Raw genomic sequence first — 115,343 nt, forward strand, 5'->3', positions numbered from 1 at the left:
GGCGTTAGAAATAATTAGCTACTACGAACATCGATGGTTAGTCGAGGAATATCATAAAGTGTGGAAAAGTGATGGCACTGACATAGAAAGCTTACGTCTACAAAGCCAAGAAAACATGGAAAGATTAGTCACTATTCATGGTTTTATCGCTACACGTATATTGCAACTAAAATTCGCACGTAATCTGCCTAACAATCCAAGTTGTGAGCAGGTATTATCGGGTAAAGCTAGGAAGCTTTTATGGCTAAAGAGAGTAAAAGCGACGTTACCAGACACCGCTCCCAATATGAAATGGGCTTATGAGGAACTTGCTAGGCTTGGTGGTTGGAAAGATACGAAACGCACAGGACACGCTTCAGTTAAAGTGCTAATGCAAGGGTGGCTTAAACTGCAAGCCATCCTTGAAGGCTACGATTTAGCTAAGTCTCTTGAGTCTGACTTGTGATCAAGAGACAGCTTAAAAGCGCCTTTTTTATTTCACAAAGCTAACTAAAAAAGTTAAGCAATGCCAATGTACTTATGTACTTGAACCGATAAACGCCAGTTCTTTGCCTTGCACACTTCAATTGCTAAGCGAGTGGCTTTGGCTTTTTGGCTGATTGGTTGTAGGTAAACTAATGCCGGTGTATGGCCCGCTGCTTCAAACAATTCTTCTAATTCTTCAACATGGCGCATCATCGCAACGGGATGTTTAATTTCATTAGCTCGATGAATAGCGCTTTTTAATACCTCATAACCACCACGCATATTAATTTTTGGTGATACAGTAACCCATGTTTCTGTAGGTGCTAGAATTTCAAATGTGCCACTGGTTTCAATTTGCGTGGTAAATCCGTTTTCGTGAAGTAAATTACAGAGCGGGTTTAAATCATACATACATGGCTCACCGCCGGTGATCACAATATGTTTTGCTTGATATTGTTTATCAACTATAAGTGCAAGGATCTGCTCAGCGTTACAGTTAGCAAAATAATCTGAGTCTGCTTTTTTCTCTACTGTCTCAGCAAGATCAACTAAATAAGTATCGTCCGTGTGCCACGTTTGCTTGGTATCACACCAAGCACATCCTACAGGACAGCCCTGTAAGCGAATAAAAATAGATGGACAGCCTGTAAAGCTTGCCTCACCTTGAATGGTTTCGAATACTTCGTTAATTTTGTACAACGTACGCCTCAAATTACTGCTAGATTTGTCTTCAGGGTCACGAAGGTGTAGACTATCGCGCCCGCAAAAACCGCTATTATAGCTAAAGTGAGAGAAATATGTCGCAAAAAGTTGTTGTAATTTACTCTGGTGGAATGGATTCGTATACCGTTTTAAATAAAGCCATTCGCCAAGGTTATGAAGTGTATGCACTTTCGTTTGATTACGGCCAGCGTCATGTTAAAGAATTAAAAGTTGCTGCGGACGTATGTGCTGAACTAGGTGTATCTCATAAAGTTGTTGATATCTCGGCAATCAACCAATTAATTGGTGGCTCATCACTGACCGATGATATTGATGTACCAGAAGGTCATTACGAAGAAGAAAGCATGAAATCAACGGTTGTTCCCAACCGCAATATGATTTTATTGTCGCTTGCTGTGGGTTATGCAGTATCACTTAAGGCAAATAAAGTGTTTTACGGAGCGCACTCTGGCGATCATGCTATTTACCCAGACTGTCGTCCAGAGTTTGTTAAGAAAATGGACGATGTTTGCCGTATCGCTAACTACGAAGAAGTAGAAATTGTTAGCCCGTATTTAAATAACACTAAAATAGAAATCTTAACCGATGGCTTAAGCATGGGTTTAGACTACAGCAAAACATGGACCTGCTATAACGGTCGTGAAAAAGCCTGTGGCAAATGCGGTGCATGCCAAGAGCGTTTAGAAGCCTTTGAGCTTAATAACGCAAGTGATCCACTCCCTTATGAAGGTTAATTAATCCTTTATAGAAAAGCACTCTAACAGGTGCTTTTTTTATATATGCCATTCTAATTTGTTTACAAAACTCCCTTTTTAAGATGTTTAATTACGCATAAACTAGTGCCCTTTCCCACAACTGGACTTATTTATGCCTAAGACATTGAAAGTACCTCATACGCTGGTTTTACTATTAGCGATGATGTTTGTCGCTTACCTTGCTACTTGGATTGTACCCCAAGGTTTTTTTGATACTGTAGAAACCGCAAATGGCCGCCAAGCCGTTGTACCTGGCACTTATCAAGTTGCTCAAGAAAGTAATTACCTTACCCCTTGGGATTTTCTTACTGCTATACCGCGTGCATTTGCCGCTGCACAAGACGTTATCTTTTTTGTTTTAATTGTTGGCGGTGTGCTTGCAATAGCACGTGCTACAGGCACAGTAGATGCGTTAATCGGCCGTTTATTAGAAAAACATGGCGATAAGCCACAAAAACTCATTTTTGCAGTGGTATTTTGTTTTGCCCTTGCATCAAGCGCAATTGGTACAGCAGGCGAATACATTCCTTTTGTGCTTATATTGGTAGCACTGTGTAAAGCCATGCGCCTAGACGCCATGACAGCTGTGGGAATGATTGTTGCCGGATATGGTATTGGCTACGGTGTATCAGCATTTAACCCATTTACCGTTTTAATTGCACAGCAAATTGCCGAAGTGCCGGTTTATTCAGGCCTATGGTTACGCTTAGCGATTTTTGTCCCATTTGTATTAATTGGTTTTCATCACGTGTGGTCTTATACCAAACAAGTACAGGCTGATCCGTCTCGCTCGTTAATGGCGGGGATTCCTTGTCCATTAGAAGGAAAAGAGACTCACGACTACCCGAAATTAAATCGTCGTCACCAACTGGTATTATTAAGCTTTATTGCCACCTTAGTGATTGCCGTTTGGGGCATCGCAACTAAAGGTTGGTATTTATATGAGCTCGGCGGTTTGTTTGTTGCTTGGGGCCTTGTGATTAGCGTGTTAGGTAAACTTGATGCTAACACTGCTGCAAACAAGTTTATTGAAGGCACCTCAGATTTAGTAACAACTGCAATATTAATCGGTGTTGCACGTGGTATCGCACTTATTCTTGATGACGGTAAAATTCTTCACTCGCTTGTTTATGGCATGAGCTTACCACTTTCATATGTGAGCGCTGAGATTTCCGCTGTTGGCATGCTTGTTATTCAAACTCTACTAAATACCTTTATTCCTTCAGGTTCAGGCCAAGCATATGTGACTATGCCGCTAATGGCACCTCTTGGTGATTTAGTGGGTGTACCACGCCAAGTTGCGGTACTTGCATATCAATTTGGTGATGGTTTTTCCAATATGATAATCCCAACCAATGCAGTATTGATGGGCATTATCGGTATGGCAGGTGTGCCATATGGCCAGTGGTTTAAGTTTTGCTTACCGTTATTAATTAAATTGATGATTGCCGCTTCAGTGGTACTAATTGCAGCCACTTTCTTTGGCTATGGCTTAGATGTACAACCACAAATAGCTGAAGTAACAAACCAAATAACAACGAATAGCTAAACCTATTCCAATCAAAAAGCCACCGAATGCGGTGGCTTTTTTGTATCAAACCTATTTACAGAGTTTAGTTAATAATTGCTCTTTCACAGTTAGCCATTCCCTATTAATAATCGAATAGACAACGGTGTCTCTAATACTGCCATCATTAAGGATCTGGTGGTTACGTAAAATACCATCCTGCTTCGCACCTAATCGTTCAATTGCGGCTCTAGATGCATCATTTTTAATATGTGTACGAAACTCAACAGCAATTGCCTCACATTGCTCAAACAACTGCTCTAACAGAAGGTATTTACATTCTGTATTAACTGCTGTTCGTCTAACCGAGTTTGCATACCAAGTATATCCAATTAACGCGCGTTTATTCTTACAATCGACATCATAATAGCGTGTCGTGCCAACTATTTGATTTGTCTTTTTATGACGCACTGCGTAAGCGATATTGCCTTTTTCCATCTGACTAATCGCCGCAGCAACATATTGTTCCATGCTGTCTGGCGTTGGTACATTAGCAAACCATAACTTCCAATGCTCACCGTCTTTTACCGCATTAATAAGTTTACCTAGATGGGCTTGGGAGAGTGGCTCCAAAACCACGTGTTGACCTTCAATAATCTGTTTTTTAATCCACATATTTTGTGTTTCTTATTATAAATAAATGGGGTATTCGATAATCTGAAAATAGATTTTCTTAACTCAAAAAATGAGTTTATCTTGTTCTGGCATATAAAGTAGTTAAAACATATCAAATACTAGTTATAAAATTTAGACATAAAAAAACCCAAGCGATTGCTTGGGTTTTAAATACATGGTGCGGATGGAGGGACTTGAACCCTCACGTGATTGCTCACACAGCGACCTCAACGCTGCCTGTCTACCAATTCCAGCACATCCGCAAAGATGTTATTTATTAGTTTGGAACGTCGTTGCTTTTATTTTCAGAAGCAGGAACGTCTTTATCTTTTGGTTCAGCAACTACTGTTGTTGCAGCAGGTGCGTCTGATGATAAATCTGACCATTCGTCAGTCTTTTTAATCTGACCTGCTGTTAAGTTACCTAACACAATGCTTAACACAAAAAATACAGTTGCTAAGATTGTGGTTGTTTTAGTCATAAAGTTACCAGCACCGCTTGAACCGAATACGGTTGCAGATGCACCAGCACCAAATGATGAACCCATATCAGCACCTTTACCTTGCTGGATTAAAACAAATCCAATTAAAGCAAGTGCTACGATAAGATAAACTACTAATAAAATTTCGTACATTGTTAGCCATTTCCTTTTGCGCTATTACAGATGGTTGCAAAGCTATCAGCTTTAAGGCTTGCTCCGCCTATTAGACCGCCATCAATATCAGGTTGCGCAAATAATTGTTCGCTATTGTTCTCGTTAACACTACCGCCATAAAGCAGTTGTATTTTTGCAGCTAACTCGCTGTTAAGTTCAGCCAGCTTGCTACGAATAAATTTGTGCACAGCTTGTGCTTGTTCAGGCGATGCAGTTTTACCTGTGCCTATTGCCCAAACGGGCTCGTATGCTATCACACTATTAGCAAGTGCATCTACACCTAATTTGCTAATAATCGCATCAATTTGCTGCCAAACAACCTGTTCGGTTAATTCTTGTTCACGTTCTTGTTCACTTTCACCAACACATAGGATGGGTGTTAAGTTGTTTTCTTGCGCTTTTGCAAATTTTGCAGCAACTGTTTCGTTACTTTCACCGTAAATTGCTCGTCTTTCTGAGTGACCAACTAAGGTGTAATTTGCGCCTAGAGCGTGAATCAATTGGGCGTCAACTTCACCAGTAAATGCACCTGCATTGTTTTCTGAGACAGTTTGAGCGCCGGCTTTCAAACCTGCATCTAAAGCAGATTTAATTAAAGGAAATGGCGGGAAAACTAAAATATCAACGTCTGACGTATCAATTTTAGTGATTACTTCGGCAAGTTCAGATACCAGCTCAAGTGAACCGTTCATTTTCCAGTTACCAGCAACCATAGGTTTGCGTAATGCCATTGCTTACTCCAATTTAGAAAGCGAGCAGGATGTTATCCTGACTCGCAAAAAGTTACAAGGGGTTATTGTGCGTTTTCGAGTTGTTTGCTTATAGATTCAACAACATCAGCAATTTTCTTTGAAAAATCGAAGACTTGTTTTTCTTTTTCAGCTTCAACCATAACGCGGATAACAGGCTCTGTACCTGATTTACGAATAAGTACGCGACCCTTTTCACCAAGCTGTTGTTCCACTTCAGCAATCGCCGCTTTAACATCATCACTTGCAAGTGGTTCAGTGCCCTTTGCATAGCGCACATTGATCATGTTCATCGGGTATTTTGTAAAGCCTTGGCCTAAGTCTTCAAGGGTTTGATTCGTTTCAACCATAGCTGCAAGCACTTGTAAGCTTGAAATAATGCCATCACCGGTTGAAATGCGATCTAAATTGAGAATATGCCCTGAGCTCTCGCCGCCAATTTTCCAACCTTTTTGCTTTAATAGTTCTAATACGTAACGGTCACCCACTTTAGAGCGGACAAACTCAACACCTAGTGATTTAAGCGCATTTTCAAGGCCCATATTTGACATTACGGTACCAACAACACCGCCACCAAGTTCGCCTTTCTCGAACGCGTATTTCGCAATGATATAAACAATATCATCACCATCGAAGACTCGGCCTTTATGGTCAACCATCATTACACGGTCACCATCACCATCGTATGCAATACCAACATCGGCTTTTACTTCAAGCACTTTTTGCACCATGGTATCAACATGAGTTGCACCACATTTTGCATTGATATTGATACCATTTGGCTCACACGCCACTTTGATCACTTCAGCGCCTAATTCGCGCATTACATCAGGAGCTATGTGGTACGTTGCACCATTGGCACAATCAACCACAATACGTAAGCCCTCTAGCGATAAAGCGCTTGGAAATTGGCTTTTACAATATTCGATATATCGCCCTGCTGCAGTATCAAGACGCTTTGCTTTACCAAGGGATTTTGAAGAAACGCACGTCATCTCTTCATCCATCATAGCTTCAATTTCAAGCTCAAGTGCATCATCAAGCTTAGTGCCCTGCGATGAGAAAAACTTAATACCATTATCTTGATACGGATTATGAGATGCACTGATAACAATACCCGCTTCGCCGCGGAATGTTTGTGTTAAATACGCAATTGCAGGTGTTGGCATTGGACCAAGCAAAATTACATCAATGCCAGCAGCGACCAAACCTGCTTCGAGTGACGTTTCTAATAGGTAACCCGAAATACGCGTATCTTTACCAATAATGACTTTTTTAGTGCCAGCTTTAGATAGCACTTTACCCGCTGCCCAACCTAGCTTTAATGCAAATTCAGGGGTAATTGGGAACTGCCCCACCTCACCACGGACACCATCGGTGCCAAAATATTTTCTATTGCTCATTTGTAATTCCTTGTTCACAGGCTCGCCATACATCAAGTGCATCGGCAGTTTCTGTAACATCATGTACACGAATAATCTTAGCGCCCTTTTGCGCGGCAATAAGTGCTCCCGCAACTGAGCCAGCTAAACGCTGATCTACATCGCGTCCTAATAAATTACCAATCATCGACTTGCGAGATAACCCCGCAAGGACTTCGCATCCCATTATTTTAAACTCGTCTATGTATTTTAAAATTTGGTAGTTATGCGCAAGTGTTTTACCAAAACCAAACCCTGGGTCGAGAATAATTCTATCGCGAGTTATTCCAGCTTTCTCACACTCAGCAATTCGCTCGACAAAGAACTGTTTAATATCATTTATTAAATCTATGTACTGAGGGTTTGCCTGCATAGTGCGCGGTTGCCCTTGCATATGCATTAAACACACTGGCACACCGAGCTCAGCTGCTGTTGCCAACGCATTAGGTTCTTGTAATGCGCGTACATCATTAATGATATCAGCTCCTGCATGCACTGCTTGGCGCATCACTTCTGCTTTACTGGTATCGATAGAAATAATGCAATCTGATTTTTCTCGAATTGCTTTAATCACAGGTATAACACGTGAGAGTTCTTCTTCTAGGGCAACATCTGGGGCACCTGGACGGGTTGATTCGCCACCTATATCAATAATAGTTGCGCCATTTTTAAGCATCGCCAACGCAGAAATGACAGCGCTGTCGAGATGTTGATAACTGCCGCCATCAGAAAAAGAGTCTGGAGTAAGATTCAATATACCCATGATATGGGTTTGGCTTAGGTCTAATACCTTGCCATTTGGTAAATTGATTGTAGACATAGGAATGTAGATTTAAAAAAACCCCGAGTAGCTCGGGGTTTTTAGGGTTGTTAGTTTACCGATGGTTGGTCGGTATCATCAAGTTTATTTTCAGGTTTTTTCTCTGTTTCAACCTGTTTTTCTGCTTGAGGTACATCATCAGCTGTTGCGCCTGCACTTGGCTTATCGTTATCTTTACGATCATGCGCATCGCGCGGTGGACGCACTTCACGACGTGCCATTAAGTCATCAATTTGAGCTGCATCAATGGTTTCGTACTTCATTAACGCATCTTTCATTGCATGAAGAATATCCATGTTTTCTTTTAGAATATCTTCAGCACGTTTGTAGTTACGATCTGAGAAGTCACGTACTTCTGCATCAATCAGCTTAGCTGTTTCACCAGACATACTCTTGTTCTGAGTTTGACTGCGACCCATAAATACCTCGCCCTGCTCTTCAGAATAAAGAAGCGGACCCAATTTTTCACTTAATCCCCATTGCGTAACCATTTTGTGTGCAATGCTGGTTGCACGTTCAATATCGTTGCTTGCACCGGTAGTCACTTTATCTGCGCCGTAGATTAACTCTTCAGCAATACGGCCACCATATAGGCTCGAAATCATCGACTCTAAGTGTTGCTTTGAATGACTTACGCGGTCTTGCTCTGGTAAATACATAGTCACACCAAGGGCACGGCCACGCGGAATGATTGATACCTTGTAAACTGGATCATGCTCTGGCACTAATCGGCCAACAATTGCGTGACCAGCTTCGTGGTAAGCCGTCATTTCTTTTTCTTGCTCGCTCATCACCATTGACTTGCGCTCTGCGCCCATCATGATTTTATCTTTAGCGGCATCAAATTCAGCCATGCTCACAACACGTTTGTTACCACGTGCAGCAAATAGAGCAGCTTCATTTACAAGGTTTGCAAGATCTGCACCCGAGAATCCTGGTGTACCACGTGCAATTACTGCTGGCTCAACATTATCTGCCAGAGGAACTTTTCGCATGTGTACTTTAAGAATTTGTTCACGACCACGAATATCAGGTAGACCAACAACAACTTGACGGTCAAAACGACCTGGACGTAATAGCGCTGGGTCTAGTACATCTGGACGGTTAGTAGCAGCGATTACAATAATACCTTCATTGCCTTCAAAACCATCCATTTCAACAAGCATTTGGTTCAGTGTTTGCTCACGCTCATCATGACCGCCACCAAGACCTGCACCACGTTGGCGACCTACCGCATCAATTTCATCGATAAAGATGATACAAGGCGCAGCCTTCTTAGCTTGTTCAAACATGTCACGTACACGTGAAGCACCAACACCAACAAACATTTCAACGAAGTCAGAACCTGAAATTGTAAAGAATGGTACTTTTGCTTCACCAGCAACCGCTTTAGCAAGTAGCGTTTTACCAGTACCCGGAGGACCTACCATTAGTACGCCTTTCGGAATGCTACCGCCCAATTTTTGGAACTTTGATGGGTCACGTAAGAAGTCTACTAACTCGGTAACGTCTTCTTTTGCTTCATCACAACCAGCAACATCAGCAAATGTTGTTTTAACTTGGTCTTCGCTCATTAAGCGCGCTTTGCTCTTACCAAATGACATAGCACCTTTACCGCCACCGCCTTGCATTTGGCGCATAAAGAAAATCCAAACACCAATAAGCAGTAACATCGGGAACCATGAAATGAAAATGGTCGCAAGAAGTGATTGTTCTTCAGGCTCAACACCCTCAACAATAGCACCACCCTTAATAAGTTCATCAACAATGTACTGGTCGTGCATTGGGATCACAGTTTTAAACTGCTCACCATTTAATTTAGTGCCGTAGACAATGCCTGCTGTGCGATCAAATTTCGCTTCGCGCACTTGTTGTGCACGGGCATCCTTTACAAACTGCGAATATGCGAGTTGGCGATTAGAACCTTCACCCGGATTGAAACTCTGGAATACCGACATCAATACAACGGCGATAACCAACCAGAGAATTAAATTTTTAGCCATATCACTCAAGGCATTAACCTCTTGTCTTATCTAACAATGAAAAAATGTTTTACTTTAAATACTGTACTACAGTTTGTAACCTGTCGCTACTATATAAACTTCGCGAGAGCGCGCTCGAGAAGAGTCTGGTTTGCGTATCTTTACAGTTTTAAAACTATTACGTAAATCTTTTACAAATTGATCAAATCCTTCTCCTTGGAAAACTTTGACAGCAAAATTACCGTTTTGTTTAAGCACTTGGTGACACATATCAAAGGCAAGTTCCACTAAATACATGCTACCAGCTTGATCTGTCACGTTATTTCCGCTCATATTAGGTGCCATATCTGACATAACTAAATCAACGTTTTTACCATCAATTCGTGTTAACAGTGCATCCAATACTGCCTCTTCACGAAAATCACCTTGTAAGAATTCTACGCCTGGCAGGGGGTCCATTGGTAAAATGTCACAAGATATTACAGTGCCGTTGTCGCCTACTTTATCAGCTGCATATTGCGACCAACCACCAGGAGCGGCACCTAAATCCACCACAGTTAAGCCTGGGCGAATTAATTTATCTTTTTTGTCGAGCTCTTCTATTTTAAAGTAAGCGCGCGAACGATACCCGAGTTTACGGGCTTCATTGGCATATACATCATCAAAATGCTCTTTTAACCAGCGTTTTGAACTAGCCGAATGCTTTTTATTAGACATTAAATTCTACTCTAGAATTAGTATTATTGTTTATATGGCGGTAGAATACCCTTAATTCAAGATTATTTCTGCGAAATTTACTAAATATGAAGTTATCAAACAAACAAAAGCAGTTTTTAAAAGGCGAAGCACACGCGTTAAACCCTGTTGTTCTTTTAGGTGCAAATGGCTTAACTGAGGGTGTTCTTCTCGAAATTGAAAACGCACTTGAAATTCACGAATTAATCAAGGTGAAAGTGCCTACAAGTGATCGCGAAACAAAAGCGCTAATTTTTGAAGCAATTGTTCGCGAAACTGGTGCTATCAAGTTACAAACAATTGGTCACATTATCGTGCTTTATAAACAAAGCGAAGATAAAAAGATCCAATTGCCAAAAGGTTAATTCAAATCGAATATCAACCTAAAAAAACGCGCTTTATGCGCGTTTTTTATTGTATTGCTTTAATGTCATATCGAGAAAATCGGTTGTTAACTCATTTAAAATGCCCGCTTCTGCATTAATCATTAAGCTAAAACCCAATTCTAATCTCGGGATCACTAACAGATCTGCGCGATAACCTTGCACCCAGCCACTGTGGTAATAAATGGTCTCACCTTTGTAATCATAAATCCGCCAACCCAAACCATATTGCGCTTTTTTGAGTTTTGAACGCCAAACCCTGCGTTTTAGCTCTTTTTTAGTATTTATTTGAGGTGTTGTTTGCAGCGCTAAAGATTCTTTTGATAGTACACTTGGGTATTCACCTAACTGCGCTTTTAACCATTGCACCATATCACTGGCACTCGCATTAACGCCAGCAGCTGGCGCTACCTTATAATAATTTGGTTTTAATTTTGTAGTGTACCAACGCTTCCGCGCTCTTACATGAGGATGAGCGTAGTTATCATCTTTGGTCATCTCATTTAAGCCTAAGCTGGCATTTTTCATATTTAACGGCTTAAACAAGAATTCATTCACCCAAGTGTCGTAATCCATCTGGGTGGATTGTTCAATCACATCGCCGATTAAACTAAACATGACATTTTGATAACCATAACACCTGCCCGGCGAACAAATCGGTTCCACTTCTGCCAGTTTCACTTTAATTTTGTCATACGGCATACGTGATTCAATTAAATTATCGTAGGCATTAGGCACAAGACCACTGCTATGACTCAGCAAATGTGATACACGCAGTTTTTTATCGCGACTATGAAAATGAAAATCAGGCAAGTATTTTGTGACTGTATCATCAAGCTTTAAATGACCTTCGCTTGCAAGCTTTGCAGCCAAAGAGCCCGCAAATGTTTTTGAAACAGACGCCAAACGAAAGCGTGTATTACTGTCGACTGGATTACCACCCACACGCTTTGTTTTGCCATAACCATAAGCAAACTCGCCGCCATCTACTTTAACAACAGAAAGTGCCGCACCAGGAATACCTTTTTTTCGCAGCTTAGCCACCATGGATGTTTTATAGCTCTGAACAAAACGATCAAACTCAACATTCTGCCCCGCATTATCAAGACTATCGGCAGAGACAAAGAAATTAAAACTCAATAAAAATGAGAAAAACAAAAACCGCATATATATCGCTATTCTCGGAATAATTACGCACATAGTTTAACAAGCATCAGGCAATGATGCAGGGGAAATTGTTAATTTATTTTTAATCAAAACTTCACCACTACATTTTTTTACAGGTGAACTACACATTTATACATATAATGCGTATTTTAGTAATCAGCACACAGCATCTGTTAAAACAACAATAATTTAAAAATGAATAAACTTACAACGACATTATTTTTTATCTGTTTACTTGTTTCAGCCCCAAGCATCGCTAGTAATCGCCTTTATGCCGACAATACACTTGAAGCAAGCGATGGCTTTACTTGGGATTGGAGTTTTGGTGCTGGTTACTATGTCGATAAAAATTACCTTCAAGGTATTGATTACCAAGATGGCCTCGAACTCAATATTAATGTCGCAATTAACTACGATAAGTTTTATTTCGATGTTGATAATTCACAACTCTCAGGTGGTTTAACTATTGGTTATAACTTGGTTGACAAATATGACTGGAGTTTAGATTTATTTGCGATTAATGCGCACGAAGGTTTTGACGAAACTGGTACCTTCTACGATGAAGATTTAGTTTACGAGTTACGCGGCATTAAAGAGCGTGAAGACGATTTTAACGCAGGACTTCGTTTAACCCGTAAAGAAAAAACTCACCAAGTTTCTTTTGAATTACTGCAAGACATTTCAGGTGCACATAAAAGTTTATGGGCAAGTGGCTTTATAAGTACCATTCAAGATTACCGTAATTGGGAGTTTAGAGTGGGCTCAGGCCTTAATATCTACTCATCAGAATTCACAGGTTACTACTTTGGTGTCGATGCCAGTGAAGCGATTGAAAATGTTCGCCCTATTTACGACCCAAGTATTGCCTACAGTGTGACATTTGAATTTCACGCGGAATACCCAATTAACGAGAACTGGGTATTTTTAGGCGGCTGGTTATCCTCTTGGTATTCTAAAGAAATAAGTAACAGCCCGCTTATTAGCAACAGTTTAGTGCACAGAGCTAAGGTTGGCATTCGCTATGTATTTTAACCTTAGATTCGTTTTAATTAAGCTAAAGCTGATTGCACTTTTAGTGTTTACTAGCACCAGCTTTGCCAATACAGAAAAACCGGTAAACAACCCTTTTACTGATCCCGAACTCGCCATTTTTCCAGAAAAATGTGTTGCGCTCAGACAAGGTAAGCACTGTTATACCAAGTTAAAGTTTCAGTGGCATGCGCCTGTTCGCGGTGATTATTGCATTCGCACAGTTAGCGACCAGAAGTTAATTCGCTGTTGGTACAATAGTACGTTTGGTGAACTAGACAGTGAATTTAATTCTCCCGAAGCCAAACTCTATGAGCTAGTTGAAATTGGTTCAGGCCAAGTAAGCAAACAAGTAGAAATGAAGGTAAATTGGGTATATACCAATAAACGCAAAAAACGTCGATGGAGACTGTTTTAATGGATATTGCAAAAAAAATACTATTAGTTGAAGACGACACGTCACTTGCTCAATGGGTAAGCGAATATCTTGTTGAACAAGGATTTGATGTCGCTTTGTGCCAGCGTGGTGATGAAGCGGTTCAAGCGGTTAAAAAGCATAACCCCGATTTGGTTTTGCTTGATTTAATGCTTCCTGGCAAAGATGGCATGAGTGTCTGTCGTGACTTACGTGTTTTTTATCACCAGCCAATCATTATGATGACTGCCAAAGGCGACGAAATTGATGAAGTCCTCGGCCTAGAAGTAGGCGCGAGCGACTACGTTATTAAACCTGTACGCCCGCGCGTATTGCTTGCTCGAATTAATGCAGTACTTCGTGAAAAGCAAGGCTCAAACGATAGCAGTAGCGATGAAATAAACATAGGTAGCTTGCAAATTGATACGCTTTCGCGCGATGTATTTATGGATCAGCAAAAGCTCGCGCTTTCCAACGCAGAGTATTCATTATTGTATTTCTTAGCATCAAATGCCGATCAAATTCTCGACCGAGACAGTGTATTTTTGGCAACAAAAGGCCGTGAATACGATGGCTTAGACCGCAGTGTCGATGTGCTTATTTCTGCTCTTCGCAAAAAAATTGGTGATGACCCACAAAGTCCAAGCAAGATTAAAACAATCTGGGGCAAAGGCTACTTATTTGTCAGCCAAGCTTGGTAAATAATGAAAAAACTGTATATCAGCCTGATCACAGGTGCGTTAATTTCATCCTTTATCCTTGGCTGGCTGATAGATTCTTTGAGTGCACCAACGAGTAATCAAGATAACTTTAAAGTTGAAAAGCAGATTCTCGCAGGGGTTGTGTCAGAAATAAGCCAACATCCGGCTAGTGAACATCAAGCTTGGTTAACGCACTTTGCAGCAGCAAGTCAATTTAGTTTAAGTTATCACAATAACGCCGAACTGGCCTTACCTATTGAGCTTCACTCACAGCTGCTTATCCCAGGCGGCATCACCTTAGAAGATGAGTTAGGTTTTTATTTAATTCAAACCAGTGAAGCATTAGCTGATCACCACATTCAACTGCGCGTTGAAAAGCCTCCGATGCCAACAAACCGCACCGATTTATTCTTAACTGTAGGTTTTTACCTCGGCATTTGTATTTTTATGTGGTGGTGGCTAGCGCCACTGACTAAAAGGCTGAGTTTATTGAACAAGGCAACCGCGCAATTTGCCAATGGTAATTTAGACGCCAGAATTAATTTAACAGGCCTCAGTTATATACGCGAGCTAGAAACCAGCTATAACCGTATGGCCGACCAAATTCAGCAATTAATTGAAGAAAATCAATTGTTAGCGTCAAGCATGTCGCACGATATTCGCACGCCACTTGCCTGTTTGCGCTTTGGCTTAGATGCTGCCATTGATAGCCAAGATCCGAACAAAATTAAACATTATTTAGCTCGTATGGAGAGCGATTTAGATCAAATGGAATGCATGCTAAATAGTTATTTAGAATATGCCACCCTTGAGCAAAAGTCTTATCAAATATCGCCAACCTCAATTTCGAGTTCAGAGCTATTCGAAAACTGCTTTTACCAAGTGGAGCATAAGCTTAATGCACAAGGTATTCAGTTAGAAATAAAAACTGAAAACCAAGCACTTTACGTTGACCCCCATTGGCTCGCACGTGCAATCGTTAACTTATTAAGTAATGCAACCGATTTTGCAAAAACGAAGATTATCATCAGCACAACACAAACCCATGCAGATACCTTTATCGAAATTGAAGATGATGGTCCAGGAATTGATGATGCCAACCTCGATAATGTTTTGAAGCCTTTTTTTCAGCAAGAAAGCCATCGAAATCGCGCCGCTAAAAACTATGGCCTTGGCCTTGCTATCGTCGCGAAAGTAATTGCCTGGCATTTTGGTGATATTAAAGTGGCTCGTTCGAAAGAACTTGGAGGTGCAAAGTTTACTTTACGCCTACCCCATCGCTGTCATTTGAAAAATAAAACAGGCACTTGGTAAGCATTTACATAACAAACTAAGAGCTTACTGCTTTTTAACTAATTAAAAATGCTAACTCTATGTTTACAATTTTTTAAATCAATTGATCTAAATCAAGCAAACTCACTCTATTAATTTATTTCAATTTACAGTAGATTGGGCGGCAAATTAATAACGAGAAAAATATATGGGTGCTTCACGTGGAGAGTTTACCTCTCGACTAGGTTTTATTATGGCTGCAGCCGGAAGTGCTGTTGGTCTTGGCAACATTTGGGGATTCCCGACACAAACAGCAACAAATGGCGGTGCTGCTTTTGTTTTAGTCTATTTAATTTTAGCGTTTTGTTTAGCCTACCCTGCTTTTATGGCAGAAATTTTAATTGGTCGTTATGGTCAAGCAAACGCCGTTACTTCATTAGAAAAAATCTCACGTAACCAAATACAAAAACGCTTTGCCTTTATTGTAGGTTTTGGCGGTATTGTGTGCGCGGCATTAATTTTAAGTTTTTATGGCATTTTAGCTGGCTGGATGACCTCTTATGCTGTTGAATCAGGTGCATCTATCATTGGTGCTACAAGCGTTGCGAAGTGGGCTGTGAGCGATAGCGTTGCTCGCAATATTTTCTTCTGTGCCGTGTTTATGTTTTTAACTGTAATTATTATCCGCAACGGTGTTGAAGATGGCATTGAAAAATGGTCCAAGCGTTTAATGCCAGCAATGATCGCACTTCTGGTATTACTTATTATCTATGTACTTACCCTTGATGGCGCTGAAAAAGGCTTAGAAGCATACCTTAACCCTGATATATCGCGTGTACTTGATCCTGATTTATTAATAAGCGCACTAGGGCAAGCATTCTTCTCATTGTCACTTGGTACGAGTGTTATGGTGATTTATGGCTCATATATTTCTAAAAAAGAAAATATGGTGACCATTGGCGCACAAGTAACGTTTATTGATGTCTCAATTGCCTTTTTGGCGGGTCTTTTAGTTATTCCTGCGATGTACGTTGCACTTGAGCAAGGGGTACAAATTTTCGCGGAAGATGGCAGTTTATTAGCAGGTCCAACACTTGTTTTCCAAGTATTACCTAGCCTATTTGATTCAATGGGTCAGCTTGGTGTATTTGTCAGCTTAGCTTTCTTTATTTTAATGTCGATTGCCGCGCTTACTTCGTCAATTTCTATGCTAGAAGGCCCTGTTTCGTACTTAGTTGAACGCCACAATATTGAGCGTAAAACAGCCACAACCTGGACTGGTATTGGTATTCTAGCTATTAGCTTTGTGATTATTTTTAACATAAACACCATGCTTGATTTTGTAGCTACGCTAGCAACAGAATATGGTCAGCCAATTATTGCAATGCTTTGCTGTGTTTTTGCAGGTTGGATTTGGCAGCGTAACTCACTTGTTGAAGAAATAAAGCAAGGTAACGAACAAATTGAATCAACACTGTTTTGGAAAATCTGGCCTTGGTATACGAAATTTGTATGTCCACTTGCTATTGCCGCTGTGTTTATTCACTCGTTTACATAATCAAAATGAAAAAAGCCGATGCATAACATCGGCTTTTTTGTCTCTTCTATACAACTAATTAGCAATCATATGAATATGCGGTATGCCATCTTCAAGGTACTGCTCACCTTCTACCTTAAAGCCTTGCGCTAAATAAAAATCCACTAGATAACACTGGGCTGAAATTTCAATACCAAACTCTGAAAAATGACTGGCACAAATATCTTTCGCAAGTGATACAACGGCTTGTGCTAAACCTTTTCCGCGATGAGATTGCTTAACCAATACACGACCAATAGCAGCACTGTTCTGATAACTTGTTTTGGGCGCTAAGCAACGTGCATAAGCCACTAACTCATTATTGTCATAGCCTAAAATATGACGTGTTTCATCGTGCATGTCTAAGCCATCGAGTTCCTCATATGGGCAGTTCTGCTCGACCACAAATACATCCACTCTTAGCTTTAATAACGTGTATAACTCAAGTGTGGTCAATTCATTGAATGTTTTACTGTAAAATTTAGTCATACCATTTTCCAAATAAAAAAGGGGCACTTGCCCCTTTTTACAATGCTTAAACTCTTAACCAAAAATATGTTCGAGCTGATCACAAATTTGGCTTAAATTTACCTGATCGTGTTCAATTGTTAAGTCTACATAACCATCCGAGCCGAACATACGGTCAATTTCAATAAGTACATGCGTTTTAAGTGCTTCAGGTACAAAAGAAAGCTCAACTTCTTTCGGGCCAAACACTTTTAAACCCGCTGGTTTGTATTCTAATTCCTGATAACAGCCTGAGGTTGAATTGAAATTTGCAGTACGTAAATAGCCTTTTTCAACATCACTTTTAACCAATTTGTAGCCCAATTTTTCCATTGCGAGCATAAAGGTTTTTACTGCTTCATTAGGGTAAACATAAACTGGGTCGCGATCTGTCGCATCAAGTGCAAAATCAATGTTTAAACCCGTAGCAATCCATACAACACTTTGATTAATACCTTGTGAGATTTCGGTAATAGGTGTTTCTGAATGAAGACGTGCTTCAAATGGAATGCGCAACTCTTCACCTGGCGTTAATGTACGCTGATCAACAATCGACCACTTTTCTAACACATGATCTGCAAAGTAATCGCCTTCATCTGATTCAACTTTTACTTTGGTCATTAGAGCTAACTCTAGCCCTGAAATATCCTGCTCAACATCACCTGCATTGATGATAACTTCTGCTGAAAACTTTTGCCCTGGCTGTAAATGCTCAGTATGTAGCACAGTATCCACTTTTGCCGCACCAATACCGATAGATGCGAGAACTTTTTTGAACATATAACTCACCTTGTTCTTTATACTTATATTGCATATTAACCATAATTTTTCATGCTTGTCAGTTAAAATTTACGTTGTTAAGAGCGGATTAAGTTAGCATTGCTATGATGCGCTTTTTTTTCATTCATAGATTGATTATGCATTTACACAAACTGCTCACATTAAGTACTCTTTTTTTGCTTTTAGTTGGTTGCAAATTAACCACAAAAGACATTGAAAATGGCTATTTACCAAGTTATCAAAATCTCACAACCCACAAAGACACCAACACAGGTTATCATCAACGTTGGGTATCAAGAGAAATGACGCGAAAAGTATCGCCATTCAAACCACAGGCGGTATACCTAGCGCCAGTTATCTATTTCCCACAGTTAGAGCAGCACCAACAAATTGATTATCAGGCAGCAACGAAAATACAACAGTATTTAGATATGCGAATGAAAACCATTGTTTCGCAGTATTTCCCTATTTCAACCACCAAGGGGAAAGATGTATTGGTGATTGAGCCCGCGATTACTGCGGTTAAAATATCGCTCGAGGATTTATCGCCCCTTGAAGTGATCCCCTTTCGTGCGGTTATTTCTGCGGTTAATTTATCGCTTGGTGGGCGCGACCGTGATGTAGAGATCCGCCTTGAAGCCAAAGTCAAAAATGGTTTAAACGATAAATTACTCGCCACTTCTGTTCATGGTGGGCAAGGTTTGCAGATTGAAAATAGTCACGAAAAACTTTCATTAGATCATCTAACTCAGTTAATCGAAAGCTGGTGCTTTGCGTGGGATCAACAACTAAAGGCTTATAAACGTAGACTGGACGAGAATGCATAGCGCACTACACTGTTTTTAGTTACACTCTAATTAACTGAGAATTAAAAAAATACCCCATGGAATTATTGTTTTACGCCACAGCCTTTATTTGTGGCTTTGTTATTTTACAGTTTAAATTACCGCCGCTAATTGGCTTTTTATGTGCGGGTTTCATTTTAAATATCGCTGGCTATCAAAGCAGCGAGCTGCTTGAGCAAATGGCCAATCTTGGAGTTACACTACTCCTTTTTAGCATTGGCTTAAAACTAAAAATTGGCAATCTAACCAAAGCACAAGTGTGGGGCCCTGCGACCATACATATCGTGTTATGTAGTTTATTATTTTGGGGTGCCTTACTTGGCTTTAGTTGGCTAAAACTACCTTTGTTCTCAGAACTGACAACACAATCAGCAGCAATTTTAGCGTTCGCGTTGAGTTTTTCATCGACCGTTTTTGCCGTTAAAGTACTCGAAGAACGCGGTGAAATGTCCAGCTTACATGGTAAAGTTGCGATTGGTATCTTAGTTATGCAAGATATCTTTGCGGTTGTTTTCCTTGCCGTAAGCACAGGCAAAGTACCCAACTATTGGGCCATTGCATTAGTGTTAGCATTGCCTCTGGTTCGCCCAGTGTTTTATTGGATGCTTGGTCGTTCAAAACACGGTGAAGTACTGCCTCTTTTCGGCTTTTTCTTTGCACTTGTGGTTGGTTACAATGCTTTTGAATTTGCCGGTTTAAAAGGTGATTTAGGTGCACTGATCATTGGTATGATTTTAGCGCCGCATAAAAAAGCGGGTGAACTATCTAAAGCCTTATTAAGTTTTAAGGATCTTTTCTTAGTAGGCTTCTTTTTAACAATTGGCCTAAATGCAGAACTAACCTTACATGCCCTAATGGTTGCCACCATTTTGATTATTGTGCTGCCATTTAAAATTTTACTTTATTACATTTTAACCAATGCATTTCATTTACGTGCCCGCACATCATTGCTTGGCGCATTTTCGCTTTCGAATTACAGTGAGTTTGGTTTGATTGTATGTGCGCTTGCAGTATCAAATGGCTGGCTCACAGGTGAATGGCTAGCAGTGGTTGCCATTGCGGTATCGATTACTTTTATTATTGCATCACCGCTTAATAAAAAATCGAATGAGCTTTATGTTAAGTTCGAAAATTACTTGCTGAAATTTGAGTCCAATAAGCGCCTTGCTGAAGAGATGCCGGTTAATTTGAATAAAACCAAAATTCTTATATTTGGTATGGGGCGTGTCGGAACCGGTGCCTATGAAACTATCGCGCAAACCTACCCTAACTCTGTCGCGGGTGTTGATATAAACCCTGAAACAGTTGAAAAGCACATTAAACGTGAACGTTTTGCTATTTTAGCAGATGCAACCGACCCTGATTTTTGGAATCGTATCAATCACTCAGAAGTTGAAATGGTAATGCTAGCAATGCCCAAGCACGCGCAAAATCTATTTGCGTTAGAGCGATTAAAAGCATCTGGATTTTCTGGCCAAGTAACGGCTATTGCCAATTACCCTGATCAACAAAAAGAACTTGAAGATATGGGTGTGCATACCACCTTCAACTTCTATTTAGAGGCAGGTAGTGGCTTTGCTGAGCACGTAAAAGAAAAAGTATTTTCTGCGACTGAAAAAGCGTAACTCACACTCGCCACGATTACGTTCGTTTACATTTTTGAAACACATTGCCATGTTGTTCGGGGTAATATTTAAGCAACAGTTTCCCCTGAATAACGTGGCTATGCATCAAAAAACTAAAAACAACGCGCTATCCTCTGAATTGCTTGAGTACATTAGTGATGAACTCGAATATCTCGATGCCGATTTTGCTAAGCTCACTTTTTATAATTTATTGCTCGACAAGCACGCAGTGCCAAAAGATCACGCGCTTCGTCATAATCCGCAACATCATTTACCGGTTGAAAAGCTCAATCTTTTATTGCAAGAAAAAGGGTTTAGACCGCTAAAACAGATTAAAACTCAGATTCACTAAGGTATACTAGTGGTGACTTTCACAACACCACTTTATGTATGCTTGCAGATAAACAAGCGTTGTTAGACGCTATCAATCAGCCCATGCCATTCGGTAAATATGCTGGCTGTCCACTCTTAAAACTACCAGAGCCTTACCTCGTTTGGTTTAAGCAAAAAGGCTTTCCCGAAGGCAAATTAGGGCAACAACTCGCATTAATATATGAAGTGAAACGCAATGGCCTTGAAAAAGTGTTAATGCCATTGCTTAAGTAATTATAAGGAACAGACTGTAATGCAACTCTCTCAATTATCACCGCAACCGCTGTGGCAAATTTTCGAAAAAATATGCAGCATTCCACATCCGAGCAAACACGAACAAAAGATTTCTGCATGGATCCAGCAATTTGCCACTGATCTTGGCCTTGAGGTTAAAGAAGACAAGGTAGGTAACTTAATCATCAAAAAACCTGCGACCGCAGGTATGGAAAATCGCAAGGGCGTTATTTTACAAGCACATATGGACATGGTGCCGCAAAAAAACAACGATAAACAACATGATTTTGTAAACGACCCTATTGAAGCCTACGTTGACGGCGAATGGGTAACTGCGAACGGCACAACCCTAGGTGCTGACAATGGCATTGGCCTTGCTGCAAGTTTAGCTGTGCTGCAAAGCACAGACATTAAACATGGTCCGCTTGAAGTACTTGTCACTATTGACGAAGAAGCTGGTATGACGGGTGCATTTGGTTTAGAAGCAGGTTGGCTTGATGGTGATATTTTACTTAATACCGACTCAGAAGACGAAGGCGAAGTTTACATGGGCTGCGCAGGTGGTATTGATGTAAATGTTGAATTACCAGTTGAGTGGGAAGCGACAGATTCAACTAAATCAGCTGTTAATGTATCGCTAAATGGCTTAAAAGGCGGCCACTCTGGAGTTGATATTCATCTTGGTCGTGGCAATGCCAATAAGCTACTTGTTCGTATGTTAAGCTTGCTTGAAATTGATTATTCAATAGCGAACATTCAAGGTGGCTCTCTTCGTAATGCAATCCCTCGCGAAGCAGAGGTGACATTAATAATTAATGAACAAGACAAAGCCCTATTAACAGCAGCCTTAAACAACATTAATAGCATATTTTTGTCGGAAATGAGCAAAGTAGAGCCAAATATCAAGCTCTCTGTTAGCGATGCGCCGCTGCCTGAAAAGCAACTAGCAAAAGTATCTCAAGCAGCAGTAATTAACAGCATCAATGGTTGTGTTAATGGTGTAATTCGCATGAGTGATACCATTGACGGCATCGTTGAAACCTCAACAAATTTAGGTGTTGTCGTCACCAAAGACAACCACATAAGTATTAAATGTTTAGTTCGTTCACTGATTGATAGTGCCCGTACAAATACACAGAATATGATTGCATCGACCTTTACGCTTGCTGGTGCAAGTGTCACCTTTACTGGTGCTTATCCAGGTTGGGAGCCAAAAGACGACTCTCAAATTAAAGATATTTTACGTGAAACGTACCAAGGTATGTTTGGCTCATTGCCTAAAATTATGGTGATCCACGCAGGCCTTGAGTGTGGTTTATTTAAAGATGCCTATCCGCATTGGGATATGGTGTCATTTGGCCCAACGATCCGGTTCCCTCACTCGCCAGATGAAAAAGTGAAAATCGATACGGTTGAGCCTTTCTTTAACCTGCTGGTTGAAGTATTAGGTAATATTCCAAGCAAAGCGTAAAAAAAAAACGAGCGTTAGCCGCTCGTTTTTTTAGTTTGTTTATTAAGGCGTAATTTAGTTACGCCTTTTTTAGCACTGCGCTTTAATGATTTGGCAGATTCAACAAACGGTTTCGTATAAATTGCGAAAAGTGAATCATGACCGCAATCATATTGCCCTACACCAATTGAAATTTTACCAACCTCTGACGCTTTAATCAGCGTGCCGGTAAATCTATCCCAAATCGCTAGTGCCGAGCCTAAGTTAGTATCAAAATGGATTGGGTTATCGCTATGGTGAATTTGATGCTGTGCTGGGCTAATAAAGATCCCTTCTAATTTATCACCCCAAGACAACCAAATATGCGAATGGCGTAAATTAGAGCCAAATAAATTAAACAAAAATACAAATACATTGGCGCCTAACACATCAAACATACTAATGGCGTCGGCAAAAAGATAATATCCTAGCCCCACAGCTGTGCCCTGCACAATCGCCATACGGCAGGCATATAAGTAGCTTTCTACGGGATGAGAGCGATAAATGGTAAACGGCGTAAGTACTTTGGCACTGTGATGAACTTTATGAAATTCCCACAAAAATGGAATTTTGTGCAGCGCATAATGAAGTAAAAAGCGCGTAAAATCATCAATAATGAAAAGTAAAAATGTAAAGAAGGTAATTATTTTCCACTTTGCTAATGTTATTGGTTCGATATGGCCAAATAACAACTCCAGAACATCACTTAATGCAATGGCAATGGGTGCCATGGTCAATACAATTGGGCCAAACAATAACGCTTTTAACAGCTTATTCACCACCCATAAGGCATAATCTTGCTTAGCGCTTTTTGCAAGCCATACCGACTTAGGAAAGAGAAACTTGATAAAACCAATTGGCGAGCGCTGACTTACCGCTGCAAAATAAACGGGTAATGCCAAAACCACCGCACTTAATAAATATATATAAAAAATGCGCTTGTTAGCATCGGTGAAGTAACTCGGTAGTTCACTTAAACTTTTAGAAAATATCTCTAACACATCAGTTCCTACAAAAAAGGGGCAAAATGCCCCTTAATCACAATACCAAAGAATTAGAATTGGTATTTATAACCAATAACAAACTGTCTTGGTTTGCTTGGTCTTGCACCATACGGCCGACGACTGACAATATATGCTTCATCAGTCAGGTTATCAATCTTACCATAAATGCGACCATATTGACCAAGATCGTAACTCGCTGAAAGGTCAACAATCAAACTTGCATCCGTTTTTACACCCTCAAGCGTATTGGCTCCTGCTGGCGCACCAATCACTTCACCAGCAACTTCCTTCATCTCACTTACGTATTTGAAATTAAGGTTGGTTTCCCAGTTGTTAGCGGCAAGACCAATTTCAAAATTCAATTGATGATCAGGTAAATAAGGTAATGAATCACCGGCTTCAACTTTGCCCCATTGCACAAAGTCAGAATCAATATCGTTTTGGAACTCAGATTTTGTGTAGGTGTAAGTAAAGCTATATGGCATATCAAATTGTGTGCTGATTGGATAGCTTTGTGCTAATTGTGCTTCCACACCATACACATTCACTTCACCACCGTTAAACTCTTGGTCTAACTCCTCATCAACACCACAACTTGATTGTGAACAGCTTTCTTTTAGATTGCTGTAGTCATTAAAGAAACTAACAATTTCAAAGTTAGTTGCACCATCATTAAAGCGGCCACCAAATTCGTAATTAACGCTCTTTTCAACTTCAATCTCTGAGTCTTGTTTTGGGCTACTCGGTACAAAGCCTTGATGCACACCAAAAAGAACACCTGCATTTTCAGTCAATTGATAGAAACCACTGACACCTGGTAACCAAATGGTCGTTGATTTACGTTGCCAGTCATCTTTATCAACAGTGTCGGTATAAAACATATCCATGTCTTCGCCACGCACACCTGCAGATACGGTTAAGTCACCAAACTTAACGGTGTCTTCAATGTAAATAGAAAGCGCTTCGGTATTCTCGATATTTTGCGTTGTAAACTTTTTCGCTTCTTCGGTTCTTAGCGCAAAACCATCGGTCATTGAATATTTTTCTTCGAAATGCTTACGCTCGATTTCATCTTCGTGGTAACGCACACCAAATGATAATTGATGGTCGATATTAAAGAGTGAGAAGTTGTAATCAGCATCAACTTGTAACCCTTGAGAATAATACTCGCGATCGTTAGTGCCCATTACCAAGAACATAGTATTAAAGCCAGCTTCAACAGAATTTTGTTGACCTGAAATCACATTGTATTCACGTTCGTAATAGAGTGGATCGGTCATAATATCTGACAGACTCGCATTTGAGCCTGTTAATTTGCCGAGTTTACGCCAAGCTCGCTCATAATCGTTACGATACAAACGTGTAGTCATCGAAAACACATCGCTTGATAAATTATGGGTAAACATAAATTGCGTGTGCTCAGTGTCCATATTCGCAGGCTGTGATGCGGCATAGCGGCGATATGGATTTTCTTTAAAGTCCGCTTCAGTTAAACCTAAATAGGTTTCATCTGAGTTTTCATCCGCGTAAGAAAGCTTAAGTTCAAAGCTTTGATCAAACTGTTCACCATCAAGCAAATATTTAGTTTTAAATAAGAAGTCATTTTTCTTAAAACCTGAATCGCCACCGTTATCGATTTCTTTAAAACCATCCGCTTGAAGGCGTACCGCTTCAACTAACACACCCACGTTTTTGGCGACTTCAGTACCAAAAAAGCCATGAGCTTTATGATATCCATCACTACCTGTCGCTAAATCTAGACCTGCGGTTAGTTCAAATGGCACTTGACGCGTTACCATATTTAACGCACCAGCCACTGTTTGAGGACCGTGTTTAATCGCAGCAGGGCCTTTAAACACTTCAACGGCGGTCATACGAGTTGTTACCGGAAAGTAATAAGCGGCAGCTGCTGAATAAGGCGCAGGACCAATCAGTACACCATCTTCAAGAATCGTTACTTTTTTACTACGTTCAGGTGTTACACCACGAAATCCAATGTTAGGGCGCAGACCATAACCATCTTCTTCACGAATATTCACACCTGGTACTTTGGCTAGTATGCGGTGGATATCATCGTATTCGTATTTTTCAAGTTCCACTTCTGAAAGCAGTGTTGCAGACCCTGATTCTGTTCGTAATTTATTGCCATGACTAATAATCGTTATATGCTCAATGTTATCATCATTGGCTTTCTTATCGTCGGCAAAAACTGGGGTTACATAACTTGCAATTGCTAATGCTAATAGTGTTTTTTTCATATTCATAAAGCTCTAATCATTATCACCAGCTGAAGATTTAGGTAACTCAAGCGCAAGCTTGTTAATAAAGTCATGTTTAAGTTGATCAGTGACGTCTTTTACTTTTTCATGGGTTTGTTCAACTTTTGCTTTTTCATCAATTAGGGCTTGTTGTAACGTACCATTAATTGATTCAAGTGTTTCATTAGAATCAGTTAACCCTTTAAGCATCGCATCTTTGGTGTCGGTTCCCTCTTCTTCAATCAGAAAATCATCGAAACCAGTCGTGTTGTCTTGCGCAATACCATTGCCTGTAAATAATTTTTCAAAAGCAGCAAGGTTAGCTTGGATATTAGCTAATGATTGCGCTGCAATTGGCGATTCAACGTCTTGCGGGCAGGCTTCTAAACCACACGAGTTACTTTCATAGCCCAGTGGCAGTGCTAACTTTTTATCTTTTACTTGCTCGGTAAGGTAAAACAGCGCATCAGAAATCACATTCACCGCAGCATGCGCTGAATCAAAACTCGAACCAACTTCGCCTGCATTTTTAAGTGCCATGGCGTAGCCTGAATCGCCATTCCATTTATCAAGTAATACTTGGCTGTTATCGACAAGGTCGCTTGCCACTTCAATTGCAAACTCGCATCGCGCAATGCGACGCTCGCTGTCACTGCGGTTATTCCAATCTGCAAGTGCGTCATTGGCAATTGAGCAGCTGTGATTTAATTGTTCTGAAAATAGTAAGTGCTCTAGGCTGACAAGACCACGGCGCGTAGCTGTACGCTCTTTAATATCATAAGGTCTAGTTGAATCTAGGTTGATCATGCCATCTTCAAAATACGCGGTATCTTGGTCAACACCACATAAGCTTTTTGCTGGCCACGAATATATTAAATTGCGCAATTCACCTTCGTTTTCCAAAAGTGGCCCCATTTGCATAAGCTCAGCATGTTGCCAAAGTGCAGTGGTATCTCGCCAGCTTGTTTGTGCCTCTAAAAGTGCTGCTAGGCGCTCATCTTCTGAAGCTTCACCCTCTGCAGCCGATTTTTCAACGGCGCAATATTGGCTTAACGTTGCAAAATTCGCAGCGGCTTGTTGATTAAATGAGGTAAACGTTGGTGTGATAACATTATCAACTAAGTTGGCAACAAGCGCCTTTTCGTCAAAACTTGTACCACCGCCATTACCTGGTTCGGTCGTGCCACCACCAAAGTTCGGTCCTTGAGTACTTGAAGTATCTTCTGAACACGCCGCTAACGTCAGTACTAGCGATGTTACAAGTGCTATCGGTTTAAGTTTTGCGGATATCAACATAAAATTATCCTAAAATCTCGAATAATAAATACAGCAAAAGGTTAGCGACCTAAATCACTAACCTTTTAATTAATTTAACGTTTATTTTAAATTACCAGTTCTCTGAGTTTGCATCAGCAAAGTCATACGCGTTATCTAAAATATCACGTGCAGCGATTAATTTCGCTTTGTACTTTGCAAATTCATCCGCCCCAGCAAGTACTGGCATATCGCCGAATAATTCATGCATATCGACAAATTGAGCTGGACCAACAGTATCTTTCTTAGGATTCAATGCATGGTCAGCAAATGGTGAGAATGGGCTGAATTGGAAATTAAGAGCAAAGCCTTTCATTTCACCCCAATGTTTAGCGTAATCTGCAAATTCTGCTGATGTATATTCGCCGTCTTCAATGTTCTCAATATCAGCAATTACGTCATTGATATAATGAACAACTGTTGCTGCGATTGCTTTTTCCCATGCTAATGCTGCTTGGAATACATGATTTTCGAATTTCGTTTTATCTTCTGCCGAGAATTCATCAACATTTTTACCAACGTTATCAGAAATCATTTTACGGCCGGCGATAAAGTGTGTCATTGCCTCAGCCGTAAAATCTGTAGCAACTTCAGCACCTAAGTCACGTTTTGCTGCGTTAGACGAATTACCCCAAACAAATTCAGAAGTTAAATCAATTGCGCCGTCGCCATTAATATCGTTTTTACCTTGGAAATTCTCACGGCCGTCTTTTTTAGCAATTTCACTGTCTGAATATTCTAGGTAGTTGCGCGATGCACCAAAGTAACCAAAACCTTCATCAAATTGATGCTCAAGTGCTGTATACGTTTTAGTACCTTTGTCAGACACCTTGTTATCAGACGCTAAACCTTCGCCAAGATAATCATCTGTACCCTGCGAGAACATTAATGCGCCAAGTGTATGCTTTTGAACTAGCTGAACTAAATCTAAGCCTTCAGGAGTAATAAATGCTTTTGAAATAGCAACACCGTTTGCATCAACTAATGCTTCACCTGCGTTTACTTTTTCAATTTGAGCAACGAATAAATCAAAATAATGTTCAACTAAACCTTCTGGAGTCGCCGCGCGCGTACCAAAATCATTCCAGCCTTTGAAGTTGCCAGCAACTAACCAGTCTTGATACATTTTACTAGCATCGTTACCTGCAATTTTGCCACTTAATGATTTATCTGTTTCTGAAATATCGAAAAATGTTTTTTGCTTATAAGATGAAAGGTCATCGCCTAAGTGTGAAATTGGAGAATCAACAACCGCAGCATAGTCACCCCAAAGTGCATTTAGCTTAGCTCTTACATCGGCTGCCATAATGCCATTTGTTTCGATGTATTCAACCGTCATTAAGCCCATATAGTGCTTAATTTCTGCTGACAGTGCATGACGCGCAGTTTGACCTGAGTAAGATACTGATGAACCACTGAAACCTGCAAGTTTAGTGTCAAACTCATAAACATTAACACCGTTTTCAGCATCGATGTCGTCTACTGTTAATGTAAGTGCTTTTGTGAAAGTTAAGCCACCAGCATCTGTTACTGTTACATTAACGGTAACTTCTTGTTCTTCTTCAAAGTTAACTGCAAGTGCATCTTTAAGCTTTAAATCTGTACCTACAATTTCAAAACGCTCATCTTCAATAGAGAAAGTAAGACCGCTTGTCGCATCATCTTCTGCTGTAAGAGTTCCAACAACAACACCTAGTGTATCTTCAGTAATGGTTGAAGTTGAAATTTGGATATCGGTAGGCGCTTGATTCACAGGTGTTACTGGGTCCGTTCCACCATTGTCTTTACTATCACTACCGCCACAACCAGTTAAACCTATAGCCGCAGCAAGCACAGCAGATGCTAATGCAGATTTACGAAGATTAATCATTGTTCGACCTATTAAATAATTTTTATTAATGAAGATTTATAAACTAACGCTATTATAAACCTCAAATCCAATGAGAATCAATCTCATTTAATTTATTTTAATGTTTTATTTACGCAAATAAGTGTATCAATGCTAATGCAGCAATTTATGACGTAAGATCAAAGAATGATTAATTTGATTAAATTAGGACTGTGATTGCAGTTCAATGACAAAACAAGCGCCGCCTAAAGGGCTTTTCTCTAAATAACATTTGCCATTGTGCCAATTAATAATTTTTTGCACGATAGCTAAACCAAGGCCAAACCCCTTAATTTTTTTGTTACGGCTTTTATCAAGGCGGGTAAAGGGTTTAAATACATGCTCCCATTCTGATTGCTCAATACCCACCCCATCATCAGCGACTTTTATAAATACCCTACTTGCTTGCTGATAAATGGATATTCGAATTTCATGCTCAGCATATTTTAACGCATTGCCAACAAAATTCTGTATCGCGCGACCTATAAAATGTGCATCTGCAGTAATAATAAGTGGTGAGCTTGTCTCGATATTTATTTTAATTTTGCTGTTAAAACCAAGCTTTTCTGCAAGTACCGTTGCTTGTTCTACAACATCATATTGCTCTAAATTTAGGGTTGGCTTTTCACGTTCAAGCTTTGCAAATTCCAACATTTCACTGACTAAAGCGTCTAGCTCTTGAATATCGGCTTGCATGCTTGCTAAGTATGGCGCTGTTTTCTCATTGCTTTGTGTATCTTCTAACATCGCAATAGCAAATTTTAGCCGCGCTAATGGTGTTCTAAATTCATGAGATACCGATGACGTAAGCTCTCGCTGGCTATCAAGCAAATGTTTGATTCGCTCTTTCATTGCCATCAAGGTTTGTTTTATTGGCAGAAGTGCCGATTTATCATCACTACTGAGTTGCAGATCTTCAGGAGCATTAATATCATGACAAGCACGCTCTAACTGATTGAAATCGCGCCATAACCAATAACTCCATGCCGCAACAGGCAAGCCTATCACAATCAACATAATAATAAATGGCCAAATAGAATCGTAACTATTGCTGTCAAAGCGGTAGGGGCCGATTTTAAGAAGCTGTGAGTTATCAAGTTGCAGATACCAAATGACTTGTTTTGGGCCATCAAAAACAGGAATAGCCTGCCCTTGTTGTAAACGGGATGATTGCTCTGGTAAAAAGGCAATTTGGTCGGCAGGAATAATTTGATGCTGATAAATATGCTTCAGCTTATCTATGCCGTTAGGCGTTACAGCTAAAGCTGAAATCGATTCACTAACTTGCGGTGCAAGTGGCAACGCTTCAATGCCATTAGGCTCAGGCCATAACTTTTCGAGCGCGCCACTTAAAATAAAGATTGAAACGATGATATAGGCATAGAGGCTAAGGAATAACTTGCCCATCTAATCTCCTAAAGAGTTATTACTAACCCCAAGCATCTGACACAAACAAATAACCTTGTCCCCAAACTGTTTTAATGCGGTAAGGTTTGTCACTATTATCGCCTAACTTTTTACGTAAACGCGAAACTCGCACATCAACCGTTCTGTCGAGTCCATCATATTCACGGCCAATCATTTTTTCGTGAACAAAATCACGGCTCAATACTTCACCCGCACTGTTAGATAATAACCACAGTAATTCAAACTCGTGCGACGTTAAACTTACTTCATTGCCCATCAACTTAACAATGCGACTGTTTTTATCAATGGTCAGCGAACCAAAGCGTAATTCTTCTGAACTTTTTTCAACAGCACCACGGCGTAATAAAGCAGAAATACGTGCTAATAACACACGTGGTTCAGCAGGCTTAATGACATAATCATCGGCACCTAATTCAAGACCTATTACCTGATCAAAATCTTCACCTTTTGCAGTAAGCATCAGAATCGGTAATTGGTAACGGTCACGTACTTCACGACACACACTAAAGCCGTCTTTGCCTGGTAACATCACATCCAAAATCATTAAATCAGGCATATTTGCCTCAAGTGCAGCCATCACTTCAGCACCATTACTTAATACATCAACCGTCATACCATTGTGCTCTAGGTAATCTTTGGTTAATTGTTGCAATGCTAAATCGTCTTCCACTAATAAAATGTGTGCCATGTGTATCTCCTAGAAAAAGCTCCACGGTGTGCGTAACCTTCTACGCTGGGACTTTGTATTGCTACTTTGCACTTTAATTTTAGCAGTAGCAATTTGTTCACCGCTTTTACGATTAACTAAGGAGTATACAGTGCCAAACTGAACGTCCGCTTTATAACTAAAATTACCATTAGTTGCACTTTGCCAACATTTTAATGGTGTTTGATCACGTAAAATACACACGTCTTGTGTTGTTTCTGTTTGCCACACAAAATTGACTTCAATTTGGCACACATCATCACTGTTTTGCACCATACAAACCGCAGGTGTCAGCTGAAACTCAGTGCTTTTATTTGCAGTAGCATTAAAACTGGCTAAAACACATATAACTAAAAGCAAACAATATCTAAAAAACATGGGTCACCCCTGTAAATATTGTCACGCTTTCATCACTCGAAAATAAAGGACTATCACTTAAAGAACCAAGGTTGTGGTATTTAATTTTAGCCAGCAAACCAAAACGCTCGTTGATAGGCATTTGCCAACTTGCTTCAACGTGCGGTAATACAGCAGCATTCTGCTCAAAAGTTTGCCCGACGTTATCGTCGGCCTGAATACCATAATAATAATCTGCGAGTTTGTGAGATAAATAATCGATCCCCAAACGCACACTGAGAACCCCAGATCTAAATTGCCAACCCTTGGCGAAGCTCAGTGCTACTCGATGACCAAAATGAACTCCACTAATATCATGCAAAACATCGGCGGAGAAACGCCAAGAATCTGCGATATATTGATAATTCAATCCACCATCCAGTGCCCAATTTGGGCGATTTATTTCAGAAATGGATATCCTGTCGCGTGTTGCTGGTTCCGTGTAAGCGTTTCTAACAATAAATACGTTGGCAGGGTGCCAAGTAACGAAAAAGCGATTTTCTGGGTTTAATTCGGAGATAAGACTAATCACATGGTGTTTTTCATCCACCAAAGTGAGGCCTAACTGGCCATTGTCAAAATAAAAGCGCTCGCCATAATATGCAATATCTGGAATCGCAATTAATGGAAAGTTATCCCCCTCATTTAGCGGATTTGAAATTGTTCCAAGACCTAACGCTAAACCAAGGCGCAGTTCGCCTTGCTCTATCGCTTCATCTATTTGCTTAGCACTAGTAGCTAAGCAAAAGAACAATATAAATATGCAAAAGAGATGCTTCAATATTTAAAATTCTCCGAGAAAACACGCGCACTTTACCAATCAAAACAAATCCTGCAACAAAAATTACAATTACTTACACGTCGGAATAAAAACCAGCCAATTAGTAGTTCTTTTTTCCTAGTTATTTAAGCAATTGCCATATAGCATTCATGATTGGCTGCTGTAAATGTGCTTTTTTTGTAACTAGGCCAACATCAAATGCAGGCACAGGATCGGGCATTGCTAAAATCTGCACTTTATCTTTAATAGGACTATTATCGACAACAACTTTTGGAATAAGTGCCACACCAAAACCTAAACTAACCATTGAAACAGCAGCTTCGTTACCTGCTACTTTAGAGTATATAAGTGGATTAACGCCATTTTTATGCCACCAATCAGCTAATCGCTTTCGACTTAATCCCTGATCAGGCACGATAAACGGTAATTTCTGCCATGGAATATCTGAACGATTATTTATTGCCTCATTGATCATCGCACCCAGTGGCCCATCATCATTTGGCGCAATAAACACAAGTGGCGATGAGCCAAGCGAATAAAATGCCAAGCTTTCATGCAATTTATCCGGCCTTGCTGCAATGGCCATATCTTCAAAACCTTTCATCACACGCTCAATTGCAAGCGCAGGATCGCCTGTATTTAGTTTTACTTCGATGTGAGGGTGTGCCAACCTCACCTTTTTTAATAAATCATATAAGAAACTGTAAGTTGCTGTAACAGAACTAAACAGTTGCACTTCACCTGAAAGTGCCTCGCCAGCTTCATTTAACGATGAGCGAAACATCTGCCATTCACTAATTGTTGTACGGGCATAACGTAAAAAAGCCTCGCCTTGTTTAGTGAGCGAAACACTGCGTTTATTACGATTAAAGAGTATCGCCCCTACTTCATCTTCCAATTGTTTTATATTGCGGCTGAGTGTTGGTGCACTGACATTTGCCAGTTCGCTTGCTTTAGTAAAATGAAGCTGCTCAGCTAATACTAAAAACAATTGTAGGCGTTTAATATCCACGACAAACCTTTATTTCATTTTTTGTAATACAATAATTCAAATATATCATTTTACGCAATTAATTATTTCTTTTAAGGTTAAATCAATGCTGCAAGACGCAGCGCATTATTTATTATTAGGAATTAGACATGGCAACGAATTATTTTAACAGCTTACCGTTACGCGAGCAGCTTGCGCAGCTAGCTCAATGTGAATTTATGGATCCATCAGAATTCAGCGATGGTGTTGATGCGTTAGTTGGTAAGAAACTGGTTGTAGTTGGCTGTGGTGCGCAAGGCCTAAACCAAGGCTTAAACTTACGTGATTCGGGTCTTGATGTATCTTACGCATTACGTGAGTCAGCAATTGCTGAAAAACGTCAATCTTTTATCAATGCAACAGACAACGGCTTTGTTGTTGGCACTTACGAAGAGCTAATCCCAGATGCGGATTTAGTACTTAACTTAACACCAGATAAGCAACACACCAGTGTAGTAAAAGCAGTTATGCCATTGATGAAGCAAGGTGCAACACTTGCGTATTCACATGGTTTTAATATTGTTGAAGAAGGCATGCAAGTACGTGACGATATCACGGTAATCATGGTCGCACCAAAGTGCCCTGGTACAGAAGTTCGTGAAGAATATAAGCGTGGTTTTGGTGTGCCAACTCTTATCGCAGTTCACCCTGAAAATGACCCTGAAGGTAAAGGCCTTGCTCAAGCGAAAGCGTATGCAGCAGGTACCGGTGGTCACCGTGCGGGCGTTTTACTTTCATCATTTGTAGCAGAAGTAAAATCTGACCTTATGGGTGAGCAAACAATTCTATGCGGCATGCTGCAAACGGGTTCGCTACTTTGTTTTGACAAAATGGTTGAACAAGGTATCGACGCTGCTTATGCATCAAAACTACTTCAGTATGGCTGGGAAGTTATCACAGAAGCACTTAAGTATGGTGGTGTAACCAACATGCTTGACCGTTTATCAAACCCAGCAAAAATTAAAGCATTTGATTTATCTGAAGAATTAAAAGTGATTATGCGTCCACTTTACAACAAGCATATGGACGACATCATGAGCGGTGAATTCTCATCAGGTATGATGGCAGACTGGGCTGAAGATGACGCTAAGCTTCTAGGTTGGCGTAAAGAAACTGGCGAAACTGCATTTGAACAGCAAGCAAACACCAGCGACGAAATCACTGAACAAGAATTCTTTGATAAAGGTATCTTAATGGTGGCTATGGTTAAAGCGGGTGTAGAGCTTGCTTTTGAAACCATGACAGCAGCAGGTATTAAAGAAGAATCTGCATACTATGAATCACTGCATGAAACACCACTAATCGCTAATACGATTGCACGTAAAAAGTTATATGAAATGAACGCAACTATCTCAGATACTGCTGAATACGGTTGTTACTTATATAACCATGCATGTTTACCACTATTAAAAGACTTTATGGGCACAGTAAATACTGATGTTATCGGTAAAGGACTTTCAACAGCTGATAATCGTGTTGATAACGCGCGTTTGATTGAAGTAAATAAAGCACTTCGCTCACACCCAGTTGAAGTAATTGGTGAAACGCTGCGTGGTTACATGTCTGCAATGAAACCAATAGTTTAAGATAAACCCTGAGTAAACTGCCCGCCTGAAGCGGGCTTTTTTTTGCCTTGGTTTTAGGGTCTATTGATCTTTGCTGTTCTATTTTTGTTCTCTTTGAGCGTGCTTTTATCGCGGCGCTCGATGTGTGGCCTAGCAATCTAAGCGAATATCGAGCAAAGCTTCCGCGTCCTGCTCACGCCCCTTACCTACATCCATGTAGGCAACAATGAGAAAAGTGTGCTCAAAAGAACCATTCGGCAGCGCTTGATTGCGTTTTATACTGTGTTATCGGCTGACTCACATAGCATAACTATGCCACACAGCCTCTGCCTTGTATAAAACGCAATTAAGCTGCAGCAAAAACGAACTTGAAAGATCAACAGACCCTAGGTTAATGTAGCCAAAACAATTTATGGGGTATTAGATATGGAACATGCGCAGTCTGGCATTTTTAATGAAAATAATCGCCACAGCTATTTTTTAGAATATGTCATTACCAACCGCGATCCACAAACACTTTCACAGCTAACCCAAGCACTCAAAAATATCACTCAAACGATTAAATGCAGTAATGTTATTGCATTTGGTAAGCGCCTTTGGCAGCACATCGACACAGAGCAAAACCCATTAGAGTTTAACGATTTTGCTACTCTATCAGGCCCTTTTGGTCACACAGCCCCTGCTACACAGCATGATTTACTGATTTGGCTTTATGATGATGAATTAGACAATGTGTTTGATGCAATGCAAATATGCCAAAATCAGCTTGCAGAACTGGCAATTTTAGCACTTGAATGCCCGGGGTTTCGCTACAAAGATAACCGTGACCTTACGGGGTTTGTGGATGGCAGCGCTAACCCCAAAGATTTAGCCGCAAAAGCAGAAGCGGCACTTTTACCAAATACACATTCACATGCTGGCGGCAGTTTTGTTTTAACGCAAAAATGGGTTCATGACTTAAGTGAGTTCGCAAAAATGCCTATGCAAATGCAAGAGAAAGTAATTGGCCGCACCAAACCTGATTCCATTGAGTTAGAAGGTGATGATATGCCTGAAAACTCGCATGTGAGCCGTACTGATGTCAAAGTAGATAACGTTGCGATGAAACTTTATCGCCGCAGTGTGCCTTTTGGTAACGCCAACGAGAAAGGGCTTTATTTTCTGGGTTTTGCCTGCGACCAACAGCGTTTTCAAATTCAATTAGAACGCATGTTTGGTTTAACCAATGACGGTATTTACGACAAGTTAATTGATTTTTCCAAAGCGGTGAATAGCGCCTATTGGTTTGCACCATCACAGCAGCAACTAAATGCTTTATTCGGGAAATAAACTGTAACAATTTAACCAAGCAAAGGTTGCGAAACTTAACTATCTTTAATCAAGTAGTTAGAAGTTTCTGGAGGTGTTATGCGTCTTTCATTTTGCTTGGTTTTATTGTTATTGGTGGGTTGTAATTCAACTCAAAATACACAAAAACCACCTCCACTCTTATTAAATGATGATCAATTTTCTCGGGTAACCATTGAATCTAAACAGGATGTATTTGAATTATCCGACAGCACAATTGCACTAATGGAAGCTGAAATATCACGCTCATTAGATCAGCGCCTAACAACACGCTCTTTACTTAAATATATATTTGCACCAGAAAATCAAAGTTTAAATTACCTCACTGGCGCAACACTAACCGCCGAAGAAACTTTCAAAAGTAAAGACGCAAACTGTTTATCGCTGTCAATTATGGCGCATAGCATGGCAAAGCACTTTGGTATCGAATCGCGTTTTCAACAGGTATTTATTCCCGAGTATTGGGCCAGTGAAAATGGCTATAGCTTGCTGACTGGGCATGTAAATTTACGTTTAAAAAGACCAAGTTCAAGTAATGTTGCTCTCACCTCTACAGTTTATGATGCAGTTGGTGACTTAATTGTCGATTTTAACCCGAGTAGCTTTAGGCAAAAATTCCGTACCCAAATAATTAGTGAAGACGTTATTCTTGCAATGTTTTATAACAACAAAGGCGCAGCTGCGATGATCAATGGTGAGCATGATCTTGCCTACTCATACTTTAGTGCGGCCATTGAAAGTGCACCCGAGTACAGCTCCAGTTTTGGTAATCTCGGTGTGCTTTATCGCATCAAAAACCAATTTAAACAGGCTGAAATTGCTTACAATCATGCATTATTACTGGACAGCGGTAATAATACTGCAAAAGGCAATTTAGCGCGCTTATACGACTTAACAGATCGCAGCTCTCTCGCTGAAAAAATTCGCGCAGCCCTCGAACACGAGCGCAGTGAAAATCCATATTATGCAATCGCCAAAGGAAATGAAGCCCTTTATCAACAAGATTTTGAACAAGCCATTCGGTTCTTCAAAAAATCAATTAAACTGGATCGCAAAATACATGAGAGTCACTTTGGTTTAGCTAAAGCCTATTTTTATGTCGGTGAGCTTGATAAAGCCTTGAGTGAATTAGAAGAAGCCGAGAAACACGCTTACTTTGACGGTGAAAAACGACGTTATCGTGGCAAAATAATGTCGCTAAATGCCCATTTAATACAATGATCAATACCGTTTTAATTGTACTTTCGCTTTCGATAACCTCTGAAGCGCAATTAGCATCACACGCGCATCTGCAATTTTTGAGTCATGATCAACTTGCAGGTCGAAAAACAGCTACTAAGCACGCTAATTTAGCGGCCAGTTATATTTCAAAGCAATTTAAGCGGTATGGTTTGGCTCCTGTTAGCAATCAATTTATTGTGCCATTTAACTATAAAAGCGGTTTTTTTAGTGAAGGCAATGCACATAATGTAATGGCTGTGACAGATTCAATCGCCAACAAACCAACGGTTGTTATTACCGCACATTTTGACCATTTAGGCAGTAGCGGCAAGGCAGTTTACAACGGTGCAGATGATAATGCTTCGGGCGTGGCGGCTTTATTAACCTTGGCCAAATTGATTTCAGAAAACCCAAACCGGCAACTTAATTATTTATTTTTAGCAACCGATGCAGAAGAAGCAGGACTGTTTGGCGCGCGCGAATTTATTAATAACCCACCCATCCCACTATCTAATGTATTAATCAACATCAATTTAGATATGTTAGGGGTAAGCAAACGAAAACGGTTGCTGGCGCTTTACAATACACCATCAAAGCCACTGGTTGAGGCACTAAAAGACACCAATTGGCATACCAATAGCAAATTAAAATTCACTAAAGGCAATGGTTTTTATAACAGCTCAGTGAAAAACCAACGACGTCGTATTATAGATGCAGGTGATCACCGTGCATTTTACAAAAAAAACATTCCAGTATTATATTTTGGTGTTGGTGAACATGATAACTACCACACCGTAGGCGACACCTATGAAAATATTCACCACGGCTTTTTTGATGCCAATTTACATAACATCGCTAAAGTGATTTCTGAACTGGATGCAAATGCACATCTACTAAACAGCGCTTTACCCAATTAACCTTTTGCAGCTTACTTAACTTCTTGACTTGGTATTCTAATTTACTTGCTTCGCTTCGCGTACCAACAGGCATATTAAAAATAAGTGATAAGGGCCCTTTGCCAACTAAGGCTTTGGCACCTTTCCCCGAATCATGCTGCGAAAAACGCCTTGCTACATCAGTTGTAATTCCCGTATACCAATGGTGATAGCGCGTTTCGACAATATATAAATGCCAAATAGGTTTAACCGATTGATTATTAGTGCAGATAACTTCATTAGACATAAAAACAGCGATATGGGAACTTCAATCATTAATTTAAGTCAAATTTACACTTTTATAACCTGATAGCAAGAGGTATCATGATGCGATTAGTAGTAAGGATTAAAGAATTCAATGAATTGGTTTAAGTATATTTTTCTCTGTGCCGTATTGGTTATCAGCTCAGGTTGTTCTTCTTGGCTTTATAGAATGCCAATCCCACAAGGGAACTTTTTAGAGCAAACTGACATTGATAAACTTCGTGTAGAAATGACGCGTGAACAAGTGTTGTACGTGTTAGGTCAACCAATTGCAAAAGACGCCTTTGATGAAAGCACATGGTATTACTTGTACCAATTTAACGCTGGCAGAAAAAATGAAGTGCGAAAAGAACTTATTGTTGAGTTTGACGGCGATAAATTAAAAGCACTGCGCGGCGACTATGAAACGCCTGAAGCATTTAACACACCGCTTGAGCAATAAGCAAAATAGTTAACTAAAAAAGTCATGCAAATGCATGACTTTTTTACGACTGTCTGCGCCCTGACCGACCGCCAGTAATTTTGTTAGCGCGCCCTTCATCTTTGGCTTTTTCTGCCCTGCGCCTGCGTGCTTCTTTTGGATCGGCAATCAATGGACGATAAATCTCGATGCGATCGCCATCTTTAACTTCTTGATTTAATTTACAAGTACGGTTCCAAATACCAACTGCTAATGAGGTTAAATCAATTTCTGGACATTTTTCTAGAATACCGCACTGTGTTATCACTTCTTCAACGGTGAGGTCATCGTCAGTTTTGAAAGTCACAGTGGTTGCTGTATCTGGCAATGCATACACAATATCGATTGATTTCATTATTTGTAAACCTGCTTTGCTCTTAGGGTAAATGCTTTTACCATATTATTTGCCACTTCGTTAAAAACCTTACCAAATGCCAACTCCACCAGCTTATTAGTGAACTCAAAATCAAGCTCAAGACTGACTTTACAGGCTGTTTCATCTAAAGGCGTAAATTTCCAACCACCTGCAAGCGTTTTAAATGGGCCGTCTAGCAATTTCATATTTATCGCTTGGCCTTCTATTAATGTATTTTCAGTCGAAAACCATTTACGCATACCTGCTTTCGATATTTCGACTGAAGCAGACATACACTGTGCAGTTTGATTATGTATTTTGGCACCAGAACAATTTGGTAAAAATTCGGGGTACTTTGAAACATCATTAACTAAATCATACATTTGCTGCGCACTAAACATCACCAGCGCAGATCGACTAATTTGCGGCATATACTCTCCAGATTCAACACCGCGAATTCTATCAAGGTTTAGCAAAGATACAAAAAAAGAAGCGCGAGAATGTCAAAAAAGAGTGTAAAACCATAACGGATAAGTATAATGACGCCATTATGGCAAAACACAAAAAACCAAAAGCACAAAGTAATACCATCGCGTTAAATAAAAAAGCGCGCCATGAGTATTTGCTGCAAGATAAATTTGAAGCCGGTATGGAATTACAAGGCTGGGAAGTGAAAAGTATTCGCGCCGGCAAAGTAAACATTACCGAAACGTTTATCCAAGTTAAAAATGGCGAGGCGTATTTACACGCAAGTCAAATCACTCCTTTACTTCAAGCATCTTCACACGTTGTTTGCGATCCTATGCGTCCGCGTAAACTGTTATTAAAAAAACGTGAGATTGACCGTTTAATCGGCGCTGTTGAACGCGAAGGCTACTCTTTAATTGCAACCGCAATGTATTGGAAAAAATGTTGGGTTAAATTAGAGTTTTGTCTAGCAAAAGGTAAGAAATTGCACGACAAACGTGCCGCGAGTAAAGATCAGGACTGGGCGCGTGAAAAAGAGCGCACAATGAAGCATTCAGCTCGATAAATTGTAAAAAAACCACGCGAATGCGTGGTTTTTTTTTGCTTTTAATTTGCTTGCCAAACCTATTCTATTACCCTCTCTCCTAGTACTTTCACCTTTTTTGTTTTCGTAGTTTCCTTGATTAGAAACTCTTTCTACATAATTCATTACAAATTAAAAAATGCACAAAAGTTACTGGATTGTTAATGTTGTTTTTACATGTTATTAATAATAACAATTAGGTAACTAATTAATTTGATAATAATTAAACAAGGAATTTACTATGAACAGCGCTACAAAGTTCAAGTTAAGCACTCTCGCTTCAGTTATTTCTTCATCACTACTTTTCTCTACTTTTATTGCAAAAGCAGATGAAGAAAAACAAGTTGAACGTATCGAAATCACAGGCTCTCACATTAAACGTACTGACCTTGAAGGTCCTTCACCTGTTGCAACTTTAACAGCAGAGGATATTCAAAAATCAGGGGTGACTGATTTAATCAGTCTATTCACAAAGTTACCAATTTCAGGTCAAGGTACTTTCTCAACTCAAGCAAACAGCAGTGATGACACCGCAAATGGTGGTTCGTCAGTATCATTACGTGGTTTAGGTGCCGATTCAACGCTAATTTTAATCAACGGTCGCCGTGTTTCTGTATCACCATTTGCTAAGGGCATTGATACCTCTTTCGTAGATATTAACAATATTCCGTTATCTGCAATTAAACGTGTCGATATCTTAAAAGATGGTGCGTCAGCAACCTATGGTTCAGATGCAGTTGCAGGTGTAATTAACATCATTCTGCGTGATGATGTCGAAGGTGCAGAGGTTTCAGCTAAATTTGGTACCACAGCAGATGGCGGTGGTGATGAACAAAGCGTTAATTTAGTTTTCGGTAATCAAACGGATAACTCAAGCCATACCTTTATTTTAGAGTACTTTAACCGTGAAGAAGTGCTGTATGCCGACAGAGACTATTCAAGAACCTCCAACCAAGCATTAAGAACAGGCGATCCTGACGCAACTGATTTTAGAAGCTCTTCAGGTATTCCAGGTACAATCGCTCTTGCAAGCGACCCATCAAATCGTTTAATTGATTTATATGGAAATGATACTTGTCCAGAAGCGGATCGCGACTTTGCTAATAATTTGTGCCGCTACGACTATGCACCTTACATGACGATGATCCCTGCTGCTGAGCGCTTCAGTTGGAATTATCTCGGTAAATATGAAATCAATGATAACCTTCGCGCGTTTGCGGAATTAAATGGTCAAAATTCTAAGTCGACCGTTCGCGGTGCAGGTAGTCCGAGTTTCAATGAGTTAACGATGGCGGGCGATAACATTAACCACCCATTTGCCAATATGCCAGATCATGAATTCCATGGCCAAGACTTAACAATGCGCCGTCGTACAGTGGATATCGGCAACCGTGAAAAACGTGTTGATTCAAACTATCACCGTGCAATTCTTGGTATTCAAGGTGAATTCAAAGATTGGAACTGGGAAGCGGCATATAGTTACATTAAAAGCAGCTCAACCGAGCGCGGTGTAGATGGCTTCCCTAATAAAAGACGCATGCAAGAAGCGATTGATTCAGGCGCGTATGACCCATTTGAACCATCATCAAATGGCCAACAAGTACTAGACTATGTTGAAACAACCACGACACGTATTGGTAAATCAACCATGAAATCGCTTGATTTCAAAGCTTCTGGCTCTATTCTCACTATGGATCACGGCGACTTAATGCTGGCATTTGGTGGTGAGTACCGCGAAGAGTCAATTAGTGATAATCCTGATGACCAATTCTTACGTGGTGAAGTCTTTGGTACCGAAGCAACGCAAGCAAATGGCTCTCGCGATAACATGTCTGTTTTCGGTGAAATGTCAATTCCAGTATTAGATTCTTTAGAAGTGCAACTTGCTGCACGCTATGAAGATTATAGTGATTTTGGTGACACGACTAACCCTAAAGTATCTTTCTTCTGGTCTCCAATGGATGATCTGAGCCTACGTGGTTCTTGGGGCACAGCATTTAGAGCACCATCATTGCACCAACTCGGCCTCGGCCGCACTGACGAATCGCCAAACCTTGTAGATACTCTACGCTGTAGTGCGATTGGTAACCAAGACAGAGCCTGTGAACCGCAAGAATATACTGCAATATTTGAAGGTAACCCTGAGCTTGGACCTGAAGAGTCAGAAAGTTATAACCTAGGTTTAATCTACAATATTACAGAGAACCTGAATTTCTCAATCGATTACTATGATTATGATATTACCGATATCATTGGTGCTGATACGCAATTTGTAATGGATACATACGGTTTAGATCCTAATATTGTTGAACGTCGTCCTACAACAATTGCAAATGATCCAGGTGAAGTGATTCAAGTTAATGACTCATACCAAAATATTGGCGATTTACAAACTTCAGGTATCGACTTAGACGTTCGTTATAACTTAGATACTGAAGTTGGTCAGTTTAAATTTGGCTATGTGCTTAACTATGTTCTTAATTTTGAAGATTATAAAGGCACCAAAGAAGGTGGTTTTGAGCAACCTCAAATGCGCTGGACTACATCAGTTGATTGGGTTAAAGATGACTTTAGCGCAACTGCTGCACTAAACTATATCGACTCGTTCGAGCAAGAAGCTTCTTTAAATCTAAATAAAGATGTTGATGCAATGACTACACTTGATGCGTCAGTAAATTATTTTGGTTTTAAAGACTTAGTGCTTACAGTTGGTGCTACCAACTTAACAAACGAAGAGCCACCATTTGCATATCATGACTTTATGGGCTTTGTGGTTAACGTTCACAGCGGACAAGGCCGATTTGCCTACGTACAAGCAAGTTATAAGTTTTAATTAAACTAAAATGCAAAAGCCCCAAATTGGGGCTTTTTTAATTACTAGTTATACCAATTGCATTAATTAACCTGAGCTCGGGATAATAAATTACTTTCTAGCAGCTACTTTTACTTATTCCTGCGTTAAATTTGTTTGCAATAGACTCGCTATTGACGCACAAATTTGCCTTGTACTAAGAAAAACTATCAAGCTAGAAAGTATGAAACAACATAGCTAATATATTTCAAATACTTAGTTAACTTCTTAACCCGAGTTCAGGTTAATTAGCTTGTCATTTGTTGCGACAGAGAAATGGCTCAGAAACAAGGCTTATAATTCAACATGTAGTTGCTCTACTCTAGAATTTTTAAAACGAAGTTTATGGCTCATTTAACTCGCTAGAATGATCAAATGATTAATTAAATTGGTATTAAATATGGTCTCGTTGTTTTTTACACTCTAGCATTTCTTTCCAGTGCACTATTTCTTCATGAAGTTCTGGTGCTTCGCCATCAAAGCCAGCAGCTTCAAGTAAGTCTTCAACAGAGACAATGCCCCCTTTTTTCTTAAACACACCGCGTACATATGCTACTGCATGTAAACCACGTTCAGATTTAAAGGTTTGCTTAATATAAAAGTATTTATGGTCCCAACCAACAAGCTGAGTGGCAACGGTAAACTCTTGTAGTGGCTTAATATCTCGAATGTAGGTAATGGCAGTCGCATTGACAATTGGAAACCAGCGGTTTTTCATAACGACTTTAAATAGCCCTAAACGCTCGGTCATCCAAGTACGTGCTAAGTCCATAAAGGCGAGGTAACGGGAGTTAGTTAAATGCAGGTTAATATCGCAATCCGATGGCAATGCTCGGTAGTTAATTTCAACTTCATCTAACAAAGGCTGATAAAGTTTATTTCGCTTTATCCGATAAAAGAGTAATAGTAATCTAAAATATAAATTCATTTGTCTTGAGTGGTCATACCAGAAAAGCTTATTTTCTCAGGTTTAATAATAATCTCAAGAGCAAGACGATACTTTTAAGGTGTTTATGAAGTCGTACTTACTGTTTTTTTTATTAATGAGCGTGAGCTCCATAGCAAAAGCCAATTTTGAATTGCCAGGAAGTGGCACTGTGACCTATCCATCGGGTTTAAAAAAAGAATTTAATTTTGGCTTTAAGTGGGATAAACAAAACCGACAATTTACAATTGGCGCGCAGCAGTACCCGATGGAACAACTGCCCGACTCTTACGCCATTGCATTAACGCTGGCGGGTGATGATCAAGCCGTTTTTGTACAAGAGTTTGCTAATGGTTTCATCTCTGAGTTTGAGTGGCAAATTGGCTCACATGTGATTCGTCTTGAAAAAAATCGCTCAGAGTATCCTGTTCGCGGGGATTATGTGTTGTGGATTGATCAATACAATTACTATTTAGCCAATGGAAACCCAAGCATTAAACTGGTATTCGATAAGTCAGGTATCAATTACATTATTCCAAGTGGCATTACCAAAGACAAAGGCAAAAAACGCTAGCAAGGCTAGCGTTTCTTTTAAACTTTGATGGTTTTGCGATTTATGCCGTACTCGCGTAACTTATTTGCGATTGCGGTATGGCTTAAACCTAATCGTTTAGCCAATTGGCGCGAGCTTGGATACGCCGGATAAAGCTTTCTCAATAACGTTGACTCAAAGCGTTTAACCGCTTGATCAAGCGTACCTTCAAAATCTGATTCCAAATAGCCTAAATCATTGGTAAAGCTTGGCAACTGTAAATGCTCAATACTTAACTGTTCATCATCTAGTAACGAAATCGCGCGATAGAGCGAGTTTTCAAGTTGGCGTACATTACCAGGCCATGGATATTGCTGTAAAAACGCCGCGGTTGTTTCATCAAGCAATGGTGATTTGCGCCCTAACTGATGCGAGTAACGGCTAATAAAGTGTTCAGTTAGTGGAACAATATCAGCCTTACGGTCGCGAAGCGGCGCAAGCTCTAAACTCAATACATTGATTCGGTAATAAAGGTCTTCACGAAAACGCCCTTCTTGTACCATGCCTGGAATATCTTTTTGAGTCGCAGCCAAAATACGCACATTAACCTTGATTTCATTCTCGCTGCCAACACGTCTAAAGGTGCCATCCTGCAAGAAGCGCAACAATTTTGTTTGTAACTGAGGCGACATTTCACCAACTTCATCAAGGAAAACGGTACCGCCATCAGCCTGTTCAAGCACCCCTCGGCTCTCAGAGTTAGGTAATGCACAGCCAAATAACTCAGGCTCTGCTACATCGTCCGGTAAGGATGCACACGACAAAGTAACAAAAGGCTTGTTTGCTCTGTTTGAAGCATAGTGACACGCTTTTGCTAGTAACTCTTTACCTGTGCCTGTTTCACCAGTTATTAGAATTGGTGCCTCTAATTGCGCCATTTTACGCGCTTCGCGAACAACTTTGCGCATTGCACTGCTATTGGTATGAATTGTCGCAAAACTTTCATTGCCTTGACGTCTAAACGCGCTTACTTGCTCACCTAAACGGCTTTGAGATTTGATATTTACTACCGCACCAACAAAGGTAAAACTATGTTCAGAGTCAGGAACTGAAATAGGCAGAATGTCAGCGATAAAATCTTCGCCATTAACTTCTACACGAGTGGTTTGTGCTAATACCTCATCACTTTCAAGCCAACGGGTGAAATTAAAGCCTTTAAGTTGCGTATTAATATGATTGCCAATTACGTCATTACTTTGTGCATTTAAATCACGACACGCTGAATCATTACACTGCCTAATGATGCCTTTAACATCAATTGAAATAACACCATCAGGTAATGCGCTTAATAATGTGGTTAATTCATTATGCTCTCGTTCAGATGGTAAAAATGCCGTCGTTCTTACATCTTCAACACCTTGGATTAAACGGATCTCAGGCATAATTTTCTGAAACTGCTCAAATTCAATTGGTGGAAAAGAAACATACATCCGACAATTGACAGCATCAACTTCAATACCTTTTAAATCAACTTGATAACTCACTAAAATATTGAGTATTTCCTGCGCAATACCTATTCGGTCCGCACAGTGGATCTCTAAGCGCATAATTTCCCCATTACCAGCTTAAGCACATTGATGTTGATAATACTGAAAAAACAACAGATTGAAAGAAAATTTGTAAACATAAATGAACAAAAAAGCTATAACCAATAACCATTCTTTAATTCAGCAATGGCGGTGAATACTTTCTTTTATTTATTATGATCTAGTTCTTTTGTTGTAATTCGGTCAGCGCTATTATGTAGGCTTATTGCCACCTCATACGTTAATTTGGTTCCGCTTATCGGATCATCCACTGCTTTTAGCGTTTATGACAGTTATTACATTACTTATTTTATCTGTTATTTTATGGTGTGTATTAAACACATTAGCGTGCAAACGTGTTGGCGATAAGGAAGATAATTATGAAAAAGTTACTCGTTGTATTATTGCTTCTAATGCCTACATTGTTGAAAGCTGAAAGTTGTATGGTTTGGCCTGAGTGGCAAACATTTAAAAACAACTTTATTTCAAAAGAAGGTCGTGTCATTGATTTAGGCTCTGAGAAAAATATAACCACCAGTGAAGGTCAATCCTACGGTTTATTTTTCGCATTAGTGGCAAACGATGAAGAAACCTTTGTTAAACTTTTAAACTGGACTGAACGCCACCTTGCTGAAGGTGATTTAAACGCTCGTTTACCTGCATGGCTATGGGGGCGAAAAACGCCAACCAGCTATGGTATTTTAGATTCAAACCCTGCGTCAGATTCTGATTTATGGATTGCCTACGCGCTTGCAGAAGCGAGTCGTTTATGGAACGAGCAGCGATATGCAGTACTTGCTGCAGTTATGGCAAAGCGCATTTTAAAAGAAGAAACTGAATTTTTACCGGGCCTTGGCTTAACATTGCTACCTGCGCCTTATGGTTTTAAAGTTGACGACAATACATGGCGCTTAAACCCAAGCTATCTGCCACCATTTATCTTCCAACGTTTTGTTGAACTCTATCCAAGCCAACCATGGCAAGAGTTGCTTAACTCTTCAATCGTGGTGCTTTCAGAAAGTGCGCCAAAAGGTTTTAGCCCTGATTGGGTGCTTTATAACCCAAAGAAAGGCTTTCACTTTTCTAAGAAATATAATGATGAAGGCAATTTTAATGCAATTCGAAGTTATCTTTGGGTAGGCTTATTAGCAGACGATGTTAGTTACAAAGAGCAATTATTGCTCAAGTTTGCCCCTATGGCACGTAAAGTAAGTGCCAATCGTGCTGTACCACTGAATACCTATGCAAGTTCTGGCCGAACAGATAAAACTGGCCCTCTTGGCTTCCAAGCTGCGATATTGCCATTTATGAAGTCATTTGGTGATCGTGTCACTGCAAGTATGATAAACCAAAAGATTAATGCCAATATTGATTTTGAACTTAGAAATAACTACTACAGCAGTGTTTTAACATTATTTGGTACTGCAGCAACAAATGCACGTTTTGAGTTTCAAAATGATGGTTCGTTAGTGCCAGCATGGAGTACCGAATGCAACTAAGAGCGACGGTACTTTTAGTTAGCTGTTTACTTGGCACACACCTTCATGCCAATGAAGGCCTTGATGCACAGCCTATTAGTTGGCTTTTAGAGCAAGTAGAGCTTGGCGAGGCACAACAAAAACCACAACTGGTGATAGATAGCCTTTCGCGTCTTGAACAGGTTGAACCAGGCAGTCTTGATATCAGAGCAGCATGGATCCGCTACTATTTTGAACAAGGCGAAGTTGAAAAGGCCAAAGAAGAGCTCAAAGCGTTTAAAAAGGACGAACCCTTCTACCCTTATATTCAACGCTTAGACAGCATTGCCTATATTCACTCTCCAGAGGGGAAAGAGAAATTAAATGCGGTAAGGTTACTTGCTCGCGCAGGTCAATCAAAAGAAGCGGCAAAACAATTTAAAGCCTTATTTCGTGGAGAGATTCCCACAGCCCGCTTAAATTTCGAATACGCTAATATTTTATCGTCAGATCCAGACAGCTGGCAGCAAGCTAAAACACTCTTTACCAAATTAACACAACGCTATCCAAACACCGCAGAGTTTGAAGTGGCCTATGCCCGCCATATCTTAAAACGTAAGCCTACCGATAAAAAGTCGCTGGCAATTTTACGAAAATATGCAACTCATTCACAAATGCGCATTGAGGTTGAGCGAGTATGGCTAAATGCCCTCGAAGACATGCCGATCAGTACGTTTACCCGTTCACAATATAGCTATTTCTTTAGTCTTTACCCAAATAGCGACTTAGGTAAATTACAGTACGAAGTATTCAGTGAGAAGTTAGTTGCACAATTGAAACTTGAAGCAGATCCAAATTATCAAGCATGGCAGCGTGCTCGCCGCCATATGGCAAAAGAAAATTATGCCCTTGCGGAAAAGCTATTACGTAAAGCTGCTGCAGGAAGACCTAAAGATGCTGATATCGTTGGCGATCTCGGCAGAGCATTAATGGCGCAAGGAAAACACGACGATGCCCAACAATATTTCTCGAAAGCAGCATCATTGGCACAAACCAGCGATAAATCAATTTGGCTTGGTTTGCTTAATACCACTAAGTTTTGGGGGCTCATTGCCAAAGCACGTGTAGCTATCGATGCACTGGAACTTACAGAGGCTGAATCCCTTCTGGCAAATGCATTAAAACTTAAAGAAGACACCAATAGGGTATTGCTCTACTCCTCTCAGATTGCCAAAGCAAAAGGTGATACAAAACAAGCCACTAAATATTTACAAACCGTTTTACGTAGCGACCCAAACAACGCTTATGCACTGTCATTATTACTTGGTATTGTGGAAGAGCAGCAAGATATCGCTGTTTTGGAACGATTTGAATCAAGCTTGACTCAAAAACAACGTGAAGCCGTCGCGGCAGAAATAAAAGCAGCAAAAACAGCTATCTATCGCGATAAAGCTGAAGAGCTATCGAGTCATGGCGAACCTCAAGCTGCGATTGCATTACTTGAAAAAGCAATAAAAACGTCACCAACTAATGGTTGGCTTTATCATGATTTAGCATTTGAGTGGCGTAAATTAGGCGATATAGACGCAAGTAGAAAAGTATATAACCAAGCACTTTGGCGTTTTCCAATGAACCCTGAAATTCGCTATACCCATGCGTTGTATATGCGTTCTATAGGTGATTTCCGCGCTGGATTACAAAGTCTGTCTTATATAAGAGTAAAAGACTACACACCGCAAATAAAAGAACTGAAAGAAACACTTGCTCTTGGCGAGCAGCTTGAACAAGTTGATATATTAATCGACACAGAGCAAAAAGCATCAGCTCTTGCCCTTTTACAAGAAATCGAAAACCAGAATGATCTAAGCAATCTGCAAAACGCGCAAATTGCAGCGCAGTGGTACAAGCTTGGTATGCATAATCGCGCTTCGGATCAACTTAGAAAAGCACTTGATAGCACACCAAAACTCGATTTTTACTGGTATCAGTTGTATAGCGAGTGGTTACTTAATTCAGATGACACTGAAGTACTTGATGCTTGGTTCGCCAATTTACATATGGCACCTGCGGCAACACAAAGTGAAAAACGTGAAATTGAAAATTTAAAGGTTCGCTATCAAGTAAAAAAACAGCCTGATCGTGAAGAAATTATTTTAACGTCTTATTTAAGTAATAACCCATCAAGTATTCCAGCCAATACTCGACTGTTAGAATTTGCCCTCAATAAAGGTGAATTTGAGCAAGTAGATTTACTTTACGAAAATGCCCATAAGTATGGTGAACTTGAATTTGAGACAGAGTACCAACTGGCACAAAAAGCACTATTAAGTAACAAGTATGCATTAGGTGAGAAAGTAGTCAGTCACCTTGTTTACCGTGTGCCTGCTGATGAAAACTATAATCAACGTCGTTTAATGGCGCTTTTATTGGACTTTAAAGATCAACAAAGCGCACTTAGACTGCAAAAAGATCTATTAGCACTTTCTCCAGCAGATGGCGAATTGCTAAATCTTTCGGGTCACGTTGCTGACAAATTTGGTGAAAGTGAATTAGCAATCCAATATTACCGTCAAGTTTTAACGAAGCAAAACCTCGATATTGCAGATTAATATGCTGCCCATATAAACAAAGCTATCACATCTCAGTTTAACTAATATTTATATTTTAAAAATGTATTTACTGGCTCTGACTACGCCAAAGCGCGGCATAACGTCCATCTTTTTCAAGTAGTTGTTGGTGAGTACCCTCTTCCACCAGCTGCCCTTGTTCTAAATAGAAAATATGATCTGCATCAGTCACGGTTGATAAACGGTGGGCAATCATAATTGCGGTGTGATGACGCGCAACCTGTTTAATTGTACGCATTATCGCTTCTTCGTTGTGACTATCAAGCGCTGAGGTAGCCTCATCAAAGACCATAATAGGTGAGTCTTTCAATAGGGCTCTAGCTATGGCAACGCGCTGCTTTTCCCCGCCCGAGAGTTTTAACCCTCGCTCACCAACATGGGTATCAAAACCATCGTTAAGCGATTCTACAAACGCTTTAAGATTCGCAGCTTCGCTTGCGGCGATGACCTGCTCTTTGATCGCAGCCAAATTACCATAATGAATATTGTCATAAATACTGGCATTAAATAACACGGTATCTTGTGGCACAACAGCAATCACTTCACGCAGCGAATCAAGATTAACCTTTGCAATATCTTGCCCATCAATTTTGATATTACCATCTGTTACATCGTAAAAACGACAAAGTAATTTGGTTAAGGTACTTTTGCCAGAGCCACTCGGACCTACAATTGCAACTTTGCTACCGGCTTTAATGTTCAGTGATAAATTATTTAAAATGGTACGTTCTTTAACATAGCCAAAATTAACATTTTCAAGGGTTATTGACCCCTCACTCACATCGAGCCTTTGGCTTTTAGCATTTCGAGAAACACTTGTTTTGACGTTAAGCAGGTCAAACATATTTTCAATATTAGTTAGCGAGCCTTTAATTTCACGATAGACAAATCCCAAAAAATTAAGTGGCATAAATATCTGCATCATAAAGGCATTCACTAATACAAAATCACCGAGCGTCATCGTCCCTGCTTCAACATCTAACGCAGCAAATAACAGCATTGAGGTCATGGCTGTGGCAATTACAAGGGCTTGGCCGCCATTTAAGGCAAACAGTGATAAACGGTTTTTACGGCGTGCTTTTTCCCAAGCAGCAAGTTCCACATCATATTCTTTAATTTCGTGCTCTTCGTTATTAAAGTATTTCACCGTTTCAAAATTTAATAAGCTATCAACGGCACGGGTGTTAGAGCGGTTATCAGCCATGTTGGCTTCGCGAATAAACTTTAATCGCCAGTTAGTCACATATACAGTAAAAGTAATATAAACCACCACAGATGCGGCAATCACGAAGCCGTATTTGGCGCCATACTTGGTTGTTAAAATACCAATTACCAACATCAGCTCAATCAACGTTGGGCCAATATTGAAAACAAAGAAGCGCATCACAAAACTAATGCCCGATACACCCCGTTCAATGTCGCGGGCAAGTCCGCCAGTTTTGCGATCTAAATGAAATTTTAAGTCGAGGTGTTGTAAATGGCTAAATACTTTCATGCTAATACGGCGCATGGCACGTTCTGTGACGCGACCAAATAGCATGTCACGTAATTCAGACAGTACTACATTGGCAAGTCGCAGCACACCATAGGCGGCAATTAAACCTATCGTACCAAGTAGCACCACGCTCTGTTGTTGATCTAACGTATCAACGGTGTATTTCAGAACAAAAGGCAGGTAAACACTGGCAAGCTTAGCAAGCACAAGACAGCCAAAAGCAATAATAATACGCGTGCGAAATTCTAATAAATAAGGTACAACTTGTTTAAAGACGCGAAGATTAAAACTATCATTTTCATTTGGCACAGAAAAACCGCGGCGCATAACTCACTCGTGCTCATTAAGATCAAATATAGGATGTATTATGTATTGGCAAGCAGTTGAACAGCAAATAGAAATCGCATTAAAAACAAAAACGCTCCAGCCACTCACAACACAAAGCCAATCCTTTTTGGATAATAATATTCACTTCACAGTGCATTTGCGTGTTCCTAAAAAAATCGACAAACCTCATCAAAGCACACAAAAGACTAACCCGTTTTTACCCCATGAAGAGGCGATGTTTGTAAAAGACTGCCCACCTTCACATAAACTGCTCTTAAATAAGTTTCCCGTATTAAAACCCCATGCCCTTTTATGTAGTAATGATTTTGTTTCGCAACAAAGTCCACTAACAGAGTCTGATTTTTCGACTTGGCTTGAACATTTAAATTCGCCTTATGATGTCGGCTTTTATAATGCAGGCCCCATTGCTGGTGCCAGCCAAGGACATCGTCATATGCAATTAATTCGCTTAGCACACAGCGAAACTGTACCTGCCATAGCAAAAAAATTGGAAGAAATTAGTTTTGTGCGCTTTGGCCCAATTAATTTAAGGCTGTGTAACGAGTACTACCAACAAGCACTGTCACAATTCGAATTGGATACAAATGAGACTGAAACTGGCGCATATAATTTAATACTGCATAAAGAATTGTTCTGGTTAGTGCCACGTAAAACAGCACATATTGAATCTATTTTCGCAAACGGTTTAAATTTCTGCGGGCATTTTTTAGTGAAAGACGAAGCGCACCTGCATTGGCTAAAGCATTATGGCTTCATTCATTTTTTAAAAGGCTTATGCCTTGATGTGAATAATTAATCGACGAAATTGCATACAAACAGGTCAAATCTGTTAGATAAGGGCTTTTGTTTAAAAAACTCTCTAGGTATACTGGCTGGATGCAGTTTGTATTAATAACCTTATTTTACCCCTCGTTCAGTATGTTTATTAACACAAATCTGTTTACTGGGTAACCGTTACCCAAACACACATATTGGCCGCCCGTTCAAGCCGAAAGGTAGTAACAACAATAATAATATTGGCCATAACAATAATTTGAATTAGGAAGCATACGATGAATTCAGTCCCTAAAGCAGGTGAAATGTTAGGCCACCCGAAAGGTCTATTCCTGCTATTCACTACAGAACTATGGGAGCGCTTTAGCTACTATGCAATGCGCGCTATCTTAGTACTTTATCTAGTAGACCAAGTATATTCTGAAGGCGGTAACGGTATGGGTTGGACCCAAGCCGATGCACTTTCAATGTATGGTACATTTACAGGTCTTGTTTACCTTACCCCACTGATTGGTGGTTGGTTAGCGGATCAATACTTAGGTCAACGTAAAGCAATTTATATCGGTGGCTTCTTAATGGCTGCTGGTCAATTTATTTTAGGTACACCGCACGCATGGGTACCAGGCATGGAAACTGAAGCTTTCTATGTAGGTCTGGGCTTACTAATCCTAGGTAACGGTCTATTTAAGCCAAATATTTCAACCATGGTGGGTGACTTATACGAAGAAGGTGATAATCGTCGTGATGGCGCATTTACTATCTTCTACATGGGTATCAACGTAGGTGCTGCACTTTCTGGTATCGTAGTAGGTTCAGTTGTTGCTCATTATGATGGTAACTACCAAGCTGGCTTTATCTGTGCTGGTATCGGTATGGTACTTTCACTTATTATCCAGTTCTTATTTGCACAAAAATTACTTGGCAACATTGGTACTGTTCCTGCAGCTAAGCTTGAGAAAGAAAAGCAAACCGAAGTACGTAAAGAGCCGCTAACTAAAGTTGAGCGTGACCGTATCAAAGTTATTATGGTGCTAGGTCTTTTCACTGTTGTTTTCTGGGCAGGCTTCGAGCAAGCTGGCGGCCTAATGAACATTTTCACTAACGAATACACTGACCGTACTATCGGCGGTTTCGAAGTACCAACAACTTGGTTCCAATCATTAAATGCGATTTTCATCGTTGTATTTGCGCCTGTAATTGCATCTATTTGGATCCGTTTGGGTAATCGTGAACCAAACTCTCCTGTTAAGTTTGCACTTGGTCTTATCTTATTAGGTATTGGTTTCGTATTTATGATGGGTGCGGTTATGGAAATGGATGGTGACCCTACAAACAAATCAAGCATGTGGTGGTTAGTTGGTGCATACTTCTTCCACACAATGGGTGAATTATGTTTATCACCAATTGGTTTATCAATGGTAACTAAACTTGCTCCACTGCGTATTGCATCATTAATGATGGGTGCTTGGTTCCTATTTATTGCAATTGCTAACAAAGTTGGTGGTATCGTTGGTTCATTTATTGGTCATGGCGAAACAACTCAAGAAGAACAACTTGCAAATGCAATGTCTATCTTTGGCGGTATCTTTATTACTGCAATTGCTTCAGGTGTTCTTCTGTACTTTATGGCGGATAAACTTGTTGATTGGATGCACGGTGCAGAAGACCGTAACCATTCAGAAGAAGAAGTATTAGAGGAAGAGCTGGAAGTGACGGCTTCTCGCTAATACACCTATTTTAAAAAAGGGCTCATAGCTTGCTATGAGCCCTTTTTTTATGTCATGAAGTGTAATTGAAGCTTGGCTATCAGATATGGTATTTTTCACTCTCAATATAATTCTTTTGGGTGATCTGTGAAAATTTCCAAGTTACTGAGTTTATTCTTGATATGTTTGACCCAGAGCGCATGTGGCGGTGGCGAAACTGAAAAAGTATATGTCCCCTACCTTGAGCAAGGCGGTGTTATTAGCCCAACGATGAGTTTAAATGCCAATTTTGATAATGGCTTGATGAACTTGGGTATTACGGTTGGCGCTATTGAAATCAGCTTATGTTAAAACAATCGACACTTAATAAAGATCAAAGTTAAGTCTCTGACTTGCCCAATGACTTTAAGCAAAAATAATGTACTGCTAAACAAGTTAATAATAGAAAGCACAACTCTGACCCAGTAATGATGTCAAAATCTGCCTTAGAATCTAGCGCCTAGTTTCATTTAACTCTAAGAAAAAACTAAGGCATTTATGCCCCTTAAATCATCAACTCTGCGTGTTAATACCTTTTTGTAAATTAACCTGTACAAATTAGCGCATTTTTTGTACTCAACTAGAGTTATGTTATTCGTCTGAATTTTTACCATTTGGTTATTTAAACGGCAAAAATCAAAATTTTGGTATTAAATTTTTACTGCTTCTTGCCAGAAGAATTTACTCATATCTAAAAACACACTCTAATAGTGCATTTTCGTATTTAAAACTTTACAAAATAGCCTGCACAGCAAAAGCGAGCGCCCTCTTTCCCTCAGCTTAATTTTGAATAATTATCTAGCCAAATCGTGTTTAAAGAGTTGGCCACTCGAACGTAATAAGCCATCTCTCACTCTTTAGGGGACTAAAAATGACTACTGCAAATAACCCACTAGGTTTATTAGGTATCGAATTTACTGAGTATGCAACACCAGATGCAGACTATATGGACAAAATCTTTGCTGATTTCGGCTTCTCAAAACTGAAGAAATTTAAAGGTAAAGACATCACTTATTACAACCAGCATGATATTCATTTTTTACTAAACAATGAGCGTGGTGGTTTTTCAGCTGAATTCGCTAAATCTCACGGTCCTGCTATTTGTTCTATGGGCTGGCGTGTTGAAAATGCGCAAAAAGCATTTGATGTAGCAGTTGAGCGCGGTGCAAAACCTGCAACTGATTCAACGCACAAAGACTTACCATACCCAGCAATTTACGGTATCGGTGATAGCTTAATCTATTTCATCGACGTGTTTGGTGACAAAGGTTCAATTTACCAAAATGATTTCGAAGACCTAGCTGAGCAAAATATTGTTGAAGACAAAGGTTTCCTTCGCATTGATCACCTTACTAACAATGTTTACAAAGGCACAATGGAAACTTGGGCTAACTTCTACAAAGACGTATTTGGCTTTGAAGAAGTTCGTTACTTTGACATTAAAGGTCAAAAAACTGCACTTCTTTCATATGCACTAAAATCACCGTGTGGCACATTCTCTATTCCTATCAATGAAGGTAAAGACGATAACAACAACCAAATTGATGAATACTTAGATGAATACAATGGTCCAGGTGTACAGCACTTAGCATTTTTAACAAATGACCTTGTTGGCTCATTAGACAAACTAGACCAAACAAATATCGCAACACTTGATATTGTTGATCACTATTACGACACAATTTTTGACCGTGTTCCTTGGGTTAAAGAAGACAAAGAAAAAATCAAAGAGCACCAAATCTTAGTTGATAGCCAAAGTGAAGACTGCTACTTACTGCAAATTTTCACTAAAAACTTATTTGGTCCAATCTTTATTGAGATGATCCAACGTGTTGATGACGGTGGTTTCGGTGAAGGTAACTTCCAAGCACTGTTTGAATCAATTGAGCGCGACCAAGAGCGTCGTGGTGTTATTTAATTAATACCTAATACAAATAAGCCCAATAAGCAGCATGTAATTTTATATGCTGCTTTTTCCACTTTAAGTCTTTAAAAATAACTGTTGTGTAGCAATATAAGTAAACAGTTAAAAATAAAAGGGTGCATTATGAGCGCAATTAATAAAACACATGACGTAAACCTAAAGAGCTGGGTTGCGTCTGCAAATGTGAGCGGTACCGATTTTCCTATTCAAAATTTACCTTTTGCTGTTTTCCGTAGAGCAAATAGCAATGAAGAATTCCGTGGCGGTGTTGCCATTGGTGATTACGTTCTTGATTTAGACGTTGTCGTTGCATCAGGCGTGTTAACAGGTCTAGCACTTGAAGCAGCCACTGCGGCCAATGCTCCTGCTCTAAACGAGTTTATGGGTATGGGTAAAGCACATTGGTCGGCACTTCGTTTAGCATTAAGCGAAGCCTTAACTGAAGGTTCTGCGCACCAGTCTGCACTTGAATCTGCGCTTGTAGCACAAACTGATGTTGAATACTCACTACCATGTCATATTGGTGATTACACCGATTTTTACACATCTATCTATCATGCAACGGCAGTAGGCAGTTTATTCCGTCCAGATAATCCATTACTACCAAACTACAAGTGGGTTCCAATTGGTTATCATGGTCGTGCATCATCAATTGGTGTGTCAGGCCAAACATTCCCGCGTCCAAAAGGTCAAACAAAAGCACCTGATGCAGATGTACCGTCATTTGGCCCAGCAAAACGCATGGACTACGAATTAGAGCTTGGTATTTACTTAGGCAAAGGCAATGAGCTAGGAGATGCTATTAGTATTACTGATGCAGAAGATCATGTATTTGGTTTTTGTCTCTTCAATGACTGGTCAGCTCGCGATTTACAAGCATGGGAATATCAGCCGCTAGGGCCATTCCTTGCGAAAAACTTTGCATCGACAGTGTCACCTTGGATTGTAACGACTGAAGCACTTGCGCCATACCGTACTCAGTGGCATCGCGATGCTAACGACCCGCAACCACTTGAGTATTTAGAATCAGCACACAACCGTGAAGCAGGTGCATTTGATATTCAGATGGATGTATTACTTGAATCTGAGAAAATGCGTATTGACGGTGTAGCTCCAAGCAAATTATCTGAGTCTAGCTTCAAACACAGCTACTGGACAGTTGCGCAAATGGTTACGCACCACACAGTAAATGGTTGTAACTTTGTACCTGGCGATATGTTAGGTTCAGGCACCCAGTCTGGCCCAGAACATGAAGAAGCCGGTTCAATGCTAGAGCTATCACGTGGTGGCAAAGAAACCATCAAGTTAAGTAACGGCGAAGAGCGTACTTTCTTAGAAGATGGCGACAAAGTGATTATGCGTGGTTGGTGTGAAGCTGACGGCTTTAATCGCATTGGTTTTGGTCGCGTAGAAGGCACTGTGCTACCTGCTAAATAAACCCAAATGCATTTCATGGTGGCAAGCTAATTGCCACCATCACCCCACCCTTTAGTATGAATTACTAAATTTTTCTGGATTTTTCGATACATCTTGGTATCGTGTACCGGTTAACTTGCCTGCTCAAAAAATAATAATTCAAGGCAGTATATTTAACTACATCGGTTGTCATAATGTTAAAAGCACTTTTTCCAAATAAACAGTTATTGATCCGCCAAAATGGTGATGTGAAATACATTACATTACCTAGTTGGTTACAAATAAGCTTATTTGCTGTTGGCTTAACCGTATGTATTGTTGCTGGTGCTGCAAGCTACCAGTATGTTGAACTTCACAAAGTCATCACAGCACAAGATAAGATCATCGAGCAAAAGCAAACTGAGCTTGATGCCCTTCACCTTTCTTATCGAGAAAAACACAGCGAATTGTCCAATCGTATTTCTCAGATTGATGAAAAGTCTCAAATAATGACCAATATGCTTGAGTCATTACCAGAAGCGCAACAAACAGAATTCCAGACAAAGCAAGAAGCCACTAAACAAGAATCATCTAAAGATGACAAAGCTAAGTCTCCAGCGGACACTTTACCAAAACAAGAAAAAATAGCGCTAACTGAAACATCAGAGGCTGAGCCAGTTATCAGCCTATCGGATGACGCCCCTGTTGAGAAAGAAACAGCAAACGGTGACCAGCAAAAGCCGCAAACGACAAAGCCTAATACTGAAAACAAAAAGGCTGAAGAAGAAAGTATCGAAAGCGATATTGAAAAAGAGAATCAACAGTTAGATGCTCACTTTGCAATGCTTTCAGAGATTGTTAATACACGTACAACAAGCTTACTTAAAGCGCTTGATAAAGCGGGTGTAGATAAAGATTTTATAATGCAACTTGAGTTAAATACCAGCGCTCAAGGTGGTCCATTTAACGCCATTGATACCTCGGTACTAACTAAAGAACAGCAAGAATTATTAGATAAAATTGTTACTTTAAACCAACTAAGCAGCAATTTAGCATTATTACCAACCTCACTGCCTGCAAAAGATTTTTATATATCAAGTGCGTACGGGCTTCGTACTGACCCTATCTCTAAACGCCGTGCAATGCACCGAGGTATTGATATGGCGGGTTGGCATAAAACTAAAATCTTCGCACCTGCAAATGGTGTAGTTAAGCGTGCTGGTCGCAATGGCGGCTTTGGCAACTTTATTGAAATAGAACATAAGAATGGATTCGTTACGCGTTACGGCCATTTAGCAAAGGTAAATGTGAAACGCGGGCAGCAGGTACAAAAAGACCAAGTTATCGGGCTAATGGGTAGCTCAGGACGCAGTACAAGCACCCATTTACATTACGAAATTTTACATAACAAAAAGTATATTAACCCGTTAAAACTAACTAAGGCATTTGAGAATGTTCTCCAATAAGAAAAAAAGCCCTTTCCCTTCTATTATCTCCTCAGACGTTGAAATCACCGGGCAAATTAATAACGCAGGTACCATTCAACTTGAAGGTTGTATCAATGGTGAAGTGAATGTTCAAAGTTTAACTATCGGCAGTGATGGCCGTGTTGAAGGCGATATAAACGCCCAAGAAGTGATTGTAAAAGGCACGGTTAAAGGCACAATTAAAGCCAAAAAGGTCGTATTAGAGCAATCTGCAACGGTTGTTGGCGATATCTTCCATGACACTATCAGCATTCAAGAAGGTGCATCAATTCAAGGTTCGATGACACAAACAGCGAAGCCTGCGGCACCTGTTTCAGAAAAAGAAAATAAAAAAGAAAAGAAACCTGCTTAAATGAAAATGTTACGTAATACACTGTTATCCGTTACAACCGCTCTATTTTTATCGGCGTGTTGGTTTCAAGACCCAGCGATTAAACAAGTTGAACAGTTTATCACTGAGCAAAAAATCGACAAACAAGATGAAAAATGGCGCACTAAACTGATCATTCCACCAAAGTTAACATTTGCAGAAGATGCAACATATTACTGGGTTTTACAAACAACCCTTGGTGAAATGAAATTTGAACTGTTTCATAAGACAGCTCCAATGCATGCGTCGAGCACAATTTACTTAACCACGCTTGGTTTTTACGATTCACTTACCTTTCACCGTGTAATCAATGACTTTATGGCACAAGGTGGCGACCCTCTTGGCAATGGTCAGGGTTTTCCTGGTTATCGTTACGCAGGTGAATTTGAGCCTCTCGTACCACATGACCAAAAAGGCCTGTTAAGTATGGCCAATGCAGGCCCTAATACTGACGGCAGCCAATTTTTTATTACCTTTCGCCCAACGCCTCACTTAAATGGCAGACATACTGTGTTTGGTAAACTTGTAAGTGATGAAAAGGTACTTGATTTATTTAATGAAAACGGTAGCCGTGGTGGCAAACCAAAGCAACAATTAGTGATTCAATCTGCCAAAATTATTGTTGAGTAGAAGCCTTTATGCCAAGCCTTAGCTATCGCGCTAGGCTTGGATCTTCCCAGCATAACGTATACAATTCCTGCCCCTGAAAACTGTGTTGTGATTATGCTAAAACTCGCCCTTGTACTGCTTGTAATCTTTTGCCCTTTAGCAATCGATCTTTATTTACCTGCCATGCCGCAGATGGCATCCGAGCTAAATAGCTCAATTACCCATATTCAAACAAGCATCACTGTTTTTATGTTGTGTGTTGGTTTAGCCCAATTAATTTTAGGGCCACTAAGTGATAGCTTTGGCCGCAGAAAAATCGCTATTTTTGGCGTTTTAACGTATTTATTAGGCGCTCTTTGCGCTGCCTTTGCTGAAACAGTGACAGTACTTATATTCGCGCGGATAATTCAAGGCATTGGCGCAGCTGCAACATTTGTAAGTACCTTTGCTCTGGTTCGTGATAACTATAATGCCAATAAAAGCGCGCAAGTAATCTCTTATTTAAATGGTATTGTGTGCTTTATCCCCGCTTTAGCGCCGATTTTAGGTGCATGGTTAACCTTGCAATTTGGCTGGCAAAGTAATTTTTACTTTTTAGCTGGTTTTGCCGTTATAGGCCTTGCCGTGCTGGTATTTGCAATTCCAAAACGCACACCTGAGAGCCACACAGATAAAGCTGAAAAAAGCGTGTCTTACTGGCAAATTTTTACGCACCCAACTTTTCTTTTTAATGCCACTATTTGTATGTTGGCTATGAGTGCAATTTTGGCGTTTGTAGCACAAGCGCCAAACTATTTAATTAATCAACACGGGCTCAGTGAACAGCGTTTTACCTTTTGGTTCAGCATCAATGCCACTGTCAGTATTATTGCCAGTTTTCTTGCTCCACAATTAATTAAACGTGCAACATCACTTGCGCTAATGTGCGGTTTAATATTGATGGTCATGGCTGCAAGTTTAGTGGTGGTGTTTCAGCTAACATTTGCTAATGTAGCTAGCTTTATGTGTGCGATATTTATTGGTTCCGTGGGGTTTTCATTTACCATGGGTGCAGCAGCTGGCAACGCGCTCGCTCCATTTAAACAGCATGCGGGTAAAGCATCAGCATTACTCGGTATGATGCAAATGAGTGGTGCGGGGCTAATTGTTAGTCTAACTCAATATCTGCCACTTGCTATCCCGTATATTATTGCATTACACCTGTTAAGTGTTTTACCGTTTTTAATTAAGTTAAAACAGTTTGAAAACACTCCAATTCCTTCATATAACTAATAAAAATCATGATTAACTTTGAATCTCTTTTATCATTTATTACCCTCAGTTTTTTGTTGGCAGTTTCACCGGGGCCATCTAACGCGTTTTTAATGGCGCAAACGTTTGCAAAAGGCAAAGTCGCAGGAATGCAAACGGCATTTGGTTTTGCCGCGGCGGGGGTTGTTCACACAATACTGGCTGTTGCAGGGCTGAGCGTAATATTAAAAACATCTGAGCTTGCATACCAAGCAGTACTTTGGCTAGGTGCTTTGTATCTTATTTACCTTGGCGTAACCAGTATTATTGATAGTCTACGTCAACCAGAGGTTATTCACTGTGAACTATCAGGTAAAAAAGAAAAGAACATTTTTGTTCAAGCAATGCTTACTGAGATTTTTAATCCGAAAGTTGCCTTATTTTTTCTCGCGTTTATTCCCCAATTTGCTGATAGCACATTAGCTACACCAGTGTGGTTACAGTTACTGATATTTGGCTTGCTCTACCCTATTTTGGCATTTCCTATTGATGTATTTTATGTAAAAAGTGGAAACAAGATTGCAGGCTATTTCAAACATCACCCAAGTGCACAACAATGGATTGACCGTATTGCCGGTGGTATTTTTATTTTATTAGGGTTACGCTTGGTGCTCGAAGTATTTTAAGGTGTTAACAAATGGACCAAATTATCACTGCAATTCCTGCTAAAAAAAGCATCGCATTAGTCGCTCATGATGGTAAAAAAGCAGCCTTAGGCGCTTGGTGTGAAAAGCATAAAAACATTCTTGCAGAGCATAATTTATATGGTACCGGCACTACAGGCCACCTCATTGAGAAAACTACCGGGCTGCAAGTAGAAAAATTATTGAGCGGCCCTATGGGTGGTGATCAACAACTTGGGGCAAAAATCGCCGAACATGAAGTAAATCTGCTGATATTCTTTTGGGATCCTTTAGCCTCTCAGCCTCACGACCCTGACGTGAAAGCACTTTTAAGACTAGCTGCCGTTTGGAACATTCCGGTCGCTTGTAACGAAGCAACAGCTGATATGCTGATAGCCAGTCAGATGATGTCTGAGCAAATAAATCGCACAATTCCAGATTATCATAACTACCTTGCTAATCGATTGGACTAAGTTTTACTCTTCTTTTCTTTGACGCAAAAATCTCGCAAATCGTGGTTTACCATATTTGGTAAACCCGTTGTAGCGATAAGTAACTCTACTGCCAATAGCAGGAGGTGTACTTCTCAGTTCATCAGAAAGACCACTTCCGAGTTTTATTTTTTCACCATTTTCAAGCTCAATAATTAAAGCACCAACGAGCCCTTTATACTTTCCTTTACCCGCGCTATAGCCAACAACTAAACCTTCGGCATCCTGATGTGGCTTATATTTCAGTAAATTAGCGCTTCTTCCTGCGCTAAACAGGGCATTTTTTGCATGCAGCATTACACCCTCTGCGCCTTCATCTAATCGTGTTTGATAAAATTGCGCTAATTGGTCATCTGTTGAAAATTGAAATTGCTCGATGGCAACCAGATATGCTGATTTGCTCTCGCTGATGATTGAACGGTAGTTTTGATATCGTTTTATAAAAGGATTTGAAGTGTCTGGCATATCAAATACAAAGAATTTTATATTCTGCCATGCCTCTTGATTTGCCTTGTGATCTAACACTGTACTGGCTATAAATTCAAAATCGTTATGTTTGCTCCAAAGCTCGCCATCAAGCCAAGTATCTGGCCAATGCTCAGTAAACCAACTCGGAGCATTAATTTGCTTACCATTACGTGTTACAAGCTGTTTGTTACGCCAAATTGCTCTTACCCCATCTAGTTTTTCACTGACCAAGTAATTAGCGACACTTTGCTGCTGGTAACTGTTTGCCAGTTGAACTTCCATTGCAAAGACAATGCGATAACAGCAACATAAAGAAAAGAATATAAGGGATTTGAGAGCCATCATTTCCTCCTTGAAATCTTACTGGCTCTTATAAGTGTATCGGATTATTTAAAGTTTGCTGGCAATAAGCGCCTTAACGGCCGTTAAATCGTTGCAGCATTCGTCTACATGAGAAAAATCGGCAGAGATACTGTATTTGTTAGGAACCACCACAGTAAATAAACCAGCAGCTTTAGCGCTCGTTGAGCCTGTCACCGTATCTTCAATAGCAAGGCCTGTTTCAGCTGTTAAAGCAAAATGAGTAATGGCTGATAAATAAGGCTCAGGATGTGGTTTTGGCAATTCAACATCATCACGGGTAAAAATCACATCAAAAAACGGTGTTAAGTTATGCCCTGATAAAATTGCAGAAGCTTCGGCTTTTGCACTACCTGTTACTAATGCCAATTTTAAGCCTTGATTTTTACACCATGTGAGTAAGTCTTTTGCACCTGCCAATAAATCGGGTAACTGTGATTTCGAAATATCAGAAAAAACCACATGCTTAAGATTGGCAAGTGCACTTGGGGCAATGTCTAAGCCATGTTCACGAACAATTACTTTGGCCGCTTCTAGTGTTGGTTTGCCTGCAAATTGCTGGCAAAATTCATCTTCACTAAACATTAGGCCAAACTCACTAAGCACTTTGTTCCAGCTCACTGCATGTAAGTGCTCTGAATCAACCAAAGTGCCGTCTAAGTCAAAATAAATTGCTCGCAAAGACATTTAGTTTTGCTCTTGTAATGATTCTGGAACAGGCGATGATGCTAAATCACCACTTTCTACTTCCACTAATTCATAACCACGGGCTAACCTTTTTACTGTCAGCACTGGTTTTTCTAACGCTTGTTTTTGGCGTTCAATATCTTGCGCTAAGCCTTCAAGAGTTGTACCGAATGACCCCTCAGCAGTTTCAGACCAATTTACTGCTTTACCATTAATGTTATATTCAACAACATGTACTTGAAATAATGTACCTTCATCACTTGGACATTCAATTACACGATAATTCCAAAACGCAGACATAGCTTTCTCCTCTGTATAAGCGCGCAGACTTTAGCATATTTAAAATAAATATAAAGTAGTCGAAAACTGGCTATCGACAAAACTTGCATAATTATTCTTAAGCTGGTTGTATAGTGCATAACTAAGCAGTTTTGTGTGTGGAATATGTGGTTGCAAAGATTTTTAGTATTGCTTTTTTCAGTTGTAAGCTTCGTCGTAAAAAGCGAAGTCAATGTACCAAACCTTATCAGTGTCCCGGTTTTAATTGCAGAAGATGTTAAACTTCACCTAGAGCGTTTAAGCAAACAAACCAATATTCTTACCCTTAACGATTTTTCAAATTTACCGCAAGGGCGTGACTTAGTTGATGTCATCTTACTTAATCAGGCGCTTCATCTTGGTAAATGCCATTGCCGTTTAGAGTATTTCGACAATTCTGTATATGGTCGTAATATCGATCTTCTCAATAGTGGTAAATTTGCTATGAGCGCTGATACCTTATGGTTATCTGACATAAATGCCCATCCAGAATCATTGCTTGCCAGCAAAGCAGTTATCAATAAAGGTGACTACGATGTTGGTTTATACACCTCTAAAAACAATGACAAGGCACTTAAAGCACAAACCACCGATGATATTTCAAGACTGACTGCAATTTCAAATCGTTTTTGGACAGCAGACTGGCACACAATTAATCAGTTAAAACCTAACAAATTGGCTCATATAGAATCGTTTCCAAATATGAAAAGATTGGTGAAAAGTGAGATTGCAGATTTCACCTTGCTCCACTTTAGGGTGAATGAAAATGATTTAAGCTATGAAGAGATGTTGCCAATTCCAAATATAAAAGCTGTGTTATGGGATAGTCGCCACTATGCAATTTCGACCCACTTTCCAAACCATCAACGTATCGCCAAAGCGATTAACGCTGGGTTAAAACAGTTACACCAACAAAATAAAATTGAAACAGCCTATCAATCTGTTGGCATAAACCATCCGCTCACAGCAAATTGGAAAGTACTAAATGCAAATTGAGCTAAAAGTCTATTTAGCTTAAAAACAAAAGCCCATCAAATGATGGGCTTTTTATATTCTTGCAAAGTATTATTAGAAGAATTTTGCTTTAAGCTCGATGCCTACAAAGCGACCTTCATTCACAATACCTGTGTTGTTATTGAAATCAACACCGCCAATCACAACGCGCTCGTCAGTTAAGTTACGTGCAAACGCTGCAATTTCATATTCGTTGTCACCAGACGCCCAGTTATAACCTGTACGTAAGCCGCCTTCGAATAATGCTTCACCTGTAAACTCAACCGAGTGGTAAAGGAAGAAATCGATTTCACTGCGGTATGACCAATCAGTGTATGCGAAGAATTCACCATCGCCGATTTCTTTGCTGTAACGTAACGTGAAGTTAGCAATCCACTCTGGCGCATGTGGTAAGCTGTTCCCATCGATGCTGTAGCCTTTGCCTTCAACCATAGGATCTGTGATTGTACAGCCGAAACAACCTGGTAGATATAATGTCTCGTCATCAAGCTCAGTGTTGTTGTAACTTAAGTTAAATGTTGCAAAGAAGTTGTCTGCAAGTACCCACTCAGAGTCCATTTCAAAGCCGTAGCCAGTTGTTTTATCAGCATTTAATAAACGGTTGAAGTTAGAGTCACCACCTACCGCTGTTAATTGCTGATCGTCCATCTGATAGTAGAATACCGTCATGTTTAAACGGCCACGGCCATCTAATACATCTGACTTAATACCCGCTTCAATAGAGTTAATTGTTTCAGATTCAGCAACTGTTACTTCATTACCAAATAAGATACGACCCTGAATACTTGGTGCACGGAAGCTGTTTGCAGCACGAGCAAATAAGTTAACATCATCTGTTAATTTATAAGTTGCAGATAGGTCCCATGAAACGTGTTCGTCACTTGGGTTTGCTGTGCCCATTGCAGTACCTGAACCGAATGGACCTTGAATACGCTCAGCAACAAAGTCTTTATCATCATCTGAATAACGAAGACCAGCTGTTACTTTTAAATCGTCGCTAACAGTGTAATCAACAGAGCCGAATAATGCCCATGCTTTCGTTTGCTGGTTCTGTACCGCATAACCGTTTTGTACACCATTTGCTAACGTATCGTAGCTGAAGCTCTCGATTGTTAAATCTTCATCAAAGTAGAACACACCTACTTGGTAGTTTACATCGCCGCTAAAGTTACTTGATAGGCGAAGTTCTTGCGTGATTTGGTCATGATCAGGAATAGCATCCGCACTTTCTGCTGAAAACGGAATAAAACCATGGCCAGTTTCCATGCCACAGAAACCACAACCGTAACCACCATCTACGTCAGCACGAGAATAAATTTCTGCGCTGTCCCAAGCTGAAATGCTTGTGATTGTATGATCGTTTAAGTCCCACTCAAGTTTTAAGCTAACGCCCTGTGTTTCAACTTGTTGCGTTGCATTTTTCGCTGCATCGTGATGAACAACATCATCTTTCCAACCTGCGCGAATTTTGTTTGAGCCCACATCCATTAGGTTGCCGTAGAAAACAATTGGCTCACCATCAAGGTCGCGGTAGCGTAGGTTTAAAAGACCAGTGAAGTCGTTACCTTCATAAAGGAACTGAACACGTGCTGCTTTTTCGCTGTAACCACCTAAAACATCTTTTTGTTCAGCACCAGGTGCTACTGTATCGATGTAGTTATCTTTTTCTTGCCAAAGGGTCGAAACACGCATTGAGATGTTATCAGTAAGGCCTGTACCTACAGCACCTTCAAAATCCATTGCGCCACGCGTACCGTAAGAAAGTGATGTATATGCATCAAATTCCTGTGAAGGCTTTACTGAGTCAAACTTTACAAGACCAGCAGGCGTGTTACGTCCAAACAGCGTACCTTGCGGACCACGAAGTACTTCGATACGTTCGATATCAAAAACAGGGAAACCTTTTAAAATTGGGTTCTCTTGTACAACGTCGTCTACTACTAACGATACAGGCTGAGATGCGTTTAAATCGAAGTCAGTGTTACCTAAACCACGCACATAAAAACGTGGGAAAGTACGACCAAATGAAGACTCAACTGATAAACTTGGAATTTTCGCATTCATAAAACGAATATCCATACCAGCAGAGCTGTACGCATCTAGGTTATCACCTTGAAGGGCTGATACAGCTACAGGAATTTCCTGAGCATTTTCAACACGCTTACGTGCAGTTACTTGGATTACTTCTAGTTGAGATGACGCAGCACCTGCTTCTTCGTCTTGTGCAAATGCTGCACCTGATACAACTAAAGAAGAAAATAGTGAGCCTTGAATTAATTTAGCTAGCTTGGACTTTTGTAGATATTTCATGGTGGTTTAAAACCTTGTGCACTCAAAATAAAACGTTTGATTTGACCTACTTTGTTGTCATCCGTAGTGTCAAAATCATGCTTGTATCCTTTTAAAGTGAATGGCGAAGTTCAACTTTTCACGTTAAAACGCGGACCCTTCAATACGAGTACTTAATACTGCGGGTTGAACAGCGCCGCAACAGCCAACCCAGCGGTTAACATGTTGTTTACACCCTTATCCATTTGCGGCAAAAATAATACAAATCGCCACCTTTTCAAAAGGACATATGCCCTTGAAAAGTTTCAGTAGATCGAATATGAAATATAGCCTAAGTGATCTTTTTTTCATCTTTTAGCAGCAAAATAGCAAAAAAAGTCTAAAAAACTATATTTAAAGAAAGGACAAATGGCCGCAACCAAGTTACAAACAGTTTACATTATTAAGCTTGTAACAATTCGGGAGCAGCCAATTTTAGTTTATGTTGATGTAATAAATTCATGATTTCGAAGTGAAGTGCATCACTTACTTGCAGATAGGTTTCAAAATCTGTGGTTGTAATATAAGACAATACATACAACTCAACAGCAAATGGGCTAAAACCCTTAAAATAAACACGGCAAGGGCTTTCATCAATTAATTCATGCTGTTCGAGCAGCACTTTGAGAGCGGCATTAAACTCTGTTAATTGTTCATTCGACTCAGGCATTTCAAGCAATAAATTCGGTCTAAATGCCATTTTTTCACGCTCGGAAAAATTCTCAATCTCCATATCGATAAACTTAGCATTGGCAATATACACTACCGTACGCTCAATGGTACGAACACGTGTTGCACGAAGGCCTATTTCCTCTACCGTGCCTACAAATTTACCGATACGACATAAGTTACCTACTTTTACCGGCGTGGACGAATATAAGGTAATCGCACCTATTAGATTTTCAACAGACTTTTGTGCCGCTAAAGCAACGGCCAAACCACCAATACCTAAACCAGCCATAATGGTCGTTGCACTAAAACCTAAGTTTTCCAACCAAATTAATATAGCCGCTATTACCAGCAAGGTTTTTAAAACATTGGCCGCAGGGCGTAGTAAATATGTAGCGTGTTTTTTACCTTGAGCAATCAGCTTTTCAGATAACTTACTTTTAGATAATTCAACAACTCGCCATAAAAACCACAGCCAAGCTAAAATCAAAATGGTGGAAGCTTCAGCAACTGCTTTCACTGCAAAGGTGACATTAGATGAGTCAGAAAAGTTACGGGTTAAAATCGTAGCCGTTAAAAAGCTAAGAGGGCCGTACAAGAAATTGAGGTAATAAGCTAATTTTAAATTTGCTAATTGCGCTATTTTGCTTATTAACCAATAAGCTAGGCACACCGCAACGATATAAATAGCAAACATTACGGCAAAATAAAGCCATTGCCAAAGCATCACACCCATAAAACGATAATTAGGCAGATGCATTGATAACCATTCGCCTATTTCGCTGTAGCCATAATACTTATCTAACAGGGGTACTTTCGCGACCGTTGCATTTGAAATTTTCCAAATGCGTTTATTATCGCTACTTGGAACACGCTGTAATAAAACTGGCACTGTGCCTTCAGGTGTATCAATCGTGCCCACTAAATCACGATAATCAGGTACATTTTCCGGTAATTTCCCGAGTAAATCAGCTGAAAGACCATCAATATCAATCCACAGCGCTCTGTCCAAACTGACATGGAGTTGGCGGGCTATTTCGGCTTTTTGATCGTCAGCCACTGTAAACGGCAAATTTCTAAAATCAAGGTAGTCCGAAGCACTTTGGTAGTCCAACTGACGAGCTGCAGTTAAGAATCCTTGCATACTGGTGCGTGGCGTTTCGCGCCCAAGAGTATCCCAACCTACAAATGCATTTAACTCTTTTGTTGGTTGTACTTGTTGCCCTGCTTCTTCTTGCTCAAGTAAATCCTTTACTGTTACTTCGTTTTTTGGCTCTGCAATTGCAGAGCCAATAAACATCATTAAACAAATAAGCACACAACGCCACATCACACTTTTCATGCCCAATAATCCTTCAAACTTGTTGCTGTTTTATACTAGCTATTACGTACCCGATTAAACAGTGCTATTTGCTCTTCGCTTGGTTCACTTGATAGTTTACTGACAACTACAATTGCAATACTCGCAATAACAAAACCTGGAACAATTTCATACATTAAACTGCTTAAACTCTCACCGTTTACAGTGATTGGCAAGTAAATCCAAAGCAATACAGTCGCTGCTCCTGAGATAATCCCAGCAAGAGCACCTTGCTTTGTCATGCGAGACCAATAAAGGCTGAGAATCACAACAGGTCCAAATGCCGCACCAAAACCTGCCCAAGCGTTACTCACTAAGCTTAAAATAGAACTGTCTCGGTCATATGCAAGGAAAATAGCTAGTAAAGCAACAACTAATACCGAAATACGTCCAACCAATACTAACGTTGCTTGAGAGGCTTGCTGGTTAAAAAATGCTTTATAAATGTCTTCTGTTAATGAGCTTGATGTTACTAATAATTGCGATGAAATCGTACTCATAATTGCAGCTAAAATTGCAGCCAATAAAAAGCCAGCAATCAATGGGTGAAACAATACTTGTGATAGTAAAATAAAGATGGTTTCAGCGTCTTTTAATTCGGTGCCCGTTTGATTCACATAGACAACACCAACAAAGCCAGTAGCTAACGCACCAATCAATGAAACAATCATCCAGCTCATGCCGATACGTCTGGCAATTGGTAAGTCTTTAACTGAGCGAATCGCCATAAAGCGTACAATAATATGTGGTTGACCAAAATAACCTAAGCCCCATGCCATTGCAGAAATCACACCTAACACAGATACTCCAGATAGAAAGCTCAATAAAGTTGGATTTAGCTGCTCGACTGTTGTCACCGCATTTGATAATCCACCAACTTCAGTAAGCACCACTAGCGGCACCAGCACAAGTGCCAAAAACATAATACAGCCTTGAACAAAATCGGTCAGGCTTACCGCTAAAAAGCCACCAAACAATGTATAAACCACAACTACGCCTGCTGTGACATACAAACCTAACTCATAGCTCATACCAAAGCTTGATTCAAACAGCTTGCCGCCAGCCACAACACCTGATGATGTATATAATGTAAAGAAAACAATAATTACCAAGGATGAAATTACACGCAAAATGCGTTTATCATCATTAAAACGGTTTTCAAAAAAGTCCGGTAAGGTAATCGAATCGTTGGCAAGCTCGGTATAGCTGCGAAGGCGCGGCGCTACAATTAAATAGTTAAGGTAAGCACCAATAATTAAACCAATGCCAATCCAGGCACTGCTTAAACCCGATAAATACATTGCGCCAGGTAGGCCCATCAGCATCCAGCCACTCATATCAGATGCGCCTGCAGATAAAGCAGTAACACTTGGACTTAGATTACGCCCTCCAAGCATATAACCTGATACATCGCTGGTCGATTTTTTATAGGCATAAAAGCCTATGCCCAACATGACTACAAAATATAGCCCTAACGAAAAAATGGTGCCAAACTCCAAAGTAACTCTCCCACATACCCAACTTGGTACTTTATTCGCATTTTCTCAATGAATGCGAGATGTCATAATATTTCACTATATCAAAACATTACTTTGATTTGTTTATTTCTTGCGATAAAAGCAATTGGTAGTGCGTCAAATTAATTCACCTACGAAAAAATAACCAAAAGTAGGTGAAATACACACTCAATTATCCTATATTCAGATCATAAAAAAACACAAGACAACACACAGGACCTCTGCTTTTATGTATTTTTATGCAGCGAGACAGCCTATCTTAAACCGTAATAAAGAATTAATTGGCTATGAGCTACTCTTTAGAGACAGTTTAGAAAATGTTTTTCCTAATATTAATGAAGACGAAGCAACTTCGCGCCTTATTGAAGGAAGCCAGCTAAGCCTTGGGCTAGAAGATATGACGGGAGATAAACCCGCATTTATCAACTTTACGCTTGAAACATTAGTTAAGGGTTATGCAAAAACCTTAGGCACCAAAGAAGTTGTTGTCGAAATTTTAGAGACCGTGCAACCTGGTAAACGTTTACTAGCTGCAGTAAAAGAATTAAAAGAAATGGGCTATACCATTGCTCTTGATGACTATAAACATGCACCTGTTTGGCGTCACTTTTATCCTTTTGTCGACATCATTAAAATTGACTGGCTCGATACTTCAATTGAGCAAATCAAAGAAATTATCGAACAAACTAAAGACTTCCCAAGTATTCAATTTCTTGCAGAAAAAGTAGAAACGCCAGAGCAATTTGAACAAGCGATGGAACTTGGTTTTCACTACTTCCAAGGCTTCTTCTTTGCTAAGCCAGAAGTTGTGCAAAGCCGTGCTTTAGCGCCTAACGAAATGACGCTTGCAGAGCTACTTTATCAAACATCAAGCCCTGAAATGGACTTAAAGAAAGTGACAGAAGTTTTTGAGCGCGATGTAAATTTATCATACAAGCTTCTGCGTTATTCAAACTCAGCAGCCTTTAAACGCCGCGCTGAAATAAGCACCATCAAGCAAGCACTGGTTGTTTTGGGTGTTGAAGAATTAAAACGCTTTTTATCAGTACTATTCACAGCACAAGTTGCCTCGGACAAGCCACCTGAGTTAATGCGTTTATGTTTAACCAGAGCAAAGTTTGCTGAACTACTTTCAGAGCAAGCAGGCCAATATCAAGAATCATCAAAGGCATTCTTAACCGGCATGCTATCGCTTATCGACGGTATTCTAGATCAGTCAATGGAGTCTATTTTAGAAAAGCTTCCGCTGTCTGAAGAGATTAAGCTCGCAATTCTAAAACGTGAAGGACGTCTTGCCGAGTACTTAGGCTTAGTAGAAGCCTATGAGAAAGCAAAATGGAATGAAGCAAATGACATTCAAGCGCAGCTAAAGCTCAACGCTGATGAAATTCCAACGGCTTACCACGACGCTCTGCAGTGGGCAAATATCCAAATGGATGCGATGAGTAAATAATTAAATTACTTTTCAATAAAAAAACCGACGTTAACGTCGGTTTTTTTATATCAAAGTTTAAACTATAAGTTTTCAAAAAAGTCATCATTCGCAGTTTCTTCTTGCGTCTTTTCTTTTTGAGGTAACGGTGGGTTACCATCATATAGCTCGTAAAGCTGACGCTGCAAATAAATGTCTTTCATAAATAAATACGGGTCGAGTGACTCGTTTAATAATGCCTCTTGCGGGATAAGTGATGCACGCGCTTCTAACACCTTAATTACCCACTTACCAATGGTCACGGGCGTACCGAGCGTTAAACTCGGTAACACAAAGGCATCTACCATATCACCTGACATATTTCGCACCGTGCTTGGACCATAAGCCGGGAACATTAAGTATGCACCATTGCCTGCCCCCCAAACACCTAAGGTTTGGCCAAAGTCTTCTGTTTCTTCTACCAAACCAATTTCTGAGGCAACATCAAAAATTCCAAACAGACCTACTGTTGAGTTCACCAAAAAACGCGCAACATTCACACCTGAATTAGACACCTTGCCTTGTAATAAGGAGTTTGTCGCATCAATAGGTGCATCAAGGTTGTTGGTTGCATTAACTAAACCATTACGAACAGGTTGCGGCGTAATTTTGCTATAACCGACTGCAACAGGCCTTAACACATATGCATCAAGCACATCCATATTAAAATCATAAATTGGTCTGTTGATTGACTGCAGTGGGTCACGTGCGTCTTCCTTTTCAGGCGGCACCTGTGCACACCCTGTTAGCAGTAGGCAACCCCATACCACTATCAAGGTGATGATCATTTGGCATTTTTGATTAAGCACTCAGAATCCCTATTATAACTTAGAGTAATGTATCAATTGTTAATTCTACTTGATTGACTTGTTCGATATCGAAACCGTTAGTCTGCCCTTCAAGTTCGCCAGCTTGCGTATCAACCTTATCGTCATTACTAATTCGTGCGACAACTTTAACACGCTTAAACTCAGCAAACGTCATGCCTGCTACCATTGCATCACTTTCAGATAAAGTGACTTGCAAAGGCAACTGCCAATTTGCCTGCTTTACAACAGCCAATGGCATTGGCGGGCCAACTTCTGCTTTTGCAAAAACAAATAACACACCATTACGTGGCAATTTATCTTTCAGTTCATCAGCAAGTGTAATATTTACCGTGACAGCAAGGCCTTGTCCAAGTGAATTTTGTTTAGAAGTGTTAGTTTCTTGAGCTACTTTAGCTTTTAGCTCTTCAACACGGGCACTCAACATCGCATAACTTGGGTTAGTTTCTGACATACGCCCTAGAATAAGCTCAAAAGCTGCTAGCGACTGTTGCCAATCACCACGCTCATAGGCAATTAATGCCAACATCGAAAGTGCATCTGAGTTACTAGGTTCAATTTTAAGTACATTAGATACTACTTTTGCAGCCTTACTAATTGAAAGCTCAGATCCTTCTAACATTAATACCTGCGCTTTACTCACCAATGCATTCACATTTTTAGGGTTCATCGCGATGGCTTTCTCAAATGACATATTTGCTGATTCAAAATCATTTAACATCAGCATAATACGGCCTAATAAAAGCCATGCCATTTCATCATCACCTTGCTCAGCAAGTTTAGTGCGAAGTCCTAAAGCAAGCTCTTGCATTTCGTTATTAGACAGTGGTTCACCCTGCTGTAAAACAGCACGTTTACCTAGCTCTGGTAAGTTATCTTTTGCTTCTTGCCATTGTGTAAGTAAATTAAAGCTACCTGTCATCAAGTAAAACACGACACAAAAAGTCACGGTGAACAAGCTAGCAGTTAATGCTATTACCGAACGATTTCCGCGCTGATTCAGCTGTTGCTCAGGTGCTAATTCCTGTAACAGCGCTTGTTTTTGCTCGATTACTGCAATGTTATAAGCTTCTTCGCTAAGTTTGCCTGTATCGACTTCTTGCGATAGCTCTTCGAGTCGCGATTCATAATCAGAAATGCGTAAAGCATTAGCATTTGGGTTAGTTTTAATTGCTTTTTCTTTACGTGTGAATGGAAAAACCACGAAAAACAAACCAACTACTATAAGGGTTGCAGCATAAAAATAAAACGACGTAATCATGCTGGTTCCTTATACTTAGCAATAAGTTTTGCCAGTTTTTGCTCATCACTATCGCTCCACTGTGCGCTGTTTTTCGCCTGTTTCTTTTGCTTAAACAAAATAAAAACAAAACCGAGAAAAACGAAACCCAATGGTAATACCCAAAGTAATAACGTGAGCGGTGTTACAGGTGGTTTGTAGTGAACAAAATAACCATAGCGGTCAATCATATAGTCAACAACTTGGTCTTTATCATTCCCTTCTTGCACCAACTGCAGAACTTTTTCACGTAAATCTTTAGCCACAACCGCATCCGAATCGGCAATATTCTGGTTTTGACATTTAGGGCAACGCAGCTCAGCCGTTAGCTCACGAAACAACTGCTCTTCTTGAGCACTGTTAAACTGATATTGATTTTCTGCAGCAAATAAATGTGCCGAGAAAATCGTTAATAACACAATTAAAAACTTCTTCATTACTGGAGCTCTAATAACTTAGGTGCAAATTTAGCACGCCATACTCGTTCATTAATATCACCGGTGTGATGCAGGATAATCTTACCGTCTTTATCCACTAAGAAATGCTCTGGTGCACCTGAAACGCCTAGGTCTAACGCGAGGGTACGATTAAGATCTAAAATGTTAAACTGGTACGGATCACCGGTGCGTGACAACATGCCCTTAACCTCACGTTGTAATGCAGGCAAGTCAAACACGTCGCCAAAATCAGCATCATAGTTTTGCTCATAATACAACCCGATGATTTTAACACCTTGGCCGCGAAGCTTTGTTAGATAAGGTAGTTCAATTAAACATGTCGGGCACCAAGTGCCCCACACATTCAATAAATACACTTCACCAAGTAAGTCTTTTTCAGTCCAACGTTTATTTTCATCCATTAAATCCGGTAAATTAAACGCAGGCATAGTGTGACCCAAACGCCCTGTTTCAATTTCCTTTGGATTACCAAATAAACCTTTCAGTAAAAATACGCATAAAACTGCAAAAATAATAAAAGGGACCAACATTAAACTTTTGTTTTTCATGCAGTCACTCCTTTTACGTCAGCAGCTAAAGCTGTTTTACGGCGGTAACGCTTATCTAACATCATAAATAAGCCAGCAAAGGCCATTAGGAAACCACCTAACCACATCCAGCGTACAAACGGTTTTTCATAAATACGTAACGCCCAGGCACCATTGCTTAGTTGCTCACCAAGGGCAAGGTATAAGTCACGGCTTAATTTGGCATCGATTGCTGCTTCCGTCATCACTTGCATGCCCACATCGTATTGACGCTTTTCTGCATAGAGCTCAGTGACTTTCTGGTTATCTTTAAATACAGTAACAACGCCTGCATGACCCTTGTAGTTAGGGCCTACAATCGCTTTTACACCCTCAAAGCGGTAGCTATAATCGTTCAATTGTACTTGCTCACCAGGGTTCATTTTCACTTGTTTTTCAACCGAGTAAGCAGACGTTAATGTTACGCCGAGCACAACACAAGCAAAGCCTAAATGCGCTGTGTGCATTGCCCAAAAACTGTTACCCAATTTTGCGATTGAAGCACCCTCTTTACTTAATTTTTCAAGTAAGTCGATAGCACCAGTTAAACAAACCCAAAGTGCAAAAAAGACACCGACAAGAGTTGTGGTTGAAACATTTTCATAACTTGAGTAAAGCCAAGCAAACGTAATTACCGTTGTCACAACTAACGCGCCAATTAATTTTTTCATCAAATGTGAATACTGGTTTTGTTTCCAGCGCAGCATTGGCCCTAAGCCAAGTAACAGCGAAAATGGCACTAGCAAATAGAAGAACATTTGATTAAAGAAAGGCACACCAATGGAAATTGTTCCCATGCCGAGTTCTTTGTGCACCATAGGAAGTAATGTACCAAGAAGTACGATGAGCGTCGCAACACATAGCAATAAGTTGTTTAACCAAAGGGCCACTTCGCGAGAGAACAGTTTATAACGTGATGTTGATTCAACTGTGCCTGCTCTTAAGCCATAAAGTAATAAGCTTCCGCCTACAACGATAGCAAGGAAAGATAAGATAAATGAACCACGACCTGGATCAGTGGTAAAGGCGTGTACCGATACAATAATACCCGAGCGCACAATAAATGTACCAAGCAGTGTGAGTGAGAACGCAGCAATTGCTAGTAACACCGTCCACGACTTAAACACACCACGCTTTTCAGTTACCGCAAGTGAGTGAATAAGTGCAGTTGCTACGAGCCATGGCATTAGTGATGCATTTTCAACTGGATCCCAGAACCACCAACCGCCCCATCCAAGCTCGGCATAAGCCCACCAAGAACCAATTGTAATACCAAGGGTTAAGAATAACCACGCGGCCATAGTCCAAGGACGTGACCATTTTGCCCAAGTGTTATCTAACTTACCCATTAAAAGCGCCGCAATCGCAAATGCGAACGACACCGATAAACCTACATAACCCATATACAATAATGGCGGGTGAATAATCATGCCTGGATCTTGTAACAATGGATTTAAATCATGACCTTCAATTGGGTAGTAAGGTAATAAACGCTCAAATGGACTCGACATCAGAAGCGTATAGAGAATAAAACCAAGGCCAAGGAAGCCTAAGATCGACAGTACGCGCGCGCGCAACTGCCATGGCAATGATTTAGAGGCAAATGCCACTATAGCAGTCCAGCCTGTTTGCATAAGCACCCAAAGCAATACAGCACCTTCGTGACCACCCCAGGTAGAGGTAACTTTGTAATACCAAGGTAATTTAGTACTGCTGTGGCTCGCCACATATGCCACTGTAAAATCATCAATTAAGGTAACGTAAATTAAGATACCAAATGAAAGCGCTGTAAAAATAAACTGCGCTAATGCAAACGATGGTGCACTTTGCATTAGGCGTAAATTACCTTTAACAGCACCATACATAGGATAAACACTGAGTAATATCGCAAACGCTAGCGCTAGCGTTAACGATAAATAACCTAATTCAGCAATCATAATTAGTAACCGCCGTTATTTAGATTATATTTTGGTTTTTCGTGTTTAATTCCTTTTACTGCTTCAGCAACATCAGCAGGCATGTATTCTTCATCATGCTTTGCTAACACTTCAAATGCTTCAATTACATTTGGTTCAATTAGCACACCCTGTGCAACAATACCCTGACCTTCACGGAATAAGTCCGGTAAAATACCGTGATAACGAATGGTTACTAATGGACCGGTATCAATCAGTTTAAACTCTACATCTAACGATTCTTCATTGCGCACAACTGAGCCTGGCACAACCATACCGCCAATGCGCAGTTTTTGACCGATAAATGGCTTCTCTTTATTAGGCCCTTTACCATCAATTAGCTCGGATGGAGTATAAAATAGGTTGATGTTTTCTTGTAACGCGTAAAGCGTTAGGCCTATTGCCGAGCCAATACCCAAAAGCACCGCAATAATGGTAAACATTCGTTTTTTACGTCTTGGATTCACAGCCCCTGCTCCTTCGCCTTTTTAATACGTGCTTCGCGCGCAATTTGCGATTTTACATCTTCTAAAATTTTGCCGTGAGTGCGCTTACTTGATATAAAAATACCTAATAAAATCACTGCACATGCCCCATATGAGAGCCAGACATAAAAGCCATAGCCACCCATAGCGAAAAATTCTGAAAGCGAGTTAAACTGCATTTTTACCTCCACTCACTAAATTACGCACCCAGGGGCGGTGCTTTTCTCTTTCTAAAATTTCATTTTTTAAACGCATTAGCACGATAACAGCCATTAAGCATGCAAATGCCAAAATATTAATAAGCAATGGATATAGCATGCTGCTATCAATTGCTGAACCATCAAACTTGGTAATTGTTGAGCCTTGGTGCAAAGTATTCCACCACTCAACTGAGTAATGAATAATTGGCACATTAACCACACCGACCATGGCTAAGATACATGATGCACGACCTGCTGCACCTTTATCTTCAAAAGCGTAGTAAAGCGCAATCACACCAATATATAAAAACAGTAAAATCAGCATGGTGGTTAAGCGTGCATCCCATACCCACCATGTACCCCACATAGGTTTACCCCATGCAGCACCAGTGATTAACGCAATTGCTGCAACCGCTGCACCCACTGGCGCAATAGCAATTACGGCCAATTCAGCATTTCGGATCTGCCACACCATCGCAATAAATGCGGTAATCGCCATTGAGGTGTAAGCCCCCATTGACAAAATTGCAGCAGGAACATGGATAAAGATAATTCGATAACTGTCTTTTTGTTGATAGTCAGCCGGCGCATACGCAAGGCCCCATGTCCAGCCAACAATTAAACCAATCACAGCAACTACGGCAAAATACGGCATCAAGGTATTACATACTTGATAGGCTTTTTCTGCTTTCGCATATGGATGTAACCACTTCCACATAACTAACTCACACTCACTTTTAAAGATGATGAAACGGCAAATGGCGCCAATACACTTGCACCCGCAAGAAGCGCCCCTAATATGGCTAATTGACCAGAGTAGTCAAGCGACATCGCCCCCGCGTCGATAGCGGATGTCGCAAAAATTAATACTGGAATATACAGTGGCAATACTAACAAGCTAAGTAGTACTCCCCCCTTTTGTAACCCTACCGTTAACGCCGCACCTATCGCCCCGATTAGGCTTAATAACGGTGTACCAATCAGTAGCGTTAACAAGGTGGCAGTTAACGCTTCACTTTCTAGGTTTAGCAGTAAAGCAAACATAGGGGTCATTAAAACCAAAGGTAACCCAGTTACAGTCCAATGTGCCGCTATCTTCGCCAACACAGTTAATGATGTCGGGAATGGACTCAGCATCATTTGCTCTAACGTACCATCCACGTAATCATCACGGAACATTTTATCTAAACCTAACATGGTAGAGAGCAATGCAGCTACCCAAATTATGCCAGGTGCCATGCGCGCTAATAGATTAGGCTCAGGCCCAACCCCTAACGGAAATAAAGTAATCACAATAATAAAAAATAAAACAGGATTAATGATTTCTGAGCGCTGACGAAATGCTAACGTAAGGTCTTTTTTATAAATACTTGAAAATAAGCGCCAGTAAGAATCGTGAGTTTTCATTTAGAAACGGTACTCCAGTACTAAGCGCGACAGCTCTGGGAAATGTTCTGTAAGGTCTTGGTGACTTGTTAAAATAATCGCGCCACCTTGTGCTAAATGTTTTTTGAATTGTTGTTGTAACAGTACAACACCTTTTTTATCGACCGCAGTAAAGGGTTCATCTAGCATCCAAAGCTTTGCTTTGTTAAGCCAAAGGCGTGCAAGTGCAACACGGCGTTGTTGCCCAGCCGAAAGTAAACGGACTGGCACATCTTCAAGGCCAACTAGACCTAATTGCGCCAGTACATCGAGAAGATCTTGTTGTGTTTCTAAACCATGAGTTTCTAGCCAAAAAGCCAGATTTTCAAGTGCGGTTAATTGCCCATTAACGCCAGTTTTATGGCCAATATATAGTGTGTCGCAAGCAAATTGTAAATTGTCTTTAGCAATATCCACACCTTGCCACATTACTTTGCCAGATTCAGCACGTACAAAACCAGCTAAAATACGTAATAGCGAGGTTTTACCTGCACCATTTTGCCCTTCTAACTGGACAATTTGCCCTTGATGTAATTCAAAAGAGAGATCTTCAAACAAACATCTATCTTGCCGAACGCAGCAAATTGAATCTACTTTTAACAAGTTTAACTATCTCTCGACCTAAAATTGGGCATTAGTCTAACATAATGGTATTGTAAAACGTAATCTCCTCGACAAGAGAAATTGGCAATAGCTTGATTTAAAACAGATGACAGATATCCAATCTCTGCTAAATATTGTATCTACCCCAAGTAATGAGCTTGAGCAAAGCGCGTTATCTCAACTTACGCAAAGCCAATTAACGCAGGTAAAACAGCTACAACAACTTTTACAACAACTGAATTTACCGCCTAAAGCAAGCCAACAACTTATTAGCGCATTAATGAAGGAGACTGTGAACGTTACTAATCTCGTGGTAACTGACAATAAATTGTCTTTCACGCTTTCACAATTAACACCCAAACTGGTTGAATTGACGATCCCTTCTCAACCACTGCAATTGCAAACAGATAAAGCACAACTCTCAGTGACAACAAACTTGAGTGAACTTCTAATAAATCTGCCAAAACAGAATATTAAGTTGCCACATCAAGTTATTTTTCAACTTTTAAAGCTTGCAACGAATAGTGCAGAAACAACGCAAGGCAAGTTTGCAATACCATCGCAAATTACAAATTTAGATAAGCATTTGTTGGTAAAAGCAAATCATGTAGCAATATCAGCCGAATTGCCTAAAAGTCTTGCAAGCTTAGTAAAGCATCAGCAGCCGGCAATTATTGAAGTTGAAAACAAACGCGAGCAATTAAGTTTAAATATTAAACTTGATAAGCACAGCCAACCGGTGCAGTCACAAGTTTTACCAATTAAAAAGGCAATTGAGCTTGTAAAACTGCAATCACCTCTTTTACAGTTTGATGCGAAGAAAACACCTGCACTTAGTATTAATAACAGTCATGTATTACTAACAAATACACCCCAAGTTATCACAAATCAAAAGCTTACATTTAATCTTAATAACTTAGGTGATAAAGCAGTATTAAATCTACCATCGCAAATATTTAAGGTAGCGCTCAACACCTCTCAAGCCCCATTAAAAGTTGCGCCGCGAGAATTGATTTCTGCGCCTCAATTAGCAGTAAAAGAACTGCCAATCATAAATAGTGTGACTGCGACGCAAAAAAGCTTTAGCCAATCGGTTTTAGCACCAATGTTAGCAAGTATTAAAGCCGTTTTGTTTGAACGAAGTATCACGCTAAATCATGCAACTAAAGGGAGTGTAAATTTACCAAAGCTTGATATGACAAACTCTGTACAAATAGCTGATCCTACTTCTACAAAGCAAGACGTTACACCTTCAAAATTACCATTATTAACAGCAAATTCCGAAAGCCAGCAAAAAGCAGCAGTTTATAGCAGACCAGTTAGAGCGGCTTTACTACAACAACAAGACACTGGTAATTCAAAAGGAGATATAACGACTAGCGTTAAAGCCAATGTCGATCTAGCAAAACCAACCCAATTATCGTTAGAAGCAATTGCAAAGCAAAACCCTTTGCATACCTTAGCGTCACAACTTAATAAAACAGCAGCATCTCCTCTATTGCCCGAAGCATTAAGCAAATTGGTTAATTCAGCCTTCAGTAGGATGGTAAATGAGTCAACAGCCTTGCAACCCGTTGTGATGCAAATAAAATCAATCATTGCACCAGCACACATTACACAAATAGACTCACTTCAAACACCCATTGGTATAATTGAACACGCTAAGATTTCCCTTGCCGCAAATGGTTTATTACAACAAAACAATCTCGTGAGCGAACAGCAAGGAAAGTTAGAAAATTTATTGCCATTATTGCTCAGCTTAACAAAGGGATTACACAATAAAAAAGAAAGTAAGTCACCTAAAGGGCAGTTAGCATTGCCGGCTGCTTTGCAAAAAAGCTTAAGTGACAACTTAACGTCACTGCAAAAAAACTTACAAGGCACTTTTCAGTCAAGTTCACAGCAAGCCTCAAATACCGAACAGCCCTTAGTAAATATCCAGTTTGCGTTACCCCAACAACAAACAGAAAAACTTACCACGACGCCAATTACCATCGAGCAAGAACAGCGTAAAATGAGTAATGGTGAGGTTGTTTCTATTTGGCATATAAACTTGGCATTTGAAATTGAGAATAACATTTTAAATATTGGAGCAGAGCTTAATAAACAGCAGTTAGCACTAAATTTTAGCTCTGACAGTGCAGCATTAATAAACAAAGCAAAAACGCAAGCACAGTTACTTGAACAAAAGTTAACGCAGCATGGTATTGAAATTTTAAGCAGCGAGTTTAACTTAACTGAACAGCATCAGCTTAAGACCCGCTCTGGCATAGTTAATATTAAGGTTTAATATGACGACACAAAAATCAGCAATAGGCCTTTTTTATGATGGTCAAGGCGCACCTGAAGTGAGCAGTAAGGGCTTCGGTGAGCTAGCTGAGCACATTATTCAGTATGCAAAAGACAACGATATTTTATTGCATCAAGATGAGGCATTAGCAACCAGCTTAGCTAACCTAGAAATTGGTCAGCAGATCCCTGAAGAGCTGTATTATGTGATTGCTGAATTGATTGCTTTTTCTTATGTATTGCAAGGGAAATTTCCACCTGGGTGGCAGGCGTTACATAACAAATTGGATGTAAAAGCCTAGAAAATTTTGACCTTTTCGGTCTAATCACTAGGCTTTAATTTGGCATGTTACCCTTCTTTTTGGTGAAGCGTAAAAAGTAGTTCGGCTTCTGCTCGCGGTAATTCACATTCGCGAATAACTTCCTCGATGTCAGCGCCTAACTCAATCATCTTAACTGCACGAGAGTAAATTTTTGATTCTGGATCAGCAAGTTGAATATCTTGCTGTTTTTGCTTTAGCTCTTGTGCTTCTGATTGTAGCTCCATTACATGTTTACCAATTTTAAGTAAACCTGAACGGATTTCTTCTATTTCATTTTTATTAATTGTTTGTTGTTTTACTAATTGTGACTCGCTGTCTTTGTGTGTTTTTTGTACCTGCTTTAAGCGTGACAAAGCGCTAAACGCAATCATGCAGGCACAAATTGCAACACACAGAGCAACTATCGAGATAATCTGCCAAATCATTAGAAATTACTTAGCTCATCCCACTCTTCATCGCTTAGTAACTTATTCAAATCAACTAAGATTAGTAACTCACCATCACGGTTAGAAACACCTTGAATAAATTTCGCACTTTCTTCTGTACCGATGTTTGGCGCACTGTCAATTTCTGAACTGCGTAGGTAAACTACTTCGGCAACGCTATCAACCAAAATACCAATCACTTGTTTTTCTGCTTCAATAATCACAATACGTGAATTATCGGTAACTTCAGCACTGTTTAAGCCAAAACGTGTGCGTGTATCAATAACCGTTACAACGTTACCGCGTAAGTTGATAATACCCAGTACATAAACAGGAGCACCCGGTACCGGAGCAATTTCACTATAACGCAGTACTTCTTGTACTTGCATTACATTGATACCGTACGTTTCATCTCCTAAGTGAAACGTCACCCATTGCAAAACTTCATCATTCACGTCGGCTGCATTTGACGAAAGAACTCTTTCTTCACTCATTTTTTAGCTCCTATCCAATGTGGATATGTGTTAACTGCGACTAACTTAACGATATTGCATTAGACATTATCGTCTTGGCTATCTAAACCTTGATCTAACAATTCAGTCATTGCCGATACATTAATTAAAGCACACATTTTCTCTTTAATTAATCCAGCAAGCCATGGCCTGCGGCCAGCTTTATCACGCCATTTAATATCTTGGTGCGATAAACTAACATTATCGATTAAACGCTCGGCTAACAGCCCCCAGTTAGATTCACCTAACATTATAAGATACTGATAGTTTAGCGCTTCTTCTAACTTTTTGTTATATTTTTCTGGCATTACCCAACGCGCTGAATCAACAACATTGAGTTTTTCTTCACGGTGCAACATTACACCTTTAAACCAGTCTGGCTTGCCAAACAGTTGATTTATTTCACCTAATTGATAAATTCCACCAAGAGATTTAAGTGGAACCGCAAGTGTTAAGCCTGCAACTTCAAAATAAAGTGCTTGGAATTCATCGGCATTAAAGCTCTCATCTTGAGTACGAAGTGGTGGTAATGCAACTTCAACCGCTTCGACGAATTCGCTACTAGTAACTTCTTCAATAATGGGCTTAGCATGTGCTAGCGGTGCTTTAATAGGTTGCGCAATTGACTTTTGATGCTCTGCCGCTTTAACTTCAACATCGCTTAATAGATTTTCAACAGGACTAACAATATTTTCAGATGACTCTTCTTGTAACAGCGCATCTAAATATTGTTTCATGACCTTTTCATTAGCAAATAACTGCTTAGTCATCCCTTGCCCCTTCTAAGTGCTCAAGCAATGACGTGTATGCAAATACCCCTCGCGATTTAGGGCAGTATTGATGAGGCGCTTGCATAGCAAGACTTGCATCTCTTAACTTAGTATCTACTGGCACAACACCAGGCCAGACTTTCTCACCATATAAAGCGCGTAACTTTTTATACGCTTCTAAAGAGGCTTTTGTGCGTTTATCATACATGGTTGGCACAATGGTGAAGTTATAAGATTTATTCTGCGAACTTTGCATTAACTCCATGGTTCGCATCATGCGATCTAAGCCTTTAAGGGCTAAAAACTCTGTTTGCACAGGAATTAAAACGCGATTACATGCAGCAAGGGCATTCACCATCAGCACCCCAAGCACAGGCGGGCAATCGAGAATTGCAATATCATATTCATCACTTATTTTATCAAGGGCATTACGTAAAATAAGCCCCATACCGCTTTTTTTACCAAGGCTTCTATCGAGAGTGGCAATGGCCATGGTCGCTGGAAGAATATCTAAGTTATCAACGCCTGAAGGACATAAAGACTGCAAAATTTCTTCCCGAGCCATTGCTTTGCCACGTGTAAAAATATCAAATACGCTAACTTCTAGCTCTTCAGAATCAATACCGAAATAATAGGTCAAGGATGCATGTGGGTCGGTATCTATCAGCAAAACACGCTTTCCTCGCGAAGCAAGTAAGCCTCCCAAGGTCACTGTTGTGGTGGTTTTACCTACACCACCTTTTTGGTTTGCTACCGTCCAAATTTTCAATTCAGTACCTATTGTTGTTCTTGTTCTCTGGTTGTAATGCGGATCCCGCCATTTGGCAATTGGATTACCTTAACTGTATCGTCTTGAGTTGCTTGTTGCTTTAATTTTTCAATTTGTAATTCTGTATTACTAACCGATGCATTTTGTGATTCAGCTAGGTCATTTTCAGGCAGTGCATATTTCGAAATAGCAATCACAACCTTACGATTTTGCTGACGACCTTCTTCTGTGTCATTATCGCTAAACGGTGAATGCTGCCCATACCCTTCAATCGCCATTCTGGCAGAAGTCACACCAAGATACTCCAACCACACAAGTACCTCTGTTGCTCGTGCAACAGACAAATGCCAATTAGAGCGAAAAACCTCATTGTTGATAGGTAAATTATCTGTATAGCCACGAATTCTTAAATAGTTACGATTCGCTGTTAAAATTGGCAACAATGACCTTAGTACATCTCTGGCACGTTCTGTAGCAACAGCACTGCCACTGGCAAATAATAAGCTTGAACTTAATTCAATTGTAAGCCAATCCATATCCTTTTCTAGATGGGCTTGCCCTGTTTCTAACTCATCAGAAATGGCCATTTTGAGTTCCTCTTCTAATGAATCAAGAGGCTGACCTAAATATTTTTGTGCAAGGTTGCTAAGCTCTCCACGCCCATCGACAATCTCAGGTCCCTTCTCTTCATTTACAATACTAATACCATGCAAATTACTATCAACATTAGGTTCGTTACTATTTAATAAACCTTCGCCAGTTACACCCGTACCATCAGCTTTAACAAACTTATCGTTAGATTTAAAAACATGAGAAATGGTATCAGATAACACTGAGAATTTTTCTTCTTCAATGATCGCCATGGCATACATCACCACAAACAAAGCAAACATCAGAGTCATATAATCGGCATATGAGACTAACCATCTGTGGCTGCTATCGTTATGTTCTGGTTTTTTTAATTGCTTAAACCGCGCCATAAAGGTTACCGAAACAACGAATTATTATTTTTTTCGATTAAATACGCCGATAACTTTTGTTCAATCAAATTAGGCGAATCGCCTTGTAAAATGCAATACATTCCCTCTGCAAGCATTTGATGGTAACGACAATGCTCATCAACTAAATTTGCTAGTTTATTAGCTATCGGAATATAAATTAGGTTTGCAAAACCGACACCGTAAATTGTCGCAACGAATGCGGTTGCAATACCTGCACCTAACATATCCGGTTGTTGTATAAAATTCATTGCCTGAATTAAACCAAGTACAGCACCTAATATTCCAAGTGTTGGGCTGTATCCACCCATTGCATGATACACTTGGCTGGATTCGTGAAGGGCATGACGTCTTTGCAAAATTTCATTTTCCATAGTGTCAAAAAATTGTTGTTCATCACTGCCATCAACAAGCAAATTCAAGCCCTTAGAGACAAAATAGTCTTTCTCATCTATGGCTAAATTTTCAAGCGAAAGATAGCCATCATGACGGACTTTCGCCGCCCAATTTTTTACCTGTTCAATGCCTTTTTGAAAATCATGCATTGGTGGTTTAAACACCCAAGGTAACATCTTGATAGCGGTGGTAAATTGGTACTTAGTAGCTTGTAACATCACTGCACCAAGCGTACCACCAAATACTATAATAAATGCTGATAAATCAAATAAATTACCCAGTACACCACCTTCAATAGTGTAACCAAGTGCAATTGCTACAAACGCTAAAATGGCGCCAAAAATGGCAAGTTTATCCACAACCTATTTCCGTATTGATGTGTTTTGCAACGTCTTCAAGTGCAATACTTTTCTCGCTTAAGCCTGCACTGGCAACCGCTTGAGGCATACCATAAACAACACAACTTGCTTCATCTTGCGCCCAAATTTTTGAACCGGCCTGCTTAAGTAAACGTGCTCCGTCTCTGCCGTCGGCACCCATACCAGTAAGTACAATTGCAAGAACACCGTCGCCAAAACTTTTTGCTGCACTTGCAAAAGTAATATCCACACTTGGCTTATAAGTTACGCGAGCACTGTCATCTTCATAAATTCGTAGCTTTTGACTACCACCTCGTCCCTCAACTAACATTTGTTTACCACCAGGCGCTAAATAAGCGACTCCAGGTTTTAGTAAATCCCCATTTTCAGCTTCTTTTACGCTTATTTTACATAAGGTATCTAAACGCTGTGCAAACGCAGGTGTAAACGCACCCGGCATATGCTGTATTAGCAATATTGGGTGAGGAAAATTAGCGGGTAATTGAGTCAGTACTTTTTGTAAAGCGACAGGTCCCCCTGTAGAGGTGCCAATTGCCATTAATTTATATTTTTTACCAGACGCTTTAGGCCTTTCTGATGACGTTACAGAGCGTGCATCTGATACTGGCGTTCTTGCCGAGAATGTTCTATCAGGCTGGCGAAGAGTTGAGGAAGATGCTCTTTCAGTAGTAGGCCTCGTTGTGCTGATACTGGGAGTTATTGCCCTTTGAGCTCGAAAGCCACCTACTCGACGACGACCAATCTCTTTAACTTTTTGTTGTAAAACTTGAGTTGCTTCTTCTTTATCGCGCGCAATATCTTCAAATTTTTTCGGTAAAAAGTCTAAAGCACCAGCATCTAGGGCATCAAGGGTTGCACTAGCACCGTCATGTGTTAAGGAAGAAAACATTAAAATTGGCGTTGGTGTTTGCTGCATAATCTGCTTAACAGCGCTAATACCATCAAGTACCGGCATTTCAATATCCATTGTAATGACTGATGGCTTTAATTCAGCGGCCTTTTCAACCGCTTCTTTGCCATTATTTGCAGTGCCAATCACTTCAATGTTGGGATCTTGATTCAAAATCTCGCTAACGCGACGGCGAAAGAAGCTTGAATCATCTACAACTAATACCCTAATTGTCATTAAATGCTCACTTACTTTTTATTGCGACCTTGGCCTGCATAGTGCTTTAACAAGCTCGGAACATCCAGAATGAGCGCAATACCGCCGTCTGAAGTAATCGTTGCACCAGCCATACCAGGCGTACCTTGTAAAAGCGCATCTAATGGCTTAATAACCACTTCTTCCTGACCAATTAGTGAATCTACCACAAAGCCCATTTGTTGAGTGCCAAGTTGCACAATAACAACATGTCCTTGTGAACGTTTTTGTTCGGTACGAGGATTACGAAGTAACCATTTTTCTAGGTAGAATAAAGGTATTGCTTTATCGCGAACGATAATAGTAAGTTGGCCGTCAACTAAATTTGTTTTAGTTAAATCTAAGTGGAAAATTTCATTCACACCAGCCAGTGGTAATGCGAAGGTTTGTTGGCCAACCACCACCATTAAGGTTGGAAGAATTGCTAAGGTTAGTGGTACTTTAATTTCAAGTACTGTGCCTTTGCCTTTCTCAGATTCAATATTCACAGTACCGTTAAGTTGGGTGATCTTGGTTTTAACCACATCCATACCCACACCACGGCCTGAAATATCTGAGATTTCTTCTTTTGTTGAAAAACCAGGGGCAAAAATTAAATTATAAGCTTCAGTGTTAGAAAGTCTCGCCGCCTGATCAGCGTCAATCACACCTTTGCTGATAGCAATGCTCTTTAATTTTTCTGCATCCATACCTGCACCATCATCTTCGATAGTAAGCAAAATATGGTCGCCTTCTTGAGAGGCTGACAAAGTTACAGTACCTGTTCTCGGTTTACCTGCAGCTTCACGGTCATTTGGCATTTCAATACCGTGATCCACTGAGTTTCGAACTAAGTGAACAAGTGGGTCAGCAAGTGCTTCAACTAAATTTTTATCTAAATCAGTCTCTTCACCAACTAATTGCAAATTAATTTCTTTTTTCAAGCTTCGTGCTAAGTCACGAACAACGCGAGGGAAACGACCAAATACTTTTTTGATTGGCTGCATGCGGGTTTTCATCACCGCACCTTGTAGATCAGCCGTAACCACATCTAAATTAGAAATCGCCTTGCCCATACTTTCGTTGCTTACATTAGCACCTAAGCTAACTAAACGGTTACGCACAAGTACAAGTTCGCCTACCATGTTCATTATCTGGTCAAGGCGTTTAGTGTCTACACGAACAGTTGTTTCCGCTGGCGGAGCAGTCGGTTTTGCTGGCGCCTTATTAGCTGCAGGTGCTGGTGCACTTGCTGCTGGTTTTGCAGGCGTAGCTGGCGCTGGAGCAGCAACAGGCTTTGCTGGTTCTGGTTTTGCTTGCTGAGGTGGAGGTGTTGGTTTTGACTCAACAGGTGTTGCTATTGCCTCAGTATTGAATGAATTTCCACTGGCTTTTGGCGCACTACCTTTACCGTGAAGTTCATCAAGTAATGCTTCAAACTCGTCTTCGGTAATGTCTTCATCGTCACCACTCGCTGCAACAGGCGCTGGTGTAGCTGGCGTTTCAACTTCATTAGTTGGTGCCGAACTAGATGCTTCAGCAGCACCTCCAAACGAGCCAGCACCGTGCAACTCATCTAATAGACTTTCAAATTCGTCGTCTGTAATTTCATCAGAGTCTGAAGTTGCTGAATCTGGACTCGATGTAGCTGCAGGGCCGTTTCCGGAACCATGGAGTTCATCAAGCAGACTCTCAAATTCTTCTTCAGTAATATCATCAACACTGCCTGAGCCGTCAGACGAACTTGTGTCATCAGCATCAAATAAAATATCTCCAAAAGGATCTTCTTCGATTGCCTCAGGTGCAGCTTCTTCTACTACTGGCACTGGTTCTTCAGCTACAACAGCTTGAACTTCATCAGCGCTTTCTGGTTGGCTTAAACGGTGTAATTCGGCAAGTAACTGAGGATCAGCCGGATCGGGCTGAGCACGATTTTGAATATGACCAAACATTTCATTAATGGTATCAAGTGCTTGTAAAATCACATCCATTAATTCAGCAGTAACTCTGCGTTTGCCTTGGCGTAATACATCGAAAATATTTTCCGCACCGTGACAGGCATCAACCAATTCCGTCATTGAGAGGAAACCTGCTCCCCCTTTAACGGTATGAAAGCCCCTAAATATTGCATTCAGTAGGTCAGCATCTTCTGGATTATTTTCCAATTCAACTAACTGTTCTGAGAGCAACTCTAAGATTTCACCGGCTTCGACTAAAAAGTCTTGTAAAATATCTTCATCGACATCAAAGCTCATGCATTTTTCTCCGATTAGAAGCCCAAACTAGATAATAGATCGTCTACTTCATCTTGACCTGAAACCACATCTTCACGTGCTTCAGCATTTATAATTGGGCCTTCAGCTACTTGGTCTAATTCACCATCAGCAACCATTTGTTGTTCTTGTTTTAGTGTCGTCTCAGGTGATTCTGCATGTTCAACAGGTGTACCAAACACCGTCAACATATGAATCAAACTTTCTTCGACCTCGCGCACTAGCTCAATTACGCGTCGAATAACTTGACCAGTTAAATCCTGATACCCTTGAGCCATCAGTACTTCGGTCATTAAACTATTCAATTCATCCGAGTTAGATTTTGCTTCTTCCATAAAGCCATTTAACTCATGACACAATACCTTAAACTCTCCCACCTTAAGGTCTCGAGTCATTAATTTATCCCATTTGGGTTTAATGTTATTGAGGCCAGTTTGGAGTTTATCGGCAATTGGCAAAGAAGCTTCAACTGCATCCATAGTTGTATTTGCAGCTTGCTCTGTCATTTCCATCACATAATTAAGACGCTCTTTAGCATCCGGGATGGACTCGGTTGTTAACGCCGACAACGTAGTATCTAATTGAAAGTTTTTTAATGAATCATGCAGTTGGCGAGTTAGCTTTCCTACCTCACCAAATAATTCATCTTGCTCAATTGCCGTAACTTGCTTTAACAGCTCTTGCGCTTGTTGTTGTTCACCATTTTCAAGAAACGCAACGAGCTGTTTAGCTTGTTCTAAGGTAATTTGAGGCGCAGCACTTGCTGACATAAACCTCTCCTTCCCAATTAGCCTAAACGCTCAAAAACTTTATCAAGCTTAGTTTTTAGCGTTGCTGCAGTGAATGGCTTAACAATGTACCCGTTAACACCGGCTTGTGCGGCAGCAATAATTTGTTCTTTCTTAGCTTCTGCTGTCACCATTAGCACAGGGATATGTTTAAGGCTGTCGTCCGCGCGAATTGCACGTAACAAGTCAATACCTTGCATACCTGGCATGTTCCAATCCGTAACTACAAAGTCAAATTCTTGATTTTGTAACATCGGCAACGCAGTACTTCCATCGTCCGCCTCTTGTACGTTTGTGAAACCAAGATCTCTTAACAGGTTTTTAATGATTCTTCTCATCGTTGAAAAGTCGTCAACTACAAGAATTTTCATGTTTTTATCCAAAATATCCTCCAGTGAGGTATGCACCTAATTGTTTACTTACTACTTTTATTCTATATCCAGTCATGGATTTTTGCTTTAAGGCGCACCATGGCCTGACTATGTATTTGGCTGACTCTTGATTCACTCACCTCAAGAATCAAACCGATTTCTTTTAAATTCATTTCGTCATTGTAGTAAAGCGACAGCACTAACGCTTCTCTTTCTGGTAAGGTTTGTATTGCCGTTACCAATGCTTTATTAAATTTATCTTGTTGAATATCAACTAATGGGTTTTGCTCATTGTTCCCAAGGCCTGCATCGATTACATCTTCATCAACACCTAAGTCCTCAATACCAATAATCTTACCATTACTTATATCCCTAAGAATATGATGGTACTCATCTATCGTAATATCAAGTTTTTCAGCAACTTCACTATCTTTTGGTTCACGACCTAGTTCGGCTTCTAACTTATTTATGACTGCAGCAACCTCTCGAGCATTTTTATGCACAGAGCGTGGCACCCAGTCCCCTTTACGAGTTTCATCAATAATCGCACCGCGAATACGAATACCAGCATAGGTTTCAAAGCTTGCGCCTTTAGTGCCGTCAAAATTCTTTGCAGCTTCTATCAGGCCTATCATGCCAGCTTGAATTAAGTCTTCAACAATCACACTCGCAGGTAAGCGCGCAAGAATATGATAGGCAATGCGTTTAACCAACGGCGTATGCTGTTCAACAAGATGAGATAATTGATTCTGGCTAGCATAGGCAGTGGTTCGTTTCATAGGCATTCCTAGTTGCTAACCAGTTTCTCGATAAAAAACTCAAGATGTCCCGACGGCTGATTCGGAACTGGCCAAGTCGCAGCCTTGCTTGCTAATGCTTTAAAAGCAATTGCCGCAGGTGATTTAGGAAATACATCTACAATGGTTTTTTGTTTACGAATCGCTTTACGAATATTTTCATCAAATGGCACTGTTGCCACTAACTCAAGTGATACATCTAAAAATCGGTCAGTTACTTTTGAAAGCTTGGCAAACAGTTCTTGGCCTTCTTTGAGGCTGCGCACCATATTTGCAACAATTTTAAACTTGTAAACACCATGCTCACGGCTTAAAACTTTAATCAATGCATAGGCATCAGTAATCGAAGTGGGTTCATCACACACAACAACAAGCACATCTTGAGATGCACGCGAAAAGCTAAGCACCATATCAGAAATACCCGCAGCTGTATCAACTACCAACACATCATAATGAGAATCTAATTCACCAAATGCACGAATAAGTCCGGCATGTTCAGAAGGTGTTAGTTCAACCATATTTTGTGAACCTGATGTAGCAGGCACAATTTTTACGCCGTAAGGACCTTCAACTAAGATATCTTCAAGGTCACATTCACCAGATAACACGTGTGATAAGTTTCGCTCAACACGTAAGCCAAGCATCACATCGCAGTTTGCTAAACCCAAATCGGCATCCAGTACCAGTACTTTTTGGCCTTGCTGAGCCATGGCGATTGCCATGTTAAGAGAAACATTGGTTTTACCAACTCCCCCTTTACCTCCAGTTACCGCAATTACTTTTACAGCCTTGTTATTGTTTGTCATTTTCCGCAGGCCACTAGCTTGATCTAATTCTGGGTTAATCATACATTCCTACTGCTTGATGCGCCATGCCTGATGCACGTCTTGCTTGCGCGTTTGTTCGTTTTGCATACAACTGCTGAGCTTTACTGACCAATTTTTCCGCATTTGCTACACGGATGTCCTCTGGCACACGTTGACCATTGGTAAGATAGCCTATTGGCAGTCGATTTTGAATGGCTACACTGATAATTTCACCTAAACTTAGACATTCATCAAGTTTTGTGAAGATACAACCACTTAACTGTACCTGTTTGAACTGCTTTATAGCTTCCTGCTGTACCTCTAATTGTGCCGTAGCACTCAAAACAAGGTAGCTTCGAATATCAACTCGACTATTTCGCATTAATGTATTCAGTTGCTCAGTCAAACGCAAGTCCCGTTGGCTCATTCCTGCTGTATCAATTAATACTAGACGCTTATTTCTTAAATGATAAAGAATTTCAGTGAGTTCTTCTGCATTTTTAACTTGCTTAACAGGGCAGCCAATTATGCGACCATAAGTCGATAATTGCTCATATGCGCCAATACGATAGGTATCGGTGGTGATCAGTGCAATATTGTTAGCGCCAAATTTTTGCGCTCCAAGCGCTGCAAGTTTTGCCACAGTGGTTGTTTTACCCACGCCCGTTGGACCAACCAAAGCATAAACTCCACCGCGACGTAAAATTTCATTATTTGCAGTGTAAAGTTGCTTGCTTAGCATATTGAGTGTTTCTTGCCATGCTTGACGCGGTGCAACGTCATCAGGAATAAAACATGCTAGTTGGTCTGCAACAGCTTCACTAATACCCATCCCTTTAAGGCGATCAAGTAATAACGCTCTAGTTGGGTCGCGACGTGCCATGTCTTCATTCATCAAGCCAGAAAGCTGATGCTCAAGTAACTGTCTAATAGAGGCCATTTCATCCCGCATCGCTTGCATTTCATGCGCTGCTTGTGGCTCTGAATTCATAGTTGTAGGTTGCTTTGCTTGATTAAACCCATTAAAAGATTCTTCTTGAGAAGAAGAAAATTTATCTTCATCAAACCAGTTGTGAGTCTGCTTTGCTGCTGGCTTATCATATTGAGGTGCTTTTTTTGCTTGGCGTTCGAGTAATGCTGATAAGCTATCAGCTACAGCAGCTTGCTTTTCAGGCTTTGCCATTTGTGGTTTAGGTTTTACAAACTGACTGTTAAATCTCGGCTTTTCTTCCGAAAGCTTTGGTGAAACAGGTGCACTTTGTACCGTTTTTTCATAATCAACAGCTGCCACAATTTCAATGCCATCAGCCATACGTTTGTTTGACATGATCACCGCATCAGGGCCTAATTCATGCTTTACTTCATTTAATGCTGTACGCATATCTTTTGCAAAAAAACGTTTAATTTTCATGTCAAACCTCACCTTGTCTTATTACTGTTGACCAACCGAGCAAACTATTTTTATCTGTTTTTCTTCAGGTACTTCCTGATATGACATCACACGCAGTCCTGGTAGGCTGTGTTTCACAAATCGTGATAACACACTGCGCAGCATACCCGATGTCAACAGTATTGAAGGTTCACCAGCCATTTCTTGGTTTTGATGGGCATCACCGAGAGAGTTTTGAAGTCTTTCTGCAAGCCCTGGCTCAATGCCAGCACCTTCATCACCTGCACTTTGAAGTGACTGATGCAACATCTGTTCCAACTCAGGCGCCAATGTAATGACAGGAATTTCAGAGGCGTTGCCAGCAACGTCTTGTACAATTAAACGACGTAGCGAAATACGCACTGCAGCCGTTAATACATCTGGGTCTTGGCTGCGCGGTCCATACTCAACCAAGGTTTGAACAATAGAGCGCATATCACGAATTGGCACACCTTCGTTCAACAAGTTTTGCAGAACTTTTACAATGGTAGTAAGCGGTAAAATGTCTGGTACAAGCCCTTCAATTAGACGTGGATGAGATTTGCCCAACATATCTAATAAGTTTTGCACTTCTTCATGCCCAATTAATAATGCGGCGTGGTTGTGAAGCAGTTGAGAAATGTGGGTAGCAACCACGGTTGCAGCATCAACCACGGTATAACCTAATGATTGCGCTTCATCTTTTTGCTCTGGTGCAATCCATACTGCATCCAAACCAAACGCAGGATCCTTTGTCGCAACACCTTTTACTTCGCCAAAAACTTGTCCCGGATTAATTGCTAATTCATTGTTATGCTTTAACTCACCATGACCGCTCGATACGCCCATTAAGGTTATGCGGTATTCATTTGGATCAAGCTCTAGGTTGTCACGAATATGTACAGGAGGTACTAAAAAGCCTAATTCTTGCGATAACTTTTTACGCACACCTTTGATGCGACTAAGTAGCTCACCACCTTGTGATTGGTCAACTAATGGAATTAAGCGGTATCCAACTTCAAGACCAATTACATCTACTTGCTGTACATCATCCCAACCAAGCTCTTTTTGTTCAATTTGTGCTTGTTCTTGATTCGGCGATTTACCTTTAGCTTGTTGCTGTGCTTCATCTTCTGCTTTTTGCGTTTTAATACGTTGATTCCAGTAGGCAATACCGCCAATTAAAAATCCTAAACCTAAGAATGCCACTTTTGGCATACCAGGCACTAAGCCCATTACGATTAAAATACCAGCCGAAATATAAAGCGCTTTATCATTGCCAAGTTGAGCATGAAATTGTTCGCCCATATTTTGCGATTCATTTTGACGTGTCACTACAATTGCAGTACCAATCGACAACAAGAGTGAAGGTAATTGAGCAACAAGACCGTCACCAATAGTCAACAGTGTATAAACTTCCATTGCACGGCTAAAAGATAAGTCGTGTTGGATCATGCCAATAAACAAGCCACCAATAATATTGATCACCAAGATGATGATACCTGCGATAGCATCACCTTTAACGAACTTACTCGCACCATCCATAGAACCATAGAAGTCAGCCTCACGCGTTACTTCTGTACGACGCTCTCGCGCTTGCTCGGCAGTAATAAACCCCGCATTCAAATCAGCGTCAATTGCCATTTGCTTACCTGGCATTGCATCTAATGTAAAACGTGCTGAAACTTCTGAAATACGGCCTGCACCTTTGGTTATTACCACAAAGTTGATAATAATTAGAATTAAAAACACCACTAAACCAACAGCGTAGTTACCACCGATAACTACCGAGCCGAATGCCTCAATCACTTTACCAGCAGCATCACCGCCCTCATGACCTTCAAGTAAAACTACCCGCGTACTTGCCACATTAAGCGCTAGGCGCAAAATAGTAGCTATCAGCAGCACGGTTGGAAAAATACCGAAATCGAGAGGCTTAAGTGTGTACAAAGTTATGAGTAGTACTACTAGCGAGAGTGCAATATTAAATGAGAATAAAATATCGAGCAGAAACGCAGGCATAGGCAAGACGACCATACCAAGAGCCGCAAGAACAAGAATAGGTGTTCCTATACCTTTTAAGTAATCTGATTTATTCGCATTAAGTTGATTTAATGTGGCTTTGAAGTCCATACAACAGCTATTCAAAATATTGACACTGGTATAGCTAAAGCAAATTATGTTCCAACTAATTAAAAAAGATAACCTATTGATTAATATTTAAAATCTTCAGGTATAGGTAGATTTTTAGCTAATTTCTCAGGGCGTTTACCACGACCCTTATTAAATTGTTTTAATTGATATACATACGCAAGTACTTGTGCCACTGCCACAAATAATTGCTCAGGTATTTGCTGCCCAATTTCACCTGTATGGTAAAGCGAACGCGCAAGTAGAGGGGATTCAACTATTGGTACTTCATAACGGTCTGCAATTTTACGAATTTGTAGCGCGATTTCGTCACCTCCAATGGCAATCACAATTGGCGCACCAGCCTTTTCAGTATCGTATTTAAGTGCTACTGCGTAATGAGTCGGGTTAGTCACAACAACGTCCGCATCGGGAACATCCTGCATCATTCTACGCTGTGACATTTCGCGTTGAGTACGGCGAATACGCGCCTTAATTTGCGGATCACCTTCGCTGTTTTTGTATTCATCTTTAACCTCTTGCAAGGTCATTTTTAGCTGTTCGTTATGGTTCCACTTCTGAAAGGGGGCATCTATTGCAGCAATTACAATTAACGTCATTGCTAATGCAAAAAACATCCAGGCGAGGATCCATAGAGCATGTTCAATATTTCCGGGGACAGCTTCTAAACTCAGCGTTAAAATCTCTGGGAAATACCCTTTAATTAAATAAACAGCAACCGTTGCAATAAGGCCAAACTTGAGTAAGGCTTTAACAAGCTCAATGGCTGCCTGTTTACCAAACATCCTTGAAAAACCCTTGATTGGCGACATTTTACTTGCTTTAGGAGCAGCAGCTTCCCAGCTAAAATTAAAGCCCCCCAAAAAAGTGTTACCAATCACACCAGCGACTAATAAACATAGCACAAACATCGTCATGCCATACCAAAGTTCACTGGCAATTTCGCCCCAAACTGAGAACATTTTTGTAGTGTCATACACTTCATTTCGGTTAAGTGATAGTAAGCGGCCCATCACATTAAAAAGGCCAACGGCTATGTCTTTACCGAAGAGTAAAAAGCTAACTGCTGCTGCAATCAATACAAATGTGGTACCCGTTTCTTTTGAACGTGCCACCTGCCCTTTTTTAGCTGCATCGGCTAATTTTTTGGCGGTGGGTTCTTCGGTGCGTTCTTGATCTGAGCCTTCTGCCATATTAACCCTCTAAACTTGGCAACCAACAAGGTCACACATTAGCTCAATCATCTTTAACCATTGAAACTCAAACTGTGCAATAAAATTAGTCATAGTTGCCCAGATAATCACAAGTCCAGCTAAAAGGGTAAAAGGAAAACCAATTGTAAAAATATTAAGTTGCGGCGCTGCACGTGTCATTACACCAAATGAAAAGTTTATTACTAGCATGGCAGTTAAAGGCGCTAACGACAACACTAACGCAGTTGCAAACATCCAGCTGCCCCACAAGGCAATCTTTTGAAAGTTTGCAACGGGCCACCATGTTCCATCTATTGGTAGCGCAGTAAAACTGTGCACCAACATCTGGATCATCATTAAATGACCGTCATATACCCAAAAAAGCAAGGTCGCTAAAATTAAATAGAATTGACCAACTGCAGGCACATTTTGCCCATTGGCAGGGTCAACAATCGATGCAAAACCTAAGCCCGTTTGCATTGCTAGAATTTGACCTGCCAAAATGAAGGTATTGAGCATCATCACTGAAGCCAGCCCCATCGCTGCACCAATGAGTATTTGTTGCAGCACTACTAGTACCATTGAAAAACTAAACAATTCGTTAAATTGGCTCGGTGGCAAGATAGGCATTACGAGTAAGGTAACCAAGACGGAAAGTCCGAGCTTTACGCGCGTTGGCACGGTTTTAACACCAATACCAACCATCACCATAAACATCGCAGAGATACGTGCTAACGGTAATAAAAAATCTGATAAATATTGTACAAGCTGGCTAAATAATATTTCCATAAATAGCCCAGCTAGCCGGCAATTTGCGGAATAATCTCCACCATTTGATGGAAATAGTCAGTGAGTTTTTGTGTAATCCAGTGAGCACCGTAGATAAGCGCCAACAGCGTCACAACTAAACGTGGTAGAAAGCTTAATGTTTGTTCGTTAATTGAGGTTGCTGCTTGAAATATGGCAACAACCAAACCCACAATTAAACTAGGTACAATAATCGCTGCAACAAGCTTTATAACAAGAAAGAGCGCATCACTCAGAACTTCAACAAATATTTCCGGTTGCATCTAACCTCCCGACATTTTGGTCTGGTTAAACATGGCTCTAGGTTCCTAAGCCATAACTACGGGCTAATGTTCCCATCACTAATGACCAGCCGTCGACTAATACAAACAGCATAATTTTAAAAGGCAGCGACACAATCATCGGCGATAGCATCATCATACCCATGGCCATCAAGACACTTGCAACCACTAAATCAACAATCAAAAAGGGAATAAAGAACATAAAACCAATAATAAATGCGGTTTGTAACTCACTCGTAATAAACGCCGGGATAACAACAATAAACGGGGTGTCTTCAGGTGCATCGAGTTTTTCATAGCCAGCTATCTTGGCAAATGTTTCTAAATCTGAAATACGGGTTTGCGACAACATAAATGCTTTAAGCGGCTCTTTTGCCTGGTCGAGCGCTTGAATAGATGTTAGCTCTTCTTTTAGATAAGGTTGAATAGCACGGTCATCAATTTGTTTATAGATAGGCGCCATAATAAATATACTCATAAATAACGCCATACCAACTAACAGCTGACTAGAAGGTGTTTGTTGTAAACCAATCGCTTGACGCAGTATCGCTAACACCACAATGATACGTGTAAACGACGTCATCATAATCACAGCTGCTGGAATAAAACTCAGCGCTGTCATCATTATCAATACTTGTAATGTGACTGAATACTCTTGCGCGCCATCTGCTGTGGTTTTAACAGTTAAAGCCTGTAAACCATCATTCGCAAACGCCATTTCTGGGAGGATAAAAAACAGCGCGACAACGAATAATTTAAGACACATTCGGTTCATATTATTTCTTATTTTTAGGATTCATAAAATGCGCCAATTGCTTGGCAAATTCTGGCATCTGCTGCTCTGCCAGAGGTGTTTCTAACTGGTACAAATAGTTTATCGAACCTGATGTTACGCCGAGTACATGGTGCTTATTATCCATCTCAACCACCAGTAACCTTTCTTTACTGCCCAAATTAATGGTTCGAATAACTTTAAAATCGTCGCTTTGTGTTATTTGTGGATTAAAGCGTTTAATTAACAACCCCAAGATAACAATACACACAACCACCAAGATTAAAGACAATAACATTGAAGCCAACTGTTGAAAACCCGCTGGCTCGGCTGCTAACACGTTAAATGGTAATAATAAAAGTGCAAGGCGTTTTATCATCGTAGCTTTTTGATCCGCTCAATTTGGCTGATAACATCTGTTAATCGAATACCAAATTTATCATTAACCACAACAACTTCACCATGCGCAATAAGTGTACCATTGACCAGTACATCTAACGGCTCACCAGCAACACGGTCAAGTTCAACCACTGAACCTTGGTTAAGCTGAAGTAAGTTACGAATACTAATTTTAGAACGCCCTACTTCCATCGAAATAGTGACTGGAATATCTAAGATTGTATCCAGCTTACGTTTTTCTTCGGTGGTTAAATCGGCTTTTGGTGCTTCAGATAACTCTTCAAGCTCAGCAACTTCAGCTTCACCACCGTCACCTTCCGCTTCAGCTAGGGCTGCAGCCCATTCGTCCATTGTATCTTGATCATCGCTCATACTAAATTTCTCTCAATTAATTACCAGTCGAGGTCTACACCATCTGATAAATGTAAATCTTCTTCTAATTGCTCTAATTCAGCATCTGAATCGAGCTTTTTACCACCTTTGGTAAATACATGCAGTTCTGACTTAACCGATTCAGGACGTTTAATCTTTTCGCTAATTTGCACTGCAACATTGTCGCGCGAACGCCCCATTTTAGCGCGGTAAGTTGGTAAGTCTTCAATAAATACGGTGATATGCTCAGGCATTTCAACAGGAATGATATCGCCTTCTTTTAAGTCCATAATTTGCTGCAAACTTAAATCGACTTCAAGCATACGAGTACTCAAATCGACTTCCACATCCATGATTTCATCACGCAATGCTTTAGACCAACGTAAGTCGGTATCTTCGGTATCAGATTGAACACCTGCATCGAGCAATTCACGAATTGGCTCAAGCATTGAATACGGCAATGCAATATGAAAGTCACCACCGCCACCATCAAGCTCAATGTGGAATGAACTAATAACCACCACTTCAGTAGGGCTTACAATATTAGCCATTGCAGGGTTTACTTCTGAATCAAGATATTCAAAAGAAACATCCATTACCGGCGCCCATGCTTCTTTATAATCTTCAAAGATAATTTTCAGTAGCATTTGTACAATTCGGCGTTCGGTGGGTGTGAATTCTCGACCTTCAATTTTTGCGTGGTAACGCCCGTCGCCACCAAAGAAGTTATCTACCAAAATGAAAACTAAGCGCGCTTCCATGGTGATTAAGCCGGTGCCTTTTAATGGTCTAAAGCGCACCATATTTAAACTGGTTGGTACAAACAAGGTGTGAATGTACTCACCAAACTTAATCATTTGTACGCCATTAATTGACACTTCGGCCGTGCGGCGCATCATGTTAAACAGCGAAATCCGCATATGGCGAGCAAATCGTTCGTTAACGATTTCAAGCGTAGGCATACGACCACGTACAATACGGTCCTGCGACGAGAAATCGTATTGCAGCGCGGAGGCATCGCTATCGCCGCCTTCGTCTATCTCTTCTTCATCAACATCATCAACGCCGTGTAAGAGCGCGTCAATTTCGTCTTGAGATAATAAATCGCTCACCTAAACTCCTAATTATTGCATTACAAAGCCAGTAAACAGAACACGTTCAACAACTTTGCTGTCTTCAATTTCAACTAATGCATTTTGCACTTCCGTCAGTGCGTTATAACGCAGCGCTTCTTTGCCTGCGGTTGTACCTAAATCGTCTGCGTTACTTGCTGAGAAAACGCGAAGAAGCGTATTTTCAATAAGTGGAATATGGCGCTTTGCGGTTTCTTCATTAACATCACCGCGCACTAAAAGCTGTACTTTAATTTGCACAAGGCGGTCTTTCGTGGCGCCTGGCACATTAAAAACAAACGGTCTTGGCATACCAACATACAGTGCACTGCCCATTTCAGCGCTACTGCCTTTTGGTTGTCCTTCTCCACCTTCAGTCGAAGCGGTCTCTTCAGAAAGCGTTTCAGCAGGTGCACTGTCGTCACCGCCTAAAAAGAAAAAGGCACCGCCACCACCTGCGAGTAATACAACAACAGCAATGATGATAATCATCATCTTTTTGCTTTTTTTCTCTCCACCTTCTTCTATTTCAAGATCTTTTTCTTCTGCCATTGTGACGTTTCCATAGCTGCTATTTATTATTTTATATAATAGTGCGTTTATTTCGGTTTAATAGCAATTAGTGTTATGCGTAAAAATCGATTCCATCTTGCTGTTTGCTGAGAATTTGTTCAGATACTTCACCACTGCTCTCAACGTTTCCGTCATTAGATAAAGAAGACCTTGAATGTTCTGCAGTTTGCTGCTCGCTCTGACCTTGTTCAGAGACATTACTTTCACCTAAATTAATGCCTTGCTCTGCAAGCATTTCTCGTAAGCGCCCCATCGACTGCTCGAGCATTTCTTTTGCTTGCTGACTTTGTACAACAAAGTTAATTTGCGCTTGCTCGGCATCTGATCGAATACGAATTTGCATTGAGCCAAGCTCTGGTGGATCAAGCCTAATCTCTGCTTCTTTTAGATTCAGATTTAACAGCATATTTGCCTTATCGAACAATGCTTTTGCCGCATCACTTCGAGCGATATTAACAGGCTGCTGTAATGCTTGCTCCGCACTGGCATGGGTTTGTTTTGTATTTTGGATTACCTGCGCTGTTTGCAACGCAATATGCTGTTGATTAACATCACTTAATTCAGCTTGTTGTAACTGACTTGATTGAATTTGCGCTACTAGCTGTGATAACACAGGTGTATTAGCATTATTTTTTAAAGAGTTAAGTAATTTACTAAAGCTAAGTGGTTGCTCATTATCTTGCTTCACTAAATCAGAATCGCTTTCAGCATCAAATTGTTCACCGTCTGAAACTACTTGCTTGGTTAGGCTACTCAAGTCCACTCGCGCTTGTTGTTTTTGTTGATTGTCTTGAGTAATCGAAGCTGTTTGCGCTTGTGAACTAACTTGCTGATTTAATAAATCAGAAGATTTTTGGCTAAGGTTAGATACACTCTCTTTATCATTCGATACCGCTTGTGCTACCGCACTGCCAACACTTGTTAGCGTATGTAGCGCTTGTTTATCAGGGCGCGTTATTGTGCCTACCTTATCAGCTGGAATAATAATTTTGCCATTTTCAATTAATTGAGTAAGCGCATTTTGCGCTTTCTCATTCATCTTGATTACATCATTATTTTTGATATCAAGATCATTCTTACTATCAACAGCTTCAGGTTCAACGCTTTCTTTTGAAGACTTAGCTAATACTGACTGGAGTGTCACGTTTTGGTTTGATGGTTTAGAATCAAGACGTTCAAGTACAAAGTTAAGTTTTTCAACAAGTTGGCGTAAATCTTGTTTTGATAACCCAAGCTGCTCGCTGCTTTCGTCGTCAAGTGTTGCAAAGAATTGCTTTAGTGTCGCTAAGTCATCTTTGTCTAATTTAGCGAATTCTTTTTCTAACGTAATTATGTTCTGGCTAAGCTTAATATCGCCTTCTTGCTCAATACTTTCGATAGTATTTTCTGAACCTTGGGCAATTGGTTTGCTATCGGTATTTTGCTCACTTACTGATTTGGATAAACCTACATTCAGTGATTGGCTTTTAGTTAATTGCTCAAGAAAGGCAGATGCATCTTCAGTTTGTGGCGCTGAATTATTCGCGTCACTTAAAGCGGAGCGTGTTTTAATCGCAACCTCGTTAACGTGAGTACTTACTTTTCTTTCTGAATCATTACTTACAGTAACGTTACTCTTATTTTTATCAATTTGATCTTCATTTTCTGCGTTTAAATCTGCTTTATTCTGATTTACGCTAGAATTAACTAACTGCTGATATTCCTTAGAGCGTGTAATTGAGACATCATCTTGACTAGGTAGTTTACCTGGCATGTCAGATACTGGTTGTAGAATTTTCTCAGGGTTGTCTTCACCACTATTCTGTTGAGAATCGTCTTGAGCGCTTACTTTTTCTACCACATCAATATCTGAAGTGCTAGATTCGTTGAGTTCATCACTTTCGTCAGTAGCATCTTGCTCTGAGACTTTAGATTTATCCTTCGCGGCATCCAAGTGCTTTGTCCCGGTCTCAGTTTGAACAGATTCGAGTACGGCTAAAAAACTGCTTTTATTTTCAGCTTCTGAAGTAGAGGAAGTTGATCCTAAATCAAGGTTTGTAACACTTAACTGTGAATTAATAGTTGCCATAACACGCTTCTTATCTCGTTAAAGTTTGCCGCTTTTTGCCGGTATAAAATTAAAGCAAGAACTAAGCCAGTGTTTTTCTATTTCTTACAAAAATATTTGTGGCAAATTCATCAAGTTGTTTTTGTTCAGCTTTTGCAAGCATTACTTGCTGCTTAAGCTGTTTTCGTTGCTTTAATTTTTCGATTGCTTCTAACTTGGCTTTTTGTGCCAACCATAATCCTTCGCGTTGTTTAAGGACTTTCTTTGCCGTATTGATAGCTGACAATTGCTGCTTTAATGCATCATCAAGCTTGCCAATGAACTGTTGAAATTGATTATAGTAACTGCCCCCTACCCCTTGCGTTGCACGGCTGTGTAGTTGTGCTAAGTAATCTGAACGAAAAGTTTCAATACCACTTAATTGACGTTGTAAATTGACTAAATGTTGCTGTGCACCGATAAAATCCATGCGCAATTTTTCTTCTTTTTCGGATTCCAATTTAATCAGTAATACTAATTGATCGCGTGCCATTAGCCTTGTCCTAAAATTCGTGACAAGCTTGTTAAGCCTTCATCATAAGGGATCACATCTGTCATGCCCTGCTGTAAAAAGTGATTAATGCCTGGCATCATCTCGATGGTTTTATCAAGCATAGGATCACTGCCTCGTTGGTAGGCACCAAGGGTAATAAGGTCCTTATTTTGTTGATAAAGTGAATAGATTTGTTTTAACACCCTTGCCTGTTGCAAGTGAGTTTCACTAATTACTTGCGGCATTACACGACTAATTGATTTTTCAATATCAATGGCAGGGTAATGGCCAGAGTCGGCAAGCTCACGAGACAGTACAATATGGCCATCTAATATCGCTCGTGCAGCATCTGCAATAGGGTCTTGCATATCATCGCCTTCGGATAAAACAGTAAAAAATGCGGTGATACTGCCTTGCCCTTCACCTCCATTACCTGCCCGCTCCACCAGCGCAGGTAATTTTGCAAATACTGAAGGCGGATAACCTTTGGTGGCAGGTGGCTCACCCACTGCAAGTGCTATTTCACGTTGTGCCATGGCATAACGCGTCACCGAATCCAGTAACAATAAAACGTTCAGGCCTTGATCACGAAAATACTCAGCAATGGTAACCGCTGTTTCACAACCTTTTAAACGCATTAAGGGGGATGCATCAGCGGGAGCTGCAACTACAACTGAACGTGCACGCCCTTCAACGCCTAAAATCTCTTCGATAAATTCTTTTACTTCGCGACCACGTTCACCCACTAACCCTACAACAATAACATCGGCATTTGCGCCACGTGTCATCATGCCAAGTAATACTGATTTACCAACACCACTTCCGGCAAACAAGCCCATACGCTGGCCTTGGCCAACAGTAAGCACCGAGTTAATAGCACGAACCCCGACATCCATCGGTTGTTTAATAGGACGTCTAGCAAGAGGGTTGATTGGTTTTGCGGCAAATTTAAGTCTAGCTTCTGCTTGAATATGCCCAAGGCCATCTAATGGGCGACCTAAACCATCAACAACACGCCCAAGCAAGCTCATACCAACAGGTAAACCGGCGTCAGATTGTTGAGGGATAACACGAGCACCAGGTAATACTCCCGAAATGGCATCATTGGGCATTAAATAAAGTGTGTCTCCACTAAAACCAACAACCTCAGCCTCAACAAGGCCGTGCTGCGTTTCAATTTTACAGCTGCTGCCAACAGGCGCTTTTAAGCCTTCCGCCTCCAGTGTTAAACCAACAACGCGTTTTAAGCTGCCTGCAACCGCGGGACGATGTGTTTTGATTTTAGTTTGATAACTGGCGAGACGCTCAGCAAGCCCTTGACTCATAATTAACTGTCATGATTTTGACTATCGATACCAGCTTCTTGCAAAAAGCTTTCCAGTATTTCTTTAAGCCTTAATTCAACAGAGTAATCAATGGAGGAATTATCAGAGTTGATATGTAAGCCACCTTTGGTAATGCTGGGTTCAACAACTAGTTTCCAATTTCTATCCACTAGCTGCTCAGCAGGAATTGCCTGTTGAACCAGCTCATAATCTTCAGGGTTCAATAATATTTCAAGGGCATGATGTTGATTTTTTAGCGCATCTGTCGCAACTTTCATTGCATTAAATATCGCTTTGTCGTTAACAGTTAGCTCACCGTGCACCACCGCTTTTGCAAGTTCTGTCGCCAACATCACGATTTGCTTTTCTACTTCATTACTCACTTGTTCAAATGGCGTTGCTAATTCATCAAGTAATTGCGTTAGTTGGGCAATTTTTTCAGCCACTTCAGGTTTCGCAAGTTCTAACCCTTCTTGTTTTCCTTGCTCTAGCCCTTCTTCATAGCCTTTTTGCGCACCTTCAAGTTTTCCTTGATCAAATCCTTCTTGATATCCGGCTTCTTTACCTTCAGCATGCCCTTCTTGGTAAGCTTCTTCACGAATTTGTTCAATTTCTTGAATGCTTAACGGCGTGAACTCTTCTTCAGGCTCTTCAACTTCTTGCTTATGTTGCTTTTGATAGAGCTGATCTAACGACATCCCCATTGCCGTTGAGCGCCCAGTCAAATTGCGCCTTTCATCTTTAACATCAGGAATAGGCCAACTTTCCAACAAGGTTTCGATGGCCTCAGCATTTTCAATTTTATGTCCTGGGCGGTATTTTCCTAATTTCATAAATTAGAGGAACTCCTCACCACCGCCGCCACCCAGCATAATTTCACCTGAGTCAGCAAGACGACGCGCGACACTTAGAATTTCTTTCTGCGCAGCTTCTACTTCACTAATACGAACCGGTCCCATCGCTTCAAGATCATCAATCATCATTTCAGCGGCACGTTTAGACATATTATTAAGAATTTTATCTTTAAGTCCTTCATCAGCACCTTTAATCGCTTTCATTAATACGTCTTGCTGAACTTCACGAAGAATCGCTTGAATACCGCGGTCATCCACATCAATCAGGTTGTCAAAGACAAACATTAAGTCTTGGATTTGTTGCGACATTTCTTCATCATGCTCGCGAATTGCATCCATTAGCTGGCCTTCAACATTAGTATCAAGGTAGTTCATAATGTCGGCGGCAGCTTTTAAGCCCCCCATTTTCGCAGCTTGTGCACCCGCTTGACCTGCGAACTGTTTCTCCATGATCTCATTTAACTCTTGTAATGCCGCAGGTTGAACTTCCTCAAGGTTGGCAATACGCATGGTTAAATCAAGGCGAACTTTTTCAGGAAATTGATTTATGATTTCCGCTGACTGCTCAGGTTCTAAGTAGGCAAGAACAATGGTTTGGATCTGCGGGTGTTCATTTCGAATAATATTTGCCACCTGCTTCGAGTCCATCCATTTCAATGAATCAAGACCTTTAGCTCCCGAGCCCATAATAATCTGGTCAATCAAATTCGCTGCTTTTTCTTCACCTAAAGCGGCTGTAAGCGCCTTCTTAATGAAGTCTTCTGATTGGAAACCAATCGTACTGAAGCTTTGTATTTGGTCGATGAATAATTTGTGCACCGCGGCAATTTTAGCTTGGCTTAAATCATCCAAGCTTGCCATTGCCATACCCACTTTTTGAACTTGTTTCGGCTCTAAGTGTTTTAGTATTTGCGCTGCATCTTCTTCAGATAAGCTCAGTAGAAGAATCGATGCTTTTTCCACACCTTCGAGTTTTTCTACATCAAAACTGCTTTTAACTTCGGCCAGTTGATTGTCTTGATCAGTCATCTTCGGTTAACCACGCTTTAACTACTTGAGAAGAAAGTTCTGGCTCATTTGCCACCAATGCTCTTACTGCTTTTAATAAATCTTCATCGCCATGTAAATCTGGTAACTGAAGCGTACCATCAGGGCTAAAGCCAACCGCTGATTCATCAAATTCTCGGCTCAGCATATCGAGCGTTTCATCACCTAAGTCTACACCTGCTGATAGGCTTGCGTCATCATAATCCTCAGTTGTGTCTTCTGGATTAATTAGTTTGCGTAACATCGGACGTACCACAGCAAGGATAAGTACGATTATTACCAGTGCACCTAATGCCAAGCGTAATACTTTGAAGAACCATGGCTGTTCCCACAGTGGTAATTCGATTACTTCGCTTAATTCTTCTTGTACAAATGGAATGGTCACTACTTCTAATGCATCACCACGCTGCATATCAAAGCCAATACCGCCTTGGAGTAAACGACGAATATTTGCAAGTTCTTGTTGCGTACGTGGGTCACGTGTCGCTTCGCCACCTTCAGCTACACCGTTTGTGTAGTTCACCGCAACCGACACACTAATGCGACGGATCACACCAGTTTGTTGGCGCTTGTGTGAAATCGTAGTATCAAGCTCATAGTTGCGCGTCGCCTCTTTACTGTTTCGGCTCGGCATAGTGCTTTGTGAAGATTCATCATTTGCTTGCTCTGGAATTTGTGAATTAACCGGAGGCTGATTAGTAAGTGCACCAGGAATACCCACTGCAAGACCGCCAATATTGGTATCTTCACGGGTCATTTCACTACGCACTGCAGGTAAATCTGGGTTGAAACGTTTTTGTGTTTCTTCAATAGAACTAAAGTCCATCACTAAATCAACTTGTGCGGTGTAATTACCTAGGCCCACCACAGGGATCATGATTGAGTCGATTTTCTCTAAGTATTCTTGTTCACGTTTACGCTCGATTTCATATTCTTTGCGTGAACGCGCAGTAAGTGAGTTTTGCGAACCTGAATTTAATAAACGGCCGTTTTGGTCAGTAACTGTAACACGGCTTGGTTCAAGGCCTTGTACTGCAGATGCCACCATATCAACAACAGAATCTACTTCTTCACCATCCAGTGTACGGCCACGTCTTACTGTTAACACGACCGTTGCACTTGGTTTTTTCTCACGGCGCGCAAATACATTTTCTTTTGGGATAGCAAGCAGCACTTTTGCACGTGCTACTTTGCTCAATTCTTCAATGGTACGAGCGAGCTGTTGCTCACGAGAGTGCTTTAAACGCTCGCGCTCTAAACGTTGGCTTACGCCAAAGCCCATATCTTGCATCAAAATTTCGGTGCCTGATGAAGGAGTTTGTTCTAACCCTTCTTTTGCCATTAATAGTTTAATATTTTGGTAGGCTTCTACCGGCACCATAACCACGTTTCCATCAAGTTTGTACTCAACTTTCTGGGCATCTAGGAATTCGAGGGTTTGGATCAGTTCATCCATAGGCATTTTACCAAGTGGACGCATATCAGGCTCTTTAGCCCAAATCATGATAAACACTGCAATTGCAACACAAATGGTTAATGCAATGATTAACGTCACTTGGCGCATTACATCAACACCACTCAAGCTGCCAAGGAAACCTGATTTTTGTTCTTGATTGCCACCGTCCATGTCAGCGACACTTAAGTCATTGGCATCCAATGTTGTTAAATCTGTTGATGAATTAGCCACAACCCTACTCCACTATCGCTTAAACAGGCATGTTCATAATGTCTTTATAAGCTTCTACAAGCTTATTACGCACTTGAACTGTTGCTTCAAAAGCTACTGATGATTTTTGTGATGCAATCATCACTTCTGCAAGAGATACATTACGATCCCCCATTTCAAGGGCCGTAGCTTTTGCTTTCGAATCTGCTTGTAAACCGTTAACGGTATCTAAGGCATCTTTTAGTAAGTTATTAAACTCAACTTGAGAACTGCCCTGAATCGATTCGATAGGTTGTTTCGGTTTTGAGAAGTTACTTGCTTCAACTGCAAGTGACTGCATTTCTTGATAAAGATTGTTTGCTGAAATATTCATGCTGACAAACCGTGATAAATAAACTTAAAACGATTAATGCAAACTTAATGCCACAATTAAACACTTATATTTCAGTAGCTTAAAGTGACATTATTTTGACTGAGGAGAATAAACATACAATAAGAAAGCCCCCATAATGAGGGCTTTGAAAACGTTTGAAGAAGGTTACGCAGGCAACTCAATACCCATTTCACGCATTTTTGCTAATTTATAGCGCAATGTGCGAGGGCTTATGCCAAGTTTATCCGCGACATCTTTACGTTTGCCATTACAGGCTTTAAGCATGTCGAGAATAATGGAGTTTTCTTTATCTTTGAGTTCTTGTTTGTAACCAAACGACTCATCGCTAAATTGCTCAGTCTGATATGATTCTGAACTTTGCACCGTTGCCACATCGGGCTTAACGACCCCTTGCTCTACAACATTTGAAGAGATACTGGTCGATTGTAAACTAGCAACTGAGCCTAAGAAAATGTCATCCGCATGAATGGTTTTGTCGCTTTGTAAAATAAGCGCGCGTTGCACCACGTTTTCAAGTTCACGTACATTACCCGGCCAGGTATGACTTAATAATTTTGCTTTTGCAGCCTCATCAAATTGCACTGGCATGTCATTATTATGACGCTGAATTAAATGCTCTGCTAACGGGATAATATCCCCAGGACGCTCTGATAACGGCAACCATTCAAGTGGAAACACATTTAAACGGTAATATAAATCTTCACGGAACACACCTTCAGCAACCGCATCTCGCAAGTCACGGTTTGACGTTGCAAGAACGCGTACATCAAGTTTAATGGTTTTACGTGAGCCTAATCGCTCTACTTCACGCTCTTGTAGTACGCGCAGCAGTTTTGCCTGTAGACTTAAATCCATCTCAGTGATTTCATCAAGTAAAATGGTGCCACCTTGCGCTTGTTCAAACTTACCTGGGCAGGCTTGAATTGCGCCTGTAAATGCACCCTTTTCATAACCAAACAAGGTCGCTTCTAGCATGTTCTCAGGAATGGCTGCGCAGTTGATAGCAACAAAGTTTTCTTCTGAGCGTAATGAGTTATCGTGAATATAGCGTGCCATTACTTCTTTACCCGAACCACTTGGACCAAGCACCATCACAGATGCATCTGACTTCGCTACTTTCTCAGCAAGTTTCATTAATGCTTTACTGGCAGGATCTTCTACAATAGGACCATCTTTAATGGCTTCTTTTTCAGGTAGATATCGGCTTACCATATTTAACAATACTTCTGGTGCAAATGGCTTCGCCATGTAATCAATAGCACCAAGACGCATCGCTTCAACCGCATCGTCAATAGTGGCATATGCAGTCATCATTAATACCGGTAAATCAGGGTAATTTAGCTTGATGCTTTTAAGTAAATCGATGCCCGACATCGCCCCCATTTGCACGTCACTCACCACCAGCGAAATGCCACCTTGTTTTAATTTAATAATGGCTTGTTCGGCACTATCGGCTTCAATACAGCTAATATCTGCCAATGCTAAGGTATCAACTAAAGCTTCGCGTAAACCAGAATCATTTTCTACAACTAATACTTTTGCATCGCTCATAATGTCTCCTAACACGCTTTTTTGCCAATAATAGGAAGGTATAAATTAAATTCGGCACCACCGAGTTCACCATTGCCTGCTTTAACAAACCCTTGATGGCTGTTTGCAACAGATTGCACAACGGCAAGACCCAATCCTGTACCATGTGACTTGGTAGTAAAAAACGGTTCAAAAATTTGCTGAGCAGCAGTTTCACTGAGACCAGGTCCATTATCTTGCACTGAAATTTTGACATGATCTGCAAATCGCTCTGAACGCGTTGCGCTTAAAATAATTTTGCCTCCCTGCCCAGATGCCTGCACTGCATTATGAACCAAGTTACTGATAGCGCTGCTAAGCGCCACTTTATTGGCAATTATCTCAATATCTGGCTCTGGTAACTTTAAATCAAGTTTACACTGCTGGCGCATTATCATAGCTTCAGACGCATTGGTAACATCTGTTAGTAATGCCTGCATTGATACGGGTGCTAACACTTGCTGCTCACCACTTTTAGCAAATAGCAGCATGTCATTAACTTGGCTTTCTAAATCTTGTAAACGCGACATCAGCTTTTCATGAAAATTGGTGCGCGCTGTCGGGTTTAATTTTTCAGACGATAAATTAGCGGCATACAACATTGCAGCAGATAATGGCGTGCGTACTTGGTGTGCAAGCGAGGCTACCATTTTGCCTAATGCACTGAGGCGTTGCATATGTGCAATACGCGATTGTAACTGTCTTGTTTGGGTTAAATCTGTCATTAAGATCAACTGACCTGGCTCAGGTGTCAGTGGCGAGATATCAAGCTTTACTAAACGTCCATCGCGTAATGTCACTTCATGACCATCACTACCGTTAGGTGCAAACGAGCGCTGAATAATCGTAAACCAACGTTCACCCTCAAGCGGCTCTCCCAGCAAATCAATGGCGATTTGGTTTGCTTTCGCTACCATTCCTTTACCATCAAGCACAATCACACCGGCAGGCATGGTATCAACTAAATGACTCAACCAACTTGCTTGTTTTCTTAGTTCACTAAGTTCGCCCACGTACTTTTCCTGCATCAAACATGGGTTATATACCTCGTGAAATTGTTGGGGTATGATTTGTGCTAACGCCATAATGGTACACCAATAAATTACTTTAACTAATGAGTAGCTATACACGAAGTGTGCCAATTTTTATTTCAATACAATACAATAACTTAGAGTTAAAAATAGACGTCAATTATTTGTCTAAGGGTTTTATATGTGCAAACGATGTGAGTGGCTTGATACCACAAAAGCGGATTATATTGCCTACCATGATAAAGAGTGGGGCGTGCCATTATTTGATGACCACTTACTGTTCGAGTTTTTAACCCTTGAATCCGCTCAAGCAGGATTAAGTTGGTATACCATTTTAAAAAAACGCAATAATTATCGAAAAGCTTTTGCCAATTTCGACCCAAACCAAGTTGCAAAATTTGATGAAAGTAAGAAACTTGAGCTAATGGAAGACAGTGGGATTATTCGCAATCGACTTAAAATTAACGCCGCGGTAAATAATGCACAACAGTTTTTAGCGATCCAAAAGGAGTTTGGCAGTTTTGCCAACTACCAGTGGCAATTTGTAAATAACAAACCAATAATCAACGACATCAACAGCAAAGATGATTATCAAGCCACCACCAAAGAATCCGAAGCCTTTGCCAAAGACCTAAAGAAAAGAGGTTTTAAATTTTTAGGACCAACTACAGTTTATGCCCATATGCAGGCTTGTGGCATGGTAAACGACCACCATAATCACTGTTTTCGCAAACAAGAAGTTATTGCACTCTACCCTTCTTTATTTTCTTAAAGAACCTCTTTCTAATACTGCTTATTAATAGTCAAAAGTGAATAATGAATTCACTTTTGATCTATTCACATTCAAATGATGCTCAATTAAAGTGTGTCTATCTAATTAAGGAAATGATTATGGTTCTCGATAACGAAACTAAATTCGGTACAGTTAGCAAAGTATTTCATTGGCTTAGTGCTATCGTAATTCTAGCACTCTTTGCCGTAGGTTTCTGGATGGTCGATTTAAACTACTACAGCGAATGGTATCGCACTGCACCTTATTGGCATAAGAGTATTGGTATTCTTTTACTTGGGTTTACGCTGGCTAGATTGCTGTGGAAATTTATAACACCATCACCAAAAGCGTTAACAACACATGCAAAGTTAACCCAGTTAGCTACAAAATTAGGTCATCTAGCACTGTATAGCATGTTGTTGGTTATTCTTATTAGCGGTTATCTCATTTCAACCGCAGATGGACGTGCAATTGAAGTATTCACCTGGTTTGAAGTAGTGAGCCTTGGTGAGCTGATTGCGAATCAAGAAGATGTTGCTGGCAGCATTCATAAATATGCAGCTTACAGTTTAATGGCAATAGTAGTAATACATATTTTAGCGGCGCTAAAGCAT

At 40.4% G+C, this 115,343-nt stretch carries 114 protein-coding genes and 1 tRNA gene (1 of these 115 running past the window's edge); 41 read left to right on the forward strand and 74 right to left on the reverse strand.

Annotated elements, in window-relative coordinates; genetic code table 11:
- A partial coding sequence (locus tag AAEU29_RS04815) for an IS4 family transposase (RefSeq protein ID WP_421972301.1) occupies positions 1–445 on the forward strand: 445 nt, incomplete at its 5' end.
- Between the two features lie 53 nt (positions 446–498).
- Here the strand turns inward: AAEU29_RS04815 and queE are convergent.
- The gene (gene queE / locus AAEU29_RS04820) at positions 499–1,164 is read right to left on the reverse strand and encodes a 7-carboxy-7-deazaguanine synthase QueE (RefSeq protein WP_421972302.1); all 666 of its coding nucleotides are present in this window, start codon (positions 1,162–1,164) and stop codon (positions 499–501) included.
- A gap of 98 nt (positions 1,165–1,262) precedes the next feature.
- Here queE and queC point away from each other — a divergent pair, with 98 nt between their 5' ends.
- Together queC and AAEU29_RS04830 are read left to right on the forward strand one after the other, a co-directional pair.
- Positions 1,263–1,922 carry a 7-cyano-7-deazaguanine synthase QueC gene (gene queC, locus AAEU29_RS04825; RefSeq protein ID WP_421972303.1) on the forward strand — a complete coding sequence of 220 codons (660 nt, stop codon included), beginning with the start codon at positions 1,263–1,265 and terminating at the stop codon, positions 1,920–1,922.
- A 133-nt stretch (positions 1,923–2,055) separates the two neighbouring features.
- Positions 2,056–3,492, forward strand: coding sequence for a YfcC family protein (locus AAEU29_RS04830; protein ID WP_421972304.1), 1,437 nt, complete (start codon positions 2,056–2,058; stop codon positions 3,490–3,492).
- 51 nt (positions 3,493–3,543) lie between these two features.
- On the opposite strand, the gene AAEU29_RS04835 is transcribed toward AAEU29_RS04830, so the two are convergent.
- From AAEU29_RS04835 to rlmE, 8 genes are all read right to left on the reverse strand, one after another.
- The gene (locus AAEU29_RS04835; RefSeq protein ID WP_421972305.1) at positions 3,544–4,125 is read right to left on the reverse strand and encodes a GNAT family N-acetyltransferase; all 582 of its coding nucleotides are present in this window, start codon (positions 4,123–4,125) and stop codon (positions 3,544–3,546) included.
- 176 nt (positions 4,126–4,301) lie between these two features.
- Positions 4,302–4,388: transfer RNA gene (locus tag AAEU29_RS04840), tRNA-Leu, on the reverse strand.
- A gap of 14 nt (positions 4,389–4,402) precedes the next feature.
- Positions 4,403–4,759 carry a preprotein translocase subunit SecG gene (gene secG / locus AAEU29_RS04845; protein WP_421972306.1) on the reverse strand — a complete coding sequence of 119 codons (357 nt, stop codon included), beginning with the start codon at positions 4,757–4,759 and terminating at the stop codon, positions 4,403–4,405.
- A gap of 2 nt (positions 4,760–4,761) precedes the next feature.
- Positions 4,762–5,511, reverse strand: a complete 750-nt coding sequence (gene tpiA / locus AAEU29_RS04850; protein ID WP_421972307.1) for a triose-phosphate isomerase — start codon at positions 5,509–5,511, stop codon at positions 4,762–4,764.
- Positions 5,512–5,573: 62 nt separating this feature from the next.
- Entirely contained in the window at positions 5,574–6,932 is a 1,359-nt protein-coding gene (glmM, locus tag AAEU29_RS04855; protein WP_421972308.1) for a phosphoglucosamine mutase, read from the reverse strand.
- Positions 6,922–7,770 (reverse strand): dihydropteroate synthase, encoded by an 849-nt coding sequence (gene folP, locus AAEU29_RS04860; RefSeq protein WP_421972309.1) that lies wholly within the window; start codon positions 7,768–7,770, stop codon positions 6,922–6,924. The genes glmM and folP overlap by 11 nt, the downstream gene beginning before the upstream one ends.
- A gap of 50 nt (positions 7,771–7,820) precedes the next feature.
- The gene (gene ftsH / locus AAEU29_RS04865; RefSeq protein ID WP_421972310.1) at positions 7,821–9,773 is read right to left on the reverse strand and encodes an ATP-dependent zinc metalloprotease FtsH; all 1,953 of its coding nucleotides are present in this window, start codon (positions 9,771–9,773) and stop codon (positions 7,821–7,823) included.
- Between the two features lie 66 nt (positions 9,774–9,839).
- Positions 9,840–10,469: a 23S rRNA (uridine(2552)-2'-O)-methyltransferase RlmE gene (gene rlmE / locus AAEU29_RS04870; RefSeq protein ID WP_372767644.1), complete on the reverse strand. Its 630-nt coding sequence runs from the start codon at positions 10,467–10,469 to the stop codon at positions 9,840–9,842.
- An 86-nt stretch (positions 10,470–10,555) separates the two neighbouring features.
- Between rlmE and yhbY the strand changes: the two genes are divergently transcribed.
- Positions 10,556–10,852 carry a ribosome assembly RNA-binding protein YhbY gene (gene yhbY, locus AAEU29_RS04875; protein ID WP_038640790.1) on the forward strand — a complete coding sequence of 99 codons (297 nt, stop codon included), beginning with the start codon at positions 10,556–10,558 and terminating at the stop codon, positions 10,850–10,852.
- A 33-nt stretch (positions 10,853–10,885) separates the two neighbouring features.
- On the opposite strand, the gene AAEU29_RS04880 is transcribed toward yhbY, so the two are convergent.
- Positions 10,886–12,037, reverse strand: a complete 1,152-nt coding sequence (locus tag AAEU29_RS04880) for a serine hydrolase domain-containing protein (protein ID WP_421972311.1) — start codon at positions 12,035–12,037, stop codon at positions 10,886–10,888.
- Positions 12,038–12,232: 195 nt separating this feature from the next.
- Here AAEU29_RS04880 and AAEU29_RS04885 point away from each other — a divergent pair, with 195 nt between their 5' ends.
- From AAEU29_RS04885 to AAEU29_RS04905, 5 genes are all read left to right on the forward strand, one after another.
- Positions 12,233–13,069: a MipA/OmpV family protein gene (locus tag AAEU29_RS04885; protein WP_421972312.1), complete on the forward strand. Its 837-nt coding sequence runs from the start codon at positions 12,233–12,235 to the stop codon at positions 13,067–13,069.
- Positions 13,059–13,484 carry a DUF3019 domain-containing protein gene (locus AAEU29_RS04890; RefSeq protein WP_421972313.1) on the forward strand — a complete coding sequence of 142 codons (426 nt, stop codon included), beginning with the start codon at positions 13,059–13,061 and terminating at the stop codon, positions 13,482–13,484. The genes AAEU29_RS04885 and AAEU29_RS04890 overlap by 11 nt, the downstream gene beginning before the upstream one ends.
- Entirely contained in the window at positions 13,484–14,182 is a 699-nt protein-coding gene (locus AAEU29_RS04895; protein ID WP_421972314.1) for a response regulator, read from the forward strand. The genes AAEU29_RS04890 and AAEU29_RS04895 overlap by 1 nt, the downstream gene beginning before the upstream one ends.
- 3 nt (positions 14,183–14,185) lie before the next feature.
- Positions 14,186–15,496, forward strand: coding sequence for an ATP-binding protein (locus AAEU29_RS04900; protein ID WP_421972315.1), 1,311 nt, complete (start codon positions 14,186–14,188; stop codon positions 15,494–15,496).
- Between the two features lie 166 nt (positions 15,497–15,662).
- On the forward strand, positions 15,663–17,012 hold the full coding sequence (locus AAEU29_RS04905) for a sodium-dependent transporter (protein ID WP_421972316.1): 1,350 nt from the start codon (positions 15,663–15,665) through the stop codon (positions 17,010–17,012).
- Between the two features lie 54 nt (positions 17,013–17,066).
- On the opposite strand, the gene AAEU29_RS04910 is transcribed toward AAEU29_RS04905, so the two are convergent.
- Both AAEU29_RS04910 and AAEU29_RS04915 read right to left on the reverse strand, forming a co-directional pair.
- On the reverse strand, positions 17,067–17,519 hold the full coding sequence (locus AAEU29_RS04910; protein ID WP_421972317.1) for a GNAT family N-acetyltransferase: 453 nt from the start codon (positions 17,517–17,519) through the stop codon (positions 17,067–17,069).
- Positions 17,520–17,573: 54 nt separating this feature from the next.
- A complete protein-coding gene (locus AAEU29_RS04915; RefSeq protein WP_274762373.1) occupies positions 17,574–18,317 on the reverse strand; it encodes a sporulation protein in 744 nt (247 codons plus the stop codon).
- Positions 18,318–18,454: 137 nt separating this feature from the next.
- Between AAEU29_RS04915 and AAEU29_RS04920 the strand changes: the two genes are divergently transcribed.
- The 5 genes from AAEU29_RS04920 to AAEU29_RS04940 all read left to right on the forward strand — a co-directional run bounded on the left by AAEU29_RS04920 (position 18,455) and on the right by AAEU29_RS04940 (position 22,864).
- The gene (locus AAEU29_RS04920) at positions 18,455–19,144 is read left to right on the forward strand and encodes a DUF3313 domain-containing protein (RefSeq protein WP_421972318.1); all 690 of its coding nucleotides are present in this window, start codon (positions 18,455–18,457) and stop codon (positions 19,142–19,144) included.
- 56 nt (positions 19,145–19,200) lie between these two features.
- Entirely contained in the window at positions 19,201–20,787 is a 1,587-nt protein-coding gene (locus AAEU29_RS04925; RefSeq protein ID WP_421972319.1) for a cation:proton antiporter domain-containing protein, read from the forward strand.
- 100 nt (positions 20,788–20,887) lie between these two features.
- Positions 20,888–21,139 carry a hypothetical protein gene (locus tag AAEU29_RS04930; protein ID WP_421972320.1) on the forward strand — a complete coding sequence of 84 codons (252 nt, stop codon included), beginning with the start codon at positions 20,888–20,890 and terminating at the stop codon, positions 21,137–21,139.
- Positions 21,140–21,177: 38 nt separating this feature from the next.
- Positions 21,178–21,393 (forward strand): DUF3820 family protein, encoded by a 216-nt coding sequence (locus AAEU29_RS04935; RefSeq protein WP_038640770.1) that lies wholly within the window; start codon positions 21,178–21,180, stop codon positions 21,391–21,393.
- 19 nt (positions 21,394–21,412) lie between these two features.
- Entirely contained in the window at positions 21,413–22,864 is a 1,452-nt protein-coding gene (locus tag AAEU29_RS04940) for an aminoacyl-histidine dipeptidase (protein ID WP_421972321.1), read from the forward strand.
- Positions 22,865–22,878: 14 nt separating this feature from the next.
- On the opposite strand, the gene AAEU29_RS04945 is transcribed toward AAEU29_RS04940, so the two are convergent.
- The 9 genes from AAEU29_RS04945 to ilvY all read right to left on the reverse strand — a co-directional run bounded on the left by AAEU29_RS04945 (position 22,879) and on the right by ilvY (position 33,669).
- A complete protein-coding gene (locus AAEU29_RS04945) occupies positions 22,879–23,883 on the reverse strand; it encodes a sterol desaturase family protein (RefSeq protein ID WP_421972322.1) in 1,005 nt (334 codons plus the stop codon).
- A gap of 53 nt (positions 23,884–23,936) precedes the next feature.
- Positions 23,937–26,144 carry a TonB-dependent receptor family protein gene (locus AAEU29_RS04950; RefSeq protein WP_421972323.1) on the reverse strand — a complete coding sequence of 736 codons (2,208 nt, stop codon included), beginning with the start codon at positions 26,142–26,144 and terminating at the stop codon, positions 23,937–23,939.
- A gap of 12 nt (positions 26,145–26,156) precedes the next feature.
- On the reverse strand, positions 26,157–27,440 hold the full coding sequence (locus AAEU29_RS04955; RefSeq protein WP_421972324.1) for an imelysin family protein: 1,284 nt from the start codon (positions 27,438–27,440) through the stop codon (positions 26,157–26,159).
- 91 nt (positions 27,441–27,531) lie between these two features.
- Positions 27,532–29,328: a DUF4856 domain-containing protein gene (locus AAEU29_RS04960; RefSeq protein WP_421972325.1), complete on the reverse strand. Its 1,797-nt coding sequence runs from the start codon at positions 29,326–29,328 to the stop codon at positions 27,532–27,534.
- A 183-nt stretch (positions 29,329–29,511) separates the two neighbouring features.
- Positions 29,512–30,753 carry an ATP-binding protein gene (locus tag AAEU29_RS04965; protein ID WP_421972326.1) on the reverse strand — a complete coding sequence of 414 codons (1,242 nt, stop codon included), beginning with the start codon at positions 30,751–30,753 and terminating at the stop codon, positions 29,512–29,514.
- A gap of 22 nt (positions 30,754–30,775) precedes the next feature.
- Complete coding sequence (locus AAEU29_RS04970; RefSeq protein ID WP_274760487.1) at positions 30,776–31,462, reverse strand: response regulator; 687 nt, start codon at positions 31,460–31,462, stop codon at positions 30,776–30,778.
- A 9-nt stretch (positions 31,463–31,471) separates the two neighbouring features.
- Positions 31,472–31,858, reverse strand: coding sequence for a DUF3019 domain-containing protein (locus AAEU29_RS04975; RefSeq protein ID WP_421972327.1), 387 nt, complete (start codon positions 31,856–31,858; stop codon positions 31,472–31,474).
- The gene (locus tag AAEU29_RS04980; RefSeq protein ID WP_421972328.1) at positions 31,848–32,630 is read right to left on the reverse strand and encodes a MipA/OmpV family protein; all 783 of its coding nucleotides are present in this window, start codon (positions 32,628–32,630) and stop codon (positions 31,848–31,850) included. The genes AAEU29_RS04975 and AAEU29_RS04980 overlap by 11 nt, the downstream gene beginning before the upstream one ends.
- Before the next feature lie 148 nt (positions 32,631–32,778).
- Entirely contained in the window at positions 32,779–33,669 is an 891-nt protein-coding gene (gene ilvY, locus AAEU29_RS04985; RefSeq protein WP_421972329.1) for an HTH-type transcriptional activator IlvY, read from the reverse strand.
- Between the two features lie 128 nt (positions 33,670–33,797).
- On the opposite strand from ilvY, the gene ilvC reads away from it, so the two are divergent.
- From ilvC to AAEU29_RS05005, 4 genes are all read left to right on the forward strand, one after another.
- The gene (ilvC, locus tag AAEU29_RS04990) at positions 33,798–35,273 is read left to right on the forward strand and encodes a ketol-acid reductoisomerase (RefSeq protein WP_421972330.1); all 1,476 of its coding nucleotides are present in this window, start codon (positions 33,798–33,800) and stop codon (positions 35,271–35,273) included.
- Between the two features lie 405 nt (positions 35,274–35,678).
- Positions 35,679–36,581 (forward strand): Dyp-type peroxidase, encoded by a 903-nt coding sequence (locus AAEU29_RS04995; RefSeq protein WP_421972331.1) that lies wholly within the window; start codon positions 35,679–35,681, stop codon positions 36,579–36,581.
- Between the two features lie 78 nt (positions 36,582–36,659).
- Positions 36,660–37,820: a tetratricopeptide repeat protein gene (locus tag AAEU29_RS05000; RefSeq protein WP_421972332.1), complete on the forward strand. Its 1,161-nt coding sequence runs from the start codon at positions 36,660–36,662 to the stop codon at positions 37,818–37,820.
- Positions 37,817–38,737, forward strand: coding sequence for a M28 family peptidase (locus AAEU29_RS05005; protein WP_421972333.1), 921 nt, complete (start codon positions 37,817–37,819; stop codon positions 38,735–38,737). Before AAEU29_RS05000 ends, AAEU29_RS05005 begins: the two co-directional genes overlap by 4 nt.
- Here AAEU29_RS05005 and AAEU29_RS05010 read toward each other — a convergent pair.
- On the reverse strand, positions 38,676–39,002 hold the full coding sequence (locus tag AAEU29_RS05010) for a GIY-YIG nuclease family protein (protein WP_421972334.1): 327 nt from the start codon (positions 39,000–39,002) through the stop codon (positions 38,676–38,678). The two genes, AAEU29_RS05005 and AAEU29_RS05010, sit on opposite strands and share 62 nt — an antisense overlap.
- A 111-nt stretch (positions 39,003–39,113) precedes the next feature.
- Here AAEU29_RS05010 and AAEU29_RS05015 point away from each other — a divergent pair, with 111 nt between their 5' ends.
- A complete protein-coding gene (locus tag AAEU29_RS05015) occupies positions 39,114–39,461 on the forward strand; it encodes an outer membrane protein assembly factor BamE (RefSeq protein WP_372767042.1) in 348 nt (115 codons plus the stop codon).
- A 43-nt stretch (positions 39,462–39,504) separates the two neighbouring features.
- Here AAEU29_RS05015 and AAEU29_RS05020 read toward each other — a convergent pair whose 3' ends face one another.
- Both AAEU29_RS05020 and AAEU29_RS05025 read right to left on the reverse strand, forming a co-directional pair.
- Entirely contained in the window at positions 39,505–39,834 is a 330-nt protein-coding gene (locus tag AAEU29_RS05020; protein ID WP_421972335.1) for an RnfH family protein, read from the reverse strand.
- Positions 39,834–40,265, reverse strand: a complete 432-nt coding sequence (locus AAEU29_RS05025) for an SRPBCC family protein (protein WP_421972336.1) — start codon at positions 40,263–40,265, stop codon at positions 39,834–39,836. Before AAEU29_RS05025 ends, AAEU29_RS05020 begins: the two co-directional genes overlap by 1 nt.
- Positions 40,266–40,384: 119 nt before the next feature.
- Between AAEU29_RS05025 and smpB the strand changes: the two genes are divergently transcribed.
- Together smpB and AAEU29_RS05035 are read left to right on the forward strand one after the other, a co-directional pair.
- Entirely contained in the window at positions 40,385–40,867 is a 483-nt protein-coding gene (gene smpB / locus AAEU29_RS05030) for an SsrA-binding protein SmpB (RefSeq protein WP_274760499.1), read from the forward strand.
- A gap of 259 nt (positions 40,868–41,126) precedes the next feature.
- Positions 41,127–43,718, forward strand: coding sequence for a TonB-dependent receptor plug domain-containing protein (locus AAEU29_RS05035; protein ID WP_421972337.1), 2,592 nt, complete (start codon positions 41,127–41,129; stop codon positions 43,716–43,718).
- 412 nt (positions 43,719–44,130) lie between these two features.
- On the opposite strand, the gene AAEU29_RS05040 is transcribed toward AAEU29_RS05035, so the two are convergent.
- Complete coding sequence (locus tag AAEU29_RS05040; protein ID WP_421972338.1) at positions 44,131–44,664, reverse strand: thioesterase family protein; 534 nt, start codon at positions 44,662–44,664, stop codon at positions 44,131–44,133.
- Positions 44,665–44,749: 85 nt separating this feature from the next.
- Between AAEU29_RS05040 and AAEU29_RS05045 the strand changes: the two genes are divergently transcribed.
- On the forward strand, positions 44,750–45,235 hold the full coding sequence (locus AAEU29_RS05045; protein ID WP_421972339.1) for a hypothetical protein: 486 nt from the start codon (positions 44,750–44,752) through the stop codon (positions 45,233–45,235).
- Between the two features lie 17 nt (positions 45,236–45,252).
- On the opposite strand, the gene tyrR is transcribed toward AAEU29_RS05045, so the two are convergent.
- Entirely contained in the window at positions 45,253–46,800 is a 1,548-nt protein-coding gene (gene tyrR, locus AAEU29_RS05050) for a transcriptional regulator TyrR (RefSeq protein ID WP_421972340.1), read from the reverse strand.
- Between the two features lie 359 nt (positions 46,801–47,159).
- Here tyrR and bcsZ point away from each other — a divergent pair, with 359 nt between their 5' ends.
- Positions 47,160–48,278, forward strand: a complete 1,119-nt coding sequence (gene bcsZ / locus AAEU29_RS05055; RefSeq protein ID WP_421972341.1) for a cellulose synthase complex periplasmic endoglucanase BcsZ — start codon at positions 47,160–47,162, stop codon at positions 48,276–48,278.
- On the forward strand, positions 48,269–50,845 hold the full coding sequence (locus tag AAEU29_RS05060; protein WP_421972342.1) for a tetratricopeptide repeat protein: 2,577 nt from the start codon (positions 48,269–48,271) through the stop codon (positions 50,843–50,845). Before bcsZ ends, AAEU29_RS05060 begins: the two co-directional genes overlap by 10 nt.
- Positions 50,846–50,912: 67 nt before the next feature.
- On the opposite strand, the gene AAEU29_RS05065 is transcribed toward AAEU29_RS05060, so the two are convergent.
- The gene (locus AAEU29_RS05065; RefSeq protein ID WP_421972343.1) at positions 50,913–52,685 is read right to left on the reverse strand and encodes an ABCB family ABC transporter ATP-binding protein/permease; all 1,773 of its coding nucleotides are present in this window, start codon (positions 52,683–52,685) and stop codon (positions 50,913–50,915) included.
- 40 nt (positions 52,686–52,725) lie between these two features.
- Between AAEU29_RS05065 and AAEU29_RS05070 the strand changes: the two genes are divergently transcribed.
- From AAEU29_RS05070 to AAEU29_RS05120, 11 genes are all read left to right on the forward strand, one after another.
- Complete coding sequence (locus AAEU29_RS05070) at positions 52,726–53,502, forward strand: ATP adenylyltransferase family protein (protein WP_421972344.1); 777 nt, start codon at positions 52,726–52,728, stop codon at positions 53,500–53,502.
- Positions 53,503–53,758: 256 nt separating this feature from the next.
- Entirely contained in the window at positions 53,759–55,207 is a 1,449-nt protein-coding gene (locus AAEU29_RS05075; RefSeq protein ID WP_421972345.1) for a peptide MFS transporter, read from the forward strand.
- Positions 55,208–55,333: 126 nt separating this feature from the next.
- Positions 55,334–55,537: a hypothetical protein gene (locus tag AAEU29_RS05080; protein WP_421972346.1), complete on the forward strand. Its 204-nt coding sequence runs from the start codon at positions 55,334–55,336 to the stop codon at positions 55,535–55,537.
- 559 nt (positions 55,538–56,096) lie between these two features.
- Complete coding sequence (hppD, locus tag AAEU29_RS05085) at positions 56,097–57,143, forward strand: 4-hydroxyphenylpyruvate dioxygenase (protein WP_421972347.1); 1,047 nt, start codon at positions 56,097–56,099, stop codon at positions 57,141–57,143.
- 129 nt (positions 57,144–57,272) lie between these two features.
- A complete protein-coding gene (fahA, locus tag AAEU29_RS05090) occupies positions 57,273–58,586 on the forward strand; it encodes a fumarylacetoacetase (protein WP_421972348.1) in 1,314 nt (437 codons plus the stop codon).
- A 173-nt stretch (positions 58,587–58,759) separates the two neighbouring features.
- Complete coding sequence (locus AAEU29_RS05095; protein WP_421972349.1) at positions 58,760–60,010, forward strand: peptidoglycan DD-metalloendopeptidase family protein; 1,251 nt, start codon at positions 58,760–58,762, stop codon at positions 60,008–60,010.
- The gene (locus AAEU29_RS05100) at positions 59,997–60,383 is read left to right on the forward strand and encodes a bactofilin family protein (protein WP_274760521.1); all 387 of its coding nucleotides are present in this window, start codon (positions 59,997–59,999) and stop codon (positions 60,381–60,383) included. Before AAEU29_RS05095 ends, AAEU29_RS05100 begins: the two co-directional genes overlap by 14 nt.
- A complete protein-coding gene (locus AAEU29_RS05105; protein WP_421972350.1) occupies positions 60,384–61,031 on the forward strand; it encodes a peptidylprolyl isomerase in 648 nt (215 codons plus the stop codon). It abuts the gene before it with no gap.
- A 93-nt stretch (positions 61,032–61,124) separates the two neighbouring features.
- Positions 61,125–62,282, forward strand: a complete 1,158-nt coding sequence (locus AAEU29_RS05110) for a multidrug effflux MFS transporter (RefSeq protein ID WP_421972351.1) — start codon at positions 61,125–61,127, stop codon at positions 62,280–62,282.
- A gap of 8 nt (positions 62,283–62,290) precedes the next feature.
- Positions 62,291–62,926 (forward strand): LysE family translocator, encoded by a 636-nt coding sequence (locus tag AAEU29_RS05115; protein ID WP_274760524.1) that lies wholly within the window; start codon positions 62,291–62,293, stop codon positions 62,924–62,926.
- A gap of 11 nt (positions 62,927–62,937) precedes the next feature.
- On the forward strand, positions 62,938–63,396 hold the full coding sequence (locus AAEU29_RS05120) for a methylglyoxal synthase (protein ID WP_421972352.1): 459 nt from the start codon (positions 62,938–62,940) through the stop codon (positions 63,394–63,396).
- Between the two features lie 3 nt (positions 63,397–63,399).
- On the opposite strand, the gene AAEU29_RS05125 is transcribed toward AAEU29_RS05120, so the two are convergent.
- Genes AAEU29_RS05125 through AAEU29_RS05135 form a run of 3 tightly spaced genes read right to left on the reverse strand, consistent with a single transcriptional unit; the run spans position 63,400 to position 65,229 of the window.
- Positions 63,400–64,224 (reverse strand): DNA ligase, encoded by an 825-nt coding sequence (locus AAEU29_RS05125; RefSeq protein WP_421972353.1) that lies wholly within the window; start codon positions 64,222–64,224, stop codon positions 63,400–63,402.
- Positions 64,225–64,272: 48 nt separating this feature from the next.
- A complete protein-coding gene (locus tag AAEU29_RS05130) occupies positions 64,273–64,929 on the reverse strand; it encodes an HAD family hydrolase (RefSeq protein WP_421972354.1) in 657 nt (218 codons plus the stop codon).
- A complete protein-coding gene (locus AAEU29_RS05135) occupies positions 64,930–65,229 on the reverse strand; it encodes a hypothetical protein (RefSeq protein ID WP_274760528.1) in 300 nt (99 codons plus the stop codon).
- A 144-nt stretch (positions 65,230–65,373) separates the two neighbouring features.
- On the opposite strand from AAEU29_RS05135, the gene AAEU29_RS05140 reads away from it, so the two are divergent.
- The gene (locus AAEU29_RS05140; protein ID WP_421972355.1) at positions 65,374–66,243 is read left to right on the forward strand and encodes a hypothetical protein; all 870 of its coding nucleotides are present in this window, start codon (positions 65,374–65,376) and stop codon (positions 66,241–66,243) included.
- 72 nt (positions 66,244–66,315) lie between these two features.
- Here AAEU29_RS05140 and AAEU29_RS05145 read toward each other — a convergent pair whose 3' ends face one another.
- The 3 genes from AAEU29_RS05145 to putP form a co-directional block, all read right to left on the reverse strand.
- Positions 66,316–68,571, reverse strand: coding sequence for a TonB-dependent receptor (locus AAEU29_RS05145; RefSeq protein WP_421972356.1), 2,256 nt, complete (start codon positions 68,569–68,571; stop codon positions 66,316–66,318).
- Positions 68,572–68,992: 421 nt separating this feature from the next.
- Positions 68,993–70,600 (reverse strand): mechanosensitive ion channel family protein, encoded by a 1,608-nt coding sequence (locus AAEU29_RS05150; RefSeq protein ID WP_421972357.1) that lies wholly within the window; start codon positions 70,598–70,600, stop codon positions 68,993–68,995.
- Positions 70,601–70,635: 35 nt separating this feature from the next.
- Positions 70,636–72,117: a sodium/proline symporter PutP gene (gene putP, locus AAEU29_RS05155; protein ID WP_421972358.1), complete on the reverse strand. Its 1,482-nt coding sequence runs from the start codon at positions 72,115–72,117 to the stop codon at positions 70,636–70,638.
- A gap of 247 nt (positions 72,118–72,364) precedes the next feature.
- Here putP and AAEU29_RS05160 point away from each other — a divergent pair, with 247 nt between their 5' ends.
- Positions 72,365–73,588, forward strand: a complete 1,224-nt coding sequence (locus AAEU29_RS05160) for an EAL and HDOD domain-containing protein (protein ID WP_421972359.1) — start codon at positions 72,365–72,367, stop codon at positions 73,586–73,588.
- A 62-nt stretch (positions 73,589–73,650) separates the two neighbouring features.
- Here AAEU29_RS05160 and AAEU29_RS05165 read toward each other — a convergent pair whose 3' ends face one another.
- Genes AAEU29_RS05165 through ccmA form a run of 10 tightly spaced genes read right to left on the reverse strand, consistent with a single transcriptional unit; the run spans position 73,651 to position 81,404 of the window.
- Positions 73,651–74,394, reverse strand: a complete 744-nt coding sequence (locus tag AAEU29_RS05165) for an MlaA family lipoprotein (RefSeq protein WP_421972800.1) — start codon at positions 74,392–74,394, stop codon at positions 73,651–73,653.
- A 40-nt stretch (positions 74,395–74,434) separates the two neighbouring features.
- Positions 74,435–75,694 (reverse strand): c-type cytochrome biogenesis protein CcmI, encoded by a 1,260-nt coding sequence (ccmI, locus tag AAEU29_RS05170; protein WP_421972360.1) that lies wholly within the window; start codon positions 75,692–75,694, stop codon positions 74,435–74,437.
- Positions 75,691–76,149, reverse strand: a complete 459-nt coding sequence (locus tag AAEU29_RS05175) for a cytochrome c-type biogenesis protein (RefSeq protein ID WP_274760536.1) — start codon at positions 76,147–76,149, stop codon at positions 75,691–75,693. The genes ccmI and AAEU29_RS05175 overlap by 4 nt, the downstream gene beginning before the upstream one ends.
- Positions 76,149–76,718, reverse strand: coding sequence for a redoxin family protein (locus AAEU29_RS05180; protein WP_421972361.1), 570 nt, complete (start codon positions 76,716–76,718; stop codon positions 76,149–76,151). Before AAEU29_RS05180 ends, AAEU29_RS05175 begins: the two co-directional genes overlap by 1 nt.
- Positions 76,715–78,673: a heme lyase CcmF/NrfE family subunit gene (locus AAEU29_RS05185; RefSeq protein ID WP_421972362.1), complete on the reverse strand. Its 1,959-nt coding sequence runs from the start codon at positions 78,671–78,673 to the stop codon at positions 76,715–76,717. Before AAEU29_RS05185 ends, AAEU29_RS05180 begins: the two co-directional genes overlap by 4 nt.
- Before the next feature lie 2 nt (positions 78,674–78,675).
- Positions 78,676–79,158, reverse strand: a complete 483-nt coding sequence (ccmE, locus tag AAEU29_RS05190) for a cytochrome c maturation protein CcmE (RefSeq protein WP_372766100.1) — start codon at positions 79,156–79,158, stop codon at positions 78,676–78,678.
- Entirely contained in the window at positions 79,155–79,355 is a 201-nt protein-coding gene (gene ccmD, locus AAEU29_RS05195; RefSeq protein WP_010560553.1) for a heme exporter protein CcmD, read from the reverse strand. The genes ccmE and ccmD overlap by 4 nt, the downstream gene beginning before the upstream one ends.
- Positions 79,345–80,094 (reverse strand): heme ABC transporter permease, encoded by a 750-nt coding sequence (locus tag AAEU29_RS05200; RefSeq protein WP_421972363.1) that lies wholly within the window; start codon positions 80,092–80,094, stop codon positions 79,345–79,347. The genes ccmD and AAEU29_RS05200 overlap by 11 nt, the downstream gene beginning before the upstream one ends.
- Before the next feature lie 2 nt (positions 80,095–80,096).
- Positions 80,097–80,783 carry a heme exporter protein CcmB gene (gene ccmB / locus AAEU29_RS05205; protein WP_274760541.1) on the reverse strand — a complete coding sequence of 229 codons (687 nt, stop codon included), beginning with the start codon at positions 80,781–80,783 and terminating at the stop codon, positions 80,097–80,099.
- Complete coding sequence (ccmA, locus tag AAEU29_RS05210) at positions 80,784–81,404, reverse strand: cytochrome c biogenesis heme-transporting ATPase CcmA (protein WP_421972364.1); 621 nt, start codon at positions 81,402–81,404, stop codon at positions 80,784–80,786.
- Between the two features lie 106 nt (positions 81,405–81,510).
- On the opposite strand from ccmA, the gene AAEU29_RS05215 reads away from it, so the two are divergent.
- Entirely contained in the window at positions 81,511–83,694 is a 2,184-nt protein-coding gene (locus tag AAEU29_RS05215; protein ID WP_421972365.1) for a hypothetical protein, read from the forward strand.
- Position 83,695: 1 nt separating this feature from the next.
- Positions 83,696–83,995: an EscU/YscU/HrcU family type III secretion system export apparatus switch protein gene (locus AAEU29_RS05220; RefSeq protein WP_372766090.1), complete on the forward strand. Its 300-nt coding sequence runs from the start codon at positions 83,696–83,698 to the stop codon at positions 83,993–83,995.
- A 47-nt stretch (positions 83,996–84,042) separates the two neighbouring features.
- On the opposite strand, the gene AAEU29_RS05225 is transcribed toward AAEU29_RS05220, so the two are convergent.
- The 31 genes from AAEU29_RS05225 to AAEU29_RS05375 form a co-directional block, all read right to left on the reverse strand.
- Positions 84,043–84,441 (reverse strand): DUF2802 domain-containing protein, encoded by a 399-nt coding sequence (locus AAEU29_RS05225; RefSeq protein WP_274760545.1) that lies wholly within the window; start codon positions 84,439–84,441, stop codon positions 84,043–84,045.
- Complete coding sequence (locus AAEU29_RS05230; protein ID WP_274760546.1) at positions 84,441–84,935, reverse strand: chemotaxis protein CheW; 495 nt, start codon at positions 84,933–84,935, stop codon at positions 84,441–84,443. Before AAEU29_RS05230 ends, AAEU29_RS05225 begins: the two co-directional genes overlap by 1 nt.
- Positions 84,936–84,994: 59 nt before the next feature.
- Positions 84,995–85,723, reverse strand: a complete 729-nt coding sequence (locus tag AAEU29_RS05235) for a chemotaxis protein CheW (RefSeq protein ID WP_421972366.1) — start codon at positions 85,721–85,723, stop codon at positions 84,995–84,997.
- On the reverse strand, positions 85,716–86,492 hold the full coding sequence (locus tag AAEU29_RS05240; protein WP_274760548.1) for a ParA family protein: 777 nt from the start codon (positions 86,490–86,492) through the stop codon (positions 85,716–85,718). The genes AAEU29_RS05235 and AAEU29_RS05240 overlap by 8 nt, the downstream gene beginning before the upstream one ends.
- 8 nt (positions 86,493–86,500) lie before the next feature.
- Positions 86,501–87,472, reverse strand: coding sequence for a flagellar motor protein MotB (locus tag AAEU29_RS05245; RefSeq protein WP_421972367.1), 972 nt, complete (start codon positions 87,470–87,472; stop codon positions 86,501–86,503).
- Between the two features lie 5 nt (positions 87,473–87,477).
- Positions 87,478–88,245 (reverse strand): flagellar motor protein, encoded by a 768-nt coding sequence (locus AAEU29_RS05250; RefSeq protein WP_421972368.1) that lies wholly within the window; start codon positions 88,243–88,245, stop codon positions 87,478–87,480.
- Complete coding sequence (locus tag AAEU29_RS05255; RefSeq protein WP_421972369.1) at positions 88,238–89,392, reverse strand: protein-glutamate methylesterase/protein-glutamine glutaminase; 1,155 nt, start codon at positions 89,390–89,392, stop codon at positions 88,238–88,240. Before AAEU29_RS05255 ends, AAEU29_RS05250 begins: the two co-directional genes overlap by 8 nt.
- Before the next feature lie 11 nt (positions 89,393–89,403).
- Complete coding sequence (locus AAEU29_RS05260) at positions 89,404–91,644, reverse strand: chemotaxis protein CheA (RefSeq protein ID WP_421972370.1); 2,241 nt, start codon at positions 91,642–91,644, stop codon at positions 89,404–89,406.
- Between the two features lie 14 nt (positions 91,645–91,658).
- Positions 91,659–92,432 (reverse strand): protein phosphatase CheZ, encoded by a 774-nt coding sequence (locus tag AAEU29_RS05265; protein WP_421972371.1) that lies wholly within the window; start codon positions 92,430–92,432, stop codon positions 91,659–91,661.
- 17 nt (positions 92,433–92,449) lie between these two features.
- On the reverse strand, positions 92,450–92,833 hold the full coding sequence (gene cheY / locus AAEU29_RS05270) for a chemotaxis response regulator CheY (RefSeq protein ID WP_010560568.1): 384 nt from the start codon (positions 92,831–92,833) through the stop codon (positions 92,450–92,452).
- Between the two features lie 50 nt (positions 92,834–92,883).
- A complete protein-coding gene (locus tag AAEU29_RS05275; protein ID WP_421972372.1) occupies positions 92,884–93,600 on the reverse strand; it encodes an RNA polymerase sigma factor FliA in 717 nt (238 codons plus the stop codon).
- Positions 93,601–93,608: 8 nt separating this feature from the next.
- Positions 93,609–94,466: a MinD/ParA family ATP-binding protein gene (locus AAEU29_RS05280; RefSeq protein WP_421972373.1), complete on the reverse strand. Its 858-nt coding sequence runs from the start codon at positions 94,464–94,466 to the stop codon at positions 93,609–93,611.
- Positions 94,459–95,835, reverse strand: coding sequence for a flagellar biosynthesis GTPase FlhF (flhF, locus tag AAEU29_RS05285; RefSeq protein ID WP_421972374.1), 1,377 nt, complete (start codon positions 95,833–95,835; stop codon positions 94,459–94,461). The genes AAEU29_RS05280 and flhF overlap by 8 nt, the downstream gene beginning before the upstream one ends.
- A gap of 21 nt (positions 95,836–95,856) precedes the next feature.
- On the reverse strand, positions 95,857–97,965 hold the full coding sequence (gene flhA / locus AAEU29_RS05290) for a flagellar biosynthesis protein FlhA (protein ID WP_421972375.1): 2,109 nt from the start codon (positions 97,963–97,965) through the stop codon (positions 95,857–95,859).
- An 80-nt stretch (positions 97,966–98,045) separates the two neighbouring features.
- Positions 98,046–99,176, reverse strand: a complete 1,131-nt coding sequence (gene flhB / locus AAEU29_RS05295) for a flagellar biosynthesis protein FlhB (RefSeq protein ID WP_421972376.1) — start codon at positions 99,174–99,176, stop codon at positions 98,046–98,048.
- A gap of 9 nt (positions 99,177–99,185) precedes the next feature.
- Positions 99,186–99,965, reverse strand: coding sequence for a flagellar biosynthetic protein FliR (fliR, locus tag AAEU29_RS05300; protein ID WP_421972377.1), 780 nt, complete (start codon positions 99,963–99,965; stop codon positions 99,186–99,188).
- A gap of 11 nt (positions 99,966–99,976) precedes the next feature.
- Positions 99,977–100,246, reverse strand: coding sequence for a flagellar biosynthesis protein FliQ (gene fliQ / locus AAEU29_RS05305; RefSeq protein WP_274760558.1), 270 nt, complete (start codon positions 100,244–100,246; stop codon positions 99,977–99,979).
- Between the two features lie 37 nt (positions 100,247–100,283).
- Positions 100,284–100,982 (reverse strand): flagellar type III secretion system pore protein FliP, encoded by a 699-nt coding sequence (gene fliP, locus AAEU29_RS05310; protein WP_274760582.1) that lies wholly within the window; start codon positions 100,980–100,982, stop codon positions 100,284–100,286.
- 58 nt (positions 100,983–101,040) lie between these two features.
- A complete protein-coding gene (gene fliO, locus AAEU29_RS05315) occupies positions 101,041–101,415 on the reverse strand; it encodes a flagellar biosynthetic protein FliO (RefSeq protein ID WP_421972378.1) in 375 nt (124 codons plus the stop codon).
- Positions 101,412–101,807 carry a flagellar motor switch protein FliN gene (gene fliN / locus AAEU29_RS05320; RefSeq protein ID WP_421972379.1) on the reverse strand — a complete coding sequence of 132 codons (396 nt, stop codon included), beginning with the start codon at positions 101,805–101,807 and terminating at the stop codon, positions 101,412–101,414. Before fliN ends, fliO begins: the two co-directional genes overlap by 4 nt.
- Positions 101,808–101,827: 20 nt before the next feature.
- Complete coding sequence (gene fliM / locus AAEU29_RS05325) at positions 101,828–102,919, reverse strand: flagellar motor switch protein FliM (RefSeq protein WP_274760560.1); 1,092 nt, start codon at positions 102,917–102,919, stop codon at positions 101,828–101,830.
- A 12-nt stretch (positions 102,920–102,931) separates the two neighbouring features.
- Entirely contained in the window at positions 102,932–103,471 is a 540-nt protein-coding gene (gene fliL / locus AAEU29_RS05330) for a flagellar basal body-associated protein FliL (protein WP_421972380.1), read from the reverse strand.
- A gap of 73 nt (positions 103,472–103,544) precedes the next feature.
- The gene (locus tag AAEU29_RS05335; RefSeq protein ID WP_421972381.1) at positions 103,545–105,560 is read right to left on the reverse strand and encodes a flagellar hook-length control protein FliK; all 2,016 of its coding nucleotides are present in this window, start codon (positions 105,558–105,560) and stop codon (positions 103,545–103,547) included.
- A gap of 61 nt (positions 105,561–105,621) precedes the next feature.
- Positions 105,622–106,071 carry a flagellar export protein FliJ gene (gene fliJ, locus AAEU29_RS05340; protein WP_421972382.1) on the reverse strand — a complete coding sequence of 150 codons (450 nt, stop codon included), beginning with the start codon at positions 106,069–106,071 and terminating at the stop codon, positions 105,622–105,624.
- Positions 106,071–107,396 (reverse strand): flagellar protein export ATPase FliI, encoded by a 1,326-nt coding sequence (gene fliI / locus AAEU29_RS05345; protein WP_421972383.1) that lies wholly within the window; start codon positions 107,394–107,396, stop codon positions 106,071–106,073. The genes fliJ and fliI overlap by 1 nt, the downstream gene beginning before the upstream one ends.
- Positions 107,397–107,398: 2 nt before the next feature.
- Positions 107,399–108,229, reverse strand: coding sequence for a flagellar assembly protein FliH (gene fliH / locus AAEU29_RS05350; protein WP_421972384.1), 831 nt, complete (start codon positions 108,227–108,229; stop codon positions 107,399–107,401).
- 3 nt (positions 108,230–108,232) lie between these two features.
- Positions 108,233–109,279, reverse strand: coding sequence for a flagellar motor switch protein FliG (gene fliG, locus AAEU29_RS05355; RefSeq protein WP_421972385.1), 1,047 nt, complete (start codon positions 109,277–109,279; stop codon positions 108,233–108,235).
- On the reverse strand, positions 109,272–110,924 hold the full coding sequence (gene fliF, locus AAEU29_RS05360) for a flagellar basal-body MS-ring/collar protein FliF (RefSeq protein WP_421972801.1): 1,653 nt from the start codon (positions 110,922–110,924) through the stop codon (positions 109,272–109,274). The genes fliG and fliF overlap by 8 nt, the downstream gene beginning before the upstream one ends.
- A 79-nt stretch (positions 110,925–111,003) precedes the next feature.
- Positions 111,004–111,336, reverse strand: a complete 333-nt coding sequence (gene fliE / locus AAEU29_RS05365) for a flagellar hook-basal body complex protein FliE (RefSeq protein ID WP_372766036.1) — start codon at positions 111,334–111,336, stop codon at positions 111,004–111,006.
- Positions 111,337–111,501: 165 nt separating this feature from the next.
- Complete coding sequence (locus AAEU29_RS05370) at positions 111,502–112,908, reverse strand: sigma-54-dependent transcriptional regulator (RefSeq protein WP_421972386.1); 1,407 nt, start codon at positions 112,906–112,908, stop codon at positions 111,502–111,504.
- Between the two features lie 8 nt (positions 112,909–112,916).
- Positions 112,917–114,011, reverse strand: a complete 1,095-nt coding sequence (locus AAEU29_RS05375; RefSeq protein ID WP_421972387.1) for a sensor histidine kinase — start codon at positions 114,009–114,011, stop codon at positions 112,917–112,919.
- A 127-nt stretch (positions 114,012–114,138) separates the two neighbouring features.
- On the opposite strand from AAEU29_RS05375, the gene AAEU29_RS05380 reads away from it, so the two are divergent.
- The gene (locus tag AAEU29_RS05380) at positions 114,139–114,729 is read left to right on the forward strand and encodes a DNA-3-methyladenine glycosylase I (RefSeq protein ID WP_421972388.1); all 591 of its coding nucleotides are present in this window, start codon (positions 114,139–114,141) and stop codon (positions 114,727–114,729) included.
- Between the two features lie 119 nt (positions 114,730–114,848).
- Positions 114,849–115,343, forward strand: the 5' portion of a protein-coding gene (locus AAEU29_RS05385; RefSeq protein ID WP_421972389.1) for a cytochrome b. The gene runs 45 nt beyond the window's last position; 495 of the gene's 540 nt are visible here — the first part of the coding sequence; the start codon lies at positions 114,849–114,851; its stop codon lies off the right edge, out of view.

The sequence above is a fragment of the Pseudoalteromonas aquimarina genome (assembly GCF_049257255.1).
In the GTDB taxonomy this organism is placed as follows: domain Bacteria; phylum Pseudomonadota; class Gammaproteobacteria; order Enterobacterales; family Alteromonadaceae; genus Pseudoalteromonas.

Excerpts from the sequence above, each read along its gene's own strand:
- queC (WP_421972303.1), top strand. The coding sequence starts at position 1,263 with ATGTCGCAAAAAGTTGTTGTAATTTACTCTGGTGGAATGGATTCGTAT.
- AAEU29_RS04830 (WP_421972304.1), top strand. The coding sequence starts at position 2,056 with ATGCCTAAGACATTGAAAGTACCTCATACGCTGGTTTTACTATTAGCG.
- AAEU29_RS04835 (WP_421972305.1), bottom strand. The coding sequence starts at position 4,125 with ATGTGGATTAAAAAACAGATTATTGAAGGTCAACACGTGGTTTTGGAG.
- secG (WP_421972306.1), bottom strand. The coding sequence starts at position 4,759 with ATGTACGAAATTTTATTAGTAGTTTATCTTATCGTAGCACTTGCTTTA.
- tpiA (WP_421972307.1), bottom strand. The coding sequence starts at position 5,511 with ATGGCATTACGCAAACCTATGGTTGCTGGTAACTGGAAAATGAACGGT.
- glmM (WP_421972308.1), bottom strand. The coding sequence starts at position 6,932 with ATGAGCAATAGAAAATATTTTGGCACCGATGGTGTCCGTGGTGAGGTG.
- folP (WP_421972309.1), bottom strand. The coding sequence starts at position 7,770 with ATGTCTACAATCAATTTACCAAATGGCAAGGTATTAGACCTAAGCCAA.
- ftsH (WP_421972310.1), bottom strand. The coding sequence starts at position 9,773 with ATGGCTAAAAATTTAATTCTCTGGTTGGTTATCGCCGTTGTATTGATG.
- rlmE (WP_372767644.1), bottom strand. The coding sequence starts at position 10,469 with ATGTCTAATAAAAAGCATTCGGCTAGTTCAAAACGCTGGTTAAAAGAG.
- yhbY (WP_038640790.1), top strand. The coding sequence starts at position 10,556 with ATGAAGTTATCAAACAAACAAAAGCAGTTTTTAAAAGGCGAAGCACAC.
- AAEU29_RS04880 (WP_421972311.1), bottom strand. The coding sequence starts at position 12,037 with ATGCGGTTTTTGTTTTTCTCATTTTTATTGAGTTTTAATTTCTTTGTC.
- AAEU29_RS04885 (WP_421972312.1), top strand. The coding sequence starts at position 12,233 with ATGAATAAACTTACAACGACATTATTTTTTATCTGTTTACTTGTTTCA.
- AAEU29_RS04890 (WP_421972313.1), top strand. The coding sequence starts at position 13,059 with ATGTATTTTAACCTTAGATTCGTTTTAATTAAGCTAAAGCTGATTGCA.
- AAEU29_RS04895 (WP_421972314.1), top strand. The coding sequence starts at position 13,484 with ATGGATATTGCAAAAAAAATACTATTAGTTGAAGACGACACGTCACTT.
- AAEU29_RS04900 (WP_421972315.1), top strand. The coding sequence starts at position 14,186 with ATGAAAAAACTGTATATCAGCCTGATCACAGGTGCGTTAATTTCATCC.
- AAEU29_RS04905 (WP_421972316.1), top strand. The coding sequence starts at position 15,663 with ATGGGTGCTTCACGTGGAGAGTTTACCTCTCGACTAGGTTTTATTATG.
- AAEU29_RS04910 (WP_421972317.1), bottom strand. The coding sequence starts at position 17,519 with ATGACTAAATTTTACAGTAAAACATTCAATGAATTGACCACACTTGAG.
- AAEU29_RS04915 (WP_274762373.1), bottom strand. The coding sequence starts at position 18,317 with ATGTTCAAAAAAGTTCTCGCATCTATCGGTATTGGTGCGGCAAAAGTG.
- AAEU29_RS04920 (WP_421972318.1), top strand. The coding sequence starts at position 18,455 with ATGCATTTACACAAACTGCTCACATTAAGTACTCTTTTTTTGCTTTTA.
- AAEU29_RS04925 (WP_421972319.1), top strand. The coding sequence starts at position 19,201 with ATGGAATTATTGTTTTACGCCACAGCCTTTATTTGTGGCTTTGTTATT.
- AAEU29_RS04930 (WP_421972320.1), top strand. The coding sequence starts at position 20,888 with ATGCATCAAAAAACTAAAAACAACGCGCTATCCTCTGAATTGCTTGAG.
- AAEU29_RS04935 (WP_038640770.1), top strand. The coding sequence starts at position 21,178 with ATGCTTGCAGATAAACAAGCGTTGTTAGACGCTATCAATCAGCCCATG.
- AAEU29_RS04940 (WP_421972321.1), top strand. The coding sequence starts at position 21,413 with ATGCAACTCTCTCAATTATCACCGCAACCGCTGTGGCAAATTTTCGAA.
- AAEU29_RS04950 (WP_421972323.1), bottom strand. The coding sequence starts at position 26,144 with ATGAAAAAAACACTATTAGCATTAGCAATTGCAAGTTATGTAACCCCA.
- AAEU29_RS04955 (WP_421972324.1), bottom strand. The coding sequence starts at position 27,440 with ATGTTGATATCCGCAAAACTTAAACCGATAGCACTTGTAACATCGCTA.
- AAEU29_RS04960 (WP_421972325.1), bottom strand. The coding sequence starts at position 29,328 with ATGATTAATCTTCGTAAATCTGCATTAGCATCTGCTGTGCTTGCTGCG.
- AAEU29_RS04965 (WP_421972326.1), bottom strand. The coding sequence starts at position 30,753 with ATGGGCAAGTTATTCCTTAGCCTCTATGCCTATATCATCGTTTCAATC.
- AAEU29_RS04970 (WP_274760487.1), bottom strand. The coding sequence starts at position 31,462 with ATGGCACACATTTTATTAGTGGAAGACGATTTAGCATTGCAACAATTA.
- AAEU29_RS04975 (WP_421972327.1), bottom strand. The coding sequence starts at position 31,858 with ATGTTTTTTAGATATTGTTTGCTTTTAGTTATATGTGTTTTAGCCAGT.
- ilvC (WP_421972330.1), top strand. The coding sequence starts at position 33,798 with ATGGCAACGAATTATTTTAACAGCTTACCGTTACGCGAGCAGCTTGCG.
- AAEU29_RS04995 (WP_421972331.1), top strand. The coding sequence starts at position 35,679 with ATGGAACATGCGCAGTCTGGCATTTTTAATGAAAATAATCGCCACAGC.
- AAEU29_RS05000 (WP_421972332.1), top strand. The coding sequence starts at position 36,660 with ATGCGTCTTTCATTTTGCTTGGTTTTATTGTTATTGGTGGGTTGTAAT.
- AAEU29_RS05005 (WP_421972333.1), top strand. The coding sequence starts at position 37,817 with ATGATCAATACCGTTTTAATTGTACTTTCGCTTTCGATAACCTCTGAA.
- AAEU29_RS05010 (WP_421972334.1), bottom strand. The coding sequence starts at position 39,002 with ATGTCTAATGAAGTTATCTGCACTAATAATCAATCGGTTAAACCTATT.
- AAEU29_RS05015 (WP_372767042.1), top strand. The coding sequence starts at position 39,114 with ATGAATTGGTTTAAGTATATTTTTCTCTGTGCCGTATTGGTTATCAGC.
- AAEU29_RS05020 (WP_421972335.1), bottom strand. The coding sequence starts at position 39,834 with ATGAAATCAATCGATATTGTGTATGCATTGCCAGATACAGCAACCACT.
- AAEU29_RS05025 (WP_421972336.1), bottom strand. The coding sequence starts at position 40,265 with ATGCCGCAAATTAGTCGATCTGCGCTGGTGATGTTTAGTGCGCAGCAA.
- smpB (WP_274760499.1), top strand. The coding sequence starts at position 40,385 with ATGGCAAAACACAAAAAACCAAAAGCACAAAGTAATACCATCGCGTTA.
- AAEU29_RS05035 (WP_421972337.1), top strand. The coding sequence starts at position 41,127 with ATGAACAGCGCTACAAAGTTCAAGTTAAGCACTCTCGCTTCAGTTATT.
- AAEU29_RS05040 (WP_421972338.1), bottom strand. The coding sequence starts at position 44,664 with ATGAATTTATATTTTAGATTACTATTACTCTTTTATCGGATAAAGCGA.
- AAEU29_RS05045 (WP_421972339.1), top strand. The coding sequence starts at position 44,750 with ATGAAGTCGTACTTACTGTTTTTTTTATTAATGAGCGTGAGCTCCATA.
- tyrR (WP_421972340.1), bottom strand. The coding sequence starts at position 46,800 with ATGCGCTTAGAGATCCACTGTGCGGACCGAATAGGTATTGCGCAGGAA.
- bcsZ (WP_421972341.1), top strand. The coding sequence starts at position 47,160 with ATGAAAAAGTTACTCGTTGTATTATTGCTTCTAATGCCTACATTGTTG.
- AAEU29_RS05060 (WP_421972342.1), top strand. The coding sequence starts at position 48,269 with ATGCAACTAAGAGCGACGGTACTTTTAGTTAGCTGTTTACTTGGCACA.
- AAEU29_RS05065 (WP_421972343.1), bottom strand. The coding sequence starts at position 52,685 with ATGCGCCGCGGTTTTTCTGTGCCAAATGAAAATGATAGTTTTAATCTT.
- AAEU29_RS05070 (WP_421972344.1), top strand. The coding sequence starts at position 52,726 with ATGTATTGGCAAGCAGTTGAACAGCAAATAGAAATCGCATTAAAAACA.
- AAEU29_RS05075 (WP_421972345.1), top strand. The coding sequence starts at position 53,759 with ATGAATTCAGTCCCTAAAGCAGGTGAAATGTTAGGCCACCCGAAAGGT.
- hppD (WP_421972347.1), top strand. The coding sequence starts at position 56,097 with ATGACTACTGCAAATAACCCACTAGGTTTATTAGGTATCGAATTTACT.
- fahA (WP_421972348.1), top strand. The coding sequence starts at position 57,273 with ATGAGCGCAATTAATAAAACACATGACGTAAACCTAAAGAGCTGGGTT.
- AAEU29_RS05095 (WP_421972349.1), top strand. The coding sequence starts at position 58,760 with ATGTTAAAAGCACTTTTTCCAAATAAACAGTTATTGATCCGCCAAAAT.
- AAEU29_RS05100 (WP_274760521.1), top strand. The coding sequence starts at position 59,997 with ATGTTCTCCAATAAGAAAAAAAGCCCTTTCCCTTCTATTATCTCCTCA.
- AAEU29_RS05105 (WP_421972350.1), top strand. The coding sequence starts at position 60,384 with ATGAAAATGTTACGTAATACACTGTTATCCGTTACAACCGCTCTATTT.
- AAEU29_RS05110 (WP_421972351.1), top strand. The coding sequence starts at position 61,125 with ATGCTAAAACTCGCCCTTGTACTGCTTGTAATCTTTTGCCCTTTAGCA.
- AAEU29_RS05115 (WP_274760524.1), top strand. The coding sequence starts at position 62,291 with ATGATTAACTTTGAATCTCTTTTATCATTTATTACCCTCAGTTTTTTG.
- AAEU29_RS05120 (WP_421972352.1), top strand. The coding sequence starts at position 62,938 with ATGGACCAAATTATCACTGCAATTCCTGCTAAAAAAAGCATCGCATTA.
- AAEU29_RS05125 (WP_421972353.1), bottom strand. The coding sequence starts at position 64,224 with ATGGCTCTCAAATCCCTTATATTCTTTTCTTTATGTTGCTGTTATCGC.
- AAEU29_RS05130 (WP_421972354.1), bottom strand. The coding sequence starts at position 64,929 with ATGTCTTTGCGAGCAATTTATTTTGACTTAGACGGCACTTTGGTTGAT.
- AAEU29_RS05135 (WP_274760528.1), bottom strand. The coding sequence starts at position 65,229 with ATGTCTGCGTTTTGGAATTATCGTGTAATTGAATGTCCAAGTGATGAA.
- AAEU29_RS05140 (WP_421972355.1), top strand. The coding sequence starts at position 65,374 with ATGTGGTTGCAAAGATTTTTAGTATTGCTTTTTTCAGTTGTAAGCTTC.
- AAEU29_RS05145 (WP_421972356.1), bottom strand. The coding sequence starts at position 68,571 with ATGAAATATCTACAAAAGTCCAAGCTAGCTAAATTAATTCAAGGCTCA.
- AAEU29_RS05150 (WP_421972357.1), bottom strand. The coding sequence starts at position 70,600 with ATGAAAAGTGTGATGTGGCGTTGTGTGCTTATTTGTTTAATGATGTTT.
- AAEU29_RS05160 (WP_421972359.1), top strand. The coding sequence starts at position 72,365 with ATGTATTTTTATGCAGCGAGACAGCCTATCTTAAACCGTAATAAAGAA.
- AAEU29_RS05165 (WP_421972800.1), bottom strand. The coding sequence starts at position 74,394 with ATGATCATCACCTTGATAGTGGTATGGGGTTGCCTACTGCTAACAGGG.
- ccmI (WP_421972360.1), bottom strand. The coding sequence starts at position 75,694 with ATGATTACGTCGTTTTATTTTTATGCTGCAACCCTTATAGTAGTTGGT.
- AAEU29_RS05175 (WP_274760536.1), bottom strand. The coding sequence starts at position 76,149 with ATGAAGAAGTTTTTAATTGTGTTATTAACGATTTTCTCGGCACATTTA.
- AAEU29_RS05180 (WP_421972361.1), bottom strand. The coding sequence starts at position 76,718 with ATGAAAAACAAAAGTTTAATGTTGGTCCCTTTTATTATTTTTGCAGTT.
- AAEU29_RS05185 (WP_421972362.1), bottom strand. The coding sequence starts at position 78,673 with ATGATTGCTGAATTAGGTTATTTATCGTTAACGCTAGCGCTAGCGTTT.
- ccmD (WP_010560553.1), bottom strand. The coding sequence starts at position 79,355 with ATGCAGTTTAACTCGCTTTCAGAATTTTTCGCTATGGGTGGCTATGGC.
- AAEU29_RS05200 (WP_421972363.1), bottom strand. The coding sequence starts at position 80,094 with ATGTGGAAGTGGTTACATCCATATGCGAAAGCAGAAAAAGCCTATCAA.
- ccmB (WP_274760541.1), bottom strand. The coding sequence starts at position 80,783 with ATGAAAACTCACGATTCTTACTGGCGCTTATTTTCAAGTATTTATAAA.
- AAEU29_RS05215 (WP_421972365.1), top strand. The coding sequence starts at position 81,511 with ATGACAGATATCCAATCTCTGCTAAATATTGTATCTACCCCAAGTAAT.
- AAEU29_RS05220 (WP_372766090.1), top strand. The coding sequence starts at position 83,696 with ATGACGACACAAAAATCAGCAATAGGCCTTTTTTATGATGGTCAAGGC.
- AAEU29_RS05225 (WP_274760545.1), bottom strand. The coding sequence starts at position 84,441 with ATGATTTGGCAGATTATCTCGATAGTTGCTCTGTGTGTTGCAATTTGT.
- AAEU29_RS05230 (WP_274760546.1), bottom strand. The coding sequence starts at position 84,935 with ATGAGTGAAGAAAGAGTTCTTTCGTCAAATGCAGCCGACGTGAATGAT.
- AAEU29_RS05235 (WP_421972366.1), bottom strand. The coding sequence starts at position 85,723 with ATGACTAAGCAGTTATTTGCTAATGAAAAGGTCATGAAACAATATTTA.
- AAEU29_RS05245 (WP_421972367.1), bottom strand. The coding sequence starts at position 87,472 with ATGGCGCGGTTTAAGCAATTAAAAAAACCAGAACATAACGATAGCAGC.
- AAEU29_RS05255 (WP_421972369.1), bottom strand. The coding sequence starts at position 89,392 with ATGACAATTAGGGTATTAGTTGTAGATGATTCAAGCTTCTTTCGCCGT.
- AAEU29_RS05260 (WP_421972370.1), bottom strand. The coding sequence starts at position 91,644 with ATGAGCTTTGATGTCGATGAAGATATTTTACAAGACTTTTTAGTCGAA.
- AAEU29_RS05265 (WP_421972371.1), bottom strand. The coding sequence starts at position 92,432 with ATGTCAGCAAGTGCTGCGCCTCAAATTACCTTAGAACAAGCTAAACAG.
- AAEU29_RS05275 (WP_421972372.1), bottom strand. The coding sequence starts at position 93,600 with ATGAAACGAACCACTGCCTATGCTAGCCAGAATCAATTATCTCATCTT.
- AAEU29_RS05280 (WP_421972373.1), bottom strand. The coding sequence starts at position 94,466 with ATGATTAACCCAGAATTAGATCAAGCTAGTGGCCTGCGGAAAATGACA.
- flhF (WP_421972374.1), bottom strand. The coding sequence starts at position 95,835 with ATGAAAATTAAACGTTTTTTTGCAAAAGATATGCGTACAGCATTAAAT.
- flhA (WP_421972375.1), bottom strand. The coding sequence starts at position 97,965 with ATGGACTTCAAAGCCACATTAAATCAACTTAATGCGAATAAATCAGAT.
- flhB (WP_421972376.1), bottom strand. The coding sequence starts at position 99,176 with ATGGCAGAAGGCTCAGATCAAGAACGCACCGAAGAACCCACCGCCAAA.
- fliR (WP_421972377.1), bottom strand. The coding sequence starts at position 99,965 with ATGGAAATATTATTTAGCCAGCTTGTACAATATTTATCAGATTTTTTA.
- fliQ (WP_274760558.1), bottom strand. The coding sequence starts at position 100,246 with ATGCAACCGGAAATATTTGTTGAAGTTCTGAGTGATGCGCTCTTTCTT.
- fliP (WP_274760582.1), bottom strand. The coding sequence starts at position 100,982 with ATGGCGTTTGCGAATGATGGTTTACAGGCTTTAACTGTTAAAACCACA.
- fliO (WP_421972378.1), bottom strand. The coding sequence starts at position 101,415 with ATGATAAAACGCCTTGCACTTTTATTATTACCATTTAACGTGTTAGCA.
- fliN (WP_421972379.1), bottom strand. The coding sequence starts at position 101,807 with ATGAGCGATGATCAAGATACAATGGACGAATGGGCTGCAGCCCTAGCT.
- fliL (WP_421972380.1), bottom strand. The coding sequence starts at position 103,471 with ATGGCAGAAGAAAAAGATCTTGAAATAGAAGAAGGTGGAGAGAAAAAA.
- AAEU29_RS05335 (WP_421972381.1), bottom strand. The coding sequence starts at position 105,560 with ATGGCAACTATTAATTCACAGTTAAGTGTTACAAACCTTGATTTAGGA.
- fliJ (WP_421972382.1), bottom strand. The coding sequence starts at position 106,071 with ATGGCACGCGATCAATTAGTATTACTGATTAAATTGGAATCCGAAAAA.
- fliI (WP_421972383.1), bottom strand. The coding sequence starts at position 107,396 with ATGAGTCAAGGGCTTGCTGAGCGTCTCGCCAGTTATCAAACTAAAATC.
- fliH (WP_421972384.1), bottom strand. The coding sequence starts at position 108,229 with ATGAAATTAGGAAAATACCGCCCAGGACATAAAATTGAAAATGCTGAG.
- fliG (WP_421972385.1), bottom strand. The coding sequence starts at position 109,279 with ATGACTGATCAAGACAATCAACTGGCCGAAGTTAAAAGCAGTTTTGAT.
- fliF (WP_421972801.1), bottom strand. The coding sequence starts at position 110,924 with ATGGACGGTGGCAATCAAGAACAAAAATCAGGTTTCCTTGGCAGCTTG.
- fliE (WP_372766036.1), bottom strand. The coding sequence starts at position 111,336 with ATGAATATTTCAGCAAACAATCTTTATCAAGAAATGCAGTCACTTGCA.
- AAEU29_RS05370 (WP_421972386.1), bottom strand. The coding sequence starts at position 112,908 with ATGAGCGATGCAAAAGTATTAGTTGTAGAAAATGATTCTGGTTTACGC.
- AAEU29_RS05375 (WP_421972387.1), bottom strand. The coding sequence starts at position 114,011 with ATGGCGTTAGCACAAATCATACCCCAACAATTTCACGAGGTATATAAC.
- AAEU29_RS05380 (WP_421972388.1), top strand. The coding sequence starts at position 114,139 with ATGTGCAAACGATGTGAGTGGCTTGATACCACAAAAGCGGATTATATT.